This window comes from Amycolatopsis sp. NPDC114503 (assembly GCF_055633655.1).
On the sequence record NZ_JBVKDT010000013.1, the window covers coordinates 69,474 to 184,066 of the forward strand.

98 protein-coding genes (1 of these 98 only partly in view) are annotated in these 114,593 nt (G+C 68.8%); 43 read left to right on the forward strand and 55 right to left on the reverse strand.

Annotated features, from left to right (window positions below; all coding sequences use genetic code 11):
- Positions 1–79: 79 nt before the first annotated feature.
- The 4 genes from ACZ7OI_RS39365 to ACZ7OI_RS39380 form a co-directional block, all read right to left on the reverse strand.
- Positions 80–1,681: a DUF885 domain-containing protein gene (locus ACZ7OI_RS39365; RefSeq protein WP_470269214.1), complete on the reverse strand. Its 1,602-nt coding sequence runs from the start codon at positions 1,679–1,681 to the stop codon at positions 80–82.
- 115 nt (positions 1,682–1,796) lie between these two features.
- Entirely contained in the window at positions 1,797–3,245 is a 1,449-nt protein-coding gene (gene argG / locus ACZ7OI_RS39370) for an argininosuccinate synthase (protein ID WP_470269215.1), read from the reverse strand.
- An 86-nt stretch (positions 3,246–3,331) separates the two neighbouring features.
- Positions 3,332–3,682: a hypothetical protein gene (locus ACZ7OI_RS39375; protein WP_470269216.1), complete on the reverse strand. Its 351-nt coding sequence runs from the start codon at positions 3,680–3,682 to the stop codon at positions 3,332–3,334.
- Positions 3,683–3,736: 54 nt separating this feature from the next.
- Positions 3,737–4,825, reverse strand: a complete 1,089-nt coding sequence (locus ACZ7OI_RS39380) for a glycosyltransferase (protein WP_470269217.1) — start codon at positions 4,823–4,825, stop codon at positions 3,737–3,739.
- 104 nt (positions 4,826–4,929) lie between these two features.
- On the opposite strand from ACZ7OI_RS39380, the gene ACZ7OI_RS39385 reads away from it, so the two are divergent.
- From ACZ7OI_RS39385 to ACZ7OI_RS39405, 5 genes are read left to right on the forward strand one after another with little or no spacing between them, the layout of a single operon-like run.
- Positions 4,930–5,250 carry a hypothetical protein gene (locus ACZ7OI_RS39385; protein WP_470269218.1) on the forward strand — a complete coding sequence of 107 codons (321 nt, stop codon included), beginning with the start codon at positions 4,930–4,932 and terminating at the stop codon, positions 5,248–5,250.
- Entirely contained in the window at positions 5,247–6,173 is a 927-nt protein-coding gene (locus ACZ7OI_RS39390) for an FAD:protein FMN transferase (protein ID WP_470269219.1), read from the forward strand. Before ACZ7OI_RS39385 ends, ACZ7OI_RS39390 begins: the two co-directional genes overlap by 4 nt.
- Positions 6,170–6,733 (forward strand): ferric reductase-like transmembrane domain-containing protein, encoded by a 564-nt coding sequence (locus ACZ7OI_RS39395; protein WP_470269220.1) that lies wholly within the window; start codon positions 6,170–6,172, stop codon positions 6,731–6,733. The genes ACZ7OI_RS39390 and ACZ7OI_RS39395 overlap by 4 nt, the downstream gene beginning before the upstream one ends.
- A complete protein-coding gene (locus ACZ7OI_RS39400; protein WP_470269221.1) occupies positions 6,730–7,848 on the forward strand; it encodes an NADH-ubiquinone oxidoreductase-F iron-sulfur binding region domain-containing protein in 1,119 nt (372 codons plus the stop codon). Before ACZ7OI_RS39395 ends, ACZ7OI_RS39400 begins: the two co-directional genes overlap by 4 nt.
- Positions 7,845–8,045, forward strand: a complete 201-nt coding sequence (locus ACZ7OI_RS39405) for a ferredoxin (RefSeq protein ID WP_470269222.1) — start codon at positions 7,845–7,847, stop codon at positions 8,043–8,045. Before ACZ7OI_RS39400 ends, ACZ7OI_RS39405 begins: the two co-directional genes overlap by 4 nt.
- Positions 8,046–8,347: 302 nt before the next feature.
- Here the strand turns inward: ACZ7OI_RS39405 and ACZ7OI_RS39410 are convergent, their stop codons facing one another.
- A complete protein-coding gene (locus ACZ7OI_RS39410) occupies positions 8,348–11,323 on the reverse strand; it encodes an AfsR/SARP family transcriptional regulator (RefSeq protein ID WP_470269223.1) in 2,976 nt (991 codons plus the stop codon).
- Between the two features lie 190 nt (positions 11,324–11,513).
- Between ACZ7OI_RS39410 and ACZ7OI_RS39415 the strand changes: the two genes are divergently transcribed.
- Entirely contained in the window at positions 11,514–12,725 is a 1,212-nt protein-coding gene (locus ACZ7OI_RS39415) for a hypothetical protein (protein ID WP_470269224.1), read from the forward strand.
- Positions 12,726–12,946: 221 nt separating this feature from the next.
- Here ACZ7OI_RS39415 and ACZ7OI_RS39420 read toward each other — a convergent pair whose 3' ends face one another.
- From ACZ7OI_RS39420 to ACZ7OI_RS39475, 12 genes are all read right to left on the reverse strand, one after another.
- A complete protein-coding gene (locus ACZ7OI_RS39420) occupies positions 12,947–14,872 on the reverse strand; it encodes an NB-ARC domain-containing protein (protein WP_470269225.1) in 1,926 nt (641 codons plus the stop codon).
- A 131-nt stretch (positions 14,873–15,003) separates the two neighbouring features.
- Positions 15,004–15,378 (reverse strand): helix-turn-helix domain-containing protein, encoded by a 375-nt coding sequence (locus ACZ7OI_RS39425; RefSeq protein WP_470269226.1) that lies wholly within the window; start codon positions 15,376–15,378, stop codon positions 15,004–15,006.
- Between the two features lie 222 nt (positions 15,379–15,600).
- Positions 15,601–16,869: a sensor histidine kinase gene (locus tag ACZ7OI_RS39430; protein ID WP_470269227.1), complete on the reverse strand. Its 1,269-nt coding sequence runs from the start codon at positions 16,867–16,869 to the stop codon at positions 15,601–15,603.
- A 63-nt stretch (positions 16,870–16,932) separates the two neighbouring features.
- On the reverse strand, positions 16,933–18,033 hold the full coding sequence (locus ACZ7OI_RS39435; RefSeq protein WP_470269228.1) for a methyltransferase: 1,101 nt from the start codon (positions 18,031–18,033) through the stop codon (positions 16,933–16,935).
- Positions 18,034–18,206: 173 nt separating this feature from the next.
- Complete coding sequence (locus tag ACZ7OI_RS39440) at positions 18,207–19,340, reverse strand: TFIIB-type zinc ribbon-containing protein (protein WP_470269229.1); 1,134 nt, start codon at positions 19,338–19,340, stop codon at positions 18,207–18,209.
- A gap of 25 nt (positions 19,341–19,365) precedes the next feature.
- On the reverse strand, positions 19,366–20,532 hold the full coding sequence (locus tag ACZ7OI_RS39445; RefSeq protein ID WP_470269230.1) for an SPFH domain-containing protein: 1,167 nt from the start codon (positions 20,530–20,532) through the stop codon (positions 19,366–19,368).
- Positions 20,533–20,595: 63 nt separating this feature from the next.
- Positions 20,596–21,723, reverse strand: a complete 1,128-nt coding sequence (locus ACZ7OI_RS39450) for a serine hydrolase domain-containing protein (RefSeq protein ID WP_470269231.1) — start codon at positions 21,721–21,723, stop codon at positions 20,596–20,598.
- Positions 21,724–21,802: 79 nt separating this feature from the next.
- Complete coding sequence (locus tag ACZ7OI_RS39455; RefSeq protein ID WP_470269232.1) at positions 21,803–23,419, reverse strand: ABC-F family ATP-binding cassette domain-containing protein; 1,617 nt, start codon at positions 23,417–23,419, stop codon at positions 21,803–21,805.
- Positions 23,416–25,038 (reverse strand): ribosomal protection-like ABC-F family protein, encoded by a 1,623-nt coding sequence (gene abc-f / locus ACZ7OI_RS39460; RefSeq protein ID WP_470269233.1) that lies wholly within the window; start codon positions 25,036–25,038, stop codon positions 23,416–23,418. Before abc-f ends, ACZ7OI_RS39455 begins: the two co-directional genes overlap by 4 nt.
- 398 nt (positions 25,039–25,436) lie before the next feature.
- On the reverse strand, positions 25,437–28,562 hold the full coding sequence (locus tag ACZ7OI_RS39465; RefSeq protein ID WP_470269234.1) for an NACHT domain-containing protein: 3,126 nt from the start codon (positions 28,560–28,562) through the stop codon (positions 25,437–25,439).
- Positions 28,563–28,604: 42 nt separating this feature from the next.
- On the reverse strand, positions 28,605–29,033 hold the full coding sequence (locus ACZ7OI_RS39470; protein WP_470269235.1) for a MarR family winged helix-turn-helix transcriptional regulator: 429 nt from the start codon (positions 29,031–29,033) through the stop codon (positions 28,605–28,607).
- A 9-nt stretch (positions 29,034–29,042) separates the two neighbouring features.
- Positions 29,043–30,509 (reverse strand): FAD-dependent oxidoreductase, encoded by a 1,467-nt coding sequence (locus ACZ7OI_RS39475; protein ID WP_470269236.1) that lies wholly within the window; start codon positions 30,507–30,509, stop codon positions 29,043–29,045.
- A gap of 85 nt (positions 30,510–30,594) precedes the next feature.
- Between ACZ7OI_RS39475 and ACZ7OI_RS39480 the strand changes: the two genes are divergently transcribed.
- Positions 30,595–31,635: a TetR/AcrR family transcriptional regulator C-terminal ligand-binding domain-containing protein gene (locus tag ACZ7OI_RS39480; RefSeq protein ID WP_470269237.1), complete on the forward strand. Its 1,041-nt coding sequence runs from the start codon at positions 30,595–30,597 to the stop codon at positions 31,633–31,635.
- Positions 31,636–31,892: 257 nt separating this feature from the next.
- Here ACZ7OI_RS39480 and ACZ7OI_RS39485 read toward each other — a convergent pair whose 3' ends face one another.
- Complete coding sequence (locus ACZ7OI_RS39485; protein ID WP_470269238.1) at positions 31,893–32,462, reverse strand: YdcF family protein; 570 nt, start codon at positions 32,460–32,462, stop codon at positions 31,893–31,895.
- Between the two features lie 129 nt (positions 32,463–32,591).
- Here ACZ7OI_RS39485 and ACZ7OI_RS39490 point away from each other — a divergent pair, with 129 nt between their 5' ends.
- The 5 genes from ACZ7OI_RS39490 (at position 32,592) to ACZ7OI_RS39510 (ending at position 38,818) form a co-directional block, all read left to right on the forward strand.
- The gene (locus ACZ7OI_RS39490; protein WP_470269239.1) at positions 32,592–34,238 is read left to right on the forward strand and encodes a sigma-54-dependent Fis family transcriptional regulator; all 1,647 of its coding nucleotides are present in this window, start codon (positions 32,592–32,594) and stop codon (positions 34,236–34,238) included.
- 63 nt (positions 34,239–34,301) lie between these two features.
- Positions 34,302–35,801, forward strand: coding sequence for an aldehyde dehydrogenase family protein (locus tag ACZ7OI_RS39495; RefSeq protein ID WP_470269240.1), 1,500 nt, complete (start codon positions 34,302–34,304; stop codon positions 35,799–35,801).
- A gap of 28 nt (positions 35,802–35,829) precedes the next feature.
- The gene (locus tag ACZ7OI_RS39500) at positions 35,830–36,951 is read left to right on the forward strand and encodes an NDMA-dependent alcohol dehydrogenase (protein WP_037810481.1); all 1,122 of its coding nucleotides are present in this window, start codon (positions 35,830–35,832) and stop codon (positions 36,949–36,951) included.
- Between the two features lie 56 nt (positions 36,952–37,007).
- On the forward strand, positions 37,008–37,886 hold the full coding sequence (locus ACZ7OI_RS39505; RefSeq protein ID WP_470269241.1) for an AAA family ATPase: 879 nt from the start codon (positions 37,008–37,010) through the stop codon (positions 37,884–37,886).
- A gap of 176 nt (positions 37,887–38,062) precedes the next feature.
- Complete coding sequence (locus ACZ7OI_RS39510) at positions 38,063–38,818, forward strand: vWA domain-containing protein (RefSeq protein ID WP_470269242.1); 756 nt, start codon at positions 38,063–38,065, stop codon at positions 38,816–38,818.
- A gap of 64 nt (positions 38,819–38,882) precedes the next feature.
- Here the strand turns inward: ACZ7OI_RS39510 and mftR are convergent, their stop codons facing one another.
- Together mftR and ACZ7OI_RS39520 are read right to left on the reverse strand one after the other, a co-directional pair.
- Positions 38,883–39,521, reverse strand: coding sequence for a mycofactocin system transcriptional regulator (mftR, locus tag ACZ7OI_RS39515; protein WP_470269243.1), 639 nt, complete (start codon positions 39,519–39,521; stop codon positions 38,883–38,885).
- A 465-nt stretch (positions 39,522–39,986) separates the two neighbouring features.
- Positions 39,987–40,445 carry an Lrp/AsnC family transcriptional regulator gene (locus ACZ7OI_RS39520; RefSeq protein ID WP_182891300.1) on the reverse strand — a complete coding sequence of 153 codons (459 nt, stop codon included), beginning with the start codon at positions 40,443–40,445 and terminating at the stop codon, positions 39,987–39,989.
- A 174-nt stretch (positions 40,446–40,619) separates the two neighbouring features.
- Here ACZ7OI_RS39520 and ACZ7OI_RS39525 point away from each other — a divergent pair, with 174 nt between their 5' ends.
- Both ACZ7OI_RS39525 and ACZ7OI_RS39530 read left to right on the forward strand, forming a co-directional pair.
- Positions 40,620–44,063 carry an indolepyruvate ferredoxin oxidoreductase family protein gene (locus ACZ7OI_RS39525; RefSeq protein WP_470269244.1) on the forward strand — a complete coding sequence of 1,148 codons (3,444 nt, stop codon included), beginning with the start codon at positions 40,620–40,622 and terminating at the stop codon, positions 44,061–44,063.
- Positions 44,064–44,887: 824 nt separating this feature from the next.
- Positions 44,888–46,204, forward strand: a complete 1,317-nt coding sequence (locus tag ACZ7OI_RS39530; RefSeq protein ID WP_470269245.1) for an IniB N-terminal domain-containing protein — start codon at positions 44,888–44,890, stop codon at positions 46,202–46,204.
- A 168-nt stretch (positions 46,205–46,372) separates the two neighbouring features.
- Here ACZ7OI_RS39530 and ACZ7OI_RS39535 read toward each other — a convergent pair whose 3' ends face one another.
- The gene (locus ACZ7OI_RS39535) at positions 46,373–47,131 is read right to left on the reverse strand and encodes an SDR family NAD(P)-dependent oxidoreductase (protein ID WP_470269246.1); all 759 of its coding nucleotides are present in this window, start codon (positions 47,129–47,131) and stop codon (positions 46,373–46,375) included.
- 20 nt (positions 47,132–47,151) lie between these two features.
- Positions 47,152–48,582 carry a DHA2 family efflux MFS transporter permease subunit gene (locus ACZ7OI_RS39540; protein ID WP_470269247.1) on the reverse strand — a complete coding sequence of 477 codons (1,431 nt, stop codon included), beginning with the start codon at positions 48,580–48,582 and terminating at the stop codon, positions 47,152–47,154.
- A gap of 52 nt (positions 48,583–48,634) precedes the next feature.
- On the opposite strand from ACZ7OI_RS39540, the gene ACZ7OI_RS39545 reads away from it, so the two are divergent.
- A complete protein-coding gene (locus tag ACZ7OI_RS39545) occupies positions 48,635–49,405 on the forward strand; it encodes a TetR/AcrR family transcriptional regulator (RefSeq protein WP_470269248.1) in 771 nt (256 codons plus the stop codon).
- A gap of 42 nt (positions 49,406–49,447) precedes the next feature.
- Here the strand turns inward: ACZ7OI_RS39545 and ACZ7OI_RS39550 are convergent, their stop codons facing one another.
- From ACZ7OI_RS39550 to ACZ7OI_RS39570, 5 genes are all read right to left on the reverse strand, one after another.
- Positions 49,448–50,245 (reverse strand): sigma-70 family RNA polymerase sigma factor, encoded by a 798-nt coding sequence (locus ACZ7OI_RS39550; RefSeq protein ID WP_470230214.1) that lies wholly within the window; start codon positions 50,243–50,245, stop codon positions 49,448–49,450.
- Between the two features lie 212 nt (positions 50,246–50,457).
- Positions 50,458–50,961 (reverse strand): SRPBCC family protein, encoded by a 504-nt coding sequence (locus ACZ7OI_RS39555; protein ID WP_470269249.1) that lies wholly within the window; start codon positions 50,959–50,961, stop codon positions 50,458–50,460.
- Positions 50,958–51,314, reverse strand: a complete 357-nt coding sequence (locus ACZ7OI_RS39560; protein ID WP_470269250.1) for a metalloregulator ArsR/SmtB family transcription factor — start codon at positions 51,312–51,314, stop codon at positions 50,958–50,960. The genes ACZ7OI_RS39555 and ACZ7OI_RS39560 overlap by 4 nt, the downstream gene beginning before the upstream one ends.
- A gap of 41 nt (positions 51,315–51,355) precedes the next feature.
- On the reverse strand, positions 51,356–51,718 hold the full coding sequence (locus ACZ7OI_RS39565; protein WP_470269251.1) for a DUF5313 family protein: 363 nt from the start codon (positions 51,716–51,718) through the stop codon (positions 51,356–51,358).
- 20 nt (positions 51,719–51,738) lie between these two features.
- Positions 51,739–52,605: an RNA polymerase sigma-70 factor gene (locus ACZ7OI_RS39570; RefSeq protein WP_470269252.1), complete on the reverse strand. Its 867-nt coding sequence runs from the start codon at positions 52,603–52,605 to the stop codon at positions 51,739–51,741.
- A 135-nt stretch (positions 52,606–52,740) separates the two neighbouring features.
- On the opposite strand from ACZ7OI_RS39570, the gene ACZ7OI_RS39575 reads away from it, so the two are divergent.
- On the forward strand, positions 52,741–53,475 hold the full coding sequence (locus tag ACZ7OI_RS39575; RefSeq protein ID WP_470269253.1) for an SDR family oxidoreductase: 735 nt from the start codon (positions 52,741–52,743) through the stop codon (positions 53,473–53,475).
- Between the two features lie 48 nt (positions 53,476–53,523).
- On the opposite strand, the gene ACZ7OI_RS39580 is transcribed toward ACZ7OI_RS39575, so the two are convergent.
- Both ACZ7OI_RS39580 and ACZ7OI_RS39585 read right to left on the reverse strand, forming a co-directional pair.
- Entirely contained in the window at positions 53,524–54,075 is a 552-nt protein-coding gene (locus tag ACZ7OI_RS39580; RefSeq protein ID WP_470269254.1) for an HAD family acid phosphatase, read from the reverse strand.
- A 208-nt stretch (positions 54,076–54,283) separates the two neighbouring features.
- A complete protein-coding gene (locus ACZ7OI_RS39585; RefSeq protein ID WP_470269255.1) occupies positions 54,284–55,153 on the reverse strand; it encodes an oxidoreductase in 870 nt (289 codons plus the stop codon).
- A gap of 153 nt (positions 55,154–55,306) precedes the next feature.
- On the opposite strand from ACZ7OI_RS39585, the gene ACZ7OI_RS39590 reads away from it, so the two are divergent.
- The 5 genes from ACZ7OI_RS39590 to ACZ7OI_RS39610 all read left to right on the forward strand — a co-directional run bounded on the left by ACZ7OI_RS39590 (position 55,307) and on the right by ACZ7OI_RS39610 (position 64,058).
- Positions 55,307–56,494: an amidohydrolase gene (locus ACZ7OI_RS39590; protein ID WP_470269256.1), complete on the forward strand. Its 1,188-nt coding sequence runs from the start codon at positions 55,307–55,309 to the stop codon at positions 56,492–56,494.
- 87 nt (positions 56,495–56,581) lie between these two features.
- On the forward strand, positions 56,582–57,937 hold the full coding sequence (locus tag ACZ7OI_RS39595; RefSeq protein WP_470269257.1) for a serine hydrolase domain-containing protein: 1,356 nt from the start codon (positions 56,582–56,584) through the stop codon (positions 57,935–57,937).
- Between the two features lie 60 nt (positions 57,938–57,997).
- Positions 57,998–61,810 carry a tetratricopeptide repeat protein gene (locus ACZ7OI_RS39600; protein ID WP_470269258.1) on the forward strand — a complete coding sequence of 1,271 codons (3,813 nt, stop codon included), beginning with the start codon at positions 57,998–58,000 and terminating at the stop codon, positions 61,808–61,810.
- Positions 61,807–63,087 (forward strand): hypothetical protein, encoded by a 1,281-nt coding sequence (locus ACZ7OI_RS39605; RefSeq protein ID WP_470269259.1) that lies wholly within the window; start codon positions 61,807–61,809, stop codon positions 63,085–63,087. The genes ACZ7OI_RS39600 and ACZ7OI_RS39605 overlap by 4 nt, the downstream gene beginning before the upstream one ends.
- Positions 63,084–64,058, forward strand: a complete 975-nt coding sequence (locus tag ACZ7OI_RS39610) for a hypothetical protein (RefSeq protein ID WP_470269260.1) — start codon at positions 63,084–63,086, stop codon at positions 64,056–64,058. The genes ACZ7OI_RS39605 and ACZ7OI_RS39610 overlap by 4 nt, the downstream gene beginning before the upstream one ends.
- A 45-nt stretch (positions 64,059–64,103) precedes the next feature.
- Here ACZ7OI_RS39610 and ACZ7OI_RS39615 read toward each other — a convergent pair whose 3' ends face one another.
- A complete protein-coding gene (locus ACZ7OI_RS39615; protein ID WP_470269261.1) occupies positions 64,104–65,540 on the reverse strand; it encodes an aldehyde dehydrogenase family protein in 1,437 nt (478 codons plus the stop codon).
- A gap of 141 nt (positions 65,541–65,681) precedes the next feature.
- On the opposite strand from ACZ7OI_RS39615, the gene ACZ7OI_RS39620 reads away from it, so the two are divergent.
- Positions 65,682–67,121, forward strand: coding sequence for a GMC family oxidoreductase (locus tag ACZ7OI_RS39620; protein ID WP_470269262.1), 1,440 nt, complete (start codon positions 65,682–65,684; stop codon positions 67,119–67,121).
- Positions 67,122–67,151: 30 nt separating this feature from the next.
- On the forward strand, positions 67,152–68,624 hold the full coding sequence (locus ACZ7OI_RS39625) for a hypothetical protein (RefSeq protein WP_470269263.1): 1,473 nt from the start codon (positions 67,152–67,154) through the stop codon (positions 68,622–68,624).
- Between the two features lie 24 nt (positions 68,625–68,648).
- Here the strand turns inward: ACZ7OI_RS39625 and ACZ7OI_RS39630 are convergent, their stop codons facing one another.
- From ACZ7OI_RS39630 to ACZ7OI_RS39640, 3 genes are read right to left on the reverse strand one after another with little or no spacing between them, the layout of a single operon-like run.
- Positions 68,649–70,259: an amidohydrolase gene (locus ACZ7OI_RS39630; protein ID WP_470269264.1), complete on the reverse strand. Its 1,611-nt coding sequence runs from the start codon at positions 70,257–70,259 to the stop codon at positions 68,649–68,651.
- A 3-nt stretch (positions 70,260–70,262) separates the two neighbouring features.
- Positions 70,263–71,051 carry a molybdenum cofactor biosynthesis F family protein gene (locus ACZ7OI_RS39635; RefSeq protein ID WP_470230197.1) on the reverse strand — a complete coding sequence of 263 codons (789 nt, stop codon included), beginning with the start codon at positions 71,049–71,051 and terminating at the stop codon, positions 70,263–70,265.
- Between the two features lie 10 nt (positions 71,052–71,061).
- Positions 71,062–72,933 carry a primary-amine oxidase gene (locus tag ACZ7OI_RS39640; RefSeq protein WP_470269265.1) on the reverse strand — a complete coding sequence of 624 codons (1,872 nt, stop codon included), beginning with the start codon at positions 72,931–72,933 and terminating at the stop codon, positions 71,062–71,064.
- Positions 72,934–73,074: 141 nt separating this feature from the next.
- Between ACZ7OI_RS39640 and ACZ7OI_RS39645 the strand changes: the two genes are divergently transcribed.
- Genes ACZ7OI_RS39645 through ACZ7OI_RS39660 form a run of 4 tightly spaced genes read left to right on the forward strand, consistent with a single transcriptional unit; the run spans position 73,075 to position 75,566 of the window.
- On the forward strand, positions 73,075–73,791 hold the full coding sequence (locus tag ACZ7OI_RS39645; RefSeq protein WP_470269266.1) for an SDR family NAD(P)-dependent oxidoreductase: 717 nt from the start codon (positions 73,075–73,077) through the stop codon (positions 73,789–73,791).
- A 15-nt stretch (positions 73,792–73,806) separates the two neighbouring features.
- Positions 73,807–74,604, forward strand: coding sequence for an SDR family NAD(P)-dependent oxidoreductase (locus tag ACZ7OI_RS39650; RefSeq protein WP_470269267.1), 798 nt, complete (start codon positions 73,807–73,809; stop codon positions 74,602–74,604).
- A 15-nt stretch (positions 74,605–74,619) separates the two neighbouring features.
- Positions 74,620–75,084 (forward strand): hypothetical protein, encoded by a 465-nt coding sequence (locus ACZ7OI_RS39655; protein WP_470269268.1) that lies wholly within the window; start codon positions 74,620–74,622, stop codon positions 75,082–75,084.
- Entirely contained in the window at positions 75,081–75,566 is a 486-nt protein-coding gene (locus ACZ7OI_RS39660) for a hypothetical protein (RefSeq protein ID WP_470269269.1), read from the forward strand. Before ACZ7OI_RS39655 ends, ACZ7OI_RS39660 begins: the two co-directional genes overlap by 4 nt.
- An 82-nt stretch (positions 75,567–75,648) precedes the next feature.
- Here the strand turns inward: ACZ7OI_RS39660 and ACZ7OI_RS39665 are convergent, their stop codons facing one another.
- On the reverse strand, positions 75,649–76,338 hold the full coding sequence (locus tag ACZ7OI_RS39665) for a TetR/AcrR family transcriptional regulator (protein ID WP_470269270.1): 690 nt from the start codon (positions 76,336–76,338) through the stop codon (positions 75,649–75,651).
- Positions 76,339–76,408: 70 nt separating this feature from the next.
- Here ACZ7OI_RS39665 and ACZ7OI_RS39670 point away from each other — a divergent pair, with 70 nt between their 5' ends.
- Positions 76,409–77,164 carry an SDR family oxidoreductase gene (locus ACZ7OI_RS39670; protein WP_470269271.1) on the forward strand — a complete coding sequence of 252 codons (756 nt, stop codon included), beginning with the start codon at positions 76,409–76,411 and terminating at the stop codon, positions 77,162–77,164.
- A 26-nt stretch (positions 77,165–77,190) separates the two neighbouring features.
- Positions 77,191–77,520 (forward strand): nuclear transport factor 2 family protein, encoded by a 330-nt coding sequence (locus tag ACZ7OI_RS39675; RefSeq protein ID WP_470269272.1) that lies wholly within the window; start codon positions 77,191–77,193, stop codon positions 77,518–77,520.
- Positions 77,521–77,566: 46 nt separating this feature from the next.
- Here the strand turns inward: ACZ7OI_RS39675 and ACZ7OI_RS39680 are convergent, their stop codons facing one another.
- The 12 genes from ACZ7OI_RS39680 to ACZ7OI_RS39735 form a co-directional block, all read right to left on the reverse strand.
- On the reverse strand, positions 77,567–78,262 hold the full coding sequence (locus ACZ7OI_RS39680; RefSeq protein WP_470269273.1) for an ABC transporter ATP-binding protein: 696 nt from the start codon (positions 78,260–78,262) through the stop codon (positions 77,567–77,569).
- A complete protein-coding gene (locus ACZ7OI_RS39685; protein ID WP_470269274.1) occupies positions 78,259–79,977 on the reverse strand; it encodes a branched-chain amino acid ABC transporter ATP-binding protein/permease in 1,719 nt (572 codons plus the stop codon). The genes ACZ7OI_RS39680 and ACZ7OI_RS39685 overlap by 4 nt, the downstream gene beginning before the upstream one ends.
- Complete coding sequence (locus ACZ7OI_RS39690; RefSeq protein ID WP_182891329.1) at positions 79,964–80,824, reverse strand: branched-chain amino acid ABC transporter permease; 861 nt, start codon at positions 80,822–80,824, stop codon at positions 79,964–79,966. Before ACZ7OI_RS39690 ends, ACZ7OI_RS39685 begins: the two co-directional genes overlap by 14 nt.
- Before the next feature lie 30 nt (positions 80,825–80,854).
- Positions 80,855–82,033: an ABC transporter substrate-binding protein gene (locus ACZ7OI_RS39695; RefSeq protein WP_470269275.1), complete on the reverse strand. Its 1,179-nt coding sequence runs from the start codon at positions 82,031–82,033 to the stop codon at positions 80,855–80,857.
- 94 nt (positions 82,034–82,127) lie between these two features.
- Complete coding sequence (locus tag ACZ7OI_RS39700; protein WP_470269276.1) at positions 82,128–82,514, reverse strand: nuclear transport factor 2 family protein; 387 nt, start codon at positions 82,512–82,514, stop codon at positions 82,128–82,130.
- An 11-nt stretch (positions 82,515–82,525) separates the two neighbouring features.
- Positions 82,526–83,293, reverse strand: a complete 768-nt coding sequence (locus tag ACZ7OI_RS39705; RefSeq protein ID WP_470269277.1) for a MoaF C-terminal domain-containing protein — start codon at positions 83,291–83,293, stop codon at positions 82,526–82,528.
- A gap of 155 nt (positions 83,294–83,448) precedes the next feature.
- Complete coding sequence (locus ACZ7OI_RS39710) at positions 83,449–84,396, reverse strand: AraC-like ligand-binding domain-containing protein (protein WP_470269278.1); 948 nt, start codon at positions 84,394–84,396, stop codon at positions 83,449–83,451.
- Positions 84,397–84,476: 80 nt separating this feature from the next.
- Positions 84,477–85,529 (reverse strand): 3,4-dihydroxyphenylacetate 2,3-dioxygenase, encoded by a 1,053-nt coding sequence (hpaD, locus tag ACZ7OI_RS39715; RefSeq protein WP_470269279.1) that lies wholly within the window; start codon positions 85,527–85,529, stop codon positions 84,477–84,479.
- Positions 85,526–87,034 carry a 5-carboxymethyl-2-hydroxymuconate semialdehyde dehydrogenase gene (gene hpaE / locus ACZ7OI_RS39720; protein ID WP_470269280.1) on the reverse strand — a complete coding sequence of 503 codons (1,509 nt, stop codon included), beginning with the start codon at positions 87,032–87,034 and terminating at the stop codon, positions 85,526–85,528. The genes hpaD and hpaE overlap by 4 nt, the downstream gene beginning before the upstream one ends.
- Positions 87,035–87,036: 2 nt before the next feature.
- A complete protein-coding gene (gene dapA, locus ACZ7OI_RS39725) occupies positions 87,037–87,981 on the reverse strand; it encodes a 4-hydroxy-tetrahydrodipicolinate synthase (protein ID WP_470269281.1) in 945 nt (314 codons plus the stop codon).
- A gap of 15 nt (positions 87,982–87,996) precedes the next feature.
- Positions 87,997–88,671 (reverse strand): GntR family transcriptional regulator, encoded by a 675-nt coding sequence (locus ACZ7OI_RS39730; protein ID WP_237596881.1) that lies wholly within the window; start codon positions 88,669–88,671, stop codon positions 87,997–87,999.
- Complete coding sequence (locus ACZ7OI_RS39735) at positions 88,659–90,104, reverse strand: fumarylacetoacetate hydrolase family protein (protein ID WP_470269282.1); 1,446 nt, start codon at positions 90,102–90,104, stop codon at positions 88,659–88,661. Before ACZ7OI_RS39735 ends, ACZ7OI_RS39730 begins: the two co-directional genes overlap by 13 nt.
- 85 nt (positions 90,105–90,189) lie before the next feature.
- Between ACZ7OI_RS39735 and ACZ7OI_RS39740 the strand changes: the two genes are divergently transcribed.
- On the forward strand, positions 90,190–90,366 hold the full coding sequence (locus ACZ7OI_RS39740) for a hypothetical protein (RefSeq protein WP_470269283.1): 177 nt from the start codon (positions 90,190–90,192) through the stop codon (positions 90,364–90,366).
- A gap of 219 nt (positions 90,367–90,585) precedes the next feature.
- Here ACZ7OI_RS39740 and ACZ7OI_RS39745 read toward each other — a convergent pair whose 3' ends face one another.
- Both ACZ7OI_RS39745 and ACZ7OI_RS39750 read right to left on the reverse strand, forming a co-directional pair.
- On the reverse strand, positions 90,586–91,659 hold the full coding sequence (locus ACZ7OI_RS39745; RefSeq protein ID WP_470269284.1) for a DmpA family aminopeptidase: 1,074 nt from the start codon (positions 91,657–91,659) through the stop codon (positions 90,586–90,588).
- The gene (locus ACZ7OI_RS39750; protein WP_470269285.1) at positions 91,656–92,267 is read right to left on the reverse strand and encodes a TetR/AcrR family transcriptional regulator; all 612 of its coding nucleotides are present in this window, start codon (positions 92,265–92,267) and stop codon (positions 91,656–91,658) included. The genes ACZ7OI_RS39745 and ACZ7OI_RS39750 overlap by 4 nt, the downstream gene beginning before the upstream one ends.
- A gap of 163 nt (positions 92,268–92,430) precedes the next feature.
- Between ACZ7OI_RS39750 and ACZ7OI_RS39755 the strand changes: the two genes are divergently transcribed.
- The 5 genes from ACZ7OI_RS39755 (at position 92,431) to ACZ7OI_RS39775 (ending at position 100,007) form a co-directional block, all read left to right on the forward strand.
- Positions 92,431–93,825 (forward strand): APC family permease, encoded by a 1,395-nt coding sequence (locus ACZ7OI_RS39755; RefSeq protein ID WP_470269286.1) that lies wholly within the window; start codon positions 92,431–92,433, stop codon positions 93,823–93,825.
- Between the two features lie 75 nt (positions 93,826–93,900).
- The gene (locus ACZ7OI_RS39760; RefSeq protein ID WP_470269287.1) at positions 93,901–94,854 is read left to right on the forward strand and encodes an LLM class flavin-dependent oxidoreductase; all 954 of its coding nucleotides are present in this window, start codon (positions 93,901–93,903) and stop codon (positions 94,852–94,854) included.
- 131 nt (positions 94,855–94,985) lie between these two features.
- Positions 94,986–95,915 (forward strand): ABC transporter ATP-binding protein, encoded by a 930-nt coding sequence (locus ACZ7OI_RS39765; protein ID WP_470269288.1) that lies wholly within the window; start codon positions 94,986–94,988, stop codon positions 95,913–95,915.
- On the forward strand, positions 95,912–97,264 hold the full coding sequence (locus ACZ7OI_RS39770) for an ABC transporter permease (RefSeq protein ID WP_470269289.1): 1,353 nt from the start codon (positions 95,912–95,914) through the stop codon (positions 97,262–97,264). The genes ACZ7OI_RS39765 and ACZ7OI_RS39770 overlap by 4 nt, the downstream gene beginning before the upstream one ends.
- Before the next feature lie 4 nt (positions 97,265–97,268).
- Complete coding sequence (locus tag ACZ7OI_RS39775; protein WP_470269290.1) at positions 97,269–100,007, forward strand: bifunctional YncE family protein/alkaline phosphatase family protein; 2,739 nt, start codon at positions 97,269–97,271, stop codon at positions 100,005–100,007.
- A 376-nt stretch (positions 100,008–100,383) separates the two neighbouring features.
- On the opposite strand, the gene ACZ7OI_RS39780 is transcribed toward ACZ7OI_RS39775, so the two are convergent.
- Positions 100,384–100,953 carry a TetR/AcrR family transcriptional regulator gene (locus ACZ7OI_RS39780; RefSeq protein ID WP_470269291.1) on the reverse strand — a complete coding sequence of 190 codons (570 nt, stop codon included), beginning with the start codon at positions 100,951–100,953 and terminating at the stop codon, positions 100,384–100,386.
- Positions 100,954–101,016: 63 nt separating this feature from the next.
- On the opposite strand from ACZ7OI_RS39780, the gene ACZ7OI_RS39785 reads away from it, so the two are divergent.
- Entirely contained in the window at positions 101,017–101,841 is an 825-nt protein-coding gene (locus ACZ7OI_RS39785) for an LLM class F420-dependent oxidoreductase (RefSeq protein WP_470269292.1), read from the forward strand.
- A 12-nt stretch (positions 101,842–101,853) separates the two neighbouring features.
- Here ACZ7OI_RS39785 and ACZ7OI_RS39790 read toward each other — a convergent pair whose 3' ends face one another.
- The 3 genes from ACZ7OI_RS39790 to ACZ7OI_RS39800 all read right to left on the reverse strand — a co-directional run bounded on the left by ACZ7OI_RS39790 (position 101,854) and on the right by ACZ7OI_RS39800 (position 105,113).
- Positions 101,854–102,552, reverse strand: a complete 699-nt coding sequence (locus ACZ7OI_RS39790; protein ID WP_470269293.1) for an AMIN-like domain-containing (lipo)protein — start codon at positions 102,550–102,552, stop codon at positions 101,854–101,856.
- Between the two features lie 159 nt (positions 102,553–102,711).
- Positions 102,712–104,019: a lipase family protein gene (locus ACZ7OI_RS39795; protein WP_470269294.1), complete on the reverse strand. Its 1,308-nt coding sequence runs from the start codon at positions 104,017–104,019 to the stop codon at positions 102,712–102,714.
- Positions 104,020–104,138: 119 nt separating this feature from the next.
- Positions 104,139–105,113, reverse strand: coding sequence for a helix-turn-helix transcriptional regulator (locus ACZ7OI_RS39800; protein WP_470269296.1), 975 nt, complete (start codon positions 105,111–105,113; stop codon positions 104,139–104,141).
- Between the two features lie 93 nt (positions 105,114–105,206).
- On the opposite strand from ACZ7OI_RS39800, the gene ACZ7OI_RS39805 reads away from it, so the two are divergent.
- From ACZ7OI_RS39805 to ACZ7OI_RS39825, 5 genes are all read left to right on the forward strand, one after another.
- Complete coding sequence (locus tag ACZ7OI_RS39805) at positions 105,207–105,608, forward strand: RidA family protein (protein ID WP_470269363.1); 402 nt, start codon at positions 105,207–105,209, stop codon at positions 105,606–105,608.
- Between the two features lie 50 nt (positions 105,609–105,658).
- A complete protein-coding gene (locus tag ACZ7OI_RS39810) occupies positions 105,659–106,009 on the forward strand; it encodes a PadR family transcriptional regulator (RefSeq protein WP_470269297.1) in 351 nt (116 codons plus the stop codon).
- On the forward strand, positions 106,006–106,938 hold the full coding sequence (locus ACZ7OI_RS39815; RefSeq protein ID WP_470269298.1) for a hypothetical protein: 933 nt from the start codon (positions 106,006–106,008) through the stop codon (positions 106,936–106,938). Before ACZ7OI_RS39810 ends, ACZ7OI_RS39815 begins: the two co-directional genes overlap by 4 nt.
- Before the next feature lie 2 nt (positions 106,939–106,940).
- Positions 106,941–108,671 carry an arabinofuranosyltransferase AftB family protein gene (locus ACZ7OI_RS39820; RefSeq protein ID WP_470269299.1) on the forward strand — a complete coding sequence of 577 codons (1,731 nt, stop codon included), beginning with the start codon at positions 106,941–106,943 and terminating at the stop codon, positions 108,669–108,671.
- A 76-nt stretch (positions 108,672–108,747) separates the two neighbouring features.
- Positions 108,748–109,485: an IclR family transcriptional regulator gene (locus ACZ7OI_RS39825; RefSeq protein ID WP_470269300.1), complete on the forward strand. Its 738-nt coding sequence runs from the start codon at positions 108,748–108,750 to the stop codon at positions 109,483–109,485.
- 164 nt (positions 109,486–109,649) lie between these two features.
- On the opposite strand, the gene ACZ7OI_RS39830 is transcribed toward ACZ7OI_RS39825, so the two are convergent.
- Positions 109,650–110,129: a carboxymuconolactone decarboxylase family protein gene (locus ACZ7OI_RS39830; RefSeq protein WP_470269301.1), complete on the reverse strand. Its 480-nt coding sequence runs from the start codon at positions 110,127–110,129 to the stop codon at positions 109,650–109,652.
- A gap of 135 nt (positions 110,130–110,264) precedes the next feature.
- On the opposite strand from ACZ7OI_RS39830, the gene ACZ7OI_RS39835 reads away from it, so the two are divergent.
- Positions 110,265–111,230, forward strand: a complete 966-nt coding sequence (locus ACZ7OI_RS39835) for an EamA family transporter (protein ID WP_470269302.1) — start codon at positions 110,265–110,267, stop codon at positions 111,228–111,230.
- Here the strand turns inward: ACZ7OI_RS39835 and ACZ7OI_RS39840 are convergent.
- Entirely contained in the window at positions 111,205–111,681 is a 477-nt protein-coding gene (locus ACZ7OI_RS39840; protein ID WP_037817840.1) for a (2Fe-2S)-binding protein, read from the reverse strand. The genes ACZ7OI_RS39835 and ACZ7OI_RS39840 overlap by 26 nt on opposite strands.
- A gap of 8 nt (positions 111,682–111,689) precedes the next feature.
- Positions 111,690–114,026, reverse strand: coding sequence for a molybdopterin cofactor-binding domain-containing protein (locus tag ACZ7OI_RS39845; RefSeq protein WP_470269303.1), 2,337 nt, complete (start codon positions 114,024–114,026; stop codon positions 111,690–111,692).
- A gap of 184 nt (positions 114,027–114,210) precedes the next feature.
- Here ACZ7OI_RS39845 and ACZ7OI_RS39850 point away from each other — a divergent pair, with 184 nt between their 5' ends.
- Positions 114,211–114,593: the 5' end (the start) of a sigma-54-dependent Fis family transcriptional regulator gene (locus tag ACZ7OI_RS39850; protein ID WP_470269364.1), read on the forward strand. Its footprint extends 1,225 nt past the window's final position; 383 of the gene's 1,608 nt are visible here — the first part of the coding sequence; its start codon is at positions 114,211–114,213; the stop codon falls past the right edge of the window.

Below are 114,593 nucleotides of genomic sequence, written 5' to 3' on the forward strand. Positions count from 1 at the left end.
GGGGACGGGGAGGGCAAAGCCAGTTTTGCGGTGGGGTTGACCTCCCTCTCCCCCCCCCCCCCCGCCACTCACGAGACCCTTAACGCAGCGAGTCCTGCAGCGCCGCGAGCCCGACCGGCCCGACGGCCAGCGCGTCGCGGTGCCACTGGCGCAACGTGAATCCGGGTTTGGCGGCGGCTTCGGCGCGCGCCTGCAGCCACGCGCGTTCGCCGATCTTGTACGAGATCGCCTGGCCCGGCCAGCCGAGGTACCGCACGATTTCGGCGTGCACGCGGTGTTCCGCTGCCAGTCCGCGCTCGTGCAGGAAGCGGCACGCGGTGGCGAAATCCCAGCGGGAACCGTCCGGCAGCGGCAGATCGAGGTGCGAGCCGAGGTCGATCACGACGCGTGCGGCCCGCAACGCGGAACCGGCGAGCATGCCGAGCCGGGTGCCGCGCTCGGAGAACCAGCCCAGTTCGTCGGCGAGACGTTCGGCGTACAGCGCCCAGCCTTCCGCGTGGCCGCTCGCTGAATGGACGCGCGCGTAACGGCTCACCGAGTCCCCGGCCAGGCCCGCGACGCCGATCTGCAGATGATGTCCGGGAACGCCTTCGTGGAACACCGTCGTCAGCTCGGACCAGGTCGCGAAGCGTTCCCGTCCGCCCAACGGCCACCACGTGCGGCCGGGACGAGTGCCGTCCTCGGCGGGACCGGTGTAATACGGCGAACCCGACGCGGAGCCGTACGCGAGGACAACGTCCAAGGCGCGCAACGGTTCCGGGATGTCGAAGTGCTCGCGTGCGGCGTCCAGCGCGCTGTCGTGCGCCGCCCGTAACCAGTCCAAATAGGACTGTTCACCGTTCACTGCGCACTCTTCGTCCAGCCGCGCGAGAACTTCCGCCACGCTCGCGCCAGGCTGGATTTTCGCGACCTCAGCGGCGATTTCCGTCTCGATGCGCTGAAGTTCCGCCCAGCCCCATTCGTAGGCTTCGGCGAGATCAAGGTCCGCGCCAAGGGAAAGCCGAGCCGCGACGGCGTAGCGTTCCGCGCCGACGCCGTCGGTTTCGGTGGCGTGCGGGGCGTAATCCTCGCGCAGGAACCGGGCGAGCGCCGAGTAACCGCGGTGGGCGGCGTCGGCACCGGCACGCAACTCGCCGGCCTGCGGCCCGTCGCCGTACTCCTCGACGAGTGCATTGTGGACACCGGCGTAACGCTCGGCCTGAGCCGCCGTTTCCAGCGCCTGCCGACGGGCCGCGCGCAGACCGCGGTCGAGACCGGCCTGCAGCGTTTTCTGCCAGCCGGAAAGCATCGTTTCGACGCCGGACATCCGGACCGCGAGGACGTGCCAGTCGTCCGCGTCGCGGCGCGGCAGCAGCCGGACCGAATCGGCGATCGAACTCAGCGTGCCGAAATGCGCCTGTACCTGGCGGAACGGCTCGTCCAGCTCGTGCCAGGCCAGCTGCGCTTCGAGGCTGTCCCGCAGATGCGCGGACGCGATCCGGTCCGCGCGGGACCCGGGATTCAGCGTCGCGAGCGAGGCGAGCGTGCGCCGGGCCAGGTCGGCGCGGGCCGCGAAACCGTCCGGGGTGAGGTCGGTGAGCGCGGTCGCGTCGGTGGTCACGCCGTCCAGGGTCGCGGCGATCGGGTCGAGCGCTGCCTCAGCCGTGACGTGGTCGGCGGACAGCTGAAAAATCGGGGTCACGCCGCCACGTTAGCCGGGAGCCGCCGCCCGAATATAGAGACGTTAGCGGGGTCTGGCTGCTGGTATGGAGGATGCCCGCGCCGGTCTTCCGGCGCGGGCATCCGGGGGAAAAAGCTCAGTCGGTGCCGGATTCCATCGCGGCGCGGTCGAGCAGTTCGACGTCGTCGGCCCGGCCGCGGGACGCGATCGTCTCGGCCCCGCCCTCGGCCATCGCGCCGATCAGGCCGGTCGCGGCCGCCTGCGCGGCGCCGATCAGCTTCGGGTGCGAGTTGCCGCCGACCATGCCGAGGCTCGCGTACTGCTCCAGCTTGGCGCGGGAGTCGGCGATGTCGAGGTTCCGCATGGTCAGCTGGCCGATCCGGTCGACCGGGCCGAACGCGGAGTCCTCGGTGCGCTCCATCGACAGCTTGTCCGGGTGGTAGCTGAACGCCGGGCCGGACGTGTCGAGGATCGAGTAGTCCTCGCCGCGCCGCAGCCGCAGCGTGACCTCGCCGGTGATCGCGGTGCCGACCCAGCGCTGCAGCGATTCGCGCAGCATCATCGCCTGCGGGTCCAGCCAGCGGCCCTCGTACATCAGCCTGCCGAGCCGGCGGCCCTCGTTGTGGTAGCTGGCGATGGTGTCCTCGTTGTGCACCGCGTTGACCAGCCGCTCGTACGCCGCGTGCAGCAGCGCCATGCCCGGGGCCTCGTAGATGCCGCGGCTCTTGGCCTCGATGATCCGGTTCTCGATCTGGTCGGACATGCCGAGGCCGTGCCGGCCGCCGATCGCGTTGGCCTCCAGGACCAGGTCGACCGCGGTGCCGAACTCCTTGCCGTTGATGCTCACCGGACGGCCCTGCTCGAAGCCGATGGTGACGTCCTCGGGCGCGATCTCGACCGACGGGTCCCAGAACCGCACGCCCATGATCGGCTCGACGATTTCGATGCCGGTGTCGAGGTGCTCCAGCGATTTCGCCTCGTGCGTGGCGCCCCAGATGTTGGCGTCGGTGGAGTAGGCCTTCTCGGTGCTGTCGCGGTAGGGCAGGTTGTGCGCCTGCAGCCACTCGGACATCTCCTTGCGGCCGCCGAGCTCGCCGACGAACGCCGCGTCGAGCCACGGCTTGTAGATCCGCAGGCCCGGGTTGGCCAGCAGGCCGTAGCGGTAGAACCGCTCGATGTCGTTGCCCTTGTAGGTGGAGCCGTCGCCCCAGATCTGGACGTCGTCCTCCAGCATCGCGCGCACCAGCAGGGTGCCGGTGACCGCGCGCCCGAGCGGGGTGGTGTTGAAGTAGGCCCGGCCGCCGGTGCGGATGTGGAACGCGCCGCAGGTCAGCGCGGCGAGCCCCTCCTCGACGAGGGCTTCCTTGCAGTCGACCAGCCGCGCGAGCTCCGCCCCGTAGGCGTGCGCGCGGCCGGGGACGGACGCGATGTCGGGTTCGTCGTACTGGCCGATGTCGGCGGTGTAGGTGCACGGAACCGCACCCTTGTCGCGCATCCACGCCACCGCCACGGACGTGTCGAGGCCGCCGGAGAACGCGATGCCGACCCGCTCGCCGACGGGAAGGGAAGTGAGCACCTTGGACATAGGAATGATTATGCACGACGATGTATGAACGTGCATCCCCGGGTGGTGTGAACTCGCTCTCCCGGGCTTCGCGCGGGTCCCGTCGTTCAACGCTCGTACAGCCGCTGCCGCCACCAGGCGGCGGCATGCCAGAGGCTGAGGGAACTCGCTTTCGGGTCGGGCAGGGTTCGCCGCCGGAACTCGTCGTCGAGAGGAGCGAGGACCCGGCGCAGTTCCGCACGGGCGCGGAGGGGGAGGGCTCGCAGGGCGACTTCCAGTTCGTCGCGGGCATCGACTGGATCGCAGCACGGACAGTCGGTCCACGGCAGATAGAGCCAGCGGCCGGGCTGGCGCAGGAAACGCCGGTATCGGTCGAGTGCTGGGGAAACGCGTTCGGCCCACAGATCGCGGGCCTCGGGTCGATCGGCGCGCACCGCGCCGGGGGTCCTACGAGGCATTGCCCCTTCGGGTCGACATCATGCGGAGAGGATGCCACATCCGCTGCTGAGCGGTCAGTAAGTCCGGCCTTTCCAGCCGGTCCGGCGGCGGGCCGAGTCCAGCGTCATGAGGGTGTACAGCGCCGCGGTGAACGGCAGCAGCAAGCCCGCGACCAGGGGCTGCCGGTAATACCGGGCGACCGGGACGAACGTCGCCGCCATCAGGAGCCATGCTGCGGCGGCTTGCCACGAACCGGTCAGGGCGAGCACCGGCGGGGCGAGGAAAACGGCGATCATGCCGACGACGGTCCCGGCCAGCAGGAGCGGCGAATGCCGGAGCTGGGTGTAGGCGCTGCGGGCCACCATCTGCCACAGGTCCGCGAGCCGCGGATACGGCCGGACACTTCGGACTTTCGAGGCATAGCCCAGCCAGATCCGGCCACCTGCGGACGCGACCGCGCGGGCGAGTGCGACGTCGTCGATGACTGCTCCGCGGATTGCCTCGATTCCGCCAGCGCGTTCGAGCGCTGAGCGGCGGACGAGGACGCACCCGCCGGCTGCCGCGGCGGTGCGCCAGCGGGCGGAGTTCACGCGGCGAAAGGGGTAGAGCATCGCGAAGAAGTAGACGAAAGCGGGCACGATCAGCCGTTCCCAGAACGTTGCGGTGCGCAGAACGGCCATTTGAGATACCAGGTCCCGGCCGCTGGTGGAAGCGGCGACGAGAGTCTCCAGCGAACCGGGGTCGTGTGAGATATCAGCGTCCGTCAACAGAAGGAAGTCGGCGTCTCCTGCTTCGCGGACGCCATGCGCGACGGCCCAGAGTTTCCCGGTCCAGCCGTCCGGCGGCTCGCCGGGGCTCGTGACGGTGAGCGGGAGTCCATTGGGGACAGTCAGCGAACGGGCGGCTTCGGCGGTGCCGTCGGTGCTGCCGTCGTCTACGAGGATGACCCGCGCGTCGCCGGGATAGGTCTGGCGGAGCAGCGTGGGCAGGGTTTCCGGAAGCAGCTCCGCCTCGTCGCGGGCGGGGACCACGATGGCGACTGACGGCCAGGAGTCCGGCTGGACCAGCGACGGAAGCCGTTGATCGGTGCGCCAGAACCAGCTGTGGCACAACGCGAGCCCGGTCCACACCGCCAGCGTCGCCCACGCGAGGACCGTGCTCATGCGCGGAGTGTAGTGACTGGAAGCAAACTGACAGGTCGCTCCCAGCGGACTCATAGATTCGCGGCTGAGACTGGGTGTTCCCACCACCGGAGAGGACACCCGGCATGGACCCGAACATCAGGAGACGGCAAGAGGAACGGGCGCGCGTCCGGCATCGGACAGCGTTCGTCACGGCGGTCGCGGCAGTGCTCGGAGTCGCGGCGGCCGGCGGCATCGGATACGGGCTGACGGCGGCTGGCTCGGCCAGCGGGACCACCTCGACCGGTGGCACTTCGACCGGCAACGGCACCTCCTCGACCGACAGTGGAACCGGGTCGGACAGCGGGGCCGGGTCGAGCACCTCGGGCCAGGACCAGCTGCAGGTGCCGGCGCAGGATCCCGGATCTGGTTCCGGGCACGCGCACACCGGGTCGGGTGCGTCGTGACCGGGCCGTATTCGGCCGCGTTCCCCGCGCTCGGCACGACCGCGCGGGTGCTCGTCACCGAGGAGGCCGCGCTCGGCCCGGCGACCGCGTTGCTGCGGACGCGGCTCGCCGAACTCGATCGGGCATGCAGCCGATTCCGGACGGATTCGGAAATTTCGGCACTCCACCGTGCCGCGGGCCGGGAGGTGGAGGTGAGCCCGCTGCTGGCCGACGCACTGTCGGCGGCCCTGCGGGCTTCGTGGCTGAGCGGGGGACTGGTCGATCCGACGGTCGGCGGGTCGATGGCCGCACTCGGCTACGACCGGGATTTCGCCGAGATCGCCGACGGACCCGCCGTGGCCCCAGTCCCCGCGCCGGGCTCGCATTGGGTGCTGTTCGAACCGGCTCGGCGGACTGTCGTACTGCCGCGCCGCGTAATGCTGGATCTCGGCGCGACCGCGAAAGCGTTTGCCGCGGACCGGACTTCCGCGGAGATCGCCGGGCGCACCGGCTGCGGCGTGCTGGTGAACCTCGGCGGCGACCTCGCTGTCGCTGGTCCGGCTCCGGCCGGCGGCTGGCAAGTGGCGATCGGCGACGACCATCGCGACGCGGTTGCCCACGCTGGCACGACGATCACGCTCACCAGCGGCGGTCTCGCGACCTCCGGGGTGGCCCGGCGAACTTGGCGACGCGGCGGTCGCGCGGTGCACCACATCGTCGATCCGCGCACCGGCGAATCGGCGGATCCGTGCTGGCGGACGGTGTCGGTGGTGGCGAAGTCCTGTGTGGACGCCAACACGGCGAGCACCGCTTCGATCGTGCTGGGCGTGGCGGCGTTGGACTGGCTCGGGTCGCGCGAATTGCCCGCGCGGCTGGTGAGTTCGCGCGGTGCGGTCCGGACGACGGCGGGGTGGCCTGCGGACCGCCGGGAGCGTGTGTCGTGAGTTCCGCGCTCTGGTATTTCAGCCGTGCCACCGGAATCGTCTCGCTGGTGTTCTCGACGGCCGTCGTGGTACTAGGTTTCCTCAATTCGGGAAGGTTCGCGACGCGGCGGTGGCCCCGCTTCGCGCTCGCGGACCTGCACCGGAACCTCGCCCTGGTCAGTCTCGTGTTTTTGGGCGCACACATCATCTTCGCGGTCGTCGACGGCTATGTGGACCTCAGCTGGCTCGCCGTCGTCGTTCCATTCGTCTCGGGCTACGAGCCGTTCTGGATCGGGATCGGTGCGGTAGCAGTGGATTTGCTGCTCGCCATCGTCGTGACGAGTCTGCTGAGGACCCACATCCCGCCGCGATTGTGGCGTGCGGTCCACTGGCTGGCTTATCTGTGCTGGCCGGTCGCTCTCGCGCACGGTGTCGGCCTGATCGCGTCCGACAGCGCGCGCCCGCTGCTCATCGCACTCGACATCGCGTGCCTCCTCGCCGTCCTGGCCGCCGCGAGCGTGCGGTTCGGCAGTACCAGTCCTGATACCGAGGCTCGCCGCCTCTCTCCACTTCGGAGGTGAACGTGCTTCCCTTGCACCGGAACGATCTTGCCGCCCATTTGTCCGTCCACGGTGGACTGCCTGTCCTGGATCGCGACGCACTGATCCACCAAATCGACGCCGCCGGTATCCGCGGCCGAGGCGGCGCTGGTTTCCCCGCGGCGGTGAAGCTGCGTTCCGTCGCACCGGGACGGTCCATTGTGGTCGCCAACGGCTGCGAGAGCGATCCGTTCAGCAGCAAGGATCGTGCTCTGCTTGAGCTTGCGCCACACCTGGTGCTGGACGGTATTCAGGTCGCTGCTCGCGCAGTCGGTGCTACCGAGGCTTTTCTCTGCCTGCATGAACAAAACCGGAGCGTACTGGCCGCTTTGGCCGAACGCCGCGACGCTGTGCCGGTGAAACTGGTCGCGGTCCCGCAGCGATACGTCGCCAGCGAAGAAACCGCGCTGGTCCATTTCCTGGGCACCGGCGATGCACGCCCGACCGGCAAATTCCCGCGCCCGACCGAACGCGGCCTGCGTGGACGCCCAACGCTGGTCCAGAATGTCGAAACCTTGGCCCGGTTCGCGATGGTCGCCAGAATCGGCGCGGACCGCTATCGCTCTGTCCACACCGACCTGGTCACCGTAACCGGTGCCGTCGGTCGCCCCGGTGTGTTAGAGGTCCCGGCGGACACTCCCGTTTCCGCGATCCTCGCCCGTTCCGGCGGATCCGTTACCGCACAAGCAGTCCTGATCGGCGGCTACGGCGGCACTTGGATGCCGCGCTCCCTCGCCGACCCCCTGCCGCTCGGTCGCGAACCGGGCCTGTCCTCCCTGCACCTGCTGCCCGAACCAAGCTGCGGCCTCGAGCTGACCCGGAACATTCTCTCGAGATTGGCCGCCGAATCAGCCCGCCAATGCGGCCCGTGCATGTTCGGACTCCCCGCCGTCGCCGCGGATTTCACCGACTTGCTGGCCGGTCGGGACGCAACCGGCCGCCTGGCCCGCCGACTCCCGCTCCTCAGCGGACGGGGCGCGTGCGCCCACCCGGACGGAGCGGTCCGCCTGGCCGCGGGCGCCCTGCGAGTCTTCGCGGCCGACGTCCAGGCCCACCTGGCCGCTGGCTCGTGCCGGATCACGGCAGGTGCGGCATGAGCCGCCTGACGGTCGACCCGATCGCCTGCCGGGCACACGGTTTGTGCGCGGACATCCTGCCGGAACTGATCACTGTGGACGAATGGGGTTATCCAGTGGTGCGCGGGGGAACGGTGCCGGAACCGCTGCTGCCCGAGGCCCGACGGGCGGCTGCGGCTTGTCCGGCGCTGGCGTTGCGGCTACGGAAAACGGAGTAATCGCAACGCCAGCGCCGGATTCAGCGGCGAATTAGCAACGCCACCACGCCGAAAGTGCTCCTGCAGCTGCAGTGAACCACGGGGCATAGTCGACGAAGGCCGCAACGGGATGGAACAACGAAATCTCCTAATGGGGAGGCGGTCATACGCCCAAGAAACATGGACGTCGCAAGGCGCAAGCTATCGCAACGTTCGTGCGGCCGGTGAATCGGACCTACTTAAAGTACCTGTCTGCAAGTGGAAATAGCTCGCACGGGGATACTCTCGCACGATGGAAGGTTCTTCCAGTGGCTGGGAGTAATTCACCCGTTCGTGATGGCGGACCTCCGCGGCGCGGGCATGGCGACCGTGCTTTCTCCGTCCCTGGCCTGCGGAATCGCGTGTGGATCCCGGGCCGCCGCGAGCCGTTCTTCGACGCGGTCGGCTTTGGAGTCCTTGCCGCGTCCGCGGTAAAAGGCCGCGGCGCGTCTCCATGCGTCGACGGCATCTTCATGATTGCCGCGTGAGTAAAGAATCTCGGCGAATGCTTCCAGTGCCCTGGCCTGACCGGTCGCGTTGTGGGCTCGTTCGGCCAGTTCGACCGCTTCCTGCGACAATCGCAGCGCGGCCCGGTCGTCCCGTTCGGCGGCCGCGAGGCGGGCTTGGACGGTGCGCAGCCGCATCGTGGCGGTGAGGTCGCCGGCGATCTGGTCTTGCGCCAGCCGGCAATGCCGGTGTGCGACGGCGAATTGCTCTTCTCGGAGATGGAGTTCCGCGAGCGTCGTGTAGGTAGTGGCTTGACCGGCGGTATCGCCGGTGAGCGCACGCAAGTGGAGCGCGCGGTGGTAGTGCGGCAGTGCTTTCTCGTGCTGGTCCAGTTCGGCGAGCGTCTCGCCGAGATACTGCTCCGCCTTCGCCTCGCGGACCATGTCGCCGTTGCGCTGCGCGTGCGTGATGCAGCGGCGGAAGAGGGCCATCGCTTCCGCGGGGCATCCCGTTTGCCGGTATAGCTGTGCGAAGTTGATGTTGATTGTCAACACCCCGATGGGCGACCCGTGGGTCGTGGCGAGTTCCAGCGCTTGAGTCAGGGCGTGCTCGGCCGCTTTGTGGTTGCTGAGCGTGAGATTGAGCTGACCGAGGTCGTTCAGGCTCGACGCTTCGGCATGAGGGTCCTTGTTCGCCCGCGCCGCCCGCGCGGCGATAGTGAACCCAATGCTCATTTCGTCATAAAATCCATATCTGTCAAGGGTATCCGCAATTAGGTGGGGCAACATGCAGGCTATTTCGAAGTAGTGATGCTGTTCGGCCAGTGCGGCGAGCGCGACGGCGTTCGTTCTCTCGCGCAAGACCCACCGCGTCGCAGCGTCCGGTGTCTTGAACTGCGTCGGGCGAATGCCGGGTTCGGGATCAAGCCGCGGTGGGCGGTCGCGGTGCGGGTGCGCCGTCCGGTGCGCGTGGTACGCCGTGCTGTAGTAATGCGACAGCAAGCGCCGCAACGGCTGCGAGTCGTGGTCTTGATCGCTCAGCGTCTGGGCGTACCGGTGGAAAATTGAGACAATCCGGTATCGGGCCGTGTCGCCGGGCTGGTCGATCAAGTGCAGTGCGACCAGGGTTTCCAGCGCCCGCCGGGTTTCCGCGGCGGGGCGTCCGGCTGCGGACAGCAGGGTGTCGACATGGATTTCCGCGCCAGGGTGGTGGCCGAAGAGCCGGAAAACGGCCTGGCTCGGCGGTTCGAGCATGTGGTACGACGAGGAAAACGCGGCGCGCAGACTTTGGTCGTCGCCATCGTCGCCGATGCTCAGGAGCATCTCCGGATCTCGCAGTTGGTCGAGCATCGTGCCGAGGCTCAGCCCCGGTCGGCGAGCGGCGCTCTCTGCGATGAGGGTGAGCGCGAGCGGTAAGCCGTCGCAGAGATGTGCGATTCGGCGCGCCGCGTCAGGCTCCCGGTCTCCGCGTCCGCGCAAGCGCCGGACGAACAGTTCCAGCGAATCGTGGTCGTCGAGGCGGGCGAGGCTGAGTTCGGCGAGCTCGTGCTTGCGCACCAGCGCGCTGAGGCGGCGGCGCGAGGTGACGATCACCGAGCATTCGGACAGGACGTGCAGCAACTGGTCCACGTGGTCGGAGTTCTCGGCGTCGTCGAGGACCACCAGCACCGAGCGGTCGGTTAACTGCTGGCGCAGCACTGCGGCCCTCGCTGCCGAGTTCACCACGTGGTCGACCGGATAGTGGAGGTCTTGGAGCAGACGGTCGACGATGTCGGACGGCTCGAGCCGCGGCGCCGGACCGAAGCCGTGCAGGTCGAGGTAGATCGTCCCGCCCGGGAACCAGTGCGCGGCTCGGTGTGCCCAGTGGACCGCGAGGCTTGTCTTCCCGATCCCGGGCGGGCCGCTGAGCACGACGGCGGGCGAGCGGGTCGGCGAGCCGGGGCGGAGCCACTCGTCCAGCGTTTCCAGCGCGTCGGTGCGGCTGATGAATCCGCGGAGATCGCGGGGGAGCGGGTGGGACGGCGGTGCAGCCCTGCGTATCGGGGCGGGCGGGGCAGGCGGGTTCTGGTAGCGGTCCCGGACTTCGTCGTGGAAGGCCCGCAGCACGGCGTTGGCGGTGTCGTCGGCGGCGTCGTGGAATCGCCGATGCGCGTCGAGGTAGTGGGTCTGGGCCTGTTCGGACTGTCCGAGCGCGTAGTAGATCTGGATCTGGAGCTTGACGAAGGCGAGCCGGCAGGCGTGCTCGGGGGCCAGGTCCTGCATCCATCCCGCGGCCTCGTCGGGACGCCCGAGCGCCAGCAATTGGCTCGTCAGGAATTCTCGCGCGGGAAGCAACATGGATTTGACTTTGTCCTCGCGCCAATTGCCCGCGCGTTCGGAGCGGAGTTCCGGCAGTGGCTCATCGCGCCATAAGGAAAGCGCGGAAGCAGCTGATTCGTACGCCGTTTCATGATCTCCGGAACTCGCTGTCGCGTGTGCTTTCCGCATTATTTTCCGGAAGGCGGCGACATCTACGAGACTCTCGGCGAGGTCGATCAGGTAGCCGTCGCCGGACCGGGTGATCGAGGCGGGCACGTCCGCTTCGTCGAGGGCGGGACGCAGTCGATGGACCGCCTTGTACAGGGCTTCTTGCGGGTTTCCTGGCAGGTCGTCGTCCCAGAGCCAGGAGATGAGGGTGTCCTGGGAAAAGCGCTGCCCCGGCCGGGTGAGCAGGATTCCGAGAATATTCCGGGTTTGCCGCTGACCCCACTGCTCATTCATCTTCCCGTGCATCCGCACCGCAGTCTGCCCGAGAATTCCGTAGGCGAAGTCCATTCGACGTCCCTCCCTCGTCGATTGCCCAGTTTCGCATTGATCCGGTCGATCGGCGACCGCTTTCGAGATAACGATCATCCGGGAATTGTCTTGTCCGGTTTCGGTCCGCTTTGTGTCCAGCGGCGGGAAGTCCCCGGTCAGGACCGCGCCGCAGCCTCGCTTCGTCGGCTTCTGGACGGAGGGGATGAAGATGGCGCACGACGTGTGGGTCCGCGGTCCGATCGGCCTCGACGCCGCTTCGCGGGTGACGCGGCCGGGCTGCCGCACCGTGCTGGCGGTCGTTCCGACCGTGACGGCGGGGACGCGGCTGTTCGAACTGATCTCGCTGCTCGAACGGGATCTGCGGGTGCAGGTGATGTTCACCGTGCCGCACAGCATCGACCGGTGGGCCGGGGTCGAGGAGTACGTGCGGGCGCAGCACGGGCTGTTGCTGCCCTGGGAACAGGCAGCGGCGCATCGGTTCGACCTGGTTCTGGCAGCCAGTCACCGGCATCTCGACCAGGTGCGCGGGCCGCTGCTGCTGATCGGGCACGGGGTCGGGCAAGTTGGGCCGCGCCGGTTCAGCCGCAAGGGCGGGGCGACGGTCGAGACGACCGGACTGGACCGGGAGCTGCTCACCTTTCGGGGGCGGGTGCTTCCGGCGGTGCTGGGTCTCGCCACCGAATCGGAGGTCGAAGTGCTGCGCGAGCGGTGCCCGGAGGCGGTGCCCGCGGCGGTCGTGGCCGGTGACCTCTGCCTTGACGGGATGCGGGCGGCGAGCGGGCGGCGGGAGCGATACCGGCGGGCGCTGGGCGTCGGCTCGCGACGGCTGGTGGTGCTGAGCTCGACCTGGTTCACTGACTCGGCGTTCGGCCGTGTCCCGAGGGTGTACGAAGCGATCGTGAACGCGCTGCCGAAAGACCGTTACGCGGTGGCGGCCGTGCTGCATCCGAACGTCTGGGCGGTGCACGGCCGGCGTCAGGTCACCGCCTGGCTGGGCGGGTGCCGGGGGCTGCGGGTGATCCCGCCCGAGCAGGGATGGCAGGCGACGATGATTGCGGCTGACTGGGTGATCGGCGACCACGGCTCGACCACGTGCTACGCGGCTGCCATGGGGAGGCCGGTGACGCTCGCCGCTCTTCCGGAGGGACAAGCACGAGCCGGAAGCGTCGCGGACATCGTGCGGGCGCGGACGAAGCCGTTGGATGCGGGCCAGCCGCTCGAACGCCAGGAGAAAGCCGCGATCGCCGCCGCCCCGAGGCTCGCCGCGGAGGTGCTGCCGGTCGTCAGCACGAGGATCGACTGCTCGGCGGGGATTCTGCGGTCGGCGATGTACCGGCTTCTGGAGTTGTCCGAACCGGACACGCTGGCGTATCCGCCGTTGCCCGCGGTGCCCCGGCCGTTGCCTGGGCGGAACGCGTGACCGCCGGGTTCGCGCGCGTGCGGCTCGCGCTGCCCGGACGGCGCGCGGTGCCTGTGCGGGTCGTCGACGTTGATCGGGCCGGACCCCGGCTGTCGGCCAGCGCGGACGTCGTGGTCCGGATTCGGACCGTCACCGCGACGAGCCGCGAGGCCGACGAGTTGAGAGCGGAGTGGCCGGGGGCGATCGCCGCGGCGGTGTGCTGGCCGGGCGGGGCGGTGTGGTCAGTGCGGCGGCTCGCCGGAATCCCCGCTGAGCCGGCGGATCTCGTCGAGATGGCGCTGGGCGCTTGCCTCGTCGCCGTGGCCGCGTTCGAGGTCGGCGAGCGCGGTGAGGACCTCGGTCTGGAAATGCGGTGACTGGAGGCGTTCGACGCCTTCGAGTGCCTGCAGGAGTTCGGTGCGCGCCCGGCGGTAGTCGCCCCGCCGGGCGTGGATCGAGGCGAGCAGGATGACGGCACGCGCGTACTGGGCGGCGTCGTCCGCCTCCGCCATGATGGCGGCGGCTTCGGCGAGTTCCGGCAATGCCTCGTCTTCCCGCCCTAGTGTGATCAGCAGTTCGCCACGACGGCGTCGGGCAAGGCCGACCCCGCGAGGAAGCCCGATTTCAGCGTGTTTCTCCGCGCTGCGCTCGTATAGTGCCAGCGCGCCTTCGAGATCGCCGCGACCTCGGGCGTCCCGGGCTATCCGGGACAGTGCCGTGGCCTGCGTCGGACCATGGTGCTCCCGCTCGCCGATCTCGAGCGCCGCGGTGTGCTGGGCGGCGGCCTTGTCGAACTGCCGCAGCTGGTCGTAAACGTAGCCGACCTGGCTGTGCAACCGGGCTTCGGCCAGCGGCTGTGCGCATCGCCGGGCCGCCTCGATCCCGGCCGTGCACAGCTCGAGGAACGATTCGTAATCCCGGTGGTGCAAGAAAAATCCCCACGACGCTTCGGCGAGCTGCCACAGTTCCTCGTCCCATCCATGGGCCGAGGCGGCGTTCGCGACGGCGTTGATGACTGATCGGTCTCGGCGCCACCAGTTCACCGCGTGGTCCCGGTCGGTGAAAGACCCTGCCGCCGCAACGGTTTCGGACGCGAACGTCGGCCGGAACGGGTGAATGAGCGTGCTCGCGGTGACGGTCTGGTCGCGGTACCAACGGATGTAGCGGTGCACGAGGTAGTCCCGGTCGGCCTCGGCGTCCTGGCGTTCCGCGCGCACGCGGGCGTCGTGGCGGACGACATCGTGCTGTGCCACGGTTTCGTCCTCCAGTTCGTGGAGGAGGTTGGCTTCGATCAGCTCGTCAACGGCGTCGTCCAGATGGGCGGGCGAACTCTGGAGCGTGTCGGCGAGCGCGTCGACGGCGTGATGCGGGCCAGGCAGGATGCCGCAGGTTCGGTAGAGCCGGGCCGCCGAGTCGTCGAGGGCGGCGTACGAAGCGTCGAAAACCGTGGCGATATCGGTGAAATCCCCGAATCGCCGGGCGCGTCCGCGGCGGGCTTCCTGGTGCGGCTGGCGTCGTGGCCGGGCGCGCAGCCTCGCTCCGGTGATGGCGAGAGCCAGAGGGAGGCCGGCGCAGGCGGTCAGCAGGTCACGTGCGTCCTCGTGGCTGATCTGCCGTTGCCCGGCGCGGGCGAGCACCTCGCGCGCAGGCTGGTCCGGAAGCGGGCTGAGCGGAAGGATTTCCGCGCCGTCCAGCGCGAGGCTGGTCAGCTGGGACCGGCTGGTGACGAGCACGACCGCGTTCGCGCTGGACGGCAGCACGGCGCGGGCGTCGGCGCTGTGCACGACGTCGTCGAGCAGCACAGCGAAGCGGCGATCCGCGGTCACCGCGCGGAATTCGGCGGCGCGCTGCGCGAGCGAGGCGGGGATGTCGTCGGCCGGAATGCCCAGTGCGGTCAGGAAACCGTGCAGCGCGCCGCTGGCGGATTCCGCGGTTTCGGTGCCCTCGGAGGAAAATCTCGTGCACAGGATGCCGTCGGGGAACCGGGCGCGACGGGTGTGCAGCCAGTGCAGGGCGAGCGCTGTCTTGCCGATCCCGCCGACGCCGGTGAGCACGACGACCGACGGGGCGGGGTCGGACCGGAGCCGGATTTCGTCCAGCCGGGCCAGTTCCGCGGTGCGGCCGAGCAGCACGGGCGGCGCGGGCGGAAGCTGGACCGGCGCCCGCACCGGTCTGCCGGACGCTACAGTGGCCCCTGGCCGCGCTTCAGTCATTCCACACCCCCGATTATTCCTCCTTACCTGTTCCGGGCGGCAAAAGAAACCTGAACGAGTCAGGAATCACCCACCCAATACGGCGGTCAGGGGCGCGGGGTATCGCTGGGTGCGCGCCGTTCGAGCGCGTTCTGCCCGCCATGGGGACGGATGGTCACTTTTTCCCGCAGCAGCAATCGGCGGATAGTTCCATAGGACGCCTGATGCGCGTCCGCGATGCTCTGAATAGTAGAGCCAGATTGGTACTCATGGACTATCCGAGGTATGTCGAGTTCGCGGCGCACGCCTTGCCGGATCTCGGGCAGAACCGCGCCTTCCTGCCGCAGCAACCGTCCGGTCCAGCTGAGCGACAGCCCGTGTTCCCGGGCGATCTCGGTGATCGACGCGCCGGCTCGCCAGGATTCGAGCATCCGGCGGTTTCGCTCGGCCCGATTCGTACGTGCCTCGTCCGGAGTGTCCATGCAGGCGCTCCCGCTGCTGGGACTGAGCGTGCTCGACCTTCCATTATCGGCCTCGCGGAGCTGGACTGTGAACCTACGAACGTGGCACATGCGCGGGAGATTGTTTGTCTGCAAAAGGTGACGCAAGAGTGTGCCGGAGCGAAGTGAATATTCAGGATTGTCAGCGGATTATTCCTGAAAGTGTAACGATTTGGCTAATAGGGCGAGAAATCCGCCGCCTGCTCAGTGCGGCACCCACAACGTGACCCGGGTCCCGTGCCCCGGCGTCGATTCCACCTGTCCGGTGCCGCCGACCTCCGCCAGGCGCGCTTCGATCGACTGCTGGATGCCGAATCCCGGGCCGCGTTCGCGGACGTCGAAGCCGCGGCCCTGGTCTCGCGCGACCACCGCCGTCCCGCCGTCGCGTTCCTCCACCCGCAGCACGACGCGGCTGGTCCCGGCGTGCTTCACCGTGTTTCGCAACGCTTCTCGTACCGCCTCGCACATCGCGGTGCGGCGATCGGCGGAAAGACGGTCGTCGTCAGCGAAATCAGCGGCCACGAGCTGGGTGCGCAGGCCCTCGCGGGCCATGTCGGCGGCGACGTCGGCCAGTTCGACCACGAAGCCGCGTCTCGGGCGCGGTTCGATCGGTTCGGTGATGCTCCGGCGGAGTTCGGCCGCCTCGGCGTGCGCGACCGAGCGCAGCTGGGCGAGCCGTTCGGCGGCGTGGTCGGCGTCGTCGGACGGGGCAATCGCGAGCGCTTCCAGCGTCTGCAGCACGCTGTCGTGCAGCAGTCGCTGGGTGCGCTTGCGTTCGGCTTCCTGACCGCGGCGCAGGCCGATGTCGAGCGCGAACCGGGTGCCGACGCCCAGCAGCACGAGGATCCCGCACGCCACCACGATCGACACGGCCAGCGCGACGAGACAGCCGATCGACCGGTTGATCGCGAGATGGTCGTCCAGCCGCAGCCCGCCCGCCACGGTCAGCAGGAGGCGCACCGGGACGGCCGCGGCGAGCAGCAGCAACGCCGCGGGCAGCCCGGACGTCCCGGCCCACATCGCCATCGAGCCGACCAGCCACGTCCAGGTGACGTCGATCGCGAACGGCTGCACCGAGTCCGGCGCGAGCACCGCGATCAGCAGGTTCAGCGCGAGCCCCGCGCAGAGGTCCATGGCGAGCACCCGCCGCGTGCGCCGCGCGGGCAGTCCGCCGGAGCGCAGCAGCCACCACAGGAACGCGGCGTTCGCGGCGACGCCCAGCACGGCCGCGGGCAGCACCGGAACCAGTCCGGTGCTGCCGTTGGCCGCGGCGAATCCGATGAACACCTTCACGAACGCGGCGATCCGGTAGGCGACCGGAACGACGACCCAGTACCGCGCGGCGCGGGCCAGCGTCGCGTCGCCGACCGCCGCGAGGTCCTCGCCCGCGTCCGGCCGCTCCGGCGGGCTGCCGCGATGCAGCAGTGTCCGCACTAAGTCCCGGCGTGGTACGGCAAAACCCGGTCCGGGCATCGTCCCTCCCCGTGTCTTCGGCGAGGATATTCGATTGGTGTAGTCCAGTGTGGAAACGCTGGGTCACGCTCTGGACATGGTTAGCCGCCACAGCATCGTCCGCTCCCGGGAGCGGTGCGCGTGCAAGGGATCGGCACTGTCCGTGGCGCTTCGGTGCCGTGGCGTGGTTTGCCGCCGACCCGCGACTTCGAGGCCGGCCGCGGAGATCCGGCCGAGCAATTCGGCCCGCGTGCGCAGGCCGAGGTGTTCGGCGAGGTCCGACAGGATCAGCCAGCCTTCGCCGTGCGGCGTCAGATGGCCGGGAAGGCCGTCGAGGAAGCGGTTCAGCATGGCGGACGAGGCGTCGTAGATCCCGAGTTCCAGCGCCGAAGCCGGGTTTCCGGGCAGCCAGGGAGGATTGCAGACGACCAGATCGGCACGCCGTTCGCCGGGCCAGAGGTCGGCTTCGACGACCCGGACCCGGTCGGAAAGGCCGAGTCGCCGCAGGTTGTCCCGTGCGCAGCGCACGGCGCGCGGGTTCAGGTCGGTCGCCACCACTTCGGCGGCGCCGCGCCGGGCGAGGATGGCGGCGAGCACTCCGGTACCGGTGCCGAGATCGAAGACTGTCGGGGAACCCTTGCCCGGCAACGGTTCCCGCGCGACAAGATCGAGGTATTCGCTGCGGGTCGGAGCGAACACGCTGTAGGCGGGATACAGGCGAGCGTTCAAAGCCTTGATATGTATGCCTTTCTGGTGCCATTGATAAGCGCTCAGGGCGCCGAGCAGCTCACGCAACGAGATCAGCGACCCCGGTAAACCGCCGAACGCGTGGACGCAGGCCGCTCGGATGTCGGGGGCTCGGCGGAGGTGCAGCGAATGGTCGTCCTCCACGGAGACCAGGACTTTCCCGAGCAGCGCCGCGCGTTCCGAGCGCGCGGAACGCACCTCGGCGAAAGAACCTGAGCGCTGCGGAAGCCGGCGGTCCATGGCGCGCACGAGCTGTCGCGCGTTCGGAAAGTCGCCGCGCCACAGCATTCCGGTGCCGGCGCGGGCATAACGCAATGCCGCGGCGGCGGTCAGCCGGTCATCGACGACGACAATGCGGCCCGGCGGCGGAGTTCCGTTTCCGGAATGCCAGCGGGCGGTGTGGGTGTTTCCGTTTTCGGTCCACTGAACGGTGGACATGAATGCTCCCGGGAAGGGTCGAAGGGCCAGTCAGCCGTCGACGCTTCGCAGAGAGCAGGCGAGGATTCCCGCCGGTCAAGACAGCGGCGTACCCGCGTGCTCCCGCGAAACGCGGGAGAAGCGGTCGCCGAGAACCATGCCCATCAGCACGGCACATCACTTCCTTCGAAAACTCAGTGGTGCGTAACGGAATGGTGCGTCGTCCCGGTGCTGTGGCCCTTCGTCGCGAAGAAGTAGACGATCGCCGCGATCACGATCAGCGCGAGCACCACCGCGACGGCGATCTTGGCCTTGCTCCACGGACGCTGGCCGTGGATTTCGCCGGTGCGGCCGTTGACGAGGATCTGCCAGTTCTTCCCGGCGTACACATAGGTCGCGACCCACACCGGGAGCAGCATCAGCTTGAAGGTCACGTTGTTGTGCTGTGTGTCGACCGAATTCAGCTGCTGGGTGTCGCCGCCGATGTCGTGTTTGCAGTCGTCGGCGATGACCGGAGCCATCCGGTTTTTCGCCTCTTCGAAGCCGTTCTCCGGTTCCACGTCGTACCGCAGCGCGAAGTGTCCGGAGAGGAACTGCGGCTGGTACGGCGCGGAGTCGAGCAGCGGCCACGGCGCGAGTTTGTCCAGCTCCGGCAGCGGCAGCTGGGTGCTCGCCGGCACCAGGACGTCGTCGAAGTTCCGCGCGACCCGCCCGCGCGCCGGGTACCAGCGAGTATGGCGAACTTGGCGCGTCTTGCGCTCGCCGTTCTCGTAGTAGCTCTCGGTGACGTAGTAGTACTCGCCGCGCGCGCCGGTGTAGACCGAAACGGTCTGCGAGTCATACGTCCAGTGCGGGATGTACGTGCTCTTCGTCGACTCGGCGGTGGTGACCTTCTTCAGTGCGGTCGGCGCGAACCAGCGCGAGGACGTCCACTTCTTCAGATGCGTGCTCACCGCGGGACGGTCGAACGCGAACGGCAGCACGCCCTCGGGCACCAGCTGACCGGACGCGCCCGGATCGATCACCAGCGGCGCGCCGCAGAACTGGCACATGCTGGCGGTCTCGTTCGTTTCCGTCCTGGCCGCGCACCGCTGGCACACGAAGACGTACTTGCCGATCGACCCCACCGGCTTGCGCGCCAGGTTCGCCAGCTCGGCGAACGGGATCTCGCGGATCTCCCGCTCCCCGGCGGCGATCTCCTGCCGGAATCCGCAGTACGGGCACTGCATGGCGGTCGTGCCCGGCGCGAACTCCAGCCGCGCGCCGCAGCCGCCGCACGGATAGGTCGTGTTGGCCACGCCTTCCTGCGGGAAGCGCGGTTCAGTCATGGGTCCCCCAGAAGGTCGGTGCGGCTCAGGACGGCGGCAGCGGCGGCGGGGTCGCGCCGAACAGCGCCGACACCTCCGGCACCTGCGCGGCCGCGGTCCACTGGGCCATGCCTGCCTTCCACACCAGGGTGTCCTGGGCGAGCGTGCCCGCCGAGATCTGCTGGCCGAGGCCCGCGCGGTCGAACGGGCCGAGCTGCTGGCCGTTCGCGCCGATGAACCACTGCTCGCCCTGCGGCAGCGGCGGCGGCATCTGCGGCGGCGCCTGCTGCTGGTACTGCGGCTGCTGCGGGGCCTGCTGGTACTGCTGGGGAGCCTGCTGCTGGTACTGCTGCGGGGCGGGCTGCTGCTGCGGTCCGGCCGCGCGCTGGCCGAGCGCCATGCCGAGGCCGATGCCCAGCCCCTCGCCCGCGCCGCCCTGGTTGTTCGCCGCCGCCTCGATCGCGTTCGCGGACTGGAACTTCGTGTACTGGTCGAGGTCGCCGACCACGCCCATCTGGGTCCGCTTGTCCATCGCGGCCTCGACCTCGGGCGGCACCGAGATGTTCTCGATCATGAACTTCGAGATCTCGATGCCGACCTCGCGCAGTTCGAGGTTCAGCGCGTTCGCGATCTTGCCGGCGATCTGCTCCTGCTGGGTGACCAGGTCGAGCATCGGCACCTGGGCGGCCGCGATCGCGGGCCCGAGCTTGCTGATGACCATGCTGCGCAGGTAGTCCGACACCTCTTCGGTGCGGAACTGCGGGTCGGTGCCCGCGAGTTCCTTCAGCAGCGCGACCGGCTCGACCACGCGGACCGCGTAACCGCCGAACGCGCGCAGCCGGACCATGCCGAACTCGGGGTCGCGCAGGATGACCGGGTTCTGCGTGCCCCATTTGAGGTCGGTGAACTGCCGGGTGTTGACGAAGTACACCTCGGCCTTGAACGGCGAGTTGAAGCCGTACTTCCAGCCCTTGAGGGTGGACATGATCGGCATGTTCTGCGTCTGCAGCGTGTACATGCCCGGCGGGTAGGCGTCGGCGACCTGGCCCTCGTTCACGAACACCGCGGCCTGCGATTCGCGGACGGTGAGCTTGGCGCCCATCTTGATCTCGTTGTCGTAGCGCGGGAAGCGCCACACGATGGTGTCCCGGCTGTCGTCGGTCCACTCGATGATGTCGATGAACTCGCCGCGGATCTTGTCGAAGATGCCCACGTCTGACCCCTCGTCGTTGCCTCGTGCCCGCGGGCCACAGTACAGTGCGCGGCCCGCGCCGGATCACTCCGGCGCGGCCGCCTCGCGCCAAAAGTCCAGCATGTGCGGTATGCCACCAGGCCCGTCCACAGCGCGCTGGGTGAGAAGAATCGCCACCGAACCGGTCGAAGGCGTCAGGTAGGCGCTGGTTCCGGTGCCGCCGACCCAGCCGTAGCGGCCCGGGGCCTGCCACGGCTGCGTCGGCTCGACGTCGACCGCGCCGCCGAACCCCCAGCCCTGGCCTTCGAGGAAGACCGGGTTGGCCGCGATCTGTTCTGCGGTGAGGTGGTTGGTCGTCATCTGCCGGACTGATTCCTTCGACAGCAAGCCTTCCCCGTCGGAAAGGAGCATTCGGGCAAAGCGGTGCCAATCGTCCGCGGTGCCGGCCAGACCGCCGGATCCGGCCGGGAACGGCGGCACCTCGCGCCACTGGCCATCCGGGGCGTCGGCCAGCTCGAGGCCGTTTTCGCCGGCGCGGTAGTAGCTCGCGAACCGGTGTCGTTTGGCCTCGGGAACCTCGAACGCGGTGTCGGCCATGCCGAGCGGTTCGAACACCCGCTCGGCGAGAAAGTCCGGCAGCGACTGGCCGGACGCGCGGGCGATCAGGATGCCTTGCAGGTCAGCGCAGGTGTCATACAGCCAGGCCTCGCCGGGCTGGTGCAGCAGCGGGATGCGCGCCAGCCGGGCGAGCCACTCGTCGGGCTCCGGGCGCAGCCGGACCTCGCGGCCGTCGGTCTGCACCGTGGACAGCTCCTGGACCTGCGGCGGGGAGAAGTCCGACGGGAAGCCGTAACCGGCGCGGAAGGTCAGCAGGTCGCGGACGGTGATCGGCCTTTCGGCAGGTACGACGTCGTCGAGCGTGCTTTGCGGAGTCCGCACGACCACCGGGGCGGCCAGTTCGGGCAGCCATTCCGCGATGGGGGTGTCCAGGCCGAACCGGTCGTCCTCGACCAGCATCAGCACGGCTGCCGCGGTGATCGGCTTGGTGATGGAGGCGAGCCGGAAGATGGAGTCCCGGGCCATCGGCGCGGTGCCCTCGACGTCGAGAGATCCCACCGCGGTCACCTCGACGTCGTCGCCGCGCGCGACGAGGGCTACCGCACCTGGGACGACCCCGGACTCGACGTGGCGGCGCAGGACTTCGTGCATCATCGGTCGTTCCCTTCGCGGGCGGATGTTCCGCGGGGTGGTCGTCGCCGGGGGTTCCCGCTGGACATCCGCCCGGCGTGGATCACTCTAACGGCGCAACGCGGTGGTCGGGTCCGATGTGGACCACTTGCCCGGCCCAGTTTTCGCGCAGCCGACGGTCGTGCGTGGCGGCGACGATCGCGCCCGGGCTGGTGCCGAGGGCGTCCTCCAGTTCGTCGCACAGCGTGGGGGAGAGGTGGTTGGTCGGTTCGTCGAGCAGCAGCAGGTGCGGCGGGTCGGCGATGAGGAGCGCGAGCGCGAGGCGGCGGCGCTGCCCGACGGACAACTCGCCGACCGGCCGGGAAGCTTCGCGATTTGTCAGCAGTCCCAACGAATTCAGCGGGACGGTGGCGACGCGTTCTGGGCCCAGCGTGGCGAGGTAGGTGGCGCGGGCGGTGCGTTGCGGGCGGGCGAAAGTGGTGTCCTGATCGAGGAATCCGGTGCTCAGGTTCGGCTGTCGGGTTACGCCTTCCGCGGCGAGGTCTCCGGACAGGAGCAGAAGCAGCGTTGACTTTCCCGCCCCGTTGGGGCCGGTGACCAGCAGCCGGGTGTCGGCCCGGACTTCCAGCCGGTCTACGGAAAGCCGGTCCGGCAGGCACACGTTTTCCAGCGCGGCAAGGGTTTCCTGCGGATTCTCGACCGCCAGCGCTTTCGACCGGAACCGGAGCGGCGGCGGTGGCGCGGGGAGCTGGGCGCGTTCCCTCTCGTCCAGCCGCCGCGTCGTAGCTCGGGTCCGGCGTGAGATCTGGTTCTGCACCCGGCCGGACCGGCGGCCGAGCCCCATTTTCTCGTTGTCCGGCGCGAGGCGGCCCGGCGCGACCCGGTGCGCGGTGACGCCGAGCGCGTCGCGCAGTCCCTCCAGTTCTTCCTGTTCCTCGAGGTACTGCCGTTCCCAGCGCTCGCGTTCGGCCCGTTTCCAGTCGAGGTATTCGGTGTAGGTGCCACCGTGGCGCACCGGACCGTCCGGGGCCGGGTCGAGGTCGAGGATGTCGGTGCACACCGCGTCGAGGAACGCCCGGTCGTGGCTCGCGAACACGACGGCACCGGGGAGTTCGCGCAGCTGAGCCTCGAGAAACGCGGCGGCCTCGGCGTCCAGGTGGTTGGTCGGTTCGTCGAGCAGCACCGCCGACGGACGGCGCACCAGCAGCCCGGTCAGAGCGAGCCGTCCGCGCTGGCCGCCGGAAAGGGAGCCGAGCGTGCGCTCTCGTCCGATCCCTTCGAGCCCCAGCCCGGTCAGCACGATCTCCGCGCGCCGGTCCGCGTCCCACGCCTCGTGTTGCTGGGCCTGGTCGAGCAATTCGGCGTACTCGGCCAGAGCCGCGGCATCTTCTGGCGCTTCGGCGAGCAGCGCCGCGACCCGGTCAAGCTCGGCCAGCACCTCGCGGGCCGCGGCCAGGGCCTGATCGAGGACGTCGGCGACCGTCTCGCCGGGGTCGAACGGCATTTCCTGGTGCAGGAAGCCAAGATCCGACGGCCTTTCGACCTCGCCGCGATCCGGCGCGTCCACGCCCGCGAGCACCCTCAACAGCGTCGATTTCCCGGTGCCGTTCTCGCCGATCACCCCGATCCGGCGGCCGGGGGCGGCGGTGACCGACACTCCGTCGAGCACGCGCCGTCCCCCGAGCACCCGCACGATTTCGTGCGCGCGCAGGGCGGTCATTCCGTGATCCCGGCCGTTTCCCGCAGCTGTCCGTTTTCCAGCCGCAGCCAGCGGTCGACGCCGATCTCGGCCAGGAAGCGTTCGTCGTGGCTGACCACCACGAACCCGCCCTGGTAGGCGTTGAGCGCGCTTTCCAGCTGGCCGGCGCTGACCAGGTCGAGGTTGTTCGTCGGCTCGTCGAGCAGCAGCAATTGCGGGGCGGGCTCGGCGAAAAGAACGCACGCGAGCGTCGCGCGCAGCCGCTCGCCGCCGGACAGCACCCCGATCGGAAGATGCGCCCGCGCGCCGCGGAACAGGAAGCGCGCCAACAGATTCATCCGGTCCGCGGGCAGCATTTCCGGCGCCGCGTCGGCAAGATTCTCCGCGACCGTGCGTTCCGAATCCAGCAAATCGAGCCGCTGCGACAAATACGCGATCCGCCCGTCCGCCCGGCTGATCTCGCCCGCGTCCGGCGTGAGCGTGCCGTGCATCAACCGCAGCAACGTCGATTTGCCCACGCCATTCGGCCCGGTGAGCGCAATGCGTTCGGGACCCCGGATCGACAGATCCGCACCCTCGCCCGCGAACAGCCCGCGCACCCGGAGATGCTTGCCGTCGAACAACGTCCGCCCAGCCGGCACCGCGGTTTTGGGCAGCTCCAGGCTGATCTTCTGATCCTCCCGCAACGACCGTTCCGCCTGGTCCAGCTTGGCCTTCGCCGCGCTGACCCGCGCCGCGTGCGTGCCGTCCGCCTTCGCCGCGGACTCCTGCGCGTTGCGCTTCATCGTGCCCGCGAAGATCTTCGGCAGCCCAGCGTTGGACAGATTGCGCTTCGCGTTGCTCGCCCGCTTGTCCGCGCGTTCCCGGGCTTGCTGCATTTCGCGCTTCTCGCGTTTGACCTCTTGCTCGGCGTTGCGGATATTCTTTTCCGCGACCTCCCGTTCGGCCTGCACCGCTTGTTCGTACTCGGTGAAATTACCGCCGTAGAACCGGATTTCGTCCGCGCCAAGCTCCGCGATCCGGTCCATCCGATCGAGCAGCGCGCGGTCGTGGCTGACCACGAGCAAGCAGCCGGACCAGTCGGAAAGCACGTCGTAGAGTTGCTGGCGGGCAGTGTGGTCGAGGTTGTTGGTCGGCTCGTCGAGCAGCAGGACGTCCGGGCTGCGCAACAGCTGCGCGGCGAGCCCGAGGGAGACGACCTGGCCGCCGCTGAGCGTGCCGAGCAGCCGGTCGAGCGTGAGATCGCCCAACCCGAGCCGGTCGAGCTGCGCCCGAGTGCGGTCCTCGATGTCCCAGTCCGCGCCGATGGTGGTGAAGTGCTCCTCGGCCGCATCGCCCTCCTCGACGGCCGAGATGGCCTTGAGGATCGCGTCGATGCCGAGCACCTCAGCGACCGTGCGGTCCGCGGTGAGCGGCAGGTCCTGGGGGAGATACCCGAGAATCCCGTCGACGGTGACACTGCCTTCGGCGGGCTTGAGCTGCCCGGCGATGAGCTTCAGAAGAGTGGACTTCCCGGCCCCGTTGGGCGCGACGAGGCCCGTTCGACCTGCCGGGAAGGTGGCGGAGAGCTGGTCGAAGACGAGGGTGTCGTCGGGCCAGGAGAAGGAAATCCCGGACAGGACGATACGAAGATCGGACATGGTGAGGCCTCGCGGTGGATCGGCAGGGGTGTTGCCCTGCTGGTATTGGTGTGGACGACTTGGGTGGGGCCATCGGCGACCTTCGCTCCCGGTTTTTTTAGGGAACGACTCGACCTGGTCCGGCGGCGCGCTCGCGCCTGCCTGGGGTCGGTATGCCTCGCAGCCCGTGGGTCTTGTGGCGTATGTCGCCTGACCTGCACGGGGAACCTCCGCGCACGGCTTGAGGCCGCGCGGGGATCAGCGAGGGGCCGGTGCCGTGATGGCCCGTGCCCCGGGCTCACCCGGAGATGTCGTCTTCACCTGCCACGATCGAAATCCTCTTGATCAAGTATGCTGTCCGCTGGCCAGGATACCAGGAAGCGGACGAAGCGCATCCGGGTTCCGCTGTGGACGGGTGGTTAGAAGTACGCCAGCTTCACGCCTGGGCCGAGCTGGTCGACTCCGATCAGCTCCTCTTGCCGGCTTATCCGCAGTTTCAGCTCGCAATCCTTCAACGGGAGCAGGTCGATTGGCTCTCCTCTGCCGTGGACAGTTAGTTCAGCCAGCGTGGAGTGAGCGGCCAGCGCATCGAGGTTGCCGTCGGTGCACAGGGTGAGTTTCCGCAGGGGCAAGGCGAGCAGGGGGCCGAGGTCGGGTGCAATGTCATAGAGGAGGCTGAGCTCGGTAAGCCCTGGAAACGTGTCGGCGAACGTGCCGAGGTCGGAGACCGGCTCCCCGTAGTACTCCAATGTTCGCACCTGCCCGAGAGGTGCTGTGGCGGCGATCAGGCGCTCTCGGCACTCGTGGAGGGTCAGCTCGGTGAGATTCTCCATCACGGCCAAGACATTGAGGCTCTCGACGGAGGACAGGTTGTCCAGGGCCAGCTGGGTGAGGTGCGGGAGCTCTCCGAATATTCTGACGCTCCGCCACGCAGTAGAGCGAAACAGAACGAGTTTTCGCAGCCGTGGAAGTCGTTTCAGGACTTTCAGGTCAGTGTAACTGTGTGCATGCAAACGCAGGTCTTTTAACCCGTCGTGTTTGGCCAGAGGAGACAAGCAGACTGCAGACCGACCAGAAATGTGCAGTGCCAGGCGGCACAGGGCTGGCGCTTCCGCGATAGCGGCCAGGTTGCCGTCGAACACAGCGATTGACAGTGCCTTGAGGTTCTTCAGCCTCGGCGTATGGGGAATCAGCCGGGTATTGCGCACTCTGATGGACCCGTGCACAAGCGGTGCGTCAGCGAGCACTTCGTCGGCGTAGCGAGCCGGGTCGAAGTACTCCCAAGCCTTCGCGAGCCGAGCCTGTACAACTCTCCGCTGGTCTTGTGCGTAACTCCGCAGGAGGGGAAGCACCTCCTCGCCGGCGCACATCGTTGCCGCGGCGGTCGTCGCGTGGGCGCTCGCCTCACTTAAACCGTCAAGGGTCTCCGGCAGGTAATACAGCAACTGGCTCCCGACTGATGCCAGCGATTCAGCTTCCACGATGCTTCGCGGCGGAACCAGGTGCTCCAGAATCGCTCGCCGAACCCGCTCGATCACCTCGGACTCCACGTCCCCGGCAGTTTCCAGACATGCGGCAGCCAGAATCCGCAGTCGACGGGCGTGCCTGGGCTCGTTGTCCGCCCGGTCCATGATCTCTTTGAGCAGCTTCGTCGCCTGGTGGTGTTTTGCGTGCCCGCAGGCCATTACGACCGTCTCGCGCCAGGTGTCGAGGTGAGCATGGGCGATCAGCGCGTCGATGTACCCGGTCTCGGTTGCTTCGCTGGCGGCCAGGTATTCCTGGAAAGTCCGGTGCACGAAGTCGATCCGACCGACCACCGGAGCCCGCAACACCCCGCTGCGTTCCACCAGATGCTTCACGACCTCGTCCGCACTGCAATCGACGTTCGGCAGCGATTTCAGCCGGTACTCCAGATGGTCCTTGACCTCGGCAGCCGGCAATTCGACCTTGTTCCCCGACGTCAACCGCCAGGCCAGGTGCCCCAAGAGGACATGCTTCTGTTGTTCCGTGAGCAGCGCCGGAATGTCGCGCTCTGCGTCGCGCATGTGCACGAGCATGGACAAAGCGTTGCGATACAAGGTCATCCGGTCGCGCGGCAGCTCTGAACGATGCGCGAGATTCAACGCGCAGAGCATCGCGCACAGCAGCGGATTCGCCGCGAGCGCGCGGAGATGGGGCCGGTTGCCGAGCTGGCTCAGCAACCGGCGCTGCGCACTGGAGAGATCCGCGTCCGGACGGACGCGCGCGGCTGCTTCGTGCCAGCGGTCCACGAGCGCTTGGATGTCGGTGGCAGTCATCGGTTCCAGCACGACCGAATCGAAGCGTTCCGACGTCAGCCAGTGCTGGTCGGCGGCTGCCGTTCGGGAGGTGACCACGATCCGGGCGTCGGGGTAGCTCGAACCGAGTTCGCGCAGCCACGCCTTGACCTTCCGGCGACGGGCAGGCTCCACCTCGTCGACGCCGTCGACGAGGACGATCGCCTTGCCGCTGCGCAGCGCCTCGTCAGCCCAACCGGAAGGGACCCGATCGCGCAGCGTCGGCACAGCCAACGCAACGAAGGCTTCCGATGTCGGCAGCGGGCCGTCAGGCAGGCTGCGCAGGCGGATCGGAAACGGGACGAAACCGTTCCACTCGGCTAGCCCTCCAGTGAACGCACCGCGAGCGGCGGTGACGGCCAGCCAGTCCAGAAGGGTCGTCTTTCCCGAGCCTGCCTCGCCGCGGACGAGAGTGCGGCCCGAGCGGTGGATCGCGTCCTCGGCGCGGACGGTGCCGCCCGTCAGCCGGTCGAACCAGTCCGGTTCCTGGGGCTCTCGCCGGTGCTGCGTTTCGCCGGACACGCTCAGGCTGAGATAGGCGACCGTCAACGGCAGCGTCGGCTGGTTCTCCATCGTCAGGCCGAGCAGTTCCAGATGGTTGAGCGAGTCAGCCAGCACGCGCAGGTACTCACTTTGAAACCGTGCGTGGTCGGCGCCTGTCTCGGTCAGATTGGTCTTCGGGGCCCGGGCCAGCAGCTCCTCCAACTGGTTGGACTGCTGATTCAGCCGCTTCAACACCTCAGCCAACGCGGTCGGCTGGAACGACGGCAGATGCCGCACGATCAACACCAGTTGACGGCACGACTGGTCCAACGCCACGTCGTACAACGCCGCCCCGGCAGCCGAGAGGAACTCATGAGCCGGGCACTGAGCGCGCACCTGCCGGGCCAGTTGCTCGTCGTCCGCATCGACAGCCAGCAGGGCATCGTCGGAGAGATCGACTTGGCCCAGCGCATCCTCAACAGCAGCGAACACCGCAGCAGCTTCAGACTCCGGCAAAGCGGCGTATTCATTCCGCAACACCGGTTCCAGCTCAGTAGCCACCTGGGTACCGATGGTCTGCAGCAACCGCTCCAGGTTCGCCTGCCCGAGCGGTCCGGCGCCAGCGGCGAGTTCGACCAGGGTCAGCCCGCGGGTCTTTCGGTCCTTCCACCGCTGCAGCCACGACTTGGCCGCGTGTGCCGCGATTTTCCCGCCGATCTTGACCGCACCCGCTTCAAGCCCGCTCATGACGCACCACCGTAGCGAGTCAAACGCGCGCGGCGGAGCGGTTCAGAACGTCTGGCCCAACCGTTCCAGCAACGGTGCTGCTTCCTTCAGCACAGCCAGCTCCTCCGGCGAAAAATCCGTGCTGAGCGAAGCCTCGAACTGGCGCATCCGGGCGTCGCGGCGGGCGCGCAGGACTTCGCTGCCTTCGGGGGTCAGCGAGACGATCATCTGCCGTCCGTCGGCGGGGTCTGGCTCGCGGGCTACAAAGCCTCGCGTGGACAGGCCGCTGATGGTCGTGCTCATGGCTTGCGGGGTGATCTGCTCGGCGCGGGCCAGTGCGGCGGTGGTGGCCGGGCCGTCGCGGTTCAGGCGGGCCAGTGCGGAGCGTTCCGGCAGGGACAGTTCGGCCGTGACCTGGCTCTGGCGCAGCCTGCGGGCGATCAGGCTGACCGCGCCGTACAGCGTCGCGGCCAGTTCGTCGGGGGCGGACATGGGAAGAGGCTAGAGCAGGTACTCCTTGACAGCCGCGAAGTCGCCCGCGTCCGAGATCAGGCCGACGTAGCCGTCTGGGCGAAGCAGGACCAGGGTGCGGTCGGTCGGGGAGTACGCGCGGGCGAGGTGCCCGGCGGAATCGGCGATCTCGTCGTCGGCGGAGGGGTGGGCGACGACGTGGAAGGTGCGGACGGTCGATGCGGATCGGGGGCCGAAGTTCAGCAGGGTGAACTGGCCGCCGCGGGTGAGGTCGAACAGGCGGCGTTCACCGGTTGTGGTGGTGAGGCCGGGGGCGTCGGGGGCGCGATCGCCCGCACGGAGCGGGGCGGAATCGGGACGGTCGTCGCGGGCCAGGACGGAGCCGCGGTAGTTGACGCTGAGCTGGGTCGTGTCCCGATCGCTGCGGATGGGGATGCTCTTCTGTTTGGCGGCTTCGGCCAGGCGCGCGGTCGACAACTTCAGCACTCCGGCGGCGACCGGACGGCGTTCCGACTCGTAGGTGTCCAGCAGTTCCGGCACCCCGGAGACGAGTTTCCAGCCCAGGTTGTGCGCGTCTTGGATGCCGGTGTTCATGCCTTGGCCGCCGGCGGGAGAGTGCACGTGCGCGGCGTCGCCGGCGAGGAAGACGCGGCCGTTGCGGTAACGCTCGGCCAGGCGGGTGTTGGAGCGCCACACGGACGTCCATTCCGGGCTGCGCAGACGGAGGTCGGTGCGGCCGCTCCGCCGTTCGAAGATCGTTTGCAGGGTGGCGAGGTCGGAGTCGGTTTCGCCGCGGACGGGCGCCTGGTACTGGAACAGATCGGTGGACGGCAGCGGGCAGAGGCTGACGAAACCCTCGTCGCAGCGCCACATGTGCCAGGCGTCGCGGTCGAGGCCGTCGACGGCCAGGTCGGCGACGATCATCCGGATCCGTTCGTCGGTCTCGCCTTCGAAGGCGATTCCGGCTTGTTTGCGCACGACGCCGCGGCCTCCGTCGCAGCCGACCAGCCACTGGGCACGGACAGTTTCGGTCTGGTCGCCGGTGCGCAACACTGCCGTCACGGCGTCGGCGGATTGCTCGAAGCTCTCGAACGCGGTGCCGAACTCGACCGCGCCGCCGAGTTCGGCCAGCCGCAGGCCGAGGGTCTCTTCGACGCGCCATTGAGGGGTGATGACCGATGCGGGATAAGGAACATCGGGACGTTCCTGATAAGTGGGACCGCCGCTCGTCCGGCCGTCGGGGTCGGTCAGCCGGATCGGCATCGCCGGACGGCCGTTGGCGATGATGCGGTCGATGACGCCGAGGTCGTCGAACACTTCGAGGCTGCGCGGCTGCAGACCCTTGCCGCGCGAACCCGGGCGCAGGCCGGGGGACGCTTCGACCAGCCGGAACGCGACGCCGCGCCGGGCGAGTTCGCAGGCCAGCGTAAGCCCGGTCGGGCCCGCGCCGACGATCAGGACCGGCAATTCCGGCGTGGACAGGTTTTCTTGCGACATTTCGCTCCCCCTGGCTCCGAAGAACTCCTGGACCCCACCGTAGGGATATTTGCTAAGAAAGGCAAACCTTTCTATTGTGGACCGAGTGGCCACCGAACCCGTCCGCCGTCGCCGCGGAGAGCAGCTGGAGTCCGCGTTGCTGGCCGCCGCCTGGGGCGAACTCGTCGAAACCGGATACGCGCGGCTGACCATGGAGTCGGTCGCCGTGCGCGCCCGCACGAGCGAGGCCGTGCTCTATCGGCGGTGGGCCAACAAGGATCAGCTCGTGCTGGCCGCGATGCGGTGGCACCGGGACCGCAACCCGATCGCCGCCCCCGACACCGGAAGCCTGCGGGGCGATCTGCTCGCCTACCTGACCGCGGTGAGCGAAGCGCTGGCGGGGTTCTTCGCCATCGCGGCCGGCGCGGCCATCTCCGGGTTGTCGGCCAGCACCGGTGCCACTCCCGGCCAATTCCGGGACAAGATCATCGGCGACCGGCCGCTCCTTCGGGACATCTACCAGCGTGCCCACGACCGCGGCGAGATCGACCTGGCGGTGCTCTCCGGCGCGGTGCTCGAAATGCCGTTCCAGCTGGTCCGTCACGACCTGCTGCTCACCCTCGCGCCGCTCCGGCCCGCGCGGATCCGGTCGATTGTCGACGAACTCTTCCTTCCGCTGGTCCGGCAGCAAGTTAAAGACTTAACTCACAACCGGGAAAAGCGGCCGGAACTGGCCCCCGGCGACCTTTTCCGGTCGATTCGCTGGGCGCAGCGCAAGCGGATCGAGGAATGGAGCCGCACGCGCGACCTCACCTTCGAACAGGCCATGGTGCTCGGCTACCTGGAACGTCGGCCCGGCGTCATCCAGCGCGACGTCGCGGAGATGAGCCATACGACGCCCGCGAACGTTTCCCTGCTGCTCAAGGGGCTCGAACGCCGGGGTCTGATCGAACGGCGGACGGAGGGCGGGCGCAAACGCGTCTACGCCGCGTCGGCCGGGCTCGACCTGGTCGCGGGGCTCGACGCGGTGCTCGCCGAGGCTGACGAACTGGTCTTCGCCTCGCTCGACCAGGACGAGCGGGCCGGGCTGGAAGCGTTGGTGGCCAAGATCAACGCGCATCTGCCGGGGGTCGCTGAGGACTCGTGAGCGGCGATGTCGGTTCCAGTCGGGGCTCGAGACTCAGAGCGCTTTGGAGCGCCCCTGGCTCATCGGCGAAGGCGTTTCGAGACTCAGTGTGCGTCGAAACGTCCCTGGCTCATCGGCGGAGCCGTTTCGAGGCCCAGTGTGCGTCGAAACGTCCCTGGCTCATCGGCGGAGCCGTTTCGAGGCCCAGTGTGCTTCGAAACGCCGCGGCTCATCGGCGGAGCCGTTTCGAGAGCCAGAGCGCCTCGAAACGCCCCGGCTCACCGCCGAAGCCGCCGCAACCTCTGCTTGCCCATCACCGCCAGCACCGGCTTCACCGCCAGCAGTTCCCCGAATCGGTAATCCTCCGCGGGCACCAGCCGCTCCGCCAGGTCCGGCCGCTGCTTCCGCAGGTAGTGGCGTGCTTTCTCCGCGTGCAAGGAATTCGAGACGATCTTGATCCGGTCCGCGTCCTCGATCAGCGGCACCGCGCCGAGCACGTTCTCCCACGTCGACCGGCTCTCCGCCTCCAGCGCCAGTTCGCCCCGGTAGCCGTACGCCCGCGCATACCGCGCCATCAGCACCGCCTCGGCCTCCGCGCCACCGACCGCTCCGCCGCACAGCACCAGCCGCGACGGCCCGGGCGCCTGGGAACGTACCGCCGCCCGGACTCGCCAGCGGTTCACGAAATTGGCCCTCGTCCCGCCGTTTCGGTACCCGAGCACGACGACCGCCTCGCCGGTGCCCGCCGTCCCGGGACGGTCGCCCATTCCGCGGCGCGAGGATCGCCAGTGTTCCCATTCGGCCCAGCCGGACAACAGGACGAAGAGCATCAGAAAACGCCGCAGCACTCACCCGATCCTACCAGTGTCCACAAAGGACAGAACGGGGCGTCTGAAGACGCACGTCTGGAACTTGTCGATCCGCGAAGGTACTGTCACACGAACCGCTACGTCGCCGTCCGGTAGTCGGGAGGAGCAGTGTCGCTCGGAGGGATACCGTCGCAGGGCTCCGCCGTCCTGCGGCCGCCGATCGCCGATTCGTGGCGCCGGTCCCGGCTGTTCGGCGTGGAGCCTGCCCTGGACCGGGCCGCGATTTCGATCGGCGAGGTCGATCAGCGCAGCAGGCTGATGACCGCCGCCCGCCCGGTGCTGGACCAGCTCGTCGAGCAGCTCACCGGCACCCGGTTCTCCATCCTGCTCGCCGACCGCGACTGCCGCCTCGTCTTCCGCTGGTTCGGCGACCGCGGCCTGCAGCGCCAGCTGGAGGACCTCGGCGTGCTGCACGGTTCGCAGCTCAGCGAGGGCCGCGTCGGCACGAACGCGCTCGGCACGCCGCACGAATCGCGCCAGGCGGTGGAAATCCACGGCCAGGAGCACTACGCCGACGCGTTGAAGCGGTTCAGCTGCTACGGCCATCCGATCCGGCATCCGCTCACCGGGCGCATCGAAGGCGTCCTCGACATCACCGGCGAGAGCGACAGCGGCAACCCGTTGTTCGGGCCGCTGGTGAAACGCGTCGTCGGCGACATCGAACAGCTCGTGCTGGAGAGCGCCCGCGCCTGCGAAAGGCGGCTGTTCCTGGCGTTCCAGCAGGCGACGCACCACCGCAGCGTCCCGGTCGCGGTGCTCGGCGGCGATCTGGTGTTCGCCAACGAAACCTGCATCGAACAGCTTCGTCCCGCCGATCCGACCCTGCTGCGCACGTTGTTGCCCCAAGTACCGGAGCGCGGAGTATTCGACACTCGCCTCGATGTGGGTGACGGAATCAGTCTTTCGGTCGTAGCCGAACGCGTCGAGGGTTCGACGGACGGTGCCGTCTTCCGGATCGCGAAGGCACCGAGCAGCAGCCGAAAACCTGCCCCCGCCGCGACAAAACCCGCCCGCTCGGTTCTCGTCACGGGCGAACCGGGCACCGGCCGCACCACGGAAGCCCGTGCCCGAGCCGGCGTCGACGATCCCGTCGTCCTGCACGCCGCGGCCGCGCTGCGCGAGGAACCTCGAGCCTGGGCAACAAGATTCATTGACCTCATCGCGCAACCACGCACCGCGGTCGTCCTGGACGACGTTCACCTGCTCCCGGAGAGCCTGCTCCCGTTGGTCGGCGAGGCGCTCGACAACCCCGAATCGGCCCGGTTGCTGCTCACTTCCGTCCCAGCGGACGCGATGTCCCCAGCCGTTGCGGCGATCGCGGCGAGGTGCGCGGAAACCGTCATCCTCGCCCCGCTGCGCGAGCGTCTCGACGACCTGCCCGCGATCGCCGTCGCGATGCTCCGCGACGAATATCCGGACCGGAAACCGCATTTCACCGGTACTGCGCTGGCCGCGCTGCGCACGCATCCGTGGCCGGGCAACCTGCACGAGTTGCGCGCGGTGATGCGCGAAGTGTCCCGCCTTCCGTACACGGGGGTGATCGACCTCGCACAGCTGCCGCCCGCGTGCCGCGGCAGTTCGCGCACGAGGCAGCTCGGCGGGCGTGAACTCGCCGAACGGAACGCGATCGTCACGGCGTTGCGCGCCAGCGAAGGCAACAAGCTGCGCGCGGCCCGCGAACTCGGCATCAGCCGCACCACGCTCTATCGCCGCATGCAGGCGCTGGGCGTGACCGACGACTGTCCACTTCTGTAACACTTCGCCCCCGGTCCGCCGGGTGACGATGACCTCCATCACGACGAAGTGAGGAGGCGCCAGGTGACCGCAACGGTGGAATTCCCCCTGCACACCCAGGTCCGGGAGTTTGTTTCCGGCCCGCTGGAGCTGTTGATCGGCGGGCGCTGGGTCCCGGCCGCGTCGGGCCGCACGTTCCCGACCTACGACCCGGCCACCGGGGAGAAGATCGCCGAGGTCGCGCACGGCGAGGCCGAGGACGTCAACCGCGCCGTCGCCGCCGCGCGCAAGGCGTTCGACGCCGGTCCGTGGGCCGCGATGAAGCCGAACGAACGCGAACGATTGATCTGGCGCATCGGCGATCTGTTGTCCGAGCGGGCGGAGATCTTCGGCCAGCTGGAGGCGCTCGACAACGGCAAGTCCGCGGCGATCGCGACGGCGGTCGACACGAACTGGGCCGCCGACGTCTTCCGCTACTACGCGGGCTGGGCGACCAAGATCGAAGGCAGCACGGTGAACGTGTCGATGCCGTTCGCGCCGGACGCGCAGTTCCACGCCTACACGCTGCGCGAGCCGGTCGGCGTGTGCGGGCAGATCATCCCGTGGAACTTCCCGCTGCTGATGGCCGCGTGGAAGATCGCGCCGGCGCTCGCCGCGGGCAACACCGTGGTGCTCAAGCCCGCCGAGCAGACGCCGTTGACCGCCCTGCTGCTGGGCAAGCTGTTCGAGGAAGCCGGATTCCCGCCCGGCGTGGTCAATATCGTCACCGGCTTCGGCGACGCCGGGGCCGCGCTGGCCGCGCACGAGGGCGTGGACAAGGTCGCCTTCACCGGTTCGACCGAGGTGGGCAAGAAGATCGTCCAGGCGGCGAGCGGAAACCTGAAGAAGGTTTCCCTGGAGCTGGGCGGAAAGAGCCCGAACGTGGTGTTCGCCGACGCCGATCTCGACCTCGCGGTGCCGGGTTCGGTCAACGCGTGGATGTTCAACCACGGCCAGTGCTGCGTCGCCGGAACCCGGTTGTACGTGGAGGATTCGATCTTCGAGGAGTTCACCCAGGCGGTCGCGCAGGCGGCGAGCCAGGTGAAGATCGGGCCGGGCCTCGACCCGGAAACCCAGCTGGGCCCGATGGTTTCGCAAGAGCAGTTCGACCGCGTTTCGCGCTATCTCGGCGAAGGGCTCGCCGACGGCGCCCGCGCGCTCACCGGCGGAAAACGGTGGGGCGACACCGGATACTTCATCGAGCCGACCGTTTTCGTTGACGTCAAACCGGAATTCAGCATCGTCCGGGAAGAAATCTTCGGCCCGGTCGTGGCGGCCATGCCGTTCAACGCCGAACAGGGCGTGGCCGCCGCGGCCAACAACAGCGAGTACGGACTGGCCGCCGGGGTCTGGACACGCGATGTCGCGAAGGCGCACCGTACTGCGAAGGAACTGAAGGCAGGCTCGGTGTGGGTCAACCAGTACAACGGCTTCGACACGGCGATGCCGTTCGGCGGCTACAAGCAGTCCGGCTGGGGCCGGGAGCTGGGCGCGGCCGCGCTCGACCTTTACACCCAGACCAAGTCCGTGAACATCGCGCTGTGATCCGCCCGCTCGAACAAAGGAGTTCCCGATGAAGACGAAAGCAGCGGTCGTCTACGAGGTGGGCAAGCCGATCGAGGTGGTCGAACTCGACCTCGAAGGCCCCGGCGAGGGCGAGGTGCTGATCCGCTACACCCACGCCGGCCTGTGCCACTCGGACGTGCACATCGCGCACGGCGACCTGGAAGCCCGGCTGCCGATGGTGCTCGGCCACGAGGGCGCGGGCATCATCGAGGACGTCGGCCCCGGCGTCACCCGGGTCAAGCCGGGCGACCACGTGGTGTGCTCGTTCATCCCGAACTGCGGCGTGTGCCGCTGGTGTTCCACCGGGCAGCAGGCGATCTGCGACATGGGCGCCACGATCCTCGAGGGCTACCTGCCCGGCGAGCGGTTCCCGTTCAGCGGCCCCGGCCCGGTCAAGCAGTACGGCGCGATGTGCATGCTCGGCACGTTCAGCCAGTACTCGACCATCCACCAGAACTCGGTCGTGAAGGTCGACGACGACCTGCCGCTGGACAAGGCGGTGCTCGTCGGCTGCGGCGTCCCGACCGGATGGGGTTCGGCGGTCAACGCGGCCAACGTCCGCCCGGGCGAGACGGTGATCGTGTCCGGTGTCGGCGGCATCGGCATCAACGCGGTGCAGGGTGCGCGCTACGCCGGCGCGAAGAACGTGATCGCGCTGGACCCGTTGGAGAACAAGCGCGAAAAGGCGATGGAACTCGGCGCGACGCACGCGGTCGCGACGCCGGAGGAAGCGGCCGAGCTGGCGCAGTCGTTCACCAACGGCAACGGTGCGGACAAGACCATTGTCACGGCGGGCATCGTCACCGAGGAGATCGTGACCGGCGCGTTCAACGCCACCGGAAAGGGCGGCACGATCGTGTTGACCGGGCTGAACAAGCTGTCGGTCAACAACGTCAACCTCCCCGGCTCGATCCTGACGCTGTTCAAGAAGACGGTGAAGGGCAGCCTGTTCGGCGACTGCAACCCGACCGTGGACATCCCGAAGATCCTCGGGCTGTACCAGAGCGGGGATCTGAAGCTGGACGAGATCATCACCCGCACGTACACCCTGGAAGAGGTCAACCAGGGTTACGACGATCTGCTGGAGGGCCGGAACGTGCGCGGCGTGCTGGTCCACGACGCGCCGTGACGGCACTGTCCGCGGACTGTGGGCCGGTTTCCGGCCCGCAGTCCGCAGTTCCCCTGTTGACCGCGGACGTAGTCGGCCGCCGCCGCGAAATCGAATTGCTCCTGGCCGGTCTCGACTGCGGTGCGCACGTCGTGCTCGAAGGCCCGCCGGGCACGGGCAAAACCACGCTCTTGCGCGCGGTCGCGGAGGCAGGCGGCTCGCCGTTCGTGTTCGTGGAAGGCAACGCCGAGCTGACCCCCGCCCGCTTGGTCGGACAGTTCGACCCTTCGCGGGTACTGGCCGAAGGCTACGTGCCAGAGACCTTTGTGGACGGTCCGCTGATCGAAGCACTGCGCACCGGCGGCCTGCTGTACGTCGAGGAAGTCAACCGAATCCCGGAGGAGACGCTCAACGTCCTGATCACGGTGATGTCGGAAGCCGAACTCCACGTGCCGCGCCTGGGCCGGGTGCGCGCGGCGGACGGTTTTCGTTTGGTAGCCGCGATGAACCCCTTCGACGCGGTCGGCACCGCCCGGATCTCGTCGGCGATTTACGATCGCGTCTGCCGAATCGTCATGGGCTACCAAAGCCAGGACGAGGAAGCCGACATCGTCGCCCGCCGCAGCCCGCCGGTTCCGGCCGAATGGCGAGACCAGGTCGTAGATCTGGTGCGCCGCACCCGCGAACACACCGATGTGCGAGTCGGCTCCTCAGTACGCGGCGCGATCGACGTCGTACGCCTGGCAGTCTCCCTGGCCCGAATCCGGGCCGCTTCCGCAACCGACTGGCGAATCGGCCACGACGCCGCACTGGCCGCCCTGTCCGGCCGAATCGGCCTGCACGAATCCAGCGGCCGTACCGCGGAATCGGTGATCGACGAACTGTACGTGGCAGTCTTCGGCGCGGAATCCCCTCCACCGGACTCGGAGGCTGGTGATCCGCCGGGGGAAGCCTGAGCCCGCCACCGGCGGGCCACCAGCAACGGCCACCCCGGCCAGGCTCAGCGCGGAGCAGCACCACACCGCGCTCCGAACTGTCCCGCAACGGCCGTTTCGCGGAAATCTCGCCCGAAGTCGGCGTACTGGACGAAGAAGCCTTCAGCGCGGTCTTCCGCGAAGACGCGGACGAGGCAATGGCCTTGCTGGTCGAGATGAGCAAAGCCACCGATGAATCCCTGCGCGCGGCCGCACGCGGCCTGGCCCGCCGCCTGATGATCGACGTCGCGAAACAAGGCGTCGCCCGCGCCCGAGGCGTAGGAAAACTACGCCGAGACCGAGCCGATCGAGGCGGCGAACTTGACCTGGACCGCTCACTGCCCGCATTGGTGGACGCAGCAGCAGTAGGCGGCATTCCAGCTCTGGACGATCTCATAGCAAGACGGTGGGCAAGGCCGGAATTGGCCCTGTGCTTGGTAATCGACACCAGTGGATCGATGACCGGCGCCCGCCTCGCAGCAGCCGCGCTTACGGCGGCGGCGTGTTCGTGGCGAGCACCGGTGGAACACGCAGTGGTGTCGTTCTCCCGAACAGCGGAGGTAATCCGCCCCCTGTGCTCTTCCCGCTCGAAGGCCTCGGTGGTGGATTCGGTTTTGTCGCTGCGAGGACACGGAGTCACCGCCCTTGCGGCAGCTTTGCGCAAAGCGAATGAGCAATTGGCTTCCTCGCGGGCAGCCAGAAAAACGATTCTCCTGCTTTCAGATTGCCGGGCAACGGACGATCAGGACCCGTTGCCCGCCGCCCGAGCCTGCGAAGAACTAGTGATCCTGGCCCCGGCCGAAGACTGCGAGGAAGCCGAACGCTTCGCCCGGGAATCAGGCGCCCGCTGGCAGCCGCTCAGCGGTGCCGCGGCCGCCCCCGCCGCACTGGCCACCCTGCTGGACCGTCTGTGAGGGGAACCCTGAGGGAATCTGATTCCCTCAGGGTTCCCCTCACAGACCGCCCAACCCAGTACCTTCAGACAGAACCCTCGGGCTCCCCAACCAGCACCTCATCAGCGAACCCAGCCGCCAACGCCCGCAACCCGGCATCCAAATACACCGTCAGATCAGCATCAGCCCGAGCCGACCACCGCTCATACGCGGCCCGGCAAGTGGCCAGCACAGCCCGACCGACTGCGAGCGGATACAACGAATCCTCAGCCTGCCCGGTCCTCCGAGCCACAAAACTGATCACGGCCCGCTCCCAGGCGTCATAATGCCGGGTGGCACTGGCCGCCAGCTCCGCCACGGTGCTGAGCAGATTCATCCGCATCCGCAGCTCAGGAACGTCCTCGGCCTGATAATGATTGGCCGCCAGCACCGCCCGCCGGACCGCCTCCAGCACCGGCAGATCGTCCGGCATCTCCGCGAGCAACTCCCGGATCGTGTCCACCTCGGAGTCGAACTCGTTCCACAACACGTCCGACTTCGCGTCGTAATACCGAAAGAACGTCCGCCGGCTCACCCCGGCCGCGGCCGCGATCTGATCCACCGTGGTCTCGTGAAACCCCTGCTCGGTGAACAGCCGCAGCGCGATCTCCTCCAGCTGCCGCGCACTGGTGCCCCGAGGCCGGCCACGCCGGGGCTGAGCCTCGCCGACCGGATCAGCAGGCATGCCTCCCCCTCCCGCGGACGCTTCTGTCACCGGGTGACAGTACTCGCTCGCCGACACCCCGCAGCACCTGCGGGCCGTCCCTGGACCGCTGAACGCAATCCACAATGGACCGGGGAAATACCGAAGAATGCTCAATCCAGCCATTAGGTCCGAAATAAATCTCATTCCTGATTCCCGCGTGACCGCTCGAAAGAGGGACCGGATGGACAGCGGACAAGTCTGTTGCGCGAGGTGTCAGATGTGAAGATCCTGCCGCGGCGGACGCGAAAGCAAAATCGAGGATCCGATGAGTGAAACGGCCGCTCGCCCGCGGCCATCGCCGACCCCGGCCCCCTTGGCCCTTTTCTGCGGCGGCAGCGGGCCCGAGCACGTCGTCGGCGGGATCCCCGAGCCTCTCGCCGCTGACGCTCAGCGCGAGACAGCCGTCCGGACTGGACAGCGATCGCCCCCGATGCTGCCCGAAGGTCACTCCGGCCGGTCCTCGCCGCGCACCCACGAGTCGAGCACGATCAGGGTGCGCGTGCTGGTGATCCGGTGGCTGCGCCGCAGTTCGTCGATCGTGCTCTGCAGGTGCGCCATGTCGCGGCTGCGCAGCCACACCACCGCGTCCGGGTCGCCGGCGATGGTGAACACCGCCTGCGCCTCGGGGATCCGCGTGGTGGTCTCCACGATCTCGGCGACGTTCGTGCTGCCGAAGAACCTCAGCTGCGCGAACGCCTCGATGCCCCAGCCGAGTTTCGCGTGGTCGACCTGCACGGTGAAACCGGTGATCACGCCCTTCTCGCGGAGCCGGTCGACGCGCCGTTTCACCGCCGCGGTGGAGAGCGACACCCGCCCGGCGATGTCCGAGAACGTGCGCCGGGCGTCCTCGCGGAGCAACGCGATGATTTCGTGGTCGGTCGCGTCCAGCAGTTCTTCGGCCATGAGCGGCATCGTACGCAACAGATCTGTCCGATCAGCCCTCTCGCGCGTCATCCTTTGCGTCCTTGCCACTACAGTGGCCGGGCACGTTGCGCCCGGGCTCAGGGGTGGGGTGAGGTGGCTCACGTCCCAACGGCGGGTGCCCGTGGGCTGATGGCGTGCGGAAGGGAAGTGCGGATGAACGCCTTCACGTTGGAAGACCGGTACGTGCGCGAAGCGGGCACTGTCTACCTGACCGGGGTGCAGGCGCTGGTGCGCGTTCTGCTCGACCGGATCCGGCTGGACCGCCGCGGCGGCGCGGACTCGGCGGCCTTCGTGTCGGGGTACCAGGGCTCGCCGCTCGGCGGGTTCGACCTGGAGCTGGCGCGGCGGTCCGGTTTGCTGGCCGAGCACAACATCGTGCACAAGCCGGGCGTCAACGAGGAACTCGGCGCGACGGCGGTCATGGGCAGCCAGCTGGCGGCCCGAGCAGGCACGATGCGGCCCGACGGCGTGGTCGGCATGTGGTACGGCAAGGCCCCGGGGCTGGACCGGGCCACCGACGCGCTGCGGCACGCGAACCTCGCGGGCACCGATCCGCGCGGCGGCGCGGTCGCGCTGGTCGGCGACGACCCCAACGCGAAATCCTCGACCATCCCGTGTGCGTCCGAGCACGCGCTCGCCGACCTCGCGATGCCGGTGTTCTTCCCGGCCGACGCGCAGGACGTGCTGGAGCACGGCAGGCACGCGGTCGAACTTTCCCGCGCGAGCGGGCTGTGGTCGTCGATGAAGATCGTCGCGAACGTCGCCGACTCCGGCGGCACCGCGGTGGTCGATTCGGAGTGGACCGCGCCGGAGATGCCCGAGGGCGCGTACAAGCACCAGCCGAACAGCCGGCTTCTCGGGCCGGAGCTGATCACGCTCGAGCACAGTCTGCACCGCGTCCGGCTGCCGCTCGCGATGGAATACGTGCGGGCCAGCGGAATCAACCGGATCGTCCGATCCGGACCGGGCGACCGCATCGGCATCGTCACCGCCGGGAAGTCCTATTTGGACCTTCGGCAGGCGCTGCGGATGCTCGGTCTCGACGAGTCCGAGCTGTCCCGCTACGGCATCCGGCTGCTGAAGCTCGGCGTCGTGTATCCGGTCGAACCGGGCATCGTCAAGGAATTCGCCGAGGGCCTCGACGAAATCCTGGTGATCGAGGAGAAGCGCGCGCTGGTCGAACCGGCGATCAAGGAGATCCTCTACGGCCGCACCGGCGCGCCGCGCGTCTACGGCAAGTCCGACCAGCGCGGCCAGGTGCTGTTCACCGAACTCGGCGAACTGGACCCGGACCGCATCGCCAGCGGCCTGGCCAAGCGCCTGCCCGAAGCGGAACCCGTTGCGGCGTGGAAACAACGTCGTCGCCGTGAGCGGATTTCGGTGCCGCTGCTGGCTCGCACGCCGTACTTCTGCTCCGGCTGCCCGCACAACTCATCCACCAAGGTCCCGGACGGCACACTCGTCGGTGCCGGGATCGGTTGCCACACCATGGCTTTGTTCATGGAGCCGGAGCAGGTCGGCGAGGTCGTCGGGCTGACCCAGATGGGCGGCGAGGGCGCGCAGTGGATCGGCATGGCTCCGTTCGTCGAGACGCCGCACCTGATGCAGAACATCGGTGACGGAACGTTCATGCACTCCGGCAGCCTCGCGGTGCGCGCAGCGGTCGCGGCGGGCGTCGACATCACGTACAAGCTGCTCTACAACTCCGCGGTCGCGATGACCGGCGGTCAGGACGCCGTCGGCGGGCTGTCCGTGGAGAAGGTGGCGGCGCTGCTGCTGACTGAGGGCGCGGCGAAAGTCGTCATCACCTCGGACGCGCCGCGTCGGCTGCGGAAGCGCAAGCTACCGCGCGGTGTTGAGGTGCGTGATCGGTCGGAACTTCTTCGTACGCAGGAAGAACTGGCCGCGCACCGTGGTGTCACGGTGCTGATTCACGAGCAGGAGTGCGCGGCGGAGAAGCGGCGCAAGCGTCGTCGGGGGAAGCAGGAAACGCCTGCGCGCAAGGTGTTCGTGAACGAGCGCGTTTGCGAAGGCTGCGGCGACTGCGGCGTGAAGTCGAATTGTCTTTCGGTGCAACCGGTAGAGACGGAGTTCGGCCGTAAAACCCAGATCCACCAAGCATCGTGCAACGTCGACTACTCGTGCCTCGACGGTGACTGCCCGTCGTTCCTGACCGTCGTCCCGACCGGTGAGGTCAAGCGGCGGCACCTCGCACCGCTCAGCGCGGACGTCCTGCCGGAACCGGCGAAAACCCTGTCGGACGTCGCTGTCCGGATCACCGGCATCGGCGGCACCGGCGTGGTCACCGTGGCGCAAATCCTTGGTGTCGCCGGGGTTCTCGACGGCAAGCAGGTGCGCACTCTTGACCAGACCGGTCTCGCGCAAAAGGGCGGCGCGGTCGTCTCGGACGTGAAGATCTCCACCGGTGCCGTCGAGCAGGCCCCGAAACTCGCCAACGGGGAGTGCGACCTCTACTTGGCCTGCGACGCGCTGGTAGCCGCCGACCCGGCATACCTCGGCGTGGCCGACTCCGCGCGGACGGTCGCCGTCGTGTCCACTTCGGAGGTTCCGACCGGCCGAATGGTGGTGGACAAGGAAGTTTCGTACCCGGACCAGTCGAGCATCCGCGGCGCGCTCGGCGACGCGACCGCCGCCGGGCACTACCTCGACGCGCGCGGCCTCGCCGAACAGATCTTCGGCGACGACCAGTTCGCCAACATCCTGCAGCTCGGCGCGGCCTACCAGACCGGTTCGCTGGCCGTCTCCGCGGAAAGCCTCGAACAGGCCATCAAGATCAACGGGACCGCGGTGGAGACGAACCTGCAGGCGTTCCGGCGCGGCAGGCAGCTGGTCGCCGACCCCGACGCGCTCGACGCCGAACTCTCGCCGTCGTCGGAGGCCTCGGCCCCGGCCGCGGTCGACGCGGAAGCGGTCCGCCGGGTGCGTGCGCTGGTGCGGGCCGAAGGCGAACTCGCCCGGGTGCTCGACCTCCGCGTCCCGGACCTCATCGCCTACCAGGACGAGCGGTACGCGCGGCAGTACGCGGAATTCGTCGAGCGAGTCCGGGTTCGGGCGAGTGCTTCGGTGACCGAGGCGGTCGCGCGGAACCTCTACAAGCTGATGGCCTACAAGGACGAGTACGAGGTGGCGCGGCTGTCGCTGGACCCGCAGCTGACCGCGGAAATCGAAGCCCAGTTCGGCGTCGGCACGCGGTTCGCCCACCGGCTGCACCCGCCGGTGCTGCGCGCGCTGGGCATGAACCGCAAGATCAGCCTCGGCGGCCGCAGCATCCGGCCCGCGTTCGCGGCGCTGAAGGCCATGCGCAAGCTTCGCGGCACGCGGCTGGACCCGTTCGGCCGCGCCGAGGTCCGCCGGGTCGAGCGGGCGCTGATCGGGGAGTACCGGCAGGCGCTGACGCGCGCACTCGAGGTCGCCGACCGCGACGACGCCCGGCTGGTCGAACTGGCCGCGCTGCCGGACTCGGTGCGCGGGTACGAGGAGATCAAGCTGGCGAACGTGGCGGCGTACCGGAAGCGGCAGGAGGAACTGCTGAAGGAACTGGAGATGCCGGACTCGGTGCGGGTCGCGACTGCTTGAGGGGGACCCGGGAGCCGCTGCGGGACGGGATCGTGCCGCAGCGGCTTCGGGGCGAGTCGTCTGTTTGGACTCGGTGCGTGGCGCTTCTTGCCTGAGCCGGGAGCCGCTGCGGGGCGGGGATGGTGTCGCGGCGGTGCCGGTTGCTTCGGTTTGACGACAGTGCCGCGTTGGGGGCGAGCCTCGGCTGGAGGTGCCGGGTTCCACGCGGGTCGCGACTGCTTGGCGGGAGCCGCTGCGGCTCCGGTCGCTTCGGCTTGACGACTCCGCCGGATTAGAGACGAACCGTCCGCTTACACCGCCAGAGAGAAGTTTGCCCCACGACCGGCGGCGGATTCCGCGCAGAACGCCACTAACCGAAGCGAGATCAACCCCGCAGAACCGCATTCAACGCGTATTCCGCCTTCCTCTTCCGCTCGATGCCAGAAACGGCGGCACCACGGTCGAACCCGATCTCCCCGCCGTTTCGGCCTTCCCCTCGGGCCCGGTCTCGCCCGAAAAGCCTTGTAGGTGTCACACCATTGGGTGGTCCTGGCGAACCTCTCCGGGCGACCCGCGTCTGTCCCCCGATCGGTGGGGTGGGCGGCGCTCGGCGGAGTGCTCCGCGGGCAGGCCTGTGACCAGTGCAGACGCACCAAATCCCCTAATGCCCCTAATCGGGGGATCGGCGAACTCCCTAGTGGGTGCCCCGGCTAACCCGGGTGACCCCCCGATGGCGGCCACTCGGCGGAGTCCTATGTTCGGAAAAGGAGCCGGCTCTGGGGCCGGCTCGTCCGTTTCTCGGACACCCCACCCCGATCCGTTGTCACCACAGGAGAATACAAACTATGGGCCCGGTGCAGACGCTGCACGAATTCGCGCTGAACCTGCTGAACGACCCGCAGTCGCTGGCGGACTACAAGGCCGACCCGCAAGGGGTGCTGAACGGCGCCGGTCTCGGCGAGCTGAACCCGTCGGACGTGCAGGACATCATGCCGCTGGTCATGGACAGCGCCCCGCTGCCCGCCGCTCCCGCCGTCCCGGCCGTTCCCGCGGTGCCGGGCGTCCCGGCGGCCCCGAGCATCCCGGCCGTGCCGGGCGTGCCCGCCGTCCCGAGCGTTCCGTCGGCTGACCTGGCCGGCGCCTTCGACAAGGCCGACGCCGCCGCCGAGCCGGTGGCGCACCAGGTCGGCGACGGCCTCGGCGGCCTGGCCGGTGCGCTGCCGAACCTCAGCCCGGTCTTCGAGGGCGTCAGCAACGTCGCCGACGCGACCGGCCTGAACACCGTCACCCACGGCACCTTGGGCGCGGTCTCCGGCGTGCTGGACCACGTCGCCGACGCGACGCACTCGATCCCGGTCGTCGGCCCGATCGTCGACGCCGCCGCGATCGACACCCAGAACACCGTGAACGCGGTGGGCGAGCACGTCTTCGACGGCAAGCTCGTCGGCTCCGCGGTCGACGCCACCACCAACCACCTCGGCGACGCGCTGACGTGGAAGGCCGTGGTCTCCGAGACCGCGAAGATCCCCGCCGTCGGCGGCCCGGTCAGCGGCATCGTCGAGGACGTCCGCCAGGGCGGCTCGCACCTGCTGGGCACCGTCAACGAGGCGATCGGCTCGACCCCGGTGGGCGAGCACGGCGACCTCCGCGCCGACCTGGCCAACGCCACTGGCGACCTGACCTCGGCCGGCGACCTGTCCGGCACGCTGGACCACGCCGCGGGCGCGGTTCCGGGCCTCCCGGCGCTCCCGGCGGTGCCGGGCGCGGGCGAGCTGCCGCACGTGCCGGCCGTCGGCGCGCTGCCGCAGGTCCCGGGTGTCGGCGCGCTGCCGCAGGCCCCGTCGGTCCCGGGCGTCGGCGAGCTGCCGCACGCTCCGGAGCTGCCGTCGCTGCCGGCCGCCCCGAACGCGGGTTCGCTGACCCACGCCATCGAGGGTGCGACCGCGCACGCGCCGGCCGTCAACGCGGCTGCGCAGCACGTCACGAGCACCGTCCAGGACGCGGTCGAGACCGGCACCCAGCACGCGACGACCGGCGAGCTGCCGGACGCCGCGCACGCCGCGCCGCTCAACGAGGTCCAGAACCACCTGCACGACGTCGCGGGCGCCCTCGAGTCGCACGCGAGCAACGTGCACCTGGACAGCCTGCACCTGGGTCACTGATCCTGGCGTAGCAAGGGTTTGCCCGCCGCGGGCCCGGACCGGACACGGTCTGGGCCCGCGGTGTTTTTCGTGCTGGGCAGCAATGGCTGGCCGTCGGGCGGAGCGTCGCGTGCTGGGGGTGGCCGGTGTTCCCTTGCGTCCGGCAGCAGGGCCGGGTCGCATACAGCGTCACTGGTGCACCAACGGTTTTTCCGCGGGGTTAGGCAGCAGGGACAACAGCGGCCGGCCGTCGAGGAAGAGGCCGCCGGTCGGGCCGTCGGGCGGGAGCGTCGCGGCCCACACCACGCCGCGGGCGCTTTCGAGTGCTGGGCGGGCGGTGTCCTCGTCGCCGCGTTCGGGATGGGTGGCCGTTTCTCCCGGATCGACGGCGTTGACGAGGATCGGGGTGTCCCGCAGCGCCGAGGCGAGCACGCCGGTCAGGGTGTTCAGCGCGTGCTTGGCGAAGGAATGCGCCGGGGCGCGCAGGCTCGCGCCGAGGTCGAGTCCGGTGGAAATCTGCAGTGCGGAAACGCTGGAAACATTGACGATCCGGGCCGCCGGTGCGGCTTTCAGCAGCGGCAGCAGCAATTGCGTCAGCTGCCACGGGCCGAGGACGTCGATGTCCAATGCGGACTGGACGGCGGCCAGGTCGGCGTCGAGGGCGGACAGCGTGGCGAAATCGACGAGGTCGCTGGCGTTGTTGATCAGCACGTCGAGATGGCCGAAAGATGCGGTGAGATAGTCGGCGGCGGCGGTCATGGTGGCGAGATCGGCGAGGTCGAGCCGCACCGCGGCGGCGTTCGGGAGTTGTGCGGCGAGGGACTCGGCCCGGGACAGGTCGCGAGCGGTGAGAATGACGTGATAGTCCTGTTCGGACAGAAGCCGGGCGATGGCGAATCCGAGTCCGGCGGCGCGGCTGGTTCCGGTGATCAAGGCAGTTTTCGGCATGGCGACACTCGTTTCAACGGTCATTGGGCGGAATGTTTCGGCAGGAATCCGACGAGGGTCAGCGCCACGAGGTACAGGCCGGCGCAGATGCCGAAAACCAGTTCGGCGGCGGGGATCCAGGACGGCGCGGCGGCCGGTCCGACTCGGGCGAAAAACACCGTGCCGAGCGCGGCGACACCGATGGCTCCGGCGAATTGCTGGGCGGCGTTGAGCATTCCGGAGCCGCTGCCGACTTCTTCGGGCGTCGCGTCGCCGAGGATGAAATCGAAGAGCGGAATGAACAGCAATCCGGAACCGGCGCCGGTGATGAACAGCGCGGGGGCGAGCTGCCAGAGGGTGATGGCGGAGCCCCAGTGGGCGATCGACCACCACAGGACCAGCAGACCGGCGACCGCGATGGCCAGTCCTAAGTGGAGCGACGAGCGGCCGAGTTTCGCGGCGAGCACGGCACCGGACAATAGGGTCGCGACGGCGGTGCCGGCCGCCCAGGGGAGCAGGGCGAAGCCGGACTGCAGCGGCGTCCAGCCGAGACCGGACTGCAGCAGCAGGTTCACGACGAGCACGAATCCGCTGAGCGAGGCGTAGAACCCGCCGGTGATCAGCAGGCCGAACACGAAGCCGCGTTTGGAAAACAGCGAAGGCGCGATGACCGGATGGCTGCTGCGGCGTTCGGATCTGGCGAACAGCACGAAGGCGACGACACCGGCGGCCATCAGTACGTACGTCCACGCGGGCCAGCCGAGTTCGCGGCCTTGGATGAGCGGCACGATGAGCAGCGCTGACGCGGCGGTGAGCAGGCCGACGCCGCGCAGGTCCAGGCGGGCACTGCGGTCTTCGCCGCTGTATCGCGGCAGCACGCGCAGCGCGAGCAGTCCGGCGAGGATGCCGAACGGGACGTTGATCAGGAAGATCGAGCGCCATTCGCTGCCGAACAGGTTCAGGTGCAGCAGCCAGCCGGCGAGAATCGGACCGGCGACGGTGGCCAGGCCCATGATCGGGCCGAACGGCATCAGGGCTTTGCGCAGCTGGTCGGGCGGGAAAACGACCTTCACCAGCGCGATGCCCTGCGGGATCATCGCCGCGCCGAACAGGCCCTGGAACACGCGGGCTCCGATCAGGAATCCGGGACTGGGCGCGAGGCCGCAGGCCAGCGACGCGAGGGTGAAGCCGGTCATGCCGAGCAGGAACAGCCTGCGGCGGCCGAGCAGGTCGCCGAGCCGGCCGGAAGTCACGAGGCCGAGGGCGAACGCCGCGGTGTAGGCCGACAGGACCCACTGCAGGGTCACCGGCCCGCCGCCGAGGTCGGCGCGGATCGAGGGGCCGGCGAGGGCGGCGACGCTGGTGTCGATGAGGTCCATCAGGTCGGCGATCACCACGACGACCAGCACCAGCCACGCCTTGGCCGGCGGAAGCGGCTCGGCGCGCGGTAACGAACTAAGTTCAGTAGTCACGAACTAAGTTCTAGATGACGAACTAAGTTCGTGTCAAGCTATAGTGACGGGCATGCCCGCTGCCCCCCGAGAGCGCCGCGCCGCCCGGCACGCGTCCGCCGGCGCCGAAACCGCCGAGGTCACCGCACGGAAACCGCGGAAAGAACCCATCACGATCGACCGGATCACCGACGCCGCGCTGCAGGTCGTCGCCACCGAGGGCTACGACGCGCTGACCGTCCGCCGGGTCACCGCGGTGCTCGGCACCGGACCGTCGTCGCTGTACGCGCACATCGTCAACAAAGAGGATCTCGACGATCTGCTCGTTGGCAGGCTCTGCGCACAGATCGAGCTGCCCGAACCGGACCCGGCGACGTGGCGGCAGCAGATCCTGGACGTTTACGGCCAGATCCGCGACCTGTACCTGAAGTACCCCGGGGTGTCCCGCGCCGCGCTCGCGATGGTCCCGACGCATTTGGAAACGCTGCGGGTCGGCGAAGGAATCCTGGCGATCCTGCTGGCCGGCGGCATCGAACCGCAGACCGCCGCGTGGGCGCGGGATTCGCTCACGCTCTATGTCACCGCGTACGCCTGGGAGCGGTCACTCGTCCAGCAACGGCAGCAGCACGGCGGCGAGTGGGTGCTCAGCCAGGAGGAGCTGATCGAGCGGTTCGCCGCGCTGCCGGAGGAGAAGTTCCCACGCACGCGGCAGTACGCGGCGGAGCTGACGTCCGGCACCGGGCACGACCGGTTTGCGTTCATGGTCAACCTGATCACGCGGAATCTGGCCAGCGGGGCGGCGGAGCTGCCGGATCTCGGCAGGCAGCCATCCGAGGGGAGCTGACGTCGGGGCTGGTTCGTCCTGGGCTTGAGCGCGCGAATCCGGTTAGCGGGGTTCCGGAATCGCCGGATCGCAACACCCCGTCATCCGCGGCAGTTCGCGGTTGACCTCGGCCAGTTCGGCGGCGACCGCGTGGCACGGTTCGCACACGGCGAGGTGGCCGGCGAGGACTCCGGCCCGGCGGGCGGGCAGGGTGCCGCGCAGCCACGCGCCCATCCGGCGGCGGACTTCCTGGCACTGCGGCAATTTCGCGTCCGGCACCTGGACTTGCAGGTACGCCTGCCGCAGTCCTTCGCGGGCGCGGCGGGCGAGCACGGCGACGCCGTTCGGCGAAACGCCGAGCACCGGAGCGAGTTCCGCCGGAGTGTCGCCCTCGGCGGACATGCGCCACAGCACGGTCCGCCAGCGGCCGGGCAGGGTTCGGTAGGCCGACCACACCAGCCGGTCCTCTGAGCGCATGACTGCGAGTTCGTCAGCGCCGCCGTCGAGAGTTACTGGTTCCGGAACGGTCGCGTACAGATCGATACGATTTTCGTGGCGACTCCACCGGGCGAACAGGTTTCGCATGGTGGCCACGAGATACGCGGGCGCGTTCGATTCCGGGCCGCCGCCCGCCGCGACCGTGCTGAGCACGCGTGCGAAGGCTTCGGCGACCAGGTCGTCGCGTTCAGCCTGCTGGCGCACCAAACCCGCGGCGACGCGGCGCATCAGCGTGACGTGCCGCCGGAACAATTCCCCGCCGGCTTGGCAATCCCCGGCGCGCACGGCGGCGAGGAGTTCGGCGTCGGTGCGCTCGTCCTCTCGCGCATCGGTGACCAGAGTGCTGCCCAGCGTCGCGTCCACCGTGCACCTCCCACCGGACCGGCCCACACCTCGTCACGCGGGACTACTGAAAGTAACTGGTACAGCAGTGTACTCCATATGGCGGCGGGGATCGGGCAGTCGGCCGCGCGATTCGGGTCCGGGGTCCGTCGTCAGCCATCCGGGGAAGTCGTGGCTGCTCAAGGGTATTTCGTTCGGCCGCCGACTGTCCGAAGTGGACTATTGACGCGCGGTCAGGAAAACTTTCCGGCCAATTCGGTGAAATAGGGCGTCATCGCCGGATGGTAATCGGCGAAGTCCGGCCTCGGCGTGCCGTCGAAGGAGGCGGCGAACATGTCGAGGTAGTACTCCCAGCCGGGGCCGGCGTCCGGGATCTTGTCCGCGGAGTCCAGGTGGTGCACCAGCCGGAGTTCCGTTGCCGCGCCTTGGGACTCGAGCCGCAGCTCCATCCGCCAGGCCCCGGATTCGTCGGTCGACGAAACAGCCAGCCGGTGCGGCGGCTCGCAGGCGTCGATGCGGAGGTCCATCCAGGGCTCCTCTTCCTCGAACACCATCTGGACCTGGATCATCCGACCGGGTGTCCCGTCGCCCTTCCAGGGGCCGAACCAGCGCGCGGTGCGCTCGGGCTCGGTGACCGCGGCCCACACGTCGTCGATCGGCGCGCGGAAAGTGCGGGGCAGGACCAGGTCGATGCTGTCGGCGACACGGTGCGCTCTGGCGGTGGGCACGGGTTTCATGCGGTGTTTTCCTCTCCGGAAGCGGTGTCCCGGCGGCGTTCGCGACGGGTGCGGTGGACCTCGGTCTCCAGCGCGTCGAGCCGCTGCTGCCACGCCGGCGGTGTGACGAGCTGGGTGAGCCAGGCGGTGAGTTCGGAGAATCCCTGCGGGTCGAGGGTGTAAAACCGTTGCCTGCCTAAGAGTTCGTCGCGCACCAGCCCGCTTTCCCGCAGCACGCGCAGATGGCGCGACACCGCGGGCCGGCTGATGGCGAAGCGCGCGGCGATCTCCCCGGCGGGCAGCCGCTGTCGCCGCAGCAGCGCCAGAATGTCCCGCCGCACCGGGTCGGCGATCGCGTTGGCGACCAGATCCACGAGGGAAGCGTAACCCAGCAGTTACGCTTCCGGCAAGCACGTCACGGCCAAGTCGACGCGCCGCCGCGGCGTTTGCGGACCTCTTTTCCCGCGCCGGGCGGGAAACCGTGCTTGGTGAGCCGGACCTCGGCGAGCTCGTCAGCGCTGGTGACGGTGAGGAAGAGGCTCAGCAGCAGACTGATCAGCAGCGCGGCGATGATCATCCCGGCGGGCATCGGCGTGACCAGGCTGAGCACGACGTAACCCGCGATCAGCCAGGGCAGCGCCTCCATGAAGATCCGGAACGCGAAGCGCAGCACCCAGGTTTTCGCGGTCGCGTCGTGCAGCACCCACTCGCGGTACTCGTCGGGGAGTACCCCGCCGTACACGTAGTGCAGCCAGCGCACCGGGCCGGGACGCTTCATGCTCGCCGGGTACCCCGTGCTCAGGCGGTATACGCCCCGAGCTTGGCCGGGTTCATCAGCCAGAACAGCCGGTCGATGCCCTCGGCCGACGCGGACGCGGTCAGCACCGCGATGACGGCACCGCTGTGGCTCACCACGGCGGCGGGCTGGCCGTTGACGTCGCTCCAGCCCACCTCGGTGCCGGGCCAGAACCGGTCGGCGAACGCGCGGACGTACTTCGCCACGGTGACCGCGCCGACCACCGGGATCCGCGTCGCGCGGACCGCGCCGCCGCCGTCGGAGTAGCTGACGACGTCCTCGGCGAGCAGTTTCTCCAGCGTCGCCAGGTCGCCGCTGCGGGCGGCGTCCACGAACGCGCTGAGCAGCCGCCGCTGCTCCGAGGGCTCGACGGGCGCCCGGCGTTCCGCGGCGAGGTGCTTGCGCGCGCGGCTGACCAGCTGGCGCGCGCTCACCTCGGTGGTCTGCACGATGTCGGCGATCTGGTGGTACGGATAGTCGAACGCCTCGCGCAGCACGTACGCCGCCCGTTCCGTCGGCGGCAGCTTCTCCAGCAGGAACAGCACCGCGACCTCGAGCGCGGCGGCCCGCTCGGCGCCGAGCTGCGGGTCGGCGGAGGTGTCGATCGGCTCGGGCAGCCAGGGGCCGACGTAGGTTTCGTGCCGGACGCGCGCGGTCTGGCTCGCGGTGATGGCCAGCCGGGTCGTGGTGGTGGCGAGGAACGCGCCCGGGTTGCGGACGGCCGAGCGGTCGCAGGTCTGCCAGCGCAGCCAGACGTCCTGCAGGAGGTCTTCGGCGTCGGCGACGCTGCCGAGCATCCGGTAGGCGATCCCGAACAGCCGCGGCCGGACCTGCGCGAACACCGAGGCGGCCTCGGCGAGTTCCTCCATCGGCGGCGCGTTCCTTTCCTGGTCCGGCGGGGCATTCGCGAGCTTAGCGGGCAGGGGTGTCACAAATCGGCGCGCTGTCCGGTCCTGACTGGCGACGCGCACGGCGACCGCTGTGGCGGAACGGAGGGAACGAGCATGAAGATCGTCGTCATCGGCGGGACCGGGCGGATCGGTTCGCAGGTCGTGCAGCTGCTCGAGGGGCACGAGGTCGTGGCGGCCGCGCCGAGCACCGGCGTGAACACGCTGACCGGCGAAGGGCTGTCCGGCGTGCTGCGGGGCGCTGACGTGCTGGTGGACGTGTCGAACTCGCCGTCGTTCGCGGACGATGACGTCATGGAGTTCTTCCAGCGCTCGACCGGGAATCTGGTGCGGGCCGCGCGCGAAGCCGGGGTCGGGCATTTCGTCGCGCTGTCCGTCGTGGGCTCCGACGAGCTGCCGGATTCCGGTTACCTGCGGGCGAAGGTCGCGCAGGAGAAGCTGATCCGGGAAAGCGGTCTGGCCTACACGATCGTGCGTGCGACGCAGTTCCTGGAGTTCGCCGTCGCGATCGCGGACACCTCGACCGTCGACGGCGTGGTCCGGCTTTCCGACGGCGGCACGCAGCCGATCGCGGCGGAGGACGTCGCGGTGGCGGTCGCGCGGGCGGCGGGCGAGCCGGCGGTCGGCGGGATCGTCGAGATCGGCGGTCCGGACGTGCTGCCGATGGACGAGTGGATCCGGCGGGTGCTGACCGCGCGCGAGGACCCGCGCGAGGTGGTGACCGACCCGGACGCGAAGTACTTCGGGACCGTGCTGGGCAAGGACAGCCTGGTTCCGGCGGAAGGCTCGTGGCGGGGCAAGGTCGGGCTCGAGGCGTGGCTGAGCCGCTGAAGCTTGTGAGTGGCGTTGCCGGTTAGAACCGGCAACACCACTCGCGAGTTACGAAAGCTGGCCGTCGTAGTCCGGCAGTTTGAAGCCCTTTTCGTAGTCCCCGCCTTCGAGGTCGGTGGACCGGTTGCCGATGTTCGCCGTGATCGTGTAGCCCTCCTGGGTCAGGTCGGCGCGGCAGCGCTGCTTGCCCTCCGCGGTGCCCTCGCCGGATTCGCGGGTGCAGATCGCGTCGATCGGGTAGCCCGCGCTGCTCAGCTGCTTGCGCGCGGAAGAAGAACCGGTCCGCGCCGTCACGAACAGGACCGACACGTGGTGCTGCCCAGCCCATTGGGCGACCGCGAGAACCGGCTTGTTCGGTTTGCCGGGGTGGTATTCGGTTTCGAGCGACGTGTTGTCGATGTCCAGCACGATCGCCAGCTTGGAGCCGCCTTGCGCGACCCGGTCGGTCAGCCACGGAATAGCCGGGTCGACGGCTTCGCGCACGTCGGACTGCCATTGTTCGTAGCTGGGCAGGTCGGACACCGCTGCCGACGCGGTGGCCGGGGCGGCGATCAGCCCGGCGACGGCGAGAATTGCGGCGCAGGCGCTTTTGACGTTCATCGGCGCGTTTTCTCCTTAGCGTGGCGGAAACTGCCGTCGATCACGCTAATCGCTCCGGGACTTCTTCTGCACCGTCGTTCGTCGGTGAACTTCGCAGTTCCGGAAGGGAATTCTCCGGTTGTTCACCGGAACCTGCGGGCGTGTTTTCCGCCGCGATTCGGGGTGATGATTGTCGACGCAGGTTGACAATCATCACCCCGAATCGCCGTTATCCGGCGATAGTGTCCAATTCGGCCAGGGCGTCCGCGGGCAGTTCCAGATCGCCCGCGGCGACGTTCTCCCGCAGGTGCGCGACCGACGACGTGCCGGGGATCAGCAGGATGTTCGGCGACTGGTGCAGCAGCCAGGCCAGCGCGACCGCCTTCGGGCTGGCGCCGAGACGGGCGGCGACGTCGTCGAGAGTCGAGGACTGCAGCGGGCTGAACCCGCCGAGCGGCCAGAACGGGACGTAGGAAATCCCTTGGGCGGCAAGGGATTCGATTAGCTTCTCGTCCCCGCGATGCGCGACGTTGTACCAGTTCTGCACGGTCACCACCGGCGCGATCGACTGCGCCTCGGCTACCTGCTCGGCGTCGACCACGCTCACGCCGAGTTCCTTGATCTTGCCTTCCTGGCGCATTTCGGCGAGCGCGCCGAACGGTTCGGCCAGCGAGCCCGGCACCGGCGAGTGTCCGTCCTCGCCGCCGCCGACGCGCAGGTTCACCACGTCGAGCGCCTCGACGCCGAGGTTCCGCAGATTCGACTCCACCTGCTCGCGCAGCTGCTCGGGCGAACGCTCGTGGATCCAGCCGCCTTTGTCGTCGCGCACCGCGCCGACCTTGGTGACGATCTGCAGCCCGTCGTACGGCGCGAGCGCTTCGCGGAGCAGTTCGTTTGTCACGTACGGCCCGTAGAAGTCGGCTGTGTCGATGTGGTTCACGCCCAGCTCGACGGCCGTGCGCAGCACCGCGAGTGCCTCGTCGCGGTCGTTCGGCGGCCCGAAGACGCCGGGTCCGGCCAGCTGCATCGCGCCGTATCCCAGGCGGGCGACGGTGCGCCCAGCCAATGTGAACGTCCCGCCGGGGAGGTTGTCGGTCAATGTTCCGCCCTTCTTTCCTCGCCGCGCCTGGTTCCGTCGCGGCTGGGGTCCATGGTGCGGCGCGCGGCGCGGCGCGGCCAGTACCCCTCGGTCCTGGGAGTGTCAGGGCCAGGCTCGCGGGACAGGCTAGCGATAATTTGGTATACCATTGCCATGGCTTCTCTCACTGTGACCGGCGTGCGCCCGTGGGGCGGCGACCTGGCCGACATCGTCCTCGACGGCGACCGCATCTCCGACGTCCGGCCCGCCGGTTCGGCCCCGGTCGAGGGCGAACGGATCGACGGCGCGGGCCTGCTCGCGCTGCCCGGGTTCGTCAACTCGCACGCGCACGTCGACAAGAGCTGGTGGGGCAAGCCGTGGGTGTCCTACGGCGGCGTCGCGAGCACCGAAGGCCGCATCGCGCACGAGCGGGCCGAGCGGGACAAGCTGGGGATCCCGAGCGTCGAGGTCGCCGAGACGGTGCTGCGCGAATTCCTGCGGCACGGCACCACCGCGGCGCGCAGCCACGTGGACGTCGACCTGGGGCTCGGCCTGCGCGGCATCGAAATCGTGCGGGAGGCCGCGCGGCGGCTGGGCGGCGCGGTGGAGGTCGAGATCGTGGCCTTCCCGCAGGACGGCGTACTGCGCCGGCCCGGCGTGCTCAAACTGCTCGACGAGGCCGCCGCGGCGGGCGCGGGCTGGATCGGCGGCCTCGACCCGGCGGGCATCGACCGCGACCCGGTCGGCCAGCTCGACGGACTGTTCGAGATCGCCGAGCGGCGCGGTGTCGGCCTCGACATCCACCTGCACGACGGCGGCGAGCTGGGCGCGTTCCAGTACGAGCTGATCGCCGACCGGACCGTGCGCACCGGATTGCAGGGCAAGGTCACCGTGTCGCACGGCTTCGCGCTCGGCGAGGTTCCCCCGGCGCGGCAGGCGGCGTTGCTCGACCGGATCGCCGAGGCGGGCATCTCGCTGGCGACCGTCGCCCCGGTGCGGACGGCCCCGCTGCCGTGGACCGAGCTGTCCGCGCGCGAGGTCCCGGTCGGCCTCGGCACGGACGGAATCCGCGACCTGTGGTCCCCGTACGGCGATGGCGACGTCCTGCAGATCGCGCTCGGCTTCGCCCGGTTGCACGGGTTGCGGAAGGACGAGGATCTGGTGGCGGCGGTGGAGCTGGCGACGCGGCGGGCGGGGTCGTTTGTGGCTCGTGGGCGGCATGATCTGGCGCCGGGTTGTCGGGCGGATGTGGTGTTGGTGGCGACGGAGAATGTGCCGGATGCGTTGATGCGGGTGCCGGTGCGGTCGTTGGTGATCGCGGGTGGCCGGGTGGTGGTGCGGGACGGCGAGGTGCTCGTCTGAGGAGTTCGTCCGGTGCTCCAGCCTGCCGCCGGTTTTTCCGTAGCCGGGGACGAAGTTTTCGTCCCGGAGGAGCGATAGCTTCCCGGGATGGACAAGCTCGACGCTCTCCGCAGGCGGCTGGAGCAGGACCTTCCCGCGCTGCTGGAACACCACCGGGTCCCCGCCGCGGTCATCGCGGTGGCTGTTGGCGAGGAGACGGCCACCGCGGCCGCCGGGGTGCTGAATCTCGGCACTGGCGTCACCGCCACCGCTGATTCGGTATTCCAAATCGGCTCGATCACCAAGGTCTGGACGGCCACTCTCGTCCTGCAGCTCGTGGACGAGGGACTGGTCGACCTGGACGCCCCGATCCGGCGGTACCTTCCCGAACTCAAACTGGGCGACGCGGCCATCACCGTGCGCCAATTGCTCAGCCACACCGCCGGCTTCGAGGGCGACCTCTTCACCGACACCGGCCCCGGCGACGACGCGGTCGAGAAGTTCGTCGCGACTCTCGACGGTGTCGCCCAGCTTTTCCCGCCCGGGGAGCTGTTCTCTTACAACAACGCCGGGTACGTCGTCCTCGGGCGGCTCGTAGAAGTGTTGCGCGGCAAGCATTACGAGGACTGCCTCCGCGAGCACCTCGCCGCTCCGCTGAAACTCCGGCATTTCTCGCCGAACGCCCTCGACGCGATCCGCTTCCGCGCCGCGATCGGGCACCTCGAACCCGAACCGGGCGCCGACCTCGTGCCCGCGCCGTTCTGGTCGATGCTGCGGTCCAACGGCCCGGCCGGGTCGTCGCTCGCGATGTCCGCGGCAGACCTCCTCGCCTTCGCCCGCATGCACCTCGCGGGCGGCGCCGAAGTGTTGAGCGCGAAGAGCGCCGCCGCGATGCTGCAGCGGCAGGTGGACCTCCCGCCGCTCGGCATCATGGGCGACGCCTGGGGTCTCGGCTGGGAGGTGTTCGACACCCCGAGCGGCCCGGTCTACGGCCACGACGGCAACACCATCGGTCAGGCGGCGTTCCTCCGACTGGTGCCCGAAAGCGACCTCGCGGTGGCGCTGCTGACCAACGGCGGCGACGCGATGAGCCTGTACGCCGACCTCGTTCCCGCACTGCTCAAGGAATTCGGGGGCGTCGAAGTCTCGCTGCCGCCGCGTCCCCCGTCCGAACCGGAAGCGTTCGCCGCGGACCGGTACCTCGGCACTTACGCCGGCACAGTCGCCGATCTCGTGGTCTCCCAGGACGACGACGGCCGGGTCTGGCTGGAGCAACGTCCTAAAGGGACAGCCGCGGAATTGAGCTCCGCCAGCAAATCCGAACTGGTTTTCCTCGAAGGCGACACGTTGATCCTCCGCGAGGCACAGGGCGGGATCTACCTGCCCCTGGTGTTCCTCGGCGACGACGGCGCCGGCCGCGCGCGATACGTCCATTCGGGGAGGGCGACCCGTCGCGCCGAGTGACCGGGCGGCTTTGCCCGAACTGAACGATCCGGAGGCCGTCGCCGGGTAAGGTTTTACCTCGTGGCCGCTGATCTGGGGTGGAATACGGGGCAGACGCGGATCCACGCTGCCGACGGCCGCCTCCTCGGCGCGGGCGTGCTGATCGGCGACCGGTACGTCCTGACCTGCTCCCGGGCCGCGCGCGACGAAACCGCTTTCCGGGTCGAATCGGCGGGTCTCGCGTCGCTGGCCGGGCTGGTCCCGCCGCTCGCGGGCGCGCGCGGCGACCTGGCGCTCCTCGAACTGGCCACGCCGGTGCGCGGCGGCGCCATGCTCCGGCGAAAGGTCGAATCCGGGCGGGAAGTCCGGATCCACAGCCTTCCGCTCCGCCTCGGCTACGGCATCTGGGTGCGCGCCAGCACCGGGGTCCCGGACGGCGAACGGGTGCCGCTCACTCTGCTGGAGGGGCGCGTCGACCCGGATCTGTCCGGCTGCCCCGCGTTCGACCGCGCCACCGGGCGGCTGCTCGGCATCGTGGTGGTCGACCACGCGGTGCGGCTGGTTCCCGCGGAGACAGTGCTGGCGTACTTCCCGCAGCTGCGGGAATGGGTGACCGACGATTCCGTGGCCGAGGACCTGCTTGACAAACTCCTCGTCAGCACTGGCCGCGTGCCGACGGCGGACGCCGGGGACCTGCGGGTCGCGCTGCCGAAAGCGACCCTGCCGGATCCGTACGACGCCGTCCTGCCCGACTCGGCGCTGCCGGAGCGGCACCGGTTCTGCGTGGAATGCGGCAATCCGGTGGGCCGCGGCGAGGGCGAGCGGATCGGCCGGAAGCGCGGTTACTGCGTACGGTGCGGCACGCCGTTCAGCTTCCTGCCCGCGCTGGAGCCCGGCATGGTCGTCGCCGATCGTTACGCGGTCGTCGGCTGCATCGCGCACGGCGGGTTCAGCTGGATCTACCTCGCCCGCGACGAGGCCGACGGCGGCCGGTTCGTGGTGCTCAAAGGCTTGATCGGCGAACGGGACCGCGACGGCGCGCTGGCCGCCGCGCAATCCGCCATCGTCGGCAGGCTGCTGAACCTCGACCACCCGAACATCGTCCGCACCCTCGCGCACGTCGAAGACCCGGACCCGGAAACCGGCAGGCCTGTCGAGTATCTGGTGATGGAATACGTGCGCGGGATTTCGCTGCGGACGGTGTCCCGGCGAGCGAAACGGCTGCGCCCGGAACACGTTGCGGCGTACGGGCTGCAGCTGCTCGAGGCGATCGGCTACCTGCACCAGCGAGGGTTGCTGTACGTCGACGTGAAACCGGACAACGTGCTGCAGGACGGCGATCGGATCACGCTGGTCGATCTCGGCTCGATGCGGCGCCAGGACGACCGGGACAGCGTGCTCGTCGCCACCCCGGCGTATCAGCCGTCGCGGTCCGAGCTGGACCGGGAAGGCGTCAGCGTCCGCTCGGATCTCTATTCGCTCGGCCGCACCCTGGAGGAGCTGCTGCGTGCTTGTTCCGGGCCCGACGACAGCGTCGGAACGGAGATGCTGCGGGCACTGATCGACCGGGCGACCGCGGATTACGCCGACCGGTTCGCCACCGCCGACGACATGGCCGAGCAGTTGCGCGGGGTGCTGCGGCAGCTTCTCAGCCAGCGCACTCGGGTGCCGCGTCCGGCTGTCTCTCGGCAGTTCGGCAACCCCCGCGGACTCGCCGTGGCGGGACTCGGAGTGCCGGAGTGGCAGGCCTGGGCTTCGGAACCGCCGTTGCGCGCCGACGACCCGCTGCGGCGCGAGGACGCGCGGGCGGCCTTGCCTATCGCCCTTTTCACCGGTTCCGAGGAGGTGGGGGAAACCTGGCGCGGCGCTGGGGTGTTGCTGGGCGCGGGAATGCTGGACGACGCGGAGAGGCAGTACCGGGAGTGCGCGAGTCAGCTGCCGGGCGAGCTGGCGCCGTTGCTGGCGTTGGGTTTCTGTGCGGAACTGCGGGGCTCGCCGGAGGCTGCGGCGCGCTTCTACGAAGCGGTGTGGGCCCGCGACCGGAGCGTGGTCCCGGCGGCGTTCGGGCTTGCCCGGACCCGGCTCGGGCAAGGCGATCGGGTCGGCGCGGCAGCGGTTTTGGACGAGGTCCCCGCGGCGGACCCGGCCTCCAGCACGGCTGCCCGGGTCGGGGCGGTGCGGGCGCTCGCCGCCGTCGGCGCGGAACTGCCCAGCGTGGACGAAGCGGCCGCCGCCTGGTCCCGGCTCGGCGAACTGGCTCTGGACGAGGACGAGCGGGACCGGCTCACCGCGGTGGTCGGGGAAATGCTGCTGCGGCGGGCCTTCGAACAACCCTCGGCCGCCCCCCGGTTGCCTGACCTTCGCCAGGTGAGAGACGACCTCGCGCAGATATACCGGAAGCACTCGAATCGGGCGGCCTCAATGCTGCGGGAGCATGCCCGCCGGGTGCGCCAGACCAAGGTTCCCGAAACGGGTCCTGCCTGGCGGCCCGCAATCGTGGTGCACCACCCTGATTACCTGCCGCGGCACACTCCGACCACGACCGTGCAGGTCACGGTCACGGCCGGTGCCGGCGGCGGTGCGATGCGGCTGTTCGTGCGAGAGCTGCCAGGCTGCGTGCTGTACTGGGCCGGCCAGTCGACCCCGGCGGAAACGGTGATGCCGTTGCCGCAGCAGCGAATCAGCGACTCGGTGCTCGACCTCGGACAGTGGGCAGCCAGGGAGACCAGGAGTTACGCGCTGAGTTTCCTCGTGCCGTCGAGAATGGAGGTCGGCCAAGAGAATCAGCTGGTCACGATCTGGGCGCAACAGGACACCGCGCAGTCGAAGGCAGAGCACGTGTACGTGCGGCTGACCGACGATCCGGACCTGCTGGCCCCAGCGTCGACTGGTCGGCCCCTCGGCCTCGCAGCCGCGGCGGACGCCGCGCTTTCCGCGTACCGCAACGGAAATCTGGACGCCACGCTGAACTCGCTGGCCTCGGCGGTGGCTTTGGCGACCGCACACGGGAACGAGGCTGTGCTGGGCCGGTTGCGGTTGCTGGTGGACATCGTCGACGCGGAGAGCGGGCTCGTGAGTTTCCGCGGCCAGCCGGACGGGGAAGACCTTCTGTCGGAGCGGATTTCGGTGCCGTACCGGATGCGGGCGCCGGTTGCCGCTGAGCCGGTGCTGGTCGAGGAGGACTACGAGATCGACTTGCTGCGGCCCGATCCGGCTGCTGACGGTGCGGTGCTCAGTGCGCGGGTCGAGTCTCGCCGGGTGGATTCCCGTCGCGTCGAGTCCCGGCGGGTGGATTCTCGCCGAGTGGATTCCCGGCGGGTCGACTCTCGCCGCGTTGACTCTCGGCGGGTGGATTCTCGGCGGGTGGACTCCCGCCGTGTCGATTCTCGACGGGCTGATCCGCGACCCGGCACCTGGCGTACCGGCCGGGTCGGCTATCCGGTGCGGCCCGATCACCTCGACCCGGGCGCGGACCCGTTCGACTCCCAGCGCGTCGTCTGGGCCGGACTGCGGGCGAGCGGTGCGAAGCCGCCGGACGACGCGCCGCAGCCGGTTCCGGGGTTGCTGGCGGCGAGCGTCGAATGCCGGTCCGACGAGCCGGTCGTCGTCGGGAAGGCGGTGCGGGTCGCGGTTTCGGTTCGGCGCAAGGAACCCGCGGCCGTTCCGGCGGGCGTGGTGCGGGTCCGGGTGCTGCTCGACGCCGCGCCCGGGACGGCTGAACCGATGTCGCGGGTCGGCTGGATCACCGGCGACCAGCTGCGCGATCCGGCGGAGTTCGACGTTCTGCCGGTCGCGCCGGGGACGCTGCGGCTGGTGTTCCGGATCTACCGCGAGCACGACGCCCAGCTGCTCTTGGAAATCGCGGCCGCGCTGCCGGTGGAGGTGCCGTCATGACCCGTCAGCTGAGCGCCGAGGTGACCGTCGACAACACCGCCGGGCTGAGCCGGGTCGCGGTGCCGCCGTACAACCGGGCGCGGACGGTCAACCTGCGGTTCCTCGAATTCCCCGGGGTGCCGGGGCTTCTCGTGCAGGCCTGGGGCAGCGCGTTCCCGGAGGACGGCGGCGGCGGGTACCAGGGCCGGATCGCGCACAGTCTCGGCGAGCTGAATTCCCGGATCGACATCCTCCGCGAAACGTGGCAGCGGCACGTCGTGGACCTCGCCGAGCGGACCGAACGCGGGCCGCGCCGGCATCCGTTCGCCGACGGCTGGGATCTGTCCGAGCGGCCGGAACTGTTGCGGCAGGCGGGTTTCGCGCTCGCCGACGCCGGATACCTGATGTATCGCCTGCTGTTCGCCGGTCCGGACCGCGGACTCCAGCGGATCCGTTCGCTGCTGGAATTGGCGCTCGCCGAGGGCGAGAACGTGATCAGCATCGAATCGGACAGCCTGATCGTGCCGTGGGGCATGCTGTACACGTCGCCGCGGCGGCCGGACGAGTATCCGGACGACGAAAACTGGTCTCTGGCGGGGTTCTGGGGCTATCGGCACGTCGTGGAGCACACCTTCTCCCGGGTCGACGATTTCGACGCGCGGATCACTGTGGACGGTGGGAAGCCGGTCGTCGGGCTCAATGTCGACCACAGCGTCGACAAGCAATTCCCGGACACGCCTTACATCGCGCCGGTGGTCGATTTCTTCCACGGCCGGGCGGAGGTAGTGCTGCGACCGGACAAGAAGACGCTGGCCGCGCACTTCCGCAGCCGCGATTTCGCCGACCACGTCACGTATTTCGGCTGCCACGGCAAGGTGAGCGGCTCTGGCGGCCTGGTCGAGCAGCCGTATCTGAAACTCGGCGACGGCGAACGGATCTACGGCACCGACTTGATCGCGTGGCTGGCGGAAGCGCCGCTGCCGACGAGACCGTTCGTGTACGTCGGGGCGTGCCAGGGCGGACAGGTGACGTCGGCGTTCTACTCGGCGTTCGGCAAAGCCTTGCTGGGCAACGGCGGACGCTGCCTGATCGGTCCGCAGATCGACCTGCCTCCCGCGTTCGCGCGCGAGTATTCGCAGCGCTTGTTCACCGAGTTCATCGATTCGGGCGCGAAACTGGGCGACATCGTGCGTTCGCTGGCGCGACTGTTCGCCGACGACTATCACAATCCGCTCGGGCTGATGTTTTCGCTGTATCGCGGGATCGACGTGCATCTGTGGCAGGAAGGGCGACCGTGACCGAACCGGTGATCCTGGACCTCGACGAGCACGGCGATTTCGTGGATCCGGAGACCGGACGGCCGGTGCCCGCCGAGGCGACACCGCGATTTCTGGCCCGGTGGCTGGAAGTCCCGGCGACGGCGACCGACATCGTGGTGTTCGTGCACGGCTGGCAGAACAACCGGGAGACCGCGGACCGGCGGGCCCGGCAGTTCTTCGGGCTGATCGAAGAGCGCTACGCGGCCGGGTCTTATGAAGGACTTGGTGCGTGGCAAGGGTTTTACGTCCTGGTCCGGTGGCCGTCGACGAGCAACCCCTTCCTGACCGGTTACCGGCGGATCCGCGACCGGGCGCACAAGATGACCACCGACGGGCGGGCCGCGGAGGCGCTCGGCCAGCTGCTCGGGTATCTGAACGCGGAACGTCAATTGCCGGGCAGCGCGCCGAGTTTGCGGACTGTCACCGGTCAGTACCTGCATTGCGTCGGCCATTCCTTCGGCGGCCGGTTCACGGTGGAAGCGGTGCAGGCCGCCGCGGGGGACGGCCCGCCGGTCCTCGGCTGGGATCGCGCCGACCTGCGTTATCCCTACACTGTGGACACTCTGCTGGTGTTCCAGATGGCCGCGCGGCCGGACATCTTCACCGGCCGGTTTGCCCCGGTGCTGCGCGACGCGCCGATCAACGGGCCGATCGTGCTGACCCGTTCCCGATTCGACCGGGCCACCGGTTTGTGGCACCGGTTGGCGGAGGGCGTCCGGGGGATCGGGAACGTCGGGGTGAAAGAACCGGCTGACGACGTAGCGAACACCGCGCTGCACAAGGTCGCGGCGGCATACTCACGGTCCGAACTGGACCGGAGGATCGTCAATGTCGAATCGGGATGGCGGTTCCGGCGCGGACGGTGGTGGAATCCAGCCGGGGCGCATTCGGACATCTGGTACCCGGAGTCGGCGCATCTGCTGCTGTCGCTGGCGGAACTGGCCCGCTGAGCGGGGCTCGACAGTCCACTTCGGACCGTCGAGCCCCGACGGCGTTCAGTAGCCGTAGTGCAGCCAGACGGCCTTCGTCTCGGTGTACGCATCGAGCGCCCAGGGCCCCATCTCGCGACCCCAGCCCGACGCCTTGTACCCGCCCCACGGCGCGGCCATGTCCGGGATAGGCGGCATGTTCACGAACACCGCCCCCGCGCGGATCCCGTCCGCGTAGCGTTGCGCCGTGCGGATGTCGCGGGTCCACACGGTCGCGGCGAGGCCGTACTGCGTGTCGTTCGCGCGCGCGACCAGTTCGTCCGGGTCGTCGTACGGCGTCACCGCCAGCACCGGGCCGAAGATCTCCTCGCGCATGATCGTCATGGTGTCCGTGACGCCCGCGAACAGTGTCGGCTGGTAGAAGTAGCCGTCGCGGTCGACTTCCGAGCCGCCGGTGATCAGGTCCGCGCCTTCGGAACGGCCGGTCGCCACCAGATTCGCCACGTGCTTGCGGTGCTTGTCCGACACGAGCGGGCCGACCTGTGTCGTCTCCTCCAGACCGGGACCGACCTGCAGGCCCGCGAGTCCGGCGGCCATCTTCTCCACGAATTCCTGCTCGCGCTTGCGGTCTACGTAGAACCGCGTGTACGCCGCGCAGACCTGGCCGGTGTTCAGCGTCGCGCCGGCGAGGTTGCCCGCGACGGCGGCGTCCAGGTCGGCGTCGGCGGCGATGATGCTCGGGGCCTTGCCGCCGAGTTCGAGCGTCAGCCGCTTCAGGTTGGACTCCGCGCTCGCCGCGGTGATCAGCTTCCCGACCGCGGTGGAACCGGTGTAGGAGACGTGGTCGACGTCGTGGTGCGCGCTCAGCATCGCGCCCACCGAACCGTCGCCCGTGACCAGGTTGACGACGCCCGCTGGGATACCAGCCTGCTCGGCCAGCTGTACCAGGCGGATGCTCGTCAGCGGCGTGACCTCGCTCGGCTTGATCACCACGGTGTTTCCGGTGGCGAGCGCGGGCGCGAGCTTCCACACCAGGATCATCAGCGGGAAGTTCCACGGCGTGATCAGCGCGTTCACGCCGACCGGCTCGCGGCGCGTGTAGTGCAGGGTGTCCGGGAACGAAACCGGGTTCGTGGTGCCCTGGATTTTCGTGACCCAGCCGGCGAAATAGCGCAGGTGCTCGGCCGCGCCGGTGACGCTCACCTGCCGCGAGATGCCGATCGGCTGGCCCTGGTCGCGGGTTTCCAGCGCGGCGAGTTCCTCGTGGTGCTGCTCGACGAGGTCGGCGAGGCGGAACAGCAGTTTCGCGCGCTGCACCGGCGCGAGCCCGGCCCACTCCGGCGAGGTCAGCGCGCGGCGCGCGGCGGCGACCGCGGCGTCGACGTCGGCCCGCGTCGCCGTCCCGACGTCTTCGAGAACCGTGCCGGTGGCCGGGTCCCGGGTCGGGATGGGCTCCCCGCCGGCCTCGGTCCACTGACCGTCGATGAACAGGCGTGTCGCCATGGTGCTCCCTAGTCCCGGTCTTCTGGTCGCTCCCGAGTATCGGCGCGCGGCGGGCGGGCGGTCTTGTCCGCGAGGGCACGCCCGTTGTCGGCGAGTGAAGACAATGCCGGGCGGAGCCGGGGGACCGGTCAGGATCAGGACATGGACGTGATCGTGGTGGGTGCGGGCTCGGCGGGTTCGGTGGTGTGCCGGCGGCTGGTCGACGCGGGTGCGAAGGTGACGTTGCTGGAAGCGGGCGGACCGGACACGAACGCGGCGATCCACGACCCGTCGCGCGCGGGCGAGCTGTGGCACGCCGCCGAGGACTGGGACTACTACACCGTGCCGCAGCCGCACGCCGGAAACCGCAGGCTGCACCTGCCGCGCGGCAGGGTGCTCGGCGGCTCGCATTCGCTGAACGCGATGATCTGGGTCCGCGGCGCGGCGGCGGACTACGACGGCTGGGAACTGCCCGGCTGGGCTTGGGACGACGTGCGCCCGGTGTACGAGCGGATCGAACGCGACCTGCTCGACCTGGAACAGCATGATCCGCTGCAGCCGATCCAGAAGTCCATTGTGGACGCCGCGCGGGAGATCGGCCTGCCGTTCAACGACAATTACAACAGCGGCGTTCTCGACGGCATCTCCGTGCAGCAGGTCACCATGACCGGAGGGCGGCGGCGCAACACCTGGCTCTGCTACTCCGAGCCGGTCGCCGATCAGATGACTGTGCGCACCGGTGCGCTGGTGCATCGTGTGCTCTTCGAGGGCGACCGCTGCATCGGCGTTCTCGCGGAGATCGACGGCAACCTGGAGCCGCTGTTCGCCGACCAGGTCGTGCTCGCCGCCGGCGCGCTGGCGTCCCCGGCGATCTTGCTGCGCAGCGGAATCGGTCCGGCCGACGACGTCGCCGCGCTGGGCCTGGACGTCGTCGCCGACCTGCCGGGCGTCGGCGAGAACCTGCACGACCATCTGCTGTCGCCGGTCATCTTCGCCACCGACCGGCGTGCGGTCGCGCCGCCGCAGACCGGCATTTCGGTGACGCAGACGCACCTGTTCTGGCGCAGCCGCCCGGGGTTGGAGGTGCCGGACACTCAGCCGATCCACTTCAGCGTGCCGATGTACGAGCCGTGGATGACCGGGCCCGCTACGGGGTTTTCGCTGATGGCGGGCATGATCACGCCGCAGAGCCGGGGCACGCTGCGGTTGCGCAGCACGGACCCGGCCGAGATGCCGCTGATCGATCTCGCCGCGCTCGCGCACCCGGCGGACTTCGAGAGCCTGGTCGCGTCGGTGGAGCAGTGCCGGTTGATCGGCAGCGCCCCGGCCTTGGCGCGGGAGTGGGGCGCGCGGGAGCTGTACCCGGGGCCGGCGGATGTCCGGGAGTACGTCCGGCGCACGGCGATCACCTATCACCACCAGGTGGGCACCTGCCGGATGGGGACCGACGAGCTGGCGGTGACGGATCCGACGCTCGCGGTGCGCGGGGTGTCCGGGCTGCGGGTCGCGGACGCTTCGGTGCTGCCGCGCGTGATCAGCGGGAACACGAACGCGCCGGCGGTGCTGACGGGGGAGCGGGTGGCTGAATTCTTGCTGGCGTAAATCGCGCGCGGGTGTCAGTAGGCTCGTTGGATGGATCTGCTCGCCGCGGACTATCCGATGCTCGGCGCCTTGGCCGCTAACCCGCCTTCGGGACCGGCCGCGTTGGCCGCGCGCGCGGGCGAGCAGTACCCGGAGGCGAACGACGAGCAGCGACGACATCTCGAGTACCTGCTGGACTTGCTCGGGACGGACGGCGATCCGGTCCTGCTCGACCTGCTGATCCGGCTCCGCACGGCCGGGCTGCTGGCGTCGGTGGTGCACCGGGGCCTGAAAGTGCCCGAGCCCGTGCTGGATCAACTGGTCAAGGAACTGGGATATCAGCCGCCCGTCATTGACGCGGCAGGGCTGTCCGGGGACCGGCGGCGGGCGAAAGCGCTCGGTGCGCTGCTGAAGAACGACGACCTGTGCGGCCGGGCGGCGCTCGCACTGGCCCGGCTCGGTGCGCGCGAATGGACGGTGCCGATCGCCCGGCGGCTTTTCGCGGTCGCCGGGCTCAAGCACATCTTCTTGGCGGTCGCGCTGGAGGAAATGGGCGATCCGGCCGCGGTCCCGGTGCTGCTCGACTGGCTGGCGAACGGCCCGGAGCAGCCTGTCTGGGACGTCCACCGGGCGCTGGTCCGGCTCACCGGACGGTCCCCGTTGTTCCGTTCGCCCGACGAGATCCGCCGGGTTTGGGCGACGCTCGACCTCACTGCCGGGCCGGTGCCGGAGGTGCGGGACGTTGCCGTCGATTCTCCTTCCGCGCTGCGGTTTTCCGTCGATGAAGGCCGGGCCCGGGTGCGCGTCGAGTTCGACCCGTCGTCGCCGGGATCGATGTGGCCGCGCTGGGATCAGACGCTGTACGTCGGGGACCGGGCGCGTTTTGGCGTCGGCTCAGGGTGCGAGACCTGCGAAACCACGCTGCACCTGCTCGGCTTCGGTCCCGCCGAAGCGCTGGCCGGTGCCGCCCAGGTGCGGGAAGTCCTTGCTGGGCCGTGCGAACTCACCACCGCGACAGTGCGCGCGCTGGAACCGCTGCTGCAGGAGCTGGAGACTGGGCACTACCGGATGCTCTTGGCCGATCTTCCGCTGGAACGCGTGCGGACGGCCGAGCAGTCGTGGTGGTGGCTGCGCAGAACCGAGACGCGCAGTGCGTGGGAGGGCGACCCGACCTGGCCGGGCATCGAGCATTTCCAAGTCCCGCAGGCGATTCCCGGCGAGATGCCGACGTACGGCAGCGTGGTTCCGTCGCAACCGCTGGACGCGCTGGACCCGGCGACAGTCGACCGGTACGCGGAAGCCATCGCCCGCGGCGAGCGTCCGGCGGCGTTGCTGCTGGCCTGGGCGGAGGACAGGTACGTCAGCGCCCAGTGGCCGGAACGGTTCGTGCTGGGCGTCGTCCTTGACGGACACCACCGGCTGGCCGCCTATGCCGCGGCAGGCGTCCCCGCGCGGCTGGTACTGCTGGTGCGCGGGGAGAGCGGCGAGGCGGTGGAGGACTTTGTGCGTGTTTATGCCGGTTAGAACCGGCATAAACACGCACGAGCCCTAATCCCTCGTAAACACCCGTTTGCCGCCGAACCACGTCTCCCGCACCGTGATCCCGGCCAGTTCGTTCGCCGGGGTCTTGAACGGATCCTGGTCCAGCACCACGAAATCCGCCGACTTCCCCAGCGTCAGCGACCCCGTCACGTCGTCCAGCCCGCATGCCCGGGCCGAGTTCAGCGTGAACACCTGGATCGCCTCGGCGAGCGTGATCGCTTGCTCCGGCCACAGGCTCCCGGGGTGCTTGCCATACGGATCCTGCCGGGTGATCAGGCCCTCGATGCCCTCCCAGGCGTTCGGGGATTCGCTCACCGGCCAGTCCGAACCGCCGGCGACCAGTGCGCCTGTGTCCAGCAGGGTGCGGTTCGGCTGCATCCGCGCCGCGCGTTCGGTGGGAATCACTTGTGCGATGGCGTCCGGGATCACGCCGGGCACCCACAGGAACGGCGAGATGTCCGCCGACACGTTGAGCGTCGCGAACCGTTCCAGGTCGTCCGGGTGGATGAACTGTCCGTGCGCCACTTGGATTTTCGTCGTGTAGTCGCCACGGGCGCGCAGGGCGCCGGCAGCGTCCAAGGTGGCCCGGACGGCCGCGTCGCCCGCGCAATGGATCTTCGCGGACAATCCGGCCGAGACCGCGACGTCCAGCCAGCCCGCGAGCTCCTCGGGCGGCATCGTGGTGTCGCCGCAGAAGCACTCGTGGTGCAGGTACGGCTCCAGGAACGCCGCGGTGTGCGCGGGCGGGGTGCCGTCGAGGAAGATCTTCACGAAGTCCGGCCGGTGGTGCTCGCTGCGGTACTGTGCGGCGCGGTCGAGCAGCGGCTTGCCGATCGGGTCCGCGCCGAAGATCGGGTCGTTGACCAACATCGACGACACTACCCACGCCGCAAGTTCCCCTGCGTCATCAAGGGTTTTCAACGCGGCGAGGATGTCGATGGTGGCACCGGCGTCCTGAAACGCCGTAATCCCGTACGAGTGCAGGATTTCGATCGCCCGACGCGACGCTTCGGCGTGCTGCTCGGCGGTGAGCGGGCTCGTGTCCCGCATCGCTCGCTCCACCGCCAAGCCCGCGGTCTCGATGAGCAAGCCGGTCGGCGCGCCGCTGGTCAGGTCGCGGTGGATCGTCCCGCCCGCCGGGTCCTCTGTGGCTTCGGTGATCCCGGCCAGTTCCAGCGCCCGGCTGCTTGCCCATCGGTTGTGCCTGCTGTCCTCGATCAGCACGACCGGACGGCCGCCCGCCGCCTCGTCCAGCGCCCGTCGCACGGAATCGTGGCCGAGTTCGGAGGCCAAAGTGGACGGCCAGGCGCCGCCGACCACCCACTCGTCCGGACCGAGCCCCGCCGACCATTCCCTTACCGCGGCGAGGATTTCGTCAAGGCTCGAGCCGCCTTTCAGCCGCAGCTCGAACAATTCCCGGCCAGCGAGGGCGTGATGGCTGTGGACGTCCACGAAACCCGGCAGCACAAAAGCGCCGCCGAGATCGAGGACCTCGGTGTCCGGACCGGGTTCCGCGGCCGTCAACCGGCCGTTCTCCACCGCGAACGAAGTCGCCCACGGCCGGTCTTCGTCCACTGTGTACACAGTGGCGTTGGTGAGGAGCAGTTCAGGTGCCACGGGTCACTGTCCAGCGGGGTCGTAGTCCGGCGAATAGACGGTGTTGCTGAGCAGGCGGCCGTACGCGCCGAAGGTGAAGTGCGTCGGCGTCTTGCCGTCCTCGCCCAGTCCGAACAGCGAACCGTGCGACCGCAGCTCTCGCACGTTCCGGTGGTCGGCCACGGTCACCGACGCGCACGGGATGACCTTCTCGCGCCAGGTGAACACGTAGATCCCGGGCCGGATCTGGTAGACGGAGTTCTCGTCGGTGTCGGCGAGGCCGCGCTCCGGACCGGAGAGGCACTGCCAGCTGTACCAGTGCGGGGTGAGGTAGACGTGCTCGTACGCGTGCTCTTCGCTGTAAACCCACTGCACGCGCCGGCCGATCAACGCCGTGCTGGGCGCGATCTCCTCGCCGTGCGCCTCGCGGCCCTGGATGGTGGCCGGACGGAACCGTTGCGTCACACGGGGAAGTCCGTCGCCGATCGTGCTGGTGATGACCAGTGCGCGACCCTGGCGCACGTCCAGCAGGAGGCTGAACGACGTTTCCGCGCCGGGATGGAACTGTACGTAGAACAGTCCGGCGTCGACCAGGAACGTCTCGGACGCGGTCTCGCCGGTGCTGCCGTCCTCGTCCCACGACGCGCGACCGCTGGAGAAACTGATCGAGAACGTGCCGCCGTCGGCACAGTCCAAAGTGAACGACTGGTTGTCGAGATCGTCCACAGTGGCCGCTTTGTTGGCGTCGAAGCCGGGAGCGAGGCCGTCGAGCGGGAGCCACGTGGAGGTGTCGGACAGGTTGGTCGCGGGCATGGAGCCTTCCTCAGTGTTCGCAGTGGCCGTGGGCGGCCGAGGGCAGGTCGAGTGCCGGGTTCCGGTCGCAGAACCCGTAGGGGCGCAGCATGAATCCGGAGTAGTCGACCGGCATGACCGGCCAGTCCTCCGGACGCGGGATGTGCGTCGGGCCGAAGACGTGCCACAGCACGACATCGGTGTCGCTGACGGAGCGGTCGGCTGCCGTCCACGCGGGCAGGCCGGCCCCGCCCGGGTGCGCGTTGGGACGGTCGCCCGCCGGGAAGCGTTCGCCGGGCGAGTACGGCGTGACCCACAGGTGGTTCGTGGCGAACGTCGCGCGCTGGTACACCGTCGATTCCGGTTGTGCCATCAGGGTTGCCGAGGGACGCGGCACGAGCTGGTACGCGGTCGGTGCGCCGAGCCGGTTGGTGTGTTCGGTGCTGCGGACTTCCCACACCCTCGCGGTCGCCGGGTTCGCGTTTCGCTTCGCTTCCGCTTCGGTGCGCAGTTCCGTGGCCTTCCAGGTGAAGGCGTTGCCGTACGGGTTTTCGTCGCCGATCGGGATGCCGACAGCGTCCACTTCGTACACCGAGTTGCGCTGGCCGTCGACAGCGACGTCGAGCCGGGCGCAGAACAGGTGCTGGTGCACCGGCGCGAACAGGCCGGGCGCGATCTCGGACGCGTGCGGATGCGCTGATCCGGGCTCGGCGGCACCGGAAAAGACGATGCCGGTCGCCTTGGCCTCGCATTCGATGGTGCCGTCGAGGTAGAGGTACCAGAAGAAGCCGTAGTCGTAGTTGCCGATGGTGGAGATCGACGAGATGACCAGGCGACGCGAACGGCGGACCTCGGCCTTGCCGTCGAGATCCGTGTGCTTCCAGAGGATTCCGTAGTCCTCCTCGTGCATGCAGATCGCGTTCGGCACGCGGACCGGCTGGCCGTGGTCGTCGGCGAGGAAGGCGTCGAAGTAGTGGATGACGCCGAGGCAGTCGCAGCCGAGACGCAGGCTGTTGCCGTTCTTGCCGAGCAGGTATTCGCCCGCGTCGAAGTAGCTGATCCAGAACCGGCCGATTGAGGTGTCACCGTAGGGAACAACCATCTCAGGCACCGACGCGCGATATATCACCGAGCGGTCCTGGAAGGTCAGCTGATGAAGAGTCAGGCCCTCGCGCGCGTTGAACCCGACGCGCAGCTGCCAGCCCTCCCACGTCACCAGCGAGCCGTCGACCTGGAAGCTCGGGCCTTCCGGCTGCGTGATCTCGATGGGCTTGAGCGTGGTCCGCGCAGGCTGGTGGCCGTAGCGGCCGGAGTCCTCCGGGACCGGGATGTCGCCCTCGTCCTCGACCCGGAGCACGCGCTGTTCCGTGAGGTTGAGGTGCGCGACCAGCCCCTCGACCGGGCGTGACCAGGGATTGTCCGTGTCGTCCTCGCGCAGGAAAGTGAGCGAACGGATGACCCGGCCGGTCTCGTCCTCGCGGCCGAAGTAGCCGGGGGCGAGCGGGGCGCAGAACGCGTGCTCGATGCGGTCGCCGAGACCGCGGCGGCGCATCGCCGCCTGCCACTCCGGGGAGGCCTTGGTGATGGCCTCGGCCAGGTCGTACTCCTCGAAGAGGTACGGGGGCTGGCCCTCGCCGCACTTCTCGTGGCTGACCAGCTTTTCGCCCGTCACCGAGACCACCGCGTCGGCCGATTCGCCGGTCGCGGTGTCGAGCAGGGTGAACTGGATCCGGCGGTCGACGGGGGCACCGCCCAGTACGGCGGCCTTGTCCGGCTCCACCGGGAGGACCTGCGGAAACCGGGTCGTCTCGGTGACGAGCCCCTGTGCCTCCAGCACTGCCCGGCCTGCCGCGAGCTCGTCGGCGGTCAGCGGGTCAAGGGGGTGGGGGTGTGCGTTGCTCATGGTGTCCCTTCGCGCTCCTCGCCGCAGTGTTCGCGGTTGCCCGGGGGCAGCGGTAGCCGGGCTGGGGGGTCGTGCGGTCGCTGACAACAAGGATGCACTCGTTGCCAATCCCCGGAAGGGCCGTTGCTGCAGGATTGCGGAATGCGACTCGACCTTTCCGGCAAGGCCGTGCTGATCACCGGCGCCGCGTCCGGGATCGGGCTGGCCTGCGCGCGGGCGTTTCTGGAGGAGGGCGCGCGGGTCGGGGTCCTCGACCGGGTCCGGCCGCCGTCGCTGCCCGGGGAGGTCGTCGCGGCTCGGGCGGACGTCACCGACGAGGGGCAGGTCGCCGCGGCGGTGCAGCTCGTGGCGGAGTCGTTCGGCGGGATTGACGTGGCAGTCGGCTGCGCTGGGATATCAGGACCGGTCGGACGGCCGCTCGCGGAGACCAGCGCCGCGGACTTCGCCGCGGTCATGTCGGTGAACGTGCTGGGACAGTTCCTCGTGGCCAAGCACGCTCGGCCGTGGCTGAGGGACGGGAGTTCGATCGTTTTCCTGGCCAGCGATTCGGCCTTCGTGTGCGCGCCGGGGATGGTGCCCTACTGCGCGTCGAAGGGCGCGGTGGTGTCGTTGACGCGGGCGTTGTCGGTCGAGTTCGACGGCGTCCGGGTCAATTGCGTGTGCCCGTCGGTGGTCGATACGCCGATGGCGCGGGGGGATTTGGGGGATCTGCTGGACGAACCGGGGTTCCCGGTGCAGGCGGCCGAGGAGGTCGCCCAGCAGGTTTTGTATCTGGCTTCCGCGCGGGCGCGGACGGTGAACGGACAGGCCCTGCTCGCCGACTTCGGCGTATCGGCTCGGTCTGGGTTTCCTGCTTGAAAGGGAGAAATGACGATGGCAGACACGCGGGTCGTGGCGATTACCGGCGGAGGGACGGGCATTGGGGCTGCGGTTGCTCGGCGGTACGCCGGCGAAGGCGCGCAGGTCGTGGTTCTCGGCAGGCGGCGGGAGCCGCTGGAGAAGGTCGCTGCGGAGACTGGTGCGCACGTGATCGCGTGCGACGCCAGCGTTCGGGAGGACGCGGAGGCGGCGATCGCGGAGATTCTCGAGAAGTTCGGGCGGCTGGACGTGATCGTCGCCAATGCCGGCGGGCATGGGCTGTCCTCGGTGGTGGATACCGGGGACGAGGAGTGGGAGATCGCGCTCCGGTCCAATTTGTCCAGTGCGTTTGTGTTTTGCCGGGCCGCTTTGCCTTCGCTGGTGGAGAGCGGCGGTCAGGTCGTGATTGTTTCTTCGCTGGCCGGGTTGTTCGCTGGGCCCAATGTCGCGGGATACACCGTGGCCAAGCATGCGTTGATCGGGTTGACCCGGTCCATTGCGCGGGATTACGGCCCCAAGGGCGTTCGGGCAAACGCGGTGTGCCCGGGCTGGGTTCGGACGCCGATGGCGGATGGCGAGATGGAGCAGTTCGCTGAGGCGGCCGGGTTCGACGGCGGGCATGACGAGGGATACCGGCGGGTGACCGCCGAAGTGCCGTTGCGTCGTCCTGCGGAGCCGGAGGAAATTGCTTCCATTGTTCGGTTCCTCGGGTCTTCGGAGTCGTCGTACATCACCGGTGCCGTGCTGGTGGCGGACGGCGGCGCGCACGCGGTCGACTTGCCCACATTGGCCTTTGAGCGGGCCGGGATGTAGCCCGATAATGGCCGGATGACGTTCGAGGGGGACTGGGCGGAGAAGACCGCGACGGCCAACCAGCGGTTCGTGGACAAGGCCGTCGCGATCGCCCGCGAGGTCGAGGTCCTGCTCGGCCGGGATGCCATGACCTATCCGCGACACCCGGTCGCGCGCGCACGCGAGGCGCTCGCCGACCGGGTGTTCGCGATTCTGGCGGCGGCGCGCGAGGCCAGCCGGACCTTCTACAACGTCGACCAGGTGCCGGTGGCGGTCGTCTCCGACGCCTACGGAGATGACTGGGTCGAGAAGGTGGCCGATGCCGTCGGCACGCTCGCCGGCGCGATGGCCCGGGCCGCCACTGTTCTCACCGGCGTGGTGGACAGCCATTTCAAAGATGCCGACACGCAACAGTGGGCCACTGGAATCCTCGACGACGTGCGAAACGCCGCCGCCGAAGTCCTCCGCGAAGCTGCCAGCCGCCCTGGCCCGGCGACGTGACAACGCCGACTCAAGCCGCAGTCCGGGCCCGGTTGCTCGGCCACTTCACCGAAACCCTCCGGGCGCTGCCGTCCGGCTCGGCACTGGTGCTTCGGCATCCGGACCTGCCCAATGCGGCGTTCCATCGCGGGGTGACCCTGTCCGACGATTACGGCCGCGACGAAACGCGGCGATTCTTCGACATCGCCTACTGGGTGTTCGGAGCCACCGCCGCGACGTCCGATCAGTACCTCGACCTGACGATGCGTTCGTGGCGCGACCGGGGCTGGGCGACGGAGTTCTTGGCGGATCCACCGCTTTCCGCCGGTTATGCGAGAACGTCCGACGGGTACGGGTTCGCGATCCGGCGCAGTATCAACGGGTACCTCAGCATCGCGGGGACGACGCCGGTCTTCGCCGCGGGCTCGCCTGAGGGGGACCCGTTTCCGGACCGGATCGACCAGCCGCCGCGTAGGGCCGGTGCGCGCTGCGACGGTCCGTGAGGGGAACCCTGACGGAATCAGAGTCCCTCAGGGTTCCCCTCACGGACTTCTGCGGGAGCGGAGCCACGCGACCTGAGTGAGGTCAGCCCGATTCCGCCAGCGTCCGTAGCCACTTGGTCAGCAGCTGGGTTTCCTCGGCGCCCAGGATTTCCGGGTTCGCGGCCGCGTGTTCCAGGACGCGGTGGATTTCGGAGTGCCTGCCGCCAGTAGTGGGTGCGGTGCCGGTGATCGCGGCGATCGCGCCTTCCCGGACGGCCACCGACAGCGGGCGGTCCTCCTCGGCGAGGATGATCTGCCGCAACGTGACCCCGATGTTGGCCACCAGGATGTGCGCGGCCGCCTGATCCGGCGGGACCGTCAGGCGTCCCTGGTCGGCCGCGGCTTGGGTCAGGGCGCGCAGCATCGCGCTCGGGCGTTCTTGCGCTTCGGGCGCGTGGCCGGGGTGGACCTGGCCGTACATGAGCGTGTAGAAGCCGGGGTTCGCGATTCCGAACGCGACGTGGGCGTCCCAGCCGTCGCGCAGGTCCTGGATCGGGTCGCCGGACGGCTCGTGGGCGCCTTTTTCCGCCAGGTACAGGTCGAAACCGCGTTCGACGACCGCGTCCAGCAGGCCCTGTTTGCTGCCGAAGAAGTGGTACAGCGTCGGCATTTTCACCCCGGCCTGTGCGCAGATCGCGCGCAGCGAGATGTCCTCGCCCGGCGTCGCGGCGACCTGCTCGGCGGCGGCGTCCAGGAGCCGGGTCCGTGTATCCGCGTTCGCAATCTGTGTCACATCGCTATGGTAACCGCTGTTGCACTGATACAGTGGTGCATATCAGCGATAAAGAGAGGGAGGGGTCACCATGACCGACCACACGCTCGAAGGCAAGAACGTCCTGGTCGCCGCCGGGGCGAAGAACCTGGGCGGGCTCATCAGCAGGCAGTCCGCGCAGGCCGGCGCGAACGTCGCGATCCACTACAACTCCGAGTCGACCCGTCCGCAGGCGGAGGAGACTCTCGCCGCGGTCGAGGCGGCCGGCGGCAAGGGCGTCCTCCTGAGCGGCGACCTGACCGTCCCGGCGAACGTGGAGAAGCTGTTCGCGGACGCGGAGGCCGCGCTCGGGAAGATCGACGTCGCGGTCAACACGGTGGGCAAGGTGCTGCGCAAGCCGATCACCGAAACCACCGAGGACGAGTACGACTCGATGTTCGACATCAACTCGAAGGCGGCGTACTTCTTCATCAAGGAAGCGGGCAAGAACGTCGCCGACGGCGGCAAGGTCATCACGATCGTGACCAGCCTGCTCGCGGCGTTCACCGACGGGTACTCGACCTACGCGGGCGGCAAGAGCCCAGTGGAGCACTTCACCCGCGCCGCGGCCAAGGAATTCGCCTCGCGCGGGATCTCGGTCACCGCGGTCGGGCCCGGCCCGATGGACACGCCGTTCTTCTACGGCCAGGAAACCCCGGAACGGGTGGAATTCCATAAGTCGCAGGCGATGGGCGGGCAGCTGACCAAGATCGAGGACATCGCCCCGATCGTGTCGTTCCTCGCGACGTCCGGCTGGTGGATCACCGGGCAGACTATCTTCGCCAACGGCGGTTACACCACCCGCTGAGTTTCGCCGACAGCAAGGGAAGCGCAATGTCCGAAGTGGAGATTCCGGAACCGGTGGCGTCGTTCGTCGACGCGGTGAACCGGCACGACGACGCCGCGTTCCTGGACGCGTTCACCGAAAACGGCGTCGTGGACGACTGGGGCCGGTCGTTCGCCGGACGCGCCGAAATCAAGGGATGGAGCGACGTCGAGTTCATCGGCTCGCGCGGCGTCCTGACCCCGGAGGAGGTCACGGTCGCCGGCGGCACCGTCACCGTCGTCGGGGATTGGCGCAGCAATCACGCCAACGGACGGTCGAAGTTCGTCTTCGACGTCGACGGCGACCGGATCGCCACAATGACCATCCGCGAAGGCTGAACGGCCGGGGCGTGGGCGTCCCACCGCGGAATGCCCACGCCCCGGGTCAGTTGGTGCCGAGGTACGCCTGGTGCAGCGTGTCCGGATTGTCCAGCAGGGGCTGCGATTCCCCGGCGTAGGTGACCTTGCCGGAGGAGACGACCAGCGCTTCCTGCGCGACTTTCAGTGCCAGGTGGGTGAATTGTTCCACCAGGAGGATCGCCGCGCCCGCGTTGGCGAACTCGGTCACCGCCGGGAGAAGCCTGGTGAAGACGGCGGGAGCCAAGCCAAGCGACATCTCGTCGATGAGCAGGAACTTGGGCTTCGCCGCGAAAGCCCGGCCCAGCACCACCATCTGCTGCTCGCCGCCGGACAGCAGCGCGGCGGGCGAGTTCTTGCGTTTCTCCAATTCCGGGAAGAGGGCCAGGACTTCGTCGATCCCGGCCGGGGTTTTGGCGGTCAGGCGCAGGTTTTCCAGGACGGTCAGGCTGGCGAAGACCGCCCGTCCTTGTTCCACGTGCGCCAGTCCGAGCCGCGCTCTGGACACCCGCGAGTGTTTGGTGACGTCCGTGTGTCCGACGTGGATAGTCCCGGACGCCGCCGGGATCACGCCGGACAACGCTTCCAGCAGGCTGGTCTTGCCCGCGCCGTTGGGGCCGACCAACGCGGTGATCTTGCCCGGTTCCAGCGTCAGGCCGACGTCGGCGATGACCGGGCCCGCACCGCGCGTGACGGTCAGGTTTTCGATGCGCAGCGTGCTCACAGCATCTCCGTTTCGCCCAGGTATGCCTTCAGAACCGCGGGATCGGCCAGCACTTCCGCCTGCGGGCCGCTGGCCAGCACCTCGCCGAAGTCGAGCACGGTCAGGGTGTCGCAGACGGACCGCACCAGATCGAGGTCGTGTTCGATGATCAGCACCGAGACGCCGAACCTGGCCGGGACCTGACGCAGGCGTTCGCCGAAGGCCACGTGTTCCTCGTGCGGAAGGCCCGCCGCCGGCTCGTCCAGGAGCAGCACCTGGGGCTTCGCCATGAGGTGGCCGACGACTTCGACCAATCGGCGCGCGCCCACGTCGACCCGGTCCAGCGGGGTCGCCGCCGGCGGGCAACCGAAGAACTCCAGCGCGGCAGCGACTTCGGCGGCGTCCGGGCGTCGGCGGGCGACGAAGCGGACGTACGCCTCGATAGTCAGTCCTGATGGGACTCGGTCTTGCTGGAACGTTCGGCGCAGGCCGGAACGGGCTCGCTGCGTCGGGTTGCCGGTGAGCGGGCGGTCGGCCAGTTCCACGGTTCCTTTGGCCTGGGGCAGGAAGCCGCTGATGGCGTCGACCAAAGTGGACTTTCCGGCGCCGTTCGGGCCGATTACGCCCAGCACTCCGCCTTTCGGGACGGCTAAGTCCACTCCGGACAGTGCCTTGACCTGGCCGAAGGTGACGCTCAGACCGCGGACAACCAGCACCGGTTCGCCAGGAGGCAGGCGCGGAGGTTCTTCGTCCAAGGCTGTGATTTGAACTCCGGCGCTGGCCCTCGACCGGCGACGCCAGAGTTCGCGGATCGCGGTGCCCAGGTTGCCGCGCCCAGCCAGCGCCTGGATGCCCAGCAGGCCGAAGATGACGTATCCCCAGTCTTGCGGGACTCCCCACCGCTTCAACAGCTCTGGTACGGCAACCCAGAGGACAGCGCCGAACACTGCCATGTCAATCAGGTGCGCACCGGACATGATGGCCAGCACGTACAACGCCAGCGACTGCAGCGGAGCGAAGCTGGTCGGGAAAGCGAATCCGACCTGTGCGGTAAGCAGGCCGCCGCTGATGCCGCCAAGCGTGGCGCTGACGGCGAAGGCCGAGAGCTTGGCAGCACGGACGCTGGCTCCTGCCGCAGCGGTGCCGCGTTCGGAGAACGCAACCGCGGCCCAACTGCTGCCCCATGGACCGCGCCGCAGGAAGTGCACGACCAACGCGCAGACGATCAGAACGATGACACAGAGCAGGAAGAAGGCGTTGTCATCGGCCACAAAGGACGGACGGTCCACCGAGACGCCGTCGGTGGTGCCGGGGAACTGGATTTCCACCAGGGTGACGTCGGCGGCCGCGGCCAGGCCGAGTGTCACCACCGCCAGGTTGATCCCGCGCAGACGCAGTGCGGGGAGTCCGATGAGGACACCGACCACGCCTGCCGCGAGACCGCCTAGCAGCAGCCAGAAGAGGAAGCCGCCGGGGGCGTTGGCGACGTTCAGCGCGGAGACGACCCACGCGCCGATCGCGCCGAAAGTCAGCTGGCACAAGGAAATCATGCCAGCGCTGCCGGTGACGACGCCTAGGCCGAGCAGGGCGATGGCGGCTACTACGACGCTGATGCCGAGGTAGGCGAAGTAGCCGTTGAGGCCGACGGTCAGGCCGATTCCGACCAGCACCGCGACCACCGCGACGACCAGTGGGGTTCCGAAGCGGGACACTGCGCCCCGGTCAGCGAGCTGCATCCCACACCTCCTTGCGCTGAGACCACACGAGCAGGCCGACGATGGCCAGGAACGGGACGAAATTCCGCACTACCGAAAGCTGGTCGACCTGCGCGAGCGCGCCCTGCAGCATGCCGAGCACCAGACCGCCGACGACGGCGAGGTCCAGCCGGCGGAAACCGCCGAGCAGGGCCGCCGCCGCGGCGGGCACGACCAGCATGGCCAGCGAGGTGGCGTCGTTCGACTGGGACGGGGCGACGATCACGATGATGATGGTGCTGATCAAGCCGGTGGCGCCCCAGACGGCGGCACTGAGACGTTTCGCGGGGATACCTAACAGCTCAGCTGTCGTCGGACGTTCCGACAGAGCCCGCAGTGAGATACCAACGGGCGTCTTTGTCAGAATCAGCCGCGCGGCGAAGGCGATCACTACCGCCAGCGCGACCGTCACGACGGTCACCTGGCTGATCACCACGCCGCCGACGGTGAAGGCCGGACCGGCCAGCAACGCCTGGAACGGCTGCGGTTTGTTGCCGAACAGGATGAACGACAGCGAAATCAACAGCAGCAGCACCGCGACGGTCACCGCCGAACGGGTGCCGGTGCCTGCCTCGGCAAGCCAGGTCGAGACGACCCAGCCGATCAGCACGCTCAGCACCCCGCCCAGCAGCACGCCGAGAACCACCGCCAGCCATTCCGGCAGTCCGCCGTGGACGGACAGGGCCACCCCGACGTAACTACCGAACATGCCGGTGGCCGCCTGGGCGAAGTTGACGACCCGGACCAGCCGGGACATCAGCGTCAGGCACACCGCCAGCACCGCGTAAAGCCCGCCGGCGGCCAACCCGGCCAGCGCTCCCTGCACCATTGCAGTCTCCTCTGTCCAGAGTGGATCGGGCTAGCGCCGCGGAATCCGCAGCCAGTCGGTACCGGAGATCTCCCACCGGTTTGTGCCCGTCGCGAGCTTCACCGGCCAGCCCGCGATGTTGTCGTGGTGCGTCTGCCCGGGGCCGAACACGTACGGCGTGCCGACCATCGGGTCGGTGATCGGTTTCATCTCGCGCAGCGCCTTCGTCACCGATTCCCGCGTGATGTCGCCCTGCATGCCGTTCAGCACCTGCAGGAAGTATTTCGCCGCGAGGTAGCCGCCCTGGCTGAACGAGGTCAGCGGAATGTTGTTGCGGGTCATGAGGTCCCGCCACTCCTTGGTGCGCGGGCTCGACGGGTCGGTGAACGGGTAGAACTCGGCGGGGACGTAAACGCCGGCGCCAGCCTCCGAAACCGCCTTCGCGTACTGTTCACTGTAGACACTCGTGAGCAGCAGCCAGGTCACATCCTTCCAACCCTGCGCCTGCGCGGCTTTCAGCTGGCCGATCGAGTCGGGCTCGACGGGGTTCACTGTCACCGCTTTGCACCCGGCGGCACGAGCCTTGACGATGTAGGGCGTGTAGTCGGAACCGTTGTACGGCACGGTCGCGTCGACGTACTTCAGGTTCTTGCCGGTGATTTTCGACCATTCGTCGATGGCCGCGCGGTAGTATGGCAACGTGTTCCCGGCGATCTCCAGCAGCGCGCACATGTCCTGCAGATGCAGCACTTCGGAGCCGTACAGCAGGGTCAACGTCATGTCGTGGAACGGACCGACGTTCGCGGGCCCGATGTTCGGGCTGGTGAAGCACGACGGGTCGACGCCGATGCCGGAGATGGAAAGCACCTTCTCCTGCTGGTAGTACTTGGCGTTGATCTGGCATTCGATGAGGCTCGACGATCCGACCAGCGCCACCGCCTGATCGCCGCCCACGATCTCGCGCGCGGCGGCCGCAGCGGCGGCAGGGTCGCCCTTGTCGTCGATGGCATGGTATTCGATCTTGCGCCCGTGCACGCCGCCCGCCGCGTTCGCCGCGTCGAAGACGGCCTTGGCGGCCTGGGAGGATTCCGGGAAGGTGGCGGGCCCGCTCAGCGCGTTGACCGAGCCGACCACGATCGGCCCGTTCGGATCGGCGGTGCCCGCGCAGCCCGCCGCGACCAGCGTGACCAGCACGGCCGAGGCGAGCGCGGGCAGGAACTTTCTCATCATGGCTCGGCTTTCCGGTCCACAGTGACCAGAGGGGGAGGGGAGAGAACGGGGGCGGTGCCGGGGGAAGGGCCGGCACCGCCGTTTCGGGGGAGACTCAGTCGGTCGCCGCGGCGACCGGGGCGGAATCCACGATCTGCTCGAAGCTCGCGACCTTGTCGCCGTCGAACTTCCACACGTGCGCGACCCGGGCGGTGAAAGCCTTGCCGGACTTGCGATTCGTGCCGGTGTACGTCCCGAGCCCGACGATCGAATCGCCGGCGTCCAGCAGCGCGGACAGCGTGAACTGATAGCCGTCCCAGTCGCGGGCGATCGCCTCGAAGACGTTGCGCCGCACCTCGTCCGGCCCGGTGTAGGTGCCCGCGTAGGGGAATCCGGCGGCCTCGGTCCAGGTGGTGTCCGGCCCGATCGGGGCGAGCATGCCGGCGAGGTCGCCGCGGTCGCTCGCCTCGTAATGCGCGGTGATCACGTCCAAATTGGACACAGGAGAACTCCTTAGACAGGCTGGACGTCGGGGTAGCTGATCGAGCCGAGCGGGTAGATGTGCCCGCCCGCGCGGGAATGCTCGGACCGGCCGTCGCCGGTGATGCCGAGGAAAACGCCAGTGGTGCGCAGGTCGTAGCCGAGGTCGTGCAGCCACACGCTGGCCACCGCGATCCGGAACTCCCGGAAGCAGAACAGGTACAGGCCGTCGGCGAACTTCCAGACGGTCGACATGTCCACGTCGCCGTGCCCGCGCTGCACGCCTTCGACGCACTGCCAGCAGTACCGCTCGGAGGAAAGGTAAACGTGCTCGTACAGGTGATTCGGGCTGTAGCGGTAGACGTTGCGCTTGCCGATGAGATCCCGCGACGGCCCGGGCACGTCGCCGGTCGGCTCGCCGCCGTCGGTGGTGCCGGCGTGGAAGGTCTGCGAAACCCGCGGCGTGCCTTCGACATCCTCGTCGCCGATCACCGACCGGATGGTCATCGCGCGGTGCGTGGTGGTCGAGTAGACGACGGTGAGGGATTCGCCCTCGACGCTCGTCAGCGGCAGGTTCACGAAGAAGACGTCGGGACGCACGGCGACCGCGTCGTACGGGTCCTCAACGCCGTTGAGGGCAAGCCGTTCGCCGTCGAGGAACCGCAGTTCGAGCTTCGCGCCGTCATCGAGCGTGACGGTGAGTTCCCGCCCGGTGAGGTCCGCGTTGGGCAGCCGGTAGGTGTCGATCCCGGCGGCGAACTCGTCGTAGGTGCGCCATTCGTCAGGGGAAGGGTCGGACATGCCCATCATGCTCGCCGCGCCCCGGCCGGTGAGCGAACGTTCGTGCGCTGGCGGGCAACTGCCGGACGCTCGCGGTCAATACCAGGAGGTTCGGGCCGGAAACGACAAGCGGCGCCCCCGGTCGTCCGGGAGCGCCGTACCTGTTTTGAAGAGCTTCAGCCGCGGGCGCGCAGCTCGCTGGGCGACTGCGCGAACGCCGCCCGGAACACCCGCGAAAAATGCGCCGCGTCCACAAACCCCCACCGCGCAGCGATTGCCGCGACCGGACGCGCCGCCAGCAACGGATCCCGCAGATCCCGGCGGCAATGCTCCAGCCGCCGCTGCCGGATCCACCCCGCCACCGTCGTCCCCTGCTCCTGGAACAACCCGTGCAGATGCCGCGTGGAGATGTAGTGCTCCGCGGCGATCTGCGCCGGACCGAGATCGGACCGCGACAGATTCGCGTCGATGTAACTGCGGATCCGCCGCATCAGGTCGTGGTGCGGGTCGGCGGCCGTGCGGTCCAGGTCGAGTTCGGTGGCCAGCATCGTGGTCAGCAGGTCGACCGCGTTGTGCGCCAGCCGTACGCCCACCGGGCTCGTCAGCACGTCCAGATTCCCGCCCAGCTGCGCCAGGAACGGCACCACCACGTTGCCGACGCCCTCGCGCCCGGACATCCGCACGGCGGTGAGCTGACCAACCAGATCCCGTGGCAGGTCAACCTGCTGTTGCGGGAACATCAGCACGAGGGTCCGGAAATTCTCTTCGAACACGAGCGAATACGGCCGGTTCGTGTCGTACAGCGCGACGTCGCCGGGCCGCAGCACCGCCTCGCGGCCGTCCTGGGTGAGGATTCCGGTGCCGGCCAGCATGACGCTCAGCTTGTAGCACGGCCGGTCCGCGCGGGCGATCAGTTCCGGCGTGCGCTCCACCGCGTGCGGCGACGCCGTGATCTCGGTGAGCGCGATTTCGCCCGCCTCGTGCGTGCGGAGCCTGCCGTGGAACCGGTCCCGGTGCTCGGTGCTCACCTGCAGCGGCACGAACGACCTCAGGACAGCGGACCGGAACTCCGTGAAGTCCTGCGCGACCGTGGTGGTCGGCGTCTGCAAGATAGCCGTCATCATGTCACCTCTCCGTCGAAGTGCCGGTACCGCTGCGTGTCCGGGGAAGGAACCTGGGGCTCCCTCCCCGGACGGGACGCACCTTAGACCTGTTCGCCCAGTTTGAAACCCTGCTCGGCGCCTTCGGCGCGGGTGTAGGAGAACCCGTCCGCCCCGATGGTCACGTCCATTTCCTTCGTGTCGGTGCGTTCCTCGACCGGCTGGAGGTTCCCGTCCAGGTCGAGCACCCGCGAGGCCTCGGTGTACCAGCTCGGCACTACCGGATTGCCCCACCAGTCGCGGCGCTGGTTGTCGTGCACGTCCCAGCTGATCACCGGGTTGTCCGGATCGCCGGTGTAATAGTCGTGGGTGTAGATCTCGATCCGGTGCCCGTCCGGGTCACGCACGTACAAATAGAACGCGTTCGACACGCCGTGGCGGCCGGGGCCGCGCTCGATCTGGTCCGATTTCCGCACCGCGCCGAGGTGGTCGCAGATGTGCAGGATCTGGTGCCGCTCGTGGGTCGCGAACGCGATGTGGTGCAGCCGGGGGCCCGCGCCGCCGGTGAGCGCGACGTCGTGCACGGTCGGTTTGCGGAACATCCACGCCGCGTACACGGTGCCCTCGTCGTCCACGATGTCTTCCGACACCCGGAACCCGAGGCCCTCGTAGTACTTCCGCGCGGCCGGCACGTCCGGCGTGTTCACGTTGAAGTGGTCCAGCCGCGACAGCGCGCCCGGGCCGTGCACGTCGTAGCGCTGGGTGAACCGCTCGACGTGCTCGGCTTCGTAGAAGAACTCGATCGGGAAGCCGAGCGGGTCGAGCACGCGCACCGCTTCGCCGATGCCGCGCGTCGTGCCCGCCGGGACGCGGCGCACCTCGACGCCGAGTTCCCGGTAGTACGCCTCGGCGACGTCGAGTTCGCCCTCGCCACGCACGCGATACGCGAGCACAGCCAGCGCCGGCTCCGCACCCTTGCGCAGGATCAGCGAGTGGTGCAGGTATTCCTCAAACGCGCGCAGATATATCGCCTGGTCGTCCTCGTATGTCACGACGAGACCGAGAACGTCCACATAGAACTCTCGCGACGCTTTGAGGTCGCTGACGACGAGTTCCGCGTAGGCGCAGCGGATGACGTCCGGTGGGGTCGTGGTCATGCCTTGTCCTTCCCGGCCCCGAAGCGCGCCGTGTGCACGTCGCCGAGCGTGATGTGCACGGCCTGCTGTTCGGTGTAGAAGTCGATCGAGCGGTAGCCGCCTTCGTGGCCGAGGCCGGACGCCTTGACCCCGCCGAACGGCGTGCGCAGGTCGCGCACGTTGTGCGAGTTGAGCCAGACCATGCCGGCGTCGATGCTTTGCGCGAAGTTGTGCGCGCGGGTGAGGTCGGCGGTCCAGACGTAGGCGGCCAGGCCGTACTTGACGTTGTTGGCCAGCTCGAGCGCTTCCTCGTCGGTGTCGAACGGCGTGATCGCCACGACCGGGCCGAAAATCTCCTCCTGGAAGATCCGCGCGTCCGGTTTCACGTCGGCGAACACCGTTGGGGCCACGTAATTCCCGGTGTCGAGGCCTTCCGGACGGCCGCCCCCGGCGAGCAGTTTCCCTTCCGTCTTGCCGATTTCGACGTAGCTCATCACCTTGTCGAAGTGCTCCGGGTGCACGAGCGCGCCGACTTCGGTGGCCGGGTCGTGCGGGTCGCCGACGACGATGTTGCGGGCGCGTTCGGCGTAGCGAGCGCAGAACTCCTCGTAAATCGGGCGCTCCACGAGGATCCGGCTGCCCGCCGTGCAGCGTTCGCCGTTGAGCGAGAAGACGCCGAACAGCGTGGAGTCCAGCGCCGCTTCGAAGTCCGCGTCGGCGAACACGACGGCCGGGGACTTGCCGCCCAGCTCCATCGACATGCCCTTGAGCCCGGGCGCGCAGTTGCGGAAGATCGTTTCGCCCGTGGTGGTTTCGCCGGTGAACGAGATCAGCCGGACGTCCGGGTGTTTGACCAGCGCGTCGCCCGCTTCCTCGCCGAGGCCGTTGACGAGGTTGAACACCCCGTCCGGAACGCCTGCCTCGCGGAAGATGTCCGCCCACAGGCTCGCCGACAGCGGCGTGAACTCGGCGGGCTTCAGCACCACGGTGCAGCCGGACGCCAGCGCCGGCGCGAGCTTCCAGCTCTCCAGCATGAACGGCGTGTTCCACGGCGTGATCAGCCCGGCGACGCCGACCGGCTTGCGGTTGACGTAGTTGACCTGCTTGCCGGGCACCTTGTAGGTGTCGTCGGCCTGCGCGACGATCAGGTCGGCGAAGAACCGGAAGTTCTCCGCCGCGCGCTGCGCCTGGCCGAGCGCCTGCTTGATCGGCAGGCCGGTGTCGAAGGTTTCCAGCTCCGCCAGCTGCTTGTCGCGGCTCTCCACCAGATCGGCGATCTTGTTGAGGATCCGGGCGCGCTGACGCGGCAGCATCTTCGGCCACGGCCCGTGGTCGAACGCTTCCTTCGCCGCGGCGACGGCGAGGTCGACGTCCTCGGCCTTGCCCGCCGAAGCCGTCATGTACGGCTGGTTCGTGACCGGGTCGAGCACCTCGAAGGTGTCGCCCGAGACGCTGTCGGCCGGCGCTCCGCCGATGTAGTGGCGGATGTGCTCCGGCAGGTTCTCCGGAACGTAGTGCGCGGTCATGGTCACTTTCCTTCCACGGTGAAGCCGTCGACGGGCGAGAGGTACTGCTCGCCCTGGCGCATCAGTTCGGTGATCCGGGCGATGCCCGGTTCGGTCGGGGTGATCAGCGGCGGGCGCACGAAGCCCGACTTGATGAGCCCGCGCTGCTCCAGCACCCATTTGCCGGGTGCCGGGTTGGTCTCGACGAACAGCAGGTCGACCAGCGGGTGCAGGCCGTAGTGGATCTCGCGGGCGCGGTCGAAGTCGCCTTCGGTCCACGCGCGGTACATCTCGGCGCTGGCGGCCGGGGCGATGTTGGCGGTGGCGCTCACGAACCCGGCTCCGCCGAGCGCGAGCAGCGGCAGGCACAGCAGTTCGATGCCCGACCAGACGAGCAATTCCTTGCCGCACAAGTGAAGTACGCGAGAGAAGTGCTCGAAGTCCTTTGTGGTCTCCTTGATCCCGACGAAGTTGTCGAAATCGCGGAACAGCCGTGCGACCGTCTCCGGGGCGAGGTCGACCGACGTCCGGCTCGGCACGTTGTAGGCGACGATCGGCAGGTCCGGGAATTCCTTCGCGACCGTGGCGTACCAGCGGTAGAGCGCTTCCTGGGTGGGCCGGGCGTAGTACGGGGTGATGATCAGTGCCGCGTCGATGCCCGCGTCGCGCGCCTCGGAGGTCAGCTCCAGCGTCTCGTCGAGCTTCGCCGAACCGGTGCCGGGCATGAACGGAACCTTGTCGTCCACCGCCTTGGCGACGGTCCGGATCGTCTCCGCGCGCTCGGCCACCGTCATCGCACCGGGTTCGCCGGTGGAGCCGCCGATCGAGACGCCGTGCGAACCGGACGCGAGCTGCCAGTTCACGAGGTTGGTCAGGCTCTCGTGGTCGACCTCTCCGGTGTCGAGGAACGGGGTCATCAGCGGCGCGATCGAGCCGGTGATGGCGTTCGGGGTACTGCGGAACCTCATGGGGTGGGGTCCTTCCTAGGGAGCTTCGGCGGGCGGGGCGGCCCGCCGGTCGAGGTAGGCGTCGAGGGTGGCGGTGCGGTGCCGGCGCGCGGCCAGCTCGAGTTCGAGCGGGTCGGCGTTCTGCTCGATCAGCACCAGCAGCTGTTCGTGTTCCTTGACGGATTCGTGCGCGCGGCCCGGGACGAAGCTGAACGTCGAATCGCGCAGCGACGCCAGCCGGTGCCAGCCGCGGTGCACGAGGTCGAGCACGTGCGGGTTCGGGCAGGGTTCAAAAAGGACCGAGTGGAACTCTTGGTTCAGCTCGGTGAACCGGTGCGGTTCGAAGTTCTCCAGCGACAAGCGCATCTGTTCGTTGACCGCGCGCGCCCGTTCGATGTCCTCAGCGGACAGTTTCGGCGCGGACAGCGAGGTGGCGAAACCTTCCACCAGGGCAAGGGTTTGCATGGTGTGCTCGTAGGCGGTCTCGTCGACCATCACCACCTGCGCGCCGACGTTCCGCTCGAACGTCACCAGCCCTTCGGCTTCGAGCAGGCGGATCGCTTCGCGCACGGGGACGACGCTGACGTCCAGTTCCTTGGCGATTTGCCCCAGCACCAAGCGATAGCCGGGACCGAAGGTCCTGTCGGCGATCCGGTCCTTGATCCAGCGGTACGCGCGCTGGGACTTGCTCTCGCCTGCTACGGGCGCCACTGGGCGTACCTGGCCTTCCAGTGGTCGTTCATCGGGTAGAGCCCGTCGACGCTTTCGCCGTTCGCGACCTGCTCCGCGATGAACGTTTCCTGGCGTTCCTGTTCGATCGCCGCGTCCGCGATTTTTTGCACCAGATGCGGCGGGATTACGAGGACGCCGTCGGAATCGCCGACAATCACGTCGCCCGGCTGGACGGTCGCGCCGCCGCAGGCGATGGTGATGTCGACGTCCCAGGGCACGTGACGGCGGCCGAGCACCGCCGGGTGCGGACCGGAGTGGTAAGTCGGGATGTCCAGCGCGGCCACCGCGGCCAGGTCGCGCACGCCGCCGTCGGTGACGATTCCCGCTGCTCCGCGGACCTGGGCGCGGAGGGCGAGGATGTCGCCGATCGTGCCGGTTCCCTTTTCGCCGCGGGCTTCCATCACCAGGACGTCGCCCGGATTCAGGCTGTCGATGGCGCGTTTCTGGGCGTTGAAGCCGCCGCCGTGGGACTTGAAGAGGTCCTCGCGGAAGGGGACGTAGCGGAGAGTCCTCGCGCGGCCGATGAGTTTCGTGTCCGGACGGGTGGAGCCGAGGCCGTCGATGGAGACGTGGTTGTAGCCGTTCTTGCGCAGCTGGGCGGAAAGCGTTGCGGTTCCTACGCTGGTGAGCTTGGTCTTGAGCTCTTCCGTGAGCACGAATTCCGCCGGAAGCCCTGCGGATTCCCTGTCGCCGTAAGCCTGTTCGCGCTGGTTGTCGTCGATTTTGGGCTGCGCGCTGAACTTCGGGAGCGGCGTGGTGCCTTCCGTGACCGGAGTGACCAGGCGGCCGGTGGTCTTCTCGCCGTGACTGACCTCGACCTCAACGACGTCGCCCGGCTTCACGACGGACGATCCGGCCGGGGTCCCGGTGAGGATGACGTCGCCGGGTTCGAGGGTGCTCAGCTGGGAGAGATCGGCGACGAGAGTGCCGAAGTCGAAGATGAGGTCTTCGGTGGTGTCGTCCTGGACGATCTCGCCGTTGACCCAGGTGCGCACGCGGAGGTTCGCGGGATCGACCTCCGCGGCGGGGATCGTGGCCGGGCCGAGGGGAGTGAAGCCGTCGCCGCCCTTGGACCGGAGGTTGGACCCGCCGTCGGCGTGCCGCAGATCGTATACGCCGAAGTCGTTGGCGGCGGTGACGCTCTCGACGTGGTCCCAGCCTTGTTCGGGGGTGACGCGGCGGGCTTGCTTGCCGATGATGAGCGCGATTTCGCCCTCGAAGGCGAGGAGTTCGGTGCCTGCCGGGCGCTCGATGGGGGTGCCGGAGGAGCTGATCGAGGTGGCGGGCTTGACGAAGTACGAGGGCTTCGCCGGGGTCCTCCCGCGTTGTTTCGCGCGGGACGGGTAGTTCAGATGAAGCGCGATGACCTTGCCCGGCCGCTCCGGCGGGGTGGTGCTCGATACGGGACTCATGGGGGTTGACCTGCCCGGATGTCGTCGGGAGAGGAAGATATCTCAAAAGATATACGATCCTGGCGGGCGAGGGCAAGGGGCGGAGATGCGGGAAGCCTGCCTGCGCGGCACCGCGCTCAGGGCGTGCCGGGTGATGTATCCGCTGGGCAGGCGAACTGTTTCGGCGGCGACTGCCCAAGTCAGCTCTCAGGCGACCGGCATCCTCCAGCTCGACAAGACACCGGCGCTCAGGATCCGCGACTCTGGCGGCATCGACCGGTAACGCTCCGCCGTGGGCCACGTGAGTGCCGATCCCGGTTCTAACCGGGACAGGCGCTCACGAGGCCCACGGCAGGGGTCGCGGGTCTCGCGCGTGCCAGGGAAGGAGTCAGCACACGCGAGACCCTTCTTGCGGCGGGGGCGGGTCTATCGGCGAAGCTCCGGCTCGCCCGGACGCGGCGCGTGGTCAGCCAAGCGCCCGGGCGAGCCCGCCGCGCCTGCTTTAGGCCCCCTCCAGCCAGCGGCTCACCGGAAGCGCCGGAACCCGATGCCCCCGATGTCCGACCATCTCCTCATTCGCCACCAGCGCGTTCAGCACCGCCTCCTCGACCGCCTGCACCACGGCCTCGAAGAACGGATCGATCGCCCCCCACGGGATGAACCGCATGCTCTCGTAAGGCTCATCGTCCGGACGAGGGAAATGGCTGTTCAAAGCACCTGCGTTGGCTGTGCTGAACGCCAAGAACAAGTCGCCGGAGAAGTGCGACCCAGTAGTCCCAGTCCGCGCCAACCCCAGCGGCACCCGCCGGGCCAACGCAGTGCACTGCCCGGGCAACAGAGGCGCATCAGTCCCGATCACAACGATCACCGACCCCGCACCCGCCGGGGCGAGCCAGCTGGTGTCGGCCATCGGATTGTCCTCGGCCAACTCGACGCCAAGCTGCGACCCAGCCACCGTGAGCTCCGAGCGGCTCCCGAAGTTCGCCTGCACCAACGCTCCGACCGTATAACTGTCCGAGCCATGAGAAACAACCCGCGACGAAGTCCCGGTACCTCCCTTGAACCCGTAGCAGGTCATCCCAGTCCCGCCACCCACCGAACCCTCCGCAATAGGGCCGGAGGCAGCCGCATCGATCGCGGCAACAGCGTGGTCGGTCCGGATAGTCGGCGCGTTGACGTCGTTGAGATACCCGTCCCACGTCTCCGCGACCACCGGCAGCAGCCACTCCGCCGCGGCGTCCGGGCGTTCCCGCACCACCCAGTCGATCGTGCCGCGATGACACTGTCCGACGGAGTGGGTGCTGGTGATCAGAACCGGCAGGGTCAGCGATCCGGTCTCGGCAAGCCAGGCCCGGCCGGTCATTTCTCCGTTGCCGTTCAGCGAAAACGTGCCCGCGGAGCACGGCACATCGAACCGGGAACGGCCGCGCGGCAGGATCGCGGTGACCCCGGTCCGCACCGAATCGCCTTCGATCAAGGTGGTGTATCCGACCTCGACGCCTGGGATATCAGTGATCGCGTTGTGCGGGCCGGGCTTGCCGCCGAGGGTCAAGCCTAGGTCGCGGGCGCGGGTCATGCGGGGTCCTCCAGGGAGCATCGGGTCGAAACGCGGGCGTAGGACAGGACCATCGCCTCGGCGACGGACCGGTCGAGCGGCGGAACGGCTTGGGTCAGGTGCAGGCCGTACCCGTCTTCGAGGGCGACGAGGTTGCGGGCGATGGTGACCGGGTCGTCGGTCAGGTCGAAAATCCCGGTCGCCGCCCCGGCTTCGAGGATTCCGACGTAGCCGCGGACCTGACGTTCGTACAGCGCGATGTGCCGGGCGGCGTACGCCGGTTCGCGGCGGGCGATGGTGCCCAGTTCGTACAGCAGCACGCACAGTTCGTCGTTCTTGCCGTTCGGCAGGCCGCTGCCGATCATCGCGCGCATCCGGGCGCGCGGGTCGGTTTCGGCGGCGACAGCGGCTTCGCGTGCGACGCAGAAGCGTTCGACGGCCTCCTGCTGCACGTCTTCGAGCAGGTCGCTCAGGGAAGGGTAGTAGTACAACAGGGAACCCGGCGACATGCCGGCGTGGTCCGCGACGTCGCGCAGCTTCAGGTTCAGCACGCCGCGTTCGACGACCGTGTGCCGCGCCGCGGCCACCAGTTCCGCCCGCCGCTCGGGGGCCTTGCTCGGTCTTGCCATGCCTTGATTCTTTGAACAAATCTCGAAAAATGCAAGCCCTGAACGGATCGAGACCGCTGAAGTCTTGACGTGGCGGGCCTGAGGGCCTTAGCTGAACGCCCGGCTGGTTATTTGAGTTCCATTCAAACAACGTACTTGAGCAACGACTTGATGGAGGCCAGCGTTGTCCACCCCCGTCTTGCGCCGCGGGTTGCGCACTCTCGGCATGCTGCTGATCACGCTTTCCGCGATCAGTCCGGCGTCCTCGGTGTTCGTCATCGCGCCGGGCGTCCTCACCGGCGCCGGATCGGGCGCCTTCTACGCCTTCCTCGCCGCCGCCGTAGTCGGCATCTTCATGGCCTTCGTGTACGCCGAACTGGGCTCGGCCTTCCCGTCCGCGGGCGGCGAGTACACGATCGCCGCCCGCACGCTGGGCAAACTGCCCGGATTCATGGTGCTGGGCATCATGATCGTGACGCAGGTGCTGATCGTCGCGGTGATCGCGCTGGGCGTCGGCACCTACCTGAGCGTGGTGCTGCCCGGCGTGTCGCCGGCGGTCGTGGCGTCGGTGACGTGCGTGCTCGCCGCGATCGTCGCGGTGTTCGACATCAAGCTGAACGCCTGGGTCACCGGCATTTTCCTCGCGGTGGAGCTGCTGGCGCTGGCCGTGGTCGCGGTGCTCGGGCTGGCCAAGCCGGCCCGTCCGTTCACCGATCTGCTCGCGCATCCGGTCGCCCCGGGCGGCGGTCCGGCGACGATCAGCGCGGTGATGATCGCGACGGCGATCGCGATCTTCGCCTACAACGGCTACGGCTCGGCTGTCTACTTCGGAGAGGAAACGAAGGACGCCGGACGCGGAGTGGCGCGGGCTGTCCTCATGGGACTCGGGGTCACCGTGCTGGCCGAGCTGATCCCGGTCACCGCGGTGCTGATGGGCGCGCCGGATCTCGGCACTTTGTTCAACTCTCCCAACATGTTGTCGTACTTCGTGCAGGCTCGCGGCGGCAGCACGCTCGACACCGTGCTGAGCCTCGCGGTCGCGCTCGCCATCATCAATGCGGTCCTCGCGATCGTGCTGATCAGCTCCCGGCTGGTGTTCAGCAGCGGCCGGGACCGCGCTTGGCCGAAGGCGATGAACCGCGCGCTCTCGGCGGTGCACCCGAAGTTCGGCACCCCGTGGGTCGCGACGCTGGCGACCGGATTCATCGCCGCCGCACTGTGCTTTGTGGACCCGCAGATCCTGACCGTCGTGACCAGTACGTCGATCGTCGTCGTGTATGCGGCGCTGTGCCTCGGCGCGATCCTGGGTCGCCGTTCCGGAGCAACGGCCGGGGCGAAGTACCGGATGCCCGGGTTCCCGATCGCACCGGTGGTGGCGTTGATCGCGCTGGCGGGCGTGCTGTACGTGAACGCGGCAGATCCGGTGATCGGACGGCCGAGTCTCATTGTCACCGGCGCGATCGCGTTGCTGGCCTTGGGATATTACCTCGTGGTGCTGCGCCGCCGCGGTGGCTGGCAGCTGAGCGAGGCGGTGGAGGAAGAGGAAGACGCGCCCGCGCCAGTGCGGGAAACCTCGTAAGCCGCGGCCGGACCGTCCACTTGAGACCTGGGCGGTCCGGTTGTCGTCCCGCACCGCGTCCGGGATGATGCCCGGGTGCGGGTTTCAGTGCTGGACACTTCGCCGATCGTCGCGGGGTCGACCGCGCGGGAGGTGTTGCAGCGCACAGTCGATCTGGCCGAACTGGCCGACGAACTGGGATATCACCGCTACTGGCTGCCCGAACACCACGGCATGCGTGGTGTCGCGAGCGCCGCGCCTGCCGTGACAGCGGCCCGTATCGCGGATGCCACGAAGAGGATCCGCGTCGGCGCGGGCGGCGTTCTGCTGCTCAACCATCCGCCGCTGGTCGTCGCCGAGCAGTTCGGCACGCTCGCCGCGTTTCATCCCGGCCGGATCGACCTCGGGCTCGGCCGCGCGCTCGGCGGCCCGCGCCGAGTGGCCGACGCGCTGAACCCCGGCCCGGCGGAAAGTTTTCCCGCCCGCATCGAGGAGTTGCTGACCTACTTCGCCGACGCGGACCAGCCACTGCGCGCAACTCCCGCGCAAGGGAACGTGCCGGACATCTGGCTCCTCGGCTCAAGCACCGCAAGCGCGCACCTGGCCGCCGAACTAGGCCTGCCGTACGCGTTCGCCTACCACCTCCGCCCCGCCGAAGCCGCCGCCGCGACCCGGATCTACCGCGAGAACTTCCGCCCCGGCCACACCGCCGAACCGTCCATTGTGGTCAGCGTTGCGGTGGTCGCCGCCGCGACCGAGGAACGGGCCGAATGGCTCGCCAGGTCCATTCGGGCTAAGGCATTGAGCCGTTCGCGCGGCGAGCGGATCTTGTTGCCGCGTCCGGAAGACGCGGTCGTGGACCCGGCCGTCGGCCCCGGTCCGGTACTCGCCGGAGCCCCGGCGGCACTGCGGAGTTCGTTGCGCGCAGTCATCGCCGAAACCGGCGCGAACGAACTGATGATCACCACTCCGATTCACGACCACGCGGAGCGGAAACGGTCCTATGCGCTGGTCCGGGAGATCTCGGACACCTTGCCATCGCGCGATTGATCCCGTTTTGTCCGATTGACCGCCGGGAAACCGGCTGCGGCGCACGGGGTTTCCCCAACGTTCAACCTGGCACGGGTTCGCATGTCACTTGTCGTGCCTAAGTTCCTCACGGCTTCGGAAAGTGGGGATTCATGAAAACCAGCGACGCGGTGCGGGCCCGCGCGATCACCAAGTGTTTCGGCGACGTGATCGCGCTCGACGGTGTCGATCTCGACGTGGCATACGGCGAGATCCACGGGCTCGTCGGCCCGAACGGCGCGGGCAAGACGACGCTGCTCGGCCTGCTGCTCGGACTCGCGGCCGCCGACGAGGGCGAACTCGAGATCCTCGGCCGCCCGGTCGGCCGTGCGCTCGCCACCCCGGACGGCATCGCCGGGTTCGTCGACGGGCCGGGGCTGTACCCCTCGCTCACCGCGCGGCAGAATCTGGCCGCGCTGGCCTCGCTGCGCGGACAGACCGTCGACCTCGACGATCTCCTGGCGCAGGTCGGGCTCACCGACGTCGCCGACGACCGGGCGCGCGGGTTCTCCCTCGGCATGCGCCAGCGCCTCGGCCTCGCCGCCGCGTTGCTGACCAAACCGCGGCTGCTGATCCTCGACGAGCCAGCCAACGGTCTCGACCCGGCGGGCAAGAAACACGTGCACAGCGTGCTCGCCCGGCTCGCCGACGAGGGGACCGCGGTGGTGCTGTCCAGCCACCGGATGGACGACCTCGAAGCGCTCTGCTCGGAGGTCACCATCCTGTCCGCGGGCTGCGTCGTTTTCACCGGGCCGCTGGCGAAACTGTCCTCCGACGATCGTGAGCTGGCTTATCGCCTGGTGACGTCGGATCAGAAGGCCGCGCGCGAGATTGCCGAGAACGTTCCCGGGCTGCGGATCGACGACGCCCAGACCCCGCGCGGACAGGCAGACGTCCTGGTGGTGAGCGGTCTCGTACCCGCACTGGACGACCTGGTCGCGCGCGTCGTCGGCAAGGGCATCGGCGTACGGGAACTGGCTCCCGTCGTTTCGCCGCTGGAGGCGGCGTTCCTGGAGCTGACGGAGCAGGAGGACAAGCGATGACCCTCACCGAGGAACGGGCGCCGGCGCCGGTCCGCCCGGTCGGGCTGGGCCGCGGCTACCGGTTCGAACTGGTGAAGTTGTTGTCGCAGTGGCGGATCCGCGTGCTGCTCCTCGCCTGCTGGCTCGCGCCCGCGGTGTTCGTCGCCGCGGTCAGCCAGCAGAGCGACCTGCCGGTGGACACCCTGTTCGGCCGCCTGATGAACGCCACCGGCTGGGCCGGGCCGCTCGTCCTGCTCGGTTTCGCGGGCAGCTACGCGCTTCCGCTGCTGACCTCGCTGGTCGCCGGGGACGTCTTCGCCGCCGAGGACCGGCTCGGCACCTGGCGGCACCTGCTGGTGGCGATGCGGTCGTACCGGCGGATCTTCGTGTCGAAAGCGCTTGCCAGCCTCACCGTGATCTTGTTGCTGGTCCTCGGATTGGCGGTGTCCAGCACTGTCGGTGGTCTCGTCGCGGTCGGCGGGCAGCCCTTGATCGGCCTCGACGGACACCTGCTGTCCTCGGGCGACGCGGCGGCGAAGGTCATTCTCGCCTGGATCTGCGTTCTCGCCCCGACCCTTGCCCTGGCGGGAATCGGCCTCCTCGGCTCTGTCGCATTAGGACGGTCGCCGATGGGCTTGCTGCTGCCCGCGGTGGTCGCACTCGTGATGGCGGTGGCGCAGCTGCTGCCGCTGCCGGTCGTCGTGCGGCTCGCGCTGCCGACATACGCGTTCATCTCGTGGAACGGTCTCTTCACCGACCCGGTCCAGTTCGGTCCGCTGCTGATCGGCGTCGGGGTGAGCCTGGTGTGGGCAGTGGTCGCGACTGCGCTGGCGTATGCGCTCTTCGTGAGACGCGACTTCACCGATCTGACATATGACGGTGCCGGTCGTCGTGTACTCACTGCGGGCCTGCTGCCGCTGGCCGCGCTGGTCGGCGTCACGGTGGCGGTCGTCGCGGTCGCTACGCCGGCGTCGGGATCGGGCATCGACCAGGCCAAGCTGCAGCAGTCGCTGTCGACCGAATTCGCGCACCTCTACCGGATCCAGGCCGCACAACTGCACCGTCCGGACGTCACGGAGGAGCAGCTCGCGGCCAGCACGGAATGCACCAAGGGCGGCGGCCTCGTCGAGGCCGAAGGCCCCGGCAACGACTGGCGTTGCGTCGTCTCCTGGCATCTCCCTGGTATCTCAGCGACCGGACAGGCGATCTACCAGCTCGATGTCACCTCGGACGGGCGGTATGTCGCCGACGGCGACGGACCGAAGGAAGTGAACGGCTACTTCCAGGTGCGGACCCCGGAAGGGGACCGGCCCAACCCGCTGTGGCAGTTCGACGGCAACGTCGAACTGCTCTCCTCCACGAAGGGATGAGGACATGCAAGTAACGCGCCGTCGCAGGCGTGGCGGGAAGACAGAACTCCGCAGATCCCGCAAGCTGCGCTTCGTCACGGCGGGGGCGACCGCGGTCGCTCTCGTCGCCACGGGCTCGGGCATCGGCCTCGCCTCCACCAAGCAGTTCGGCACCGACCAGGTCGGCCAGGAAACCGCGAACGGCCTGACCATCTCCAGCGACCAGTACCTCAAGCCGATCGGCGAGCGGCTGGTCCTGCCCAACGGCAAGATCATGTCCTCGACCGTCAGCCCGGACGGCAGCCACTTGGCCGCGCTGACCACCGACGGCGGCATCGCGCTGACCATCGTCGACCTGAAGAGCTGGAAGGTGCAGCAGCTCGTCGGCAAGGACAAGAAGGCCGACCTGCAGCTGCCGGGCAATGACGTCGGACAGGAAGGCCCGTCGTACTCGCCGGACGGCAAAACGCTGTGGCTGGGCCAGATCGACGGCTACCGCAAGTTCGACGTGAACCCGGACGGCACCGTCGCGAACCCGACGTGGGTCGCGATCCCGGCCGACGGGGCCAAGCATTCCCTTGCCGCGGGTGCGATCTTCTCGCCGGACGGGTCCACTGTGTACTCCGCGGTGAACGGGCAGAACCGCGTCGTCGCGATCGATGCCGCCAGCGGTCAGCTCAAGCAGAGCTGGACCGTCGGCAACGCGCCGCGCGCACTGGTGCGGATCGGCGACCGGATCTACGTCAGCAACGAGGGCGGCCGCGCGGCGAAGCCGGGCGACACCACGATGAACTCGTACGGCACCGACGTCGTGGCGGACCCGAAGACCGGGGCCGCCACCACCGGCACGGTCAGCGTGATCGACCTGGCGAACCCGGCCGCTCCGGTGAAGAGCATCGACGTCGGCCTGCACCCGACCGCCTTGCGCGCCAAGAACAACACCCTGTTCGTGGCGAACACCGGCGGCGACAGCGTTTCGGTGATCGACGCCCAGCGGGGCGTCGTGGTGCAGACCATCGCGACGCAGCCGTGGCCGGAGGCGACAGTCGGCTACGAGCCGACCGACATCGCGCTCACCGACGACGGCCACCTGCTGGTGACCCTCGGCCGGGCGAACGCGGTCGCGGTCTACCGCTACTGGTTCCCGCAGGCCCCCGCGGCCTTCATCGGTCTGCTGCCGACGGACTACTTCCCGTCTGGTATCTCAGCGTCGGGCAAAAATATCCTTGTCGCGAACACCCGCGGCATCGACGCCCGCCGCCCGACCGCCGCGGCCGGGCACGCCACGCACGACACCACGTCGAGCCTGCAGCGGTTCACGCTGCCGACCGACTGGCAGACCTGGGCGCAGACATACCAGGTCTTCAAGCAGAACGGCTGGACGCCCGGTTCGGTGCAGAAGGCGGGCGGCAACCGCGACGTCAAGCCGGTTCCGGTGCCTCAGCGGCTCGGCGACCCGTCCACGATCAAGCACGTTTTCTTGCTGGTCAAGGAAAACCGGACGTACGACCAGCTCTTCGGCGACATGAAGAAGGGCAACGGCAACCCGGCGCTCGCGCAGTTCGGCCAGGCCGTCACGCCGAACCAGCACGCGCTGGCCGACCAGTTCGGGTTGTACGACAACACGTACGACATCGGCACGAACTCGGCCGAGGGCCACAACTGGCTGATGCAGGCGGACAACCCGGAGTACACCGAGTCGTCCGCCGGCGAGTACAAGCGCAGCTACGACACCGAGGACGACGCGCTGGGCCACCAGCGCAGCGGCTTCCTGTGGAGCGGAGCGCAGGCGGCGGGCAAGACCGTCCGCGACTTCGGCGAGTTCCAGCAGTTCCTGACCAAGCCCGCGGGCGCGAGCTGGCAGAACCTGTACTGCGACTCGAAGAACATGGCCGCGACCGGCGAGCCGACCGCCTACCCGCTGGTCTCGTCGTCGCCGATCCCGTCGCTGAACAGCGTTTCGGTGCCGGGCTTCCCGAAGTTCGACACCGACGTGCCGGACCAGTACCGGTACGAGATCTGGAAGAACGACTTCGAGAAGAACGGCCCGGCGAACCTGAACATGTTCTGGCTGTCGAGCGACCACACCGGCGGGCCGCCGAGCCCGGCCGCGCAGGTCGCCGACAACGACCTGGCCGTCGGCAAGATCGTCGACAAGATCTCGCACAGCCAGTACTGGAAGGACTCCGCGATCTTCGTGGTCGAGGACGACTCCCAGGCCGGGCTGGACCACGTCGACGGGCACCGGGCCCCGATCCAGATCATCAGCCCGTACGCCCAGCACGGCGCGACCGACAGCCGGTACTACTCGCAGATCACCATGATCCGCACCATCGAGCAGATCCTCGGGATCCACCCGATGAACCAGAAGGACAGCGCGGCCACCCCGATGGCGACCGCGTTCACGCAGAAGCCGGACACCACGCCGTTCACCGCGGTGCCGAACCAGACGTCGCTCACCGCGGGCCTCAAGACCCCGCCGTCGTGCGGCACGGACAACGTCCCGACGGCGTCCACCGCGGCGGCGTCGGCGGCGGTGCCCGCGGACAAGCAGCAGCTGGCGCAGCAGTGGCAGCAATGGCAGTCGCAGCAGAAGCTGACCGGCCCGAACGCCACCGCGGACTACGCCAACCCCGCGCAAATGGACCACTTCACGTGGTACCAGGTGCACGGGTGGACCCAGCCGTATCCGGGCGAGGACAAGATCTTCGCCCCGGACCAGGTGCCGGGAGCGTTCATCCCGTCTGCTGATTCGGACGGCTGATTCGGTAGCTGGCAAGGGAAAGCCCCTGTCCGCCGGTGTGCGGGCAGGGGCTTTCTTTGTGGTATCTCAACGTGCGTTCGGTAGTGGATCACTGAGGGCCGCTGGAGTAAGCCTGACGAGGGCGAGGTGGCGGGGCACTGGCGACCGGCTGGAGTGAGTCTGTCGACGAGGAGGGCTCGATAACGGGGCCAGTGCGCGCCCGCGACTGCGGTGATTCTGGTGGTCGGGCAGGGTCTTCGTGATATCTCAACCGAGGTTGGGTAGTGGAGCACTCGCGGCAACTGGAGAAACTCCGTCGCCCAGCGAGGCGTGATACATCAGGCCAACGCGCGACTGCAGCGATCCTGGTGACCAAGCAGAGGCTTCCCGTGATATCTCAACGCACGTTCGGTAATGGAGCACTGGCGGCCGCTGGAGAAAGTCCGTCGATCAACAGCGCGAGATACCGGGGCCAGTTCGAGCCCGCCACCGCGGTGACCATCGTGATCAGGCAGGGGAGATCTTCGAGCGTCAGATCGGAACGCACCGCCCCGGCTTCCTGCGCCCGAGACAGCACCTCCCCGAACGCCCCCAGATGCCGTCCGGCGATCTCGGCGGCGAGGGCGTTTCCGTTGACCAGCGCGAGGACCCCCGGGTGTTCGAGGAACGCGGCGACCCCGCTCTCCAGCACGATTTCCAGCGCCCGGCGCGGATCCGGTTCGGCGTCGACACGGCGGCGGATCGGCTCCGCTTGCTCGGCGAAGTAGTCCTCGAGCACCGCCGCGAGCAGATCGTCCTTGGTCGGGAAGTGCCGGTAGAGCGTGCGCGCGCTCACCCCCGCGGCCTGCGCGATCTTGTCGAGCCAGACCTCGCCGCTGCCTTGGACCGCAGTGCGCGCCGCGGCGAGGATGGCGCGCCGGTTGTGCTGGGCGTCGGCTCGCGGGCGTTCGGTTCTGGGCTCGGCCACGGCGTCACGCTAGCACCGCGGAGCTAAATGTCAGTCGACTGACATTTAGGCTACGGTGGTCTCATGGACCACGGCATCGTCACCTTCCTCACCGACTACGGCATCGCCCCCGTCCGGCTCGGGCAGGCGGTGGAGGAGCGCGGCTTCGGCTCGCTGTTCCTCACCGAACACACCCACATCCCGACCAGCCGGCTCACCCCGTACCCGGTCGGCGCGGCGGAACCGCAGCCGCTACCGCGCTACTACTCGCACACGTTCGACCCGTTCACCGCGCTAGCCGCCATCGCCGCCACCACCCAACGGATCGGGCTCGGCACCGCGGTGTCGCTGGTCAGCCAGCATCACCCGATCACCCTGGCCAAGCAGGCGGCGAGCGTCGACGTGCTGTCCGGCGGCCGGTTCGAACTCGGTGTCGGCCCGGGCTGGAACGCCGAGGAGATGGCCGACCACGGCGTCGATCCGGCCCGTCCGATCGCGCGCATGCTCGAACACGTCGCCGCGGTCCGGACGATCTGGACCGAGGACGAACCCGAGTTCCACGGCGAATTCGTCGACTTCGACCCGATCTGGTCCTGGCCCAAACCGGCGCGGCCGCTGCCCGTGCTGATCGGCGGGGTCGGGGTGAAGGTGCTCGACCGCGTGCTCAGCCACGGCGACGGCTGGCTCCCGCTGCCGCTGTACCCGATCGACTTCCTGCGCACGCGGATCACCGAACTGCGCGAGCGGGCGGGCCGCCACGTGCCGGTCACGCTGTACGGGGCCGATCCGGAGAAGCTGCCGGACTACGCGGAGGCGGGCGTCGACCGGGTCCTGTTCGAACTCGAGGACCACGAGGATCCCGCGCACGCGCTGCGGCAGCTCGACCGTCTCGCGGATTTCGTTCGCTGAGCGGAGATTGGTTCAGTGCGCGAGGTCGACCACCACCCGGCGGATCTGGTCGGCTGGCACTTCCTGGCTGCTCACCCGGAACGGAACCCGCTCCCGGACGCCGATGGCGATAGTGCACTGGCCCTCGAATGAGCCCGCGAACCGGACCGCGCGCAAGGACGGCCAACCGGTTGGCTGCGCGAAATAGTCGCCGATTTGGGCCAGCACGCGACCAGGTTGGTGTCCGCTGTCGTCGAAACCCTGCGCGGGTGCGCGGATCACCGCTTGCAAGACCGCGCTTCCGCTCACTGGCAACGGTTTCCCGGAGGGATCCGCGGTCACGAGCGGAACGTATCGCACGGTGAATCCGGCTGCGGCCGCACCGTTGATGGTGAACACCACTTCGTCGTAACAGCCGTGTCGGCTGACGGTGACCAGGTACAGCGCGTTCGTCGTCGATCCTGGGCTTTCTTTGGTTCCGGTGCCCCAATTCCGGGTCGAGCCACAGGGCGAGACTGGACTGTCCGAAGAGGACGAATTCGGACGGTCCGAAATGGACGGAGCAGCGCTGTGGGCTGCCGTAGTGGTGGGAGCCGTGGTGCCCAGCGGTGCTGGGACGGCGGCCGGCCCGCTGCACGCGGAAAGCAGAAGAATCCCGGCCGCCACCGGGATCTTGCGCAGCACAGTGCTTCTCGCCGGAAGCCTGCGAAGCTGTGGAGGATTGGTGTACATGACGCGCCTGCCTGAGGAAATCCGCCGCGAGGGGCGGTCGAAGGTCCCGGGGCAGGCCGGGCGGATGCGGTCAGTGTGCGGGCGGACCAGGCGGTTCGGCGACGACGGTGACGCAGTCGCAGGGCTTTCGTCGCCGAACCGTTGCCTGGATCAGCCGCTTCAGGACCCGGTGTGCTGCTCCGGCTCCAGCGAGTTCCCCGGCGGGATCTGCCCGCAGCTGGACGGCGCGGCCTTGCCCGCGAACCGGTCGCCGAGCCAGGCGATCGCGGTCGGCGCCCACACCGGGAGTGCCGTGGCGTGGCTGAGCAGGTCGTACTGCGTGTACTTGATCGAGGTGTTCCCGCTCGCGCAGTACTGATTCGCGAGCGCGCGGACGTCGCCGGCCACCATCACGCCGTCGCCGGTGCCGATGCCCGGCTCATTGCTCACGGTGCCCTCGAGCGCGCCGTTGTTGGCCTGCGCGATGAACCCGGGAATCGAAGGCGTCGCCGCCGAGCCGATGTTCACCTTGTTGACCGCGTCGACGAACGGCGGCACCGAATCCGGGTTCGCGTACTCCGGCTTGACCAGCTTCTGCCACGTCAGCCCGGGGTAGTGGCCGAGCGCGTTGGCGATCGACGCGTGTTCCAGTTCGCCGAGCACCTTCAGTCCGTACTCGCTGGCGTACGGCTTGAGGTCGATGCCGTACCCGCGCGAGACGCCGATCAGCGCCATCGGGATCACGCCGGACCAGACCGGGCTGCCGCCGACGTACTTGAGGTTGTGCGCGGGATCGACGAGCACCCCGCCCTCGGCGAAACCGACGAGGTTCTTCTCGACTTCCGGCGCGTAGCTCGCGGCGATCGCCGACGCCCAGCCGGTCGCGATCGCGCCGCCGGAATAGCCGATGAGGCCGAATTTGGTGGATTCGGTCATTCCGGTGCCGGGCGCGTGCGTCGCGGCGCGGATGGAGTCCAAAGTGGTCTGACCGTATTCCGGGCCGTCGGCGAAATCGGCGGTCGGGCCCTCGGTGTCCGGGATGACGACGCTGTATCCGAGCGCGAGCGCCGGTGCGATGAGCAGCGATTCGGCGTTCGGCAGCGCGCCGCCGAGCCGGACGTCGCCGGCGATCGCGCGGGACGGCGCGTCCTCGGGGTCGAGCGAATCGTACGCGGACTGGTACGACACGACCTTTCCGTTGCCGCCCAAGGGATTTCGGACGACCGAGGTGACGTTCGCGGTGGGATTGCCCTGTGCGTCGGCGGTCCGGTAGAGCAGCTGGATGGCCTGCACTGGGGTGGGGAAGCCGAAGACGTGATATGTCAACGTCCGCGTCTTCAATACGGTGCCCGGCGCGTACGACGAGAGCGGCGTGCTGCCGTCGTAACTGTAGAAGGAATCAGCCGAGGCGGCGGCGGGCAGCGCGACGGCGGACGTGATCGCGAGAGCGGCGGCGGCGATCAGCGCGCGGACGGGTTTCCGGATCATGACTCCCCTTTGAACCATGAAGTTCGAACCATGATGTGGATCACGACTGGCGGGTAACTTACCAGTGAGTAGGTATCTGCACAACTACGGAATGTGCTGGCAGTGCCGGTGCCGAGGAGTCAGGCGGGCCCCGAGTAGGCGGCGGCGAGCGCGGCGGCGCGGTCGTGCAGCGCGGTGCGCAACGATTGCGGCGCAAGGACTTCCGCGTTCCGGCCGAGCTGCCACAGCGCCCATTCGGCGTGCCGGGAATCCTGGAAAGCCGCCTCCAGTCGAAGCCACCCGTTCGGGCCGGATTCCTCGGCGAAAATGGCGAGCGCGGTGCGTGCCAATTCCTCCCGCTGCGCGGGACGAATCCGGACTAGTGTGACGATTTGGTCGCCGCCGCTCCGGAACCGTGTGCTGCGTTCCCGCCAGGCGCGGCCGAGGTCTACTCGATCTGGTCGCTGCGCGGGTTCGTCGAGTTCTTCGGCGGCCAGCACCCGGGACAGCCGGTACGTCCGGTCCTCGCCTTCGCGAGTGGCCAGCAAATATCCCAACTCCCGTACGGTGACCAGTCCAATCGGGTGCACTGTGCGCCACTTCGGGGACTGGTTCACCGCTTGGTAGCGGATGCGCACCTGGTGCCCGGCGAACACCGCGCGGCGGATCTCAGCCACCACCGCGTCCGGTGCCTCGTCAGCGACCGCGCGGCGCGAGAGGAGATCGATCTCCGGGTCGATGAGCAGTCGCTCAGTCACGCCCGCGGCAGTGGTCCGGTGGCTTTCCGGCAGCGCGTCGACCACTTTGAGCATGGCCGAAGCGAGCGCCGAACCGAGGCCGAATGCCTGCGCGCCGCGACGTGACCCGGCGACCAGCAGCGCCAGCGCCTCGTCGTGGTTCAGCCCGGTGAGTTCGGTCTGAAACCCGGGCAGCAGCGCGAAACCGCCGTTGCGCCCGCGTTCGGCGTAGACCGGCACGCCCGCCGCGGACAGCGCGTCGATGTCCCGCAGCACAGTGCGAGTGGAGACTTCCAGCTCACGGGCGAGAGTGGCCGCGGACAGCCGGCCGCGCTGGCGCAGCAGCAGGACCAGCGAGACCAACCGGTCGGCGCGCATACCGGAAATTCTACCCAATACACGACACTGGATGTCGTGTATTGCTTGCCAAGCTGCTCCGCGTACTGCCCGAGAAGGCGAATGAAGCAAGTGGTGGAGCGAACGACTGTCAACCCGTGGGCGTGGTCGGCGGCGATGGGATACAACCAGGGCGAACTGGTGTCCGGGCCGGTCCGGACCCTGTACTGCTCCGGGCAGACCGCCATGAACGGCGACGGCGAACCGCAGCACGCGGGGGACCTGGCGAAGCAGATGGCGCTGAGCCTCGACAACCTGGAGGCGGTGCTCGTCGAAGCGGGCATGACGCTGGCAAATCTGGTGCGGCTCAACGTCTACACGACCGACGTCGACGAGCTTTTCCGGCACTACGGCGTCCTCGCCGCACGCCTCGCCGCGGCCGGGGTCGCCCCGTCGACCACGATGCTCGGCGTGACCCGGCTGGCGATTCCCGCCTTGCTGGTCGAGCTGGAGGGAACCGCTGTCGCCGAGCTGTAGCACCGTAGTTCGGACACCCGCATATATCGCGACGTGATATATATGGACGGGTGACCGAACGAGGCATGTCGGAGCAGGTCTTCCTGATCCTCACCGCGCTCGCCGACGAGCCAAAACACGGCTACGGCATCGTCCAGGCCGTCGAGAAGCTGTCGGAGAACCGAGTCCGCCTCCGGGTCGGCACGCTGTACGGCGTGCTGGACCGGCTGGTGGCCGACGGGTGGGCGGAGCGGGACAAAGAGGAGATCCACCAGGGCCGGCTGCGCCGGTACTACCGGCTGACCGACCTGGGCGGCCGTACTTTGGCCGAGCAGGCCCGGCGGCTGGCGGCGAATGCCGCGGCGGCGGATTCGGTGCTGCGGGCGCGGGGCTGGGCGCCGCAGACGGGCGGCGGGGCATGACCGCTCCGGAACTCCAGTACCGCCGGATGGTGCGGCTGCTGCCTCGCTGGTACCGCGCCGACCGCGAGGACGAAATGGTCGGCGCGCTGCTGGACGCTCGAGACGGCGGCCGTCTCGAGGAATGGCGCGAACTGCTCGCGATGCTGGGGCTGGGCCTGCGGGCCCGGCTGGCCGCAAGCTCAGCCCCGGCTCGCGTGGTCGCTTTCGGCGACACGGTGCGCCTGGTCGCGCTGCTCGGTCTCCTGTGGGGCGTGATGAAAGGCGTCCTCGCCGTCGGGCGCGACCTGTCCGAAGCCGTCACCTTTCCGCACCTGCTCGGCCGCTTCGCCGCGCCGGTCATGGCGCAGGTGGCTCATCAGCTCAAGCAGGACCTCGGGCTGGCCGCCGCGACGGCGGTGCCTCTCGTGTTCCTCTTCGCCGGACGGCGCCGGGCCGCTCGAACGGTCGCCGGGGTGGTGCTGGTCGCGGGATTCGCCGCGTTCCTGTACCGGTATTCGTTCAGTTTCAGCCCGGATCTCCTGGGCTATTTCGTACCGCAATGGCTGCCCTTGCTGCTGCTGGTCGTCGGATTCCACTCCGGCGCGCCCCTGCCGGTCGCGCGGAAATGGTGGCTCGCGCTAGCTGCGATCGTGGTTTCGGCGCTTTGTTTCGAGTTCTTCGGCGACTCGGATCTGCGCGGGCTTTCCTGGTACTCGTGGGCCGCCGCGTTGATCATCCCGGCTTACTTCGCGTTCCGGCGCCGCACGCCCGCGTGGTCGTTCTCGCTGGCGGTGTGCTGTGCGTTCGTACTGATCCAGCCGCTCGTGCTCAAGGCCACCATGGCCGGGCCCGGCTTCATGCCGACAGAGTTGGCGCAACTCTCCCTCGTAGGCACCGGCATCGTGGCGCTGGTCGCGGCCGGAATCATCGATTACCGGCGGAACTCTTAATCGTGGACACTATTCCCAGAGCGCTTCCGCGCGCCCTAAAACAGCCCGTTTATCTCCTTGACTACAGGCGAAGAAACCGCTGGATAATCGTCGGTTCGATACTGCTGATCGCCATTCTCGGCTACGTCACCCGCTGGATTTGCGACGACGCGCTGATTTTCACCAGAATCGTCGAGCAGATCCTCGCCGGAAACGGCCCGGTCTACAATCTCGGCGAACGGGCCGAGGCTTCGACGAGCACGCTGTGGCAATGGCTGCTCGCGTTCGCCGGGTTCGTGTTCGGCCAGTCGGACACCTCGACGCTGTCCTGGATGCTCGGCCTGCTGCTCACCGCCGCCGGGTTCGGCTTCGCGGTGAGTGCGACGAGCCGGTTGCACGGCGGGCACGTCGCGGCGATGGTGCCGTGCGGCGTGCTCGCGCTGCTGGGCGTCCGGCCGGTGTGGCAATACGCGACGTCCGGGCTGGAAACCGGGCTCAACACGTTCTGGATGGCGCTGTGCTGGTGGCTGCTCGTGCGCTCGCGCGGCGGCGGGTCGGCCAGAGCGGTGGTCGGCGCGGCGTTCGCGATGGGGCTGGGGCCGCTGGTCCGTCCGGAACAAGCGTTGGTCGCGGCGGTTTTCTTGGCCGCGTTGTGGTTGGCGGCAAAGCCGTCGTGGCGAGTCACGCTCGCCGCGGTCGCCGCCGCCGGCGGGCTGCCGGTCGGTTACGAGATCTTCCGCATGGGCTTCTACGGCATCATCGTGCCGATGCCCGCGCTCACCAAAAACGCGAGCGAATCCTTCTGGGCAAGGGGATTCGCATACGTCGGCGACTTCGTGAACCCGTATCTGCTGTGGTTGCCGCTGGTGCTCTGCACGGTTCTGCTCGCCGGAGTGCTGCGGCGCCGCACCGATCTGGTCGTCACGCTCACCCCGGTCGTCGCGGGTGTGCTGTCGCTGGGATATCTGCTCAAGATCGGCGGCGACTACATGCACGCGCGGATGGCGCTGCCGATCTTCTTCCTGCTGATGCTGCCGGTACTGGTGCTCCCGGCTTCGAAGAACACTCGCGCGGCCGCCGTCGTCCTGCTGGCGTGGGCCGTTCTTTGCGGCAGTCTCGGGCAATTCGCTCCGCGGAACGGCAAACTCATCGACGACGAGCGCGGCTACTACCACGCGTGGACCGGCCAGGAGTGGCCCACCGAATCGGCGGACTTCACCTGGAAGATGAAATATCTCAGGGACGCCGCCCGGCCGGGGATGCTGACCTACGAGGGCCCCGGCCCGCAAGCGCAGATCGTGACGACACCACTGCGCGCGGACGTCCCGTCGAAGTCCATGATCATCGGGGTGTACCTCGGGACGGCCGGGGTCATGTCGCCGGTGGACGCCGGCGTGGCCGATTTCTGGGGCCTCGCCAACCCGATCGGCGCGCGGTTCGAGTTCCCGACGGTGAAACCGGGACACTCGAAACCGTTGAGCAACGCCTGGCTGCTCGCGGATTACGCGGACCCCTCCGCGCCGGTCCCCAGCCCGGGCAACTTCGCGGTGCGCGCCGACGTGACCGCGGACCAGGTCGCCGCCGCCCGGCACGCGCTGAGTTGCGGAGATCTGGCGGAAATCCAGCGCTCGGTGCGAGAACCGATGTCGCCGGGCCGGTTCTGGGCCAATCTCACCGGCGCCGTGCACCGGACCGGAGTGACCGTCCCGCCGGACCCGTTCACCGCCGAACGGACTTTCTGCGGATCTCCGTGATCCGCCTCGCGGAACTGCCCTTGCCCAGGTCAGACCAGGAAGCGCATCCTGGAGACCCCGGGGCGGAGGTGACGGGATGACGGCCGGGCCGACCTTGATCGGGTCCGTGCGGCGCGCGTTGCACCTGCTCGACGCCGTCGGCGCGAGCGAGCGGCCGGTGCCGGCCAAAGTGCTCGCTCGCAGCGTCGGACTGCCGTTGCCCACGACGTATCACCTGCTGCGCACCCTCGTCCACGAGGGCTACCTCCGGAAACTCGACGACGGCTACGCACTCGGCGGCCAGGTCAGCGAACTGTGCCAGCGCACGTCACTGCACGCCTTCCTGCCGCGGATCCGCCCGGCGCTGCGAGCGCTGCGCGACGAGGCGCACGGAGCCGCGTACCTCTCGCTCTACACCGACGGCGACATCAAACTCATCGACATCGCCGACAGCGCCGCCGCCCCGTCGGTCGACCTGTGGGTCGGCGTCCACGAATCAGCGCACGCGACGGCGTTCGGCAAGTGCATCCTGTCCGGCCTCGACAGCGAGCACCGCTGGGACTACCTGTCGCGGCACCGGCTGACGGACCTCACGCCGCACACCATTACCGACAGCCGCGTCCTGGAGCAGAAGTTGGCGCAGTGCGGTGAGGTCTTCAGCGATCGTGAGGAGTACCTGCTCGGTACGGCCTGTGTGGCGGCGACGGTCCGCGTGCCGGGGGCGTTGGGCGCGGTCGCGATTTCCTTGCCCGCACGGCGGTTGGGATCGGCTCCGCTGCAGTCGTTGCGCCGCACCGCCTGCCGGGTGTCCCGTGCGCTGGCCGTCGCGCAGTGACCCGGGCCGTTGTCACCATTTGAAAACCAGCCCGTTGTCCGCCAGCCGTTCCCCGGCGAGAGTGGACTTCAGCACGCTGGAAAGACACCCCGGCCCCCCGCGTCGGGGAAGCGCGCGGGTCGCCGCCGAGTCCCACCGTTGCCCGGCGGCGTCCCGTGTTCGCCTCAGCTGGCGTTGGCGAACTGGCCCGGCTGGTACAGCCCGGCCGGCGTGCGCACGATGACGTTCATCCGGTTGGCCGCGTTGATCAGGCCGATCAGCATGACCAGGGCGGCGAGCTGGTCGTCGTCGTAGTGCTCGCGCGCCTGCGCCCACGTTTCGTCGGAAACGTCGCCGGCGTCCGCGATCCGGGTGCCCTCCTCCGTCAGCGCGAGCGCGGCCCGCTCGGCGGGGGTGAAGACGGTCGCCTCTCGCCAGACGGCGACCAGGTGGAGCCGTTCCGCGGTCTCGCCCGCCGCGGTGGCGTCCTTGGTGTGCATGTCGGTGCAGAAGCCGCAGCCGTTGATCTGGCTGGCCCGCAGCGAAACCAGCTCCTGCGTGGACGTCGGCAGCGCCGAGTTGCGCAGCAGCATGCTCAGACCGGCGAACCGCTTGCCGAGCGACTTGCCGAGGTCGTTGCTCATCATGTCGAACCGTGCGCTCATCAGATCCTCCAGTGTGGTGAAGCGGATGCCCATGAGATGCCGGCCGCCCGCCGGATGTGACAACTGGAGATGTGACCCGCGTCATACCGGGAAAACCGGTGGCCCGGCCTCCGGGCCGGGACGCAGAATGCGGACGTGGCCGACCAGGGCAGTACCGCGCGGGCGACCGGGCTGAGCCTGGTCTCCTGGGTGCTGTTCGCGAGTTCCGGCCCGCTCGCCAAGGCGGTGCTCGACGCGGGCTGGAGCCCGGCGGCGGTCACCGCGGTGCGGATCGGCCTGGCGGCGGCCCTGCTGACGCCGGGGGTCGCGCTGCTGAGGCCGCGCGCGTTGCGGTTCCGGCGTGCTGAACTGTGGCTGCCGCTCGGCTACGGACTCCTCGGGGTCGCGGGTGTGCAACTGTTCTTTTTCGTTGCGGTGTCCCGGATTCCGGTCGCGGTGGCGATGGTGCTGGTGAATCTGTCGCCGGTGCTGGTCGCGCTGTGGGTGCGCGTCGTCCGGCGAACGAGGCTGCCGGTGGCGGTGTGGCTGGGAATCGCGCTCGCGATCGCCGGGCTGGTCCTGATCGCCGGGCTCGGACCCGGTGCGCGGCTGGACTTTCCGGGCGTCGCGGCCGGAGTGGCGTCAGCGGTCTGTTCCGCCGGATACTTCCTGCTCGGCGAACGCGGTGCGCGGCGGCACGATCCGCTCGGAATGACCGCCGCGGGGCTGACGATCGGGGCGGTGGCGACCATCGCCATGAGTCCACTATGGACTCTCGAGGTCGATTCGATCCCGGTGGCGCTAGGCGAGATGACGATGCCGGTCTGGCTGGCTTTGCTGATTCTGGCTGTCTTCGGCACTGTGCTGCCGTACTTGGCCGGGCTGCACGCGCTGAGCGGCTTGCCGGTCGCCTTGGCAGGAGTCCTCGCGCTGGCCGAACCCTTGGTCGCCGCGCTGCTCGCGTGGCTGTTGCTGGGCCAAGCGCTGGGCGCGGTGCAGTTGATCGGAGTGGCGGTGCTGCTCTGCGGCGGGACGCTGGCACAGACCGGAAAACTTGCCCCGCAGCCGGAAACGACTGCGGGGCAAGCGAAACCGGTCACATCTTCGCGGCGCCGGCCTTGATCGCCTCGCGGATCCGGGAGTACGTGCCGCAGCGGCAGACGTTGCGGATCTCGTCCAGGTCGGCGTCGTTGATCTCGCGGCCCTTCGCTTTGGCCTCCTTGACCTTCGCGACCGCCGCCATGATCTGGCCGGGCTGGCAGTAGCCGCACTGCGCGACGTCGTTCTCCAGCCACGCTTCCTGCATCGGATGCAGGTCGGCCTTCACGGTGTCCGGCAGGCCCTCGATCGTGGTGATCTCGTCGGTGGCCTTGATGTCGGCCACGCGCACCGAACACGGGTTGAACGCCTTGCCGTTGAAGTGCGACGTGCAGGCCTTGCACACGTTGATGCCGCAGCCGTACTTCGGCCCGCGGACGCCGAGCACGTCGCGCAGGACCCACAGCAGCCGCACGTTGTCGTCGACGTCGACGGACACCGGCTTCCCGTTGAGGATGAAGGTGTGCTTGCTCATCGTGCTCCTCAGTAGGTGTGGCTCAGGCCGTCGGTCGGCGATTCGGGAACGGGCGGGACGAACGACTTGACCTCGAAGCCGATCGGGTCGTCGTGGTTGATCGGGAACCGCTTCGGGACCTTCCCGGTCGCGCGGGCGTACGCGCACGCGACTGCCGCGACGGAACAGGCCACGCCCGCTTCGCCCGCGCCGCCCGGCTGCTCCCCGTTGGACGGCATCGCGATCGCGGTGAAGTCCTGCGGGATGTTCCACTGCCGGGTGTAGAAGTAGTTGTCCCAGCTGGCTTCCAGGAAATGCCCGTCCTTCAGGTGGACGCTGCTGGTCAGCGCGAGCGCCAGGCCGTCGGCGAAACCGCCCATGATCTGCGCTTCGAGGCCGCGCGGGTTGATCACCAGCCCGGCGTCGAGCGCGATGACCGCCTTGGTCACGCGCGGACCGGTGACGCCGTCGCGGACCTTTCGGTTGACCGTCTCCGGGCGGCAGTCGATTTCCACGAGGCAGGCGCTGGCGCCCTTGTATTCCTTGTGGATCGCGATGCCCTGCGCGGTGCCCGGGGCCATCTTCCTGCCCCAGCCGCCGACCTCGGCGACCTTGCGCAGCACGCCCTTCACCTTGTCGTTCTTGAGGAATTCCATCCGGAAGTCGTACGGGTCCTTGCCCATCGCCTTGGCGAGCATGTCCACGACCAGCTCGTTGGCGCAGCCGACGTCGGGCGAGTAGACGTTGCGCATCGACCCGGTGTTGAACCGCTGGTCGGTTTCGGTGAGCGTCTGGTCGACGACGCCGAAGTTGTACGGCATTTCCTGGCTCAGCACGAAAACCGCCTCGGCAACGCCGAGGTTGCCCAGTCCGGTCGGGAGTTTCGTGGCGACCGAGGTGAGCATTTCGCCGAGGCCGTGCCGGAACGAGGTCTCGACGGAGGTGTGCCGCTGCTCGAAGGTGAGCACGTTCCCGGCGAGCACGGTGGCCCGGATCCGCGACGTCGCCATCGGGTGCAGCCGCCCTTGGCGCGGCTCGTCGGCGCGGTGCCACATCAGCCGCACCGGCTTGCCGAACGCCTTCGACGCCTGCGCCGCTTCGATCGCGTGGTTGCCGAACAGCTTGTGGCCAAAGGAACCGCCGCCGGTGACGACGTGGACCTTCACCTTGCCCTGCGGCAATCCGACCGCCTGCGCGACCTCGCCCTGGGTGACGATCGGCGACTTCAGCCCGGCCCAGATCTCCGCGCTGCCGTCGCGCACGTCGGCGACCGCGCAGTACGGCTCCAGCGCCGCGCTCGAGCGGAACATGAACTCGAAGTCCGCCTCGACCGTCTTGGTCAGCACCGGAACCTTCGGCACCGCCAGCGGAAGCTCGGCGCGGCGCAGGTTGGCGAGCACGGATTCGTCGTTCTGGCCCTCGACACTGCCGGGGCCCCAGTCGACCTGCAGCGCCCGCACGCCGTCGATGCACTGGCCGAACGTTTCCGCGCGGACCGCGACTCCGGTCGGGATGATCGCGATGTCGGTGACGCCGGGCAGCTTCAGCACGTCGGCCTTGTTGCGGACGGCTTTCGGCGTGCCGTTGAGCGTCGGCGGACGGCAGATCATCGTCGGCAGCGCGCCGGGGATGTCCAGGTCCATCGCGAACTGCTTCTTGCCGGTCACGATGTCGTGCGCGTCGAGGCGGGTCTGCGGCTTGCCGAGCACCTTGAAGTCGCCGGAGCCCTTGAGCTTGCTCGGGTCCAGCTGCACCTGCTTGGTGGTGCTGGACGCGGCCTTCGTCGCCAGTTCGCCGTACGTCGCGGTCTTGCCGTTCGGCGCGGTGACGACGCCGCCCTTGACGATGAACCGCTCGGCGGTGCCGCCGAGCAGGATCGCCGCCGCTTCGAGCAGCTGCTGCTTGGCGATCGCGGCGGCGACGCGGATCGGCGTATAGGTCGAGACCGTGGTGTTCGACCCGCCGGTGAGCTGGTTGAACAGCAGTTCCGGCCGCGCGGGCGCGAGCGTGACGTGCACCTTCTCGACCGGCAGGTCCAGCTCCTCGGCGATGATCATCGCGGTCGACGTGGTGATGCCCTGGCCGACTTCGGCGCGCGGGATCTCGAACGACGCGCTGCCGTCCTTGTTGATGGTGACGGTGATCAGCTGCGACGTCGGAAGCCCGGCGTCGGTGAGCGCGTCGTTGAGGTCGTACAGCTCGGGCGGCTGCGGGGCGGAGGGAACGGCGGCCGCCGCGGGGGTGGAGAGCCCGACGTCGGCGGCTACGACGAGGGTCCCGGCCGCGACGACGTAGCCGAGGAATCCGCGCCGGGAAACGCCCCCGCGCTCCTTCCCGGTGTCGGGCTCGGAGTGACTGAGAGTCACGCTGCTTCCCCTTTCGAGGTAAGGACCGCGTGCCGGAACGCAGCACGTGCACGCGGGTGGTGGTGGGGGACCACCTTGCCGGGTGAATCCGGGCTTGAGTGTTCAAGTTCTGTACAGCGGCAGCGGAGAGCGATGGTTATCCTGCTGCGCGTCACCAACGAAGGTGGAGATCCGCGTGAGTTCAATGACGTCCTCGCGCAGCGCGGTGCTGCGGGAACCGATCGCCCAGTCCTGGCGGCGCGCCTCGCTCGCCGGTGTGCGGCCCGAAACCGCGCTGCTCGGTCTGCGCTCCGAGGAGTTCGACCCGGCCAGCAGGCTGCTCTCGGCGGCCGCGCCGGTGCTGGAGGACCTCGACGATCGTCTCGCCGGCACCGCGATGTCCACTGTGCTCGTCGACCACGACGGCAGGCTCGTGCACCGGTGGAGCGCCGACCGCGCCGTCGAAGACTGCCTCGACCATCTCGGCATCGGGGTCGGCACCTGCCTGCTGGAGGACGAGGTCGGGACCACCGGCCCGGGCACCGCGCTGGAAACCCGGTCGAGCATCGTGGTGCACGGGGAAGAGCA

Excerpts from the sequence above, each read along its gene's own strand:
- ACZ7OI_RS39785 (WP_470269292.1), top strand. The coding sequence starts at position 101,017 with ATGGACCACGGCATCGTCACCTTCCTCACCGACTACGGCATCGCCCCC.
- ACZ7OI_RS39690 (WP_182891329.1), bottom strand. The coding sequence starts at position 80,824 with ATGGTGCAGGGAGCGCTGGCCGGGTTGGCCGCCGGCGGGCTTTACGCG.
- abc-f (WP_470269233.1), bottom strand. The coding sequence starts at position 25,038 with ATGTCCGATCTTCGTATCGTCCTGTCCGGGATTTCCTTCTCCTGGCCC.
- ACZ7OI_RS39405 (WP_470269222.1), top strand. The coding sequence starts at position 7,845 with ATGAGCCGCCTGACGGTCGACCCGATCGCCTGCCGGGCACACGGTTTG.
- ACZ7OI_RS39800 (WP_470269296.1), bottom strand. The coding sequence starts at position 105,113 with ATGCGCGCCGACCGGTTGGTCTCGCTGGTCCTGCTGCTGCGCCAGCGC.
- ACZ7OI_RS39430 (WP_470269227.1), bottom strand. The coding sequence starts at position 16,869 with ATGCCCGGACCGGGTTTTGCCGTACCACGCCGGGACTTAGTGCGGACA.
- ACZ7OI_RS39745 (WP_470269284.1), bottom strand. The coding sequence starts at position 91,659 with ATGACCCGCGCCCGCGACCTAGGCTTGACCCTCGGCGGCAAGCCCGGC.
- ACZ7OI_RS39470 (WP_470269235.1), bottom strand. The coding sequence starts at position 29,033 with ATGTCCGCCCCCGACGAACTGGCCGCGACGCTGTACGGCGCGGTCAGC.
- ACZ7OI_RS39625 (WP_470269263.1), top strand. The coding sequence starts at position 67,152 with ATGGATCTGCTCGCCGCGGACTATCCGATGCTCGGCGCCTTGGCCGCT.
- ACZ7OI_RS39595 (WP_470269257.1), top strand. The coding sequence starts at position 56,582 with ATGGACAAGCTCGACGCTCTCCGCAGGCGGCTGGAGCAGGACCTTCCC.
- dapA (WP_470269281.1), bottom strand. The coding sequence starts at position 87,981 with ATGAGGTTCCGCAGTACCCCGAACGCCATCACCGGCTCGATCGCGCCG.
- ACZ7OI_RS39570 (WP_470269252.1), bottom strand. The coding sequence starts at position 52,605 with ATGGAGGAACTCGCCGAGGCCGCCTCGGTGTTCGCGCAGGTCCGGCCG.
- ACZ7OI_RS39650 (WP_470269267.1), top strand. The coding sequence starts at position 73,807 with ATGGCAGACACGCGGGTCGTGGCGATTACCGGCGGAGGGACGGGCATT.
- ACZ7OI_RS39775 (WP_470269290.1), top strand. The coding sequence starts at position 97,269 with ATGCAAGTAACGCGCCGTCGCAGGCGTGGCGGGAAGACAGAACTCCGC.
- ACZ7OI_RS39620 (WP_470269262.1), top strand. The coding sequence starts at position 65,682 with ATGGACGTGATCGTGGTGGGTGCGGGCTCGGCGGGTTCGGTGGTGTGC.
- ACZ7OI_RS39635 (WP_470230197.1), bottom strand. The coding sequence starts at position 71,051 with ATGCCCGCGACCAACCTGTCCGACACCTCCACGTGGCTCCCGCTCGAC.
- ACZ7OI_RS39535 (WP_470269246.1), bottom strand. The coding sequence starts at position 47,131 with ATGCCGAAAACTGCCTTGATCACCGGAACCAGCCGCGCCGCCGGACTC.
- ACZ7OI_RS39520 (WP_182891300.1), bottom strand. The coding sequence starts at position 40,445 with ATGGCCGAAGAACTGCTGGACGCGACCGACCACGAAATCATCGCGTTG.
- ACZ7OI_RS39450 (WP_470269231.1), bottom strand. The coding sequence starts at position 21,723 with ATGATGCACGAAGTCCTGCGCCGCCACGTCGAGTCCGGGGTCGTCCCA.
- ACZ7OI_RS39500 (WP_037810481.1), top strand. The coding sequence starts at position 35,830 with ATGAAGACGAAAGCAGCGGTCGTCTACGAGGTGGGCAAGCCGATCGAG.
- ACZ7OI_RS39840 (WP_037817840.1), bottom strand. The coding sequence starts at position 111,681 with ATGAGCAAGCACACCTTCATCCTCAACGGGAAGCCGGTGTCCGTCGAC.
- ACZ7OI_RS39530 (WP_470269245.1), top strand. The coding sequence starts at position 44,888 with ATGGGCCCGGTGCAGACGCTGCACGAATTCGCGCTGAACCTGCTGAAC.
- ACZ7OI_RS39555 (WP_470269249.1), bottom strand. The coding sequence starts at position 50,961 with ATGAAACCCGTGCCCACCGCCAGAGCGCACCGTGTCGCCGACAGCATC.
- ACZ7OI_RS39565 (WP_470269251.1), bottom strand. The coding sequence starts at position 51,718 with ATGAAGCGTCCCGGCCCGGTGCGCTGGCTGCACTACGTGTACGGCGGG.
- ACZ7OI_RS39425 (WP_470269226.1), bottom strand. The coding sequence starts at position 15,378 with ATGGACACTCCGGACGAGGCACGTACGAATCGGGCCGAGCGAAACCGC.
- ACZ7OI_RS39685 (WP_470269274.1), bottom strand. The coding sequence starts at position 79,977 with ATGCAGCTCGCTGACCGGGGCGCAGTGTCCCGCTTCGGAACCCCACTG.
- ACZ7OI_RS39475 (WP_470269236.1), bottom strand. The coding sequence starts at position 30,509 with ATGTCGCAAGAAAACCTGTCCACGCCGGAATTGCCGGTCCTGATCGTC.
- ACZ7OI_RS39675 (WP_470269272.1), top strand. The coding sequence starts at position 77,191 with ATGTCCGAAGTGGAGATTCCGGAACCGGTGGCGTCGTTCGTCGACGCG.
- ACZ7OI_RS39830 (WP_470269301.1), bottom strand. The coding sequence starts at position 110,129 with ATGAGCGCACGGTTCGACATGATGAGCAACGACCTCGGCAAGTCGCTC.
- ACZ7OI_RS39825 (WP_470269300.1), top strand. The coding sequence starts at position 108,748 with ATGACGGCCGGGCCGACCTTGATCGGGTCCGTGCGGCGCGCGTTGCAC.
- ACZ7OI_RS39415 (WP_470269224.1), top strand. The coding sequence starts at position 11,514 with ATGGCGCACGACGTGTGGGTCCGCGGTCCGATCGGCCTCGACGCCGCT.
- ACZ7OI_RS39380 (WP_470269217.1), bottom strand. The coding sequence starts at position 4,825 with ATGAGCACGGTCCTCGCGTGGGCGACGCTGGCGGTGTGGACCGGGCTC.
- ACZ7OI_RS39605 (WP_470269259.1), top strand. The coding sequence starts at position 61,807 with ATGACCCGTCAGCTGAGCGCCGAGGTGACCGTCGACAACACCGCCGGG.
- ACZ7OI_RS39795 (WP_470269294.1), bottom strand. The coding sequence starts at position 104,019 with ATGATCCGGAAACCCGTCCGCGCGCTGATCGCCGCCGCCGCTCTCGCG.
- ACZ7OI_RS39655 (WP_470269268.1), top strand. The coding sequence starts at position 74,620 with ATGACGTTCGAGGGGGACTGGGCGGAGAAGACCGCGACGGCCAACCAG.
- ACZ7OI_RS39640 (WP_470269265.1), bottom strand. The coding sequence starts at position 72,933 with ATGAGCAACGCACACCCCCACCCCCTTGACCCGCTGACCGCCGACGAG.
- ACZ7OI_RS39435 (WP_470269228.1), bottom strand. The coding sequence starts at position 18,033 with ATGTCCACCGTTCAGTGGACCGAAAACGGAAACACCCACACCGCCCGC.
- ACZ7OI_RS39645 (WP_470269266.1), top strand. The coding sequence starts at position 73,075 with ATGCGACTCGACCTTTCCGGCAAGGCCGTGCTGATCACCGGCGCCGCG.
- argG (WP_470269215.1), bottom strand. The coding sequence starts at position 3,245 with ATGTCCAAGGTGCTCACTTCCCTTCCCGTCGGCGAGCGGGTCGGCATC.
- ACZ7OI_RS39740 (WP_470269283.1), top strand. The coding sequence starts at position 90,190 with ATGCGGGAAGCCTGCCTGCGCGGCACCGCGCTCAGGGCGTGCCGGGTG.
- ACZ7OI_RS39375 (WP_470269216.1), bottom strand. The coding sequence starts at position 3,682 with ATGCCTCGTAGGACCCCCGGCGCGGTGCGCGCCGATCGACCCGAGGCC.
- ACZ7OI_RS39580 (WP_470269254.1), bottom strand. The coding sequence starts at position 54,075 with ATGAACGTCAAAAGCGCCTGCGCCGCAATTCTCGCCGTCGCCGGGCTG.
- hpaD (WP_470269279.1), bottom strand. The coding sequence starts at position 85,529 with ATGACCACGACCCCACCGGACGTCATCCGCTGCGCCTACGCGGAACTC.
- ACZ7OI_RS39525 (WP_470269244.1), top strand. The coding sequence starts at position 40,620 with ATGAACGCCTTCACGTTGGAAGACCGGTACGTGCGCGAAGCGGGCACT.
- hpaE (WP_470269280.1), bottom strand. The coding sequence starts at position 87,034 with ATGACCGCGCACTACGTTCCGGAGAACCTGCCGGAGCACATCCGCCAC.
- ACZ7OI_RS39705 (WP_470269277.1), bottom strand. The coding sequence starts at position 83,293 with ATGTCCGACCCTTCCCCTGACGAATGGCGCACCTACGACGAGTTCGCC.
- ACZ7OI_RS39765 (WP_470269288.1), top strand. The coding sequence starts at position 94,986 with ATGAAAACCAGCGACGCGGTGCGGGCCCGCGCGATCACCAAGTGTTTC.
- ACZ7OI_RS39710 (WP_470269278.1), bottom strand. The coding sequence starts at position 84,396 with ATGATGACGGCTATCTTGCAGACGCCGACCACCACGGTCGCGCAGGAC.
- ACZ7OI_RS39815 (WP_470269298.1), top strand. The coding sequence starts at position 106,006 with ATGACCGCTCCGGAACTCCAGTACCGCCGGATGGTGCGGCTGCTGCCT.
- mftR (WP_470269243.1), bottom strand. The coding sequence starts at position 39,521 with ATGCCTGCTGATCCGGTCGGCGAGGCTCAGCCCCGGCGTGGCCGGCCT.
- ACZ7OI_RS39545 (WP_470269248.1), top strand. The coding sequence starts at position 48,635 with ATGCCCGCTGCCCCCCGAGAGCGCCGCGCCGCCCGGCACGCGTCCGCC.
- ACZ7OI_RS39465 (WP_470269234.1), bottom strand. The coding sequence starts at position 28,562 with ATGAGCGGGCTTGAAGCGGGTGCGGTCAAGATCGGCGGGAAAATCGCG.
- ACZ7OI_RS39385 (WP_470269218.1), top strand. The coding sequence starts at position 4,930 with ATGGACCCGAACATCAGGAGACGGCAAGAGGAACGGGCGCGCGTCCGG.
- ACZ7OI_RS39695 (WP_470269275.1), bottom strand. The coding sequence starts at position 82,033 with ATGATGAGAAAGTTCCTGCCCGCGCTCGCCTCGGCCGTGCTGGTCACG.
- ACZ7OI_RS39510 (WP_470269242.1), top strand. The coding sequence starts at position 38,063 with ATGGCCTTGCTGGTCGAGATGAGCAAAGCCACCGATGAATCCCTGCGC.
- ACZ7OI_RS39410 (WP_470269223.1), bottom strand. The coding sequence starts at position 11,323 with ATGGACTTCGCCTACGGAATTCTCGGGCAGACTGCGGTGCGGATGCAC.
- ACZ7OI_RS39770 (WP_470269289.1), top strand. The coding sequence starts at position 95,912 with ATGACCCTCACCGAGGAACGGGCGCCGGCGCCGGTCCGCCCGGTCGGG.
- ACZ7OI_RS39750 (WP_470269285.1), bottom strand. The coding sequence starts at position 92,267 with ATGGCAAGACCGAGCAAGGCCCCCGAGCGGCGGGCGGAACTGGTGGCC.
- ACZ7OI_RS39590 (WP_470269256.1), top strand. The coding sequence starts at position 55,307 with ATGGCTTCTCTCACTGTGACCGGCGTGCGCCCGTGGGGCGGCGACCTG.
- ACZ7OI_RS39615 (WP_470269261.1), bottom strand. The coding sequence starts at position 65,540 with ATGGCGACACGCCTGTTCATCGACGGTCAGTGGACCGAGGCCGGCGGG.
- ACZ7OI_RS39790 (WP_470269293.1), bottom strand. The coding sequence starts at position 102,552 with ATGTACACCAATCCTCCACAGCTTCGCAGGCTTCCGGCGAGAAGCACT.
- ACZ7OI_RS39735 (WP_470269282.1), bottom strand. The coding sequence starts at position 90,104 with ATGAGTCCCGTATCGAGCACCACCCCGCCGGAGCGGCCGGGCAAGGTC.
- ACZ7OI_RS39670 (WP_470269271.1), top strand. The coding sequence starts at position 76,409 with ATGACCGACCACACGCTCGAAGGCAAGAACGTCCTGGTCGCCGCCGGG.
- ACZ7OI_RS39575 (WP_470269253.1), top strand. The coding sequence starts at position 52,741 with ATGAAGATCGTCGTCATCGGCGGGACCGGGCGGATCGGTTCGCAGGTC.
- ACZ7OI_RS39455 (WP_470269232.1), bottom strand. The coding sequence starts at position 23,419 with ATGACCGCCCTGCGCGCGCACGAAATCGTGCGGGTGCTCGGGGGACGG.
- ACZ7OI_RS39440 (WP_470269229.1), bottom strand. The coding sequence starts at position 19,340 with ATGACTGAACCGCGCTTCCCGCAGGAAGGCGTGGCCAACACGACCTAT.